Origin of the sequence: Clostridium algoriphilum (genome assembly GCF_020443705.1) — a bacterium.
Classification (GTDB): Bacteria; Bacillota; Clostridia; order Clostridiales; family Clostridiaceae; genus Clostridium_AD; species Clostridium_AD algoriphilum.
The window spans coordinates 173,015-269,770 of record NZ_JAIZZK010000002.1; the positions used below are offsets into that span (position 1 = coordinate 173,015).

A 96,756-nucleotide genomic window follows, 5' to 3' on the forward strand; every position below is an offset into this window, starting at 1 on the left:
TTTAATATCTTCAATTAAAGAGAAGGAAAGGATAGTATATTTGATTATGGGTTATATTATTAAAAAGAAGTATAGATTTATAAAGAGAGGTTATGTTGAGAATAGAAGTATATCTATTTTTTGTGAAAAAAATCTATTAGATGTTTTAGGAATAATTGATAAAAACAAGTATAATTTATTTACAATTTTAGATGAAAATATGAGTGTTCTAGCTATTTTATATGAAGATGAAGTAATCGAGGCAATAAAAGCCTATGGTAATATAAGCTTAAGTGAATATATTGACATTAAAAAATTAAAGTTAAAGGATACTTTATGAAAATACATCTTGGCAAATAACCAGCCTATCACAGGTTGGTTAGTTTGTTCAAGATTATTTTTTATTTTGAGATTTAACTATCATGTGTTAAAATAAAATGATGTAATAAACGTAAATTATAATTTACTCAAGAGGAAAAAACGAGGAGTGGTTTCTATGAACAAAATTTCCGATGATATCTTATTTAAGGTTGAAAAACCTGCTAGATACGTAGGTGGAGAACTTAATTGTTGTTATAAAGATAAAGAAAAAGTTGATATAAGATTTGCTTTTTGTTTCCCAGATGTGTATGAAGTTGGTATGTCACATTTAGGAAGTAGAATACTTTATCATGTGTTAAACGAAAGATCCGACACCTATTGTGAAAGAGCGTTTGCTCCTTGGCCAGATATGGAAAAACAAATGAGAGAAAATAATATAGCTTTATATGCACTAGAAAGCAAAGATTCTTTAAATGAATTTAATTTTTTAGGGTTTACATTGCAATACGAGATGAGCTATACTAATATACTTAATATGCTAGATATGTCGGGCATTACTATAAGAGCTTCAGAAAGAGGCGAGGATGAACCTATAATTATGGCTGGTGGTCCTTGTGCTTATAATCCTGAACCACTACATGATATAGTTGATTTTTTTGAACTTGGTGAAGGCGAAGAAATAATGAATGACGTATTAGATATTTATAAAAAATTTAAAGGTAAGCGTAAAGAGTTTTTAAGAGAAATATCTAAGATAAGAGGTATATATGTGCCTTCATTATATGAGGTATCTTATAACGAAGATAACACTATTAAAGAATTCAAACCTAAATATGATGATGTTCCTAAAAGCGTTAAGAAAAGATTTGTAGTAAATTTTGATGAAGTTTCTTTTCCGGAGAAAATGGTAGTTCCATATGTTGAAATAGTACATGATAGAGTAATACTCGAGACCTTTAGAGGATGTACCAATGGATGTAGATTTTGTCAAGCTGGTATGATATATAGACCAGTCAGAGAAAAGAGCACAGCTAATCTCATCGATGCTGCGGATAAATTATTAAAGAGTACAGGGTATAGAGAAATATCTTTAAGTTCTTTAAGTATATGTGATTATTCAGATATACGAAACCTTATAACCACGCTAATTGAAAAACATAAAGAAGACCACGTTAGTGTATCTCTGCCTTCTATTAGAATAAATTCTTTCTCAGTAGATTTAATTAAGGAAATACAAAAGGTTAAAAAAACCGGTATAACTTTTGCACCGGAAGCTGGAACCCAAAGAATGCGCGATATAATAAATAAGGGCGTTACAGAAGAACAAATATTAGAAGCTGCCAGCAGCGTTTTTGCTTCAGGTTGGTCAACTATTAAGCTTTATTTCATGGTTGGACTTCCTTATGAAACTATGGATGATGTACGAGGAATTGCAGAGCTTTCAGATAAAGTTGTAGCAGAATACTTTAAGATCCCTAAGGAAACACGAAAAAGAGGATTAAGGGTTACTTCAAGTTCCGCTATATTTGTACCAAAACCATTTACTCCATTCCAATGGGCACCGCAAGCAACAATGGACGAGGTAGTTGAAAAAATAAAAGCAGTTAAGTATGCGATAACAAGTAAGGCGGTTATTTACAATTATCATGAATCTGTAGTTTCGTATCTTGAGGCAGTAATTGCTAGGGGAGATAGAAGAATTTGTGATGTTATAATTAAGGCATTTGAAAAAGGCGCAAAATTTGATGGTTGGTCTGAGTATTTTAATTTTGAAATATGGAAAGAAGCAATGCAGGAATGCGGGGTTTCAGGAGAGTTTTATGCTTATCGAGAAAGAAGTTACGATGAAATACTTCCTTGGGATTTCATAGATATTGGAGTTAATAAAGAGTATTTAATACTTGAGAATGAAAAAGCAAAAAAAGTAGAATTAACCCAAAATTGCAAAGAAGGCTGCACGGAATGTGGCGTTAATGTTAATTTTAAAGAAGGGACGTGTTTTAAAGGTTGCGTTATTTAATTAAGTATACTAAAGATAATGAGATTAAATTTGTTGCTCATTTAGATCTAATGAGAACTATCCAAAAGGTGATTAAAAGATCAGAACTCCCAATAGAATACTCAAAAGGTTTTAATCCTCACATGGCAGTATCCATTGCGCAACCACTATCTGTTGGAGTACATTCAAACGGTGAATACATGGACGTAGTATTGAGTGAAGAGCTTGAAGAAAAGTATATTATGGATAAAATGAATGAAAATACACCACGTGGAATTGAAATTTTAGACGTCGTGAAAGTTATTCCAGTTGAGGGAAAAAAGAAGTCACAAGCCATGGCGATTATTGATGCGGCAAAATACACTATTAAATTTAAATGCACTGACGTAGAAAACGTTAAGGAAATGATGCAATCTCTTTGCAATTTAGACGAATGGAATATTATTAAGAAGAGAAAAAATGGTGAAAAAATGATTAATATAAAACCATTTGTTCATGAATTTGATTATAAAGTAGAAAACTTTGTGATGTGCGTTTCAACTCTTATATCTTGTGGTAGTCGTGATAATTTATCGGCTGGGTTACTATCAGAATATATGAAGGAGAACTTAGAGTTTATTAATAAAGAAACATTCATTGACATAGAAAGAAAAGAAATGTACGCATATAAAGAAGATAAATTAGTCACTCTTAGTGAGTTCTTTAGAAAAATAGTACAATAGGAGTAGGTTAAAGTGAAAGAAATATATATTGAAAGACAAGAAGAATTTTTAAGAATAGCTATAAAGGAAAATAACAAATTAAAGGAATGTTTTATAGAGGAAGAATATAGTGGCCCTATACCAGGAGAAATCTATAAGGGGGTCGTAAAAAATATTGTTCCAGCAATTAAGTGTGCATTTATAGATATTGGACAAAACAAAGACTGTTATATGTATATTGACGACAAGTTTAATAATACCAAGATAAAAAAAGGTGAGGAACTTATAGTTGAAGTTTTAAAAGAAGCAATAGACAAAAAAGGAGCAAAAGTTACTAGTGCTTTTGGAATTCCTGGTACTTATTCTGTTATTGTTAACCTCAACAAAGATATAAGCTTTTCTAAAAAAATAAACAATAGAGATTTTGAGACTATGGTAAAAGACTTACTTGATAAACCAGAGGATATAGGGGTAATGATTAGAACTAATGCTTTTAATGTAGATATTAGTATTTTAAACGATGAAGTTAGAGATTTATATGAAATATATAAATCTATTATAAATCGTGCGAAATATTCACTAAATCCTATTTTACTATTTAGTGATGTAGGAGCTTTAAACAGAACACTTCGTGATATATTAGATAAAAATACTTGCAGAATAGTATTAAACAATGAAAGTGATTATGAGTATGCAAAAAAAGTTACAGAAAACAGGTCAGATATTGACGTAAAAGTTGAACTTCATAATGAAAGCAGAATGCTATTCGATTATTATGGAATAGAAAAGGAAATACTAAGTCTTCGTAATCATAGGATTCCTCTAAAATGTGGAGGAAATATCGTGATAGATAAAACAGAGGCAATGTACGTAGTAGATATTAATTCTGGGAAAAATATAAAGAGTCGTTCACTACAGAAAACTGCACAAAGTACTAATATTGAGGCAGCGACAGAAATTGCAAGACAAATAAGGCTCCGAAATTTAAGCGGAATTATTATAATAGATTTTATTGACATTGAAGATTTAGAGATAAGAAAAAGTATAATAGATGTTTTACGCGAAGGTTTTGCTGATGACAAAAACAAGACAGTAATTTATCCATTTACTGAACTTAATTTGGTTCAAATTGCAAGGAGAAGACGCGGCAAATCTATATATGAGTTTATTGAGGAACCTTGTAAACATTGTGGTGGAAAGAGTAGTAGAGTTAAATTATCATATATTGAGTTTCTGATTAAAAATGAAATTATTAAAATGTTTAAGGAACAAGGACTAAAAGACATATATATCGAGATAGACAAAATCTATGAAAAAGATATTATGGAGAATGTTTTAGTATTTGCACAGCAGATAGGGGCACTTAAGAATCAAGTTTATGTTAATTTTATTCCTCACTTGAAAAATTTCAAAGTTGAATCGCTAATTTTTGCAAATCAAATAAGAAATTTGCAAACATATAAGATATATGGGTAAATATGCTTTACAAACATATGGATATATGTTAAAATGGCTTTTGTAGACCGCACACGTAAGGTTATAAACATACTTGCTTATATTAAAAAAAGCAGATTACATAAAAGTATGTACCTGGGATGGCGAGACTGGATCAAGGAGGTATAATTTATGTACGCAGTTTTAGTTACTGGTGGAAAACAATATAGGGTTCAAGAAGGAGACGTTTTATTCGTTGAAAAATTGGATGCCGAAGTTGAAACAACTGTTGAATTTAATGAGATTCTTGCAGTAGGCAAGGAAGATGGTTTAATTGTTGGAAAACCTTTAGTTAATGAAGCTAAAGTTGTTGCTAAGGTATTAGCACAAGGAAAAGCTAAAAAGATTATAGTTTTCAAATTTAAGAGAAAGTTAGATTACAGAAAGAAACAAGGACACAGACAAGCATATACTAAAATTCAAATCGAGAAGATAGAAGCTTAGTTATGGTTAAAGTTGAAATTGTTCGAAGCTCTGGTAAAGTAGTTTCTTTTAAAATAAAAGGTCATGCTATGCCTAAAGAAAAACAGTTAGATATAGACTTAATTTGTGGTGCTATATCAGCAATTTCTCAAACCACAGTTATTGGAATTGAGGAAGTTTTGAAAATTAAAGCAAAGTATGATATCGAGGATGGATTTCTAAATTTTAATTTAGAAGAGCAAACTCTAGAAGATATCGAAAGATGTCAAGTTTTACTAGAAACAATGATACTTGGACTTAAAAGTATAGAAATTACTTATGGTAAATATATAAAAGTAGAAACAGAGGAGGTGTAATATCATGCTAGTTATGAACCTTCAGTTATTTGCTCATAAAAAAGGAGTAGGTAGCTCAAGAAATGGTAGAGATAGTGAATCTAAGAGACTTGGGACAAAACGTGCAGATGGACAATTCGTCCTTGCAGGTAATATTTTAGTAAGACAAAGAGGAACAAAAATCCATCCAGGAAACAATGTTGGAATAGGTGGAGATGACACTCTTTTTGCTAAAATTGATGGAGTAGTTAAATTCGAAAGAATGGGAAAAATGAAGAAAAAAGCAAGCGTTTATCCTGTTGATGTAGAAATGTCTATTGCTGAATAATTTAAGGCACCCTTAAAGGGTGCTTTTTTAAAATTCTCTTTTGAGGATAGAAATCCTATTTTAGATGATAATAATAATAAGTGAATTACAAAATTATATAATTTCACTTAGAAAACAATGACATAATTTTGTGGATATTTGCAATTTATACATGGACATTTGAAAATGAAAAAGGCCGAAAGGTGCTTTGGAATATATATATAATAACAAAGAAAAACAAATTTATTAATGAAATTTATAAATTAAAAGAAATAGATTAAAATAGAAAATGAACTAAGGTAAGGTGAAATATATGTTTATTGATACAGCCAAAATTTTTGTTAAATCAGGAAATGGTGGAAGTGGATCCGTTTCTTTTAGAAGAGAAAAATATATACCCCTCGGTGGACCAGATGGTGGAGACGGTGGAGATGGTGGTGATGTAATATTAGTAGTTGATGCTAGTATGACTACACTACTCGACTTCTCTTATGCAAGAAAGTTTATAGCAAAAGGTGGAATAGGTGGTTCTGGCTCTAAGTGTTATGGAAAAGCTGGACAAGATTTGCATGTTAAAGTTCCAATGGGTACAATTGTACGCGACGTAGAAACAGATACGGTAATGTGCGATATGTCTCATGATGGTCAAACTTATAGAGTTTGCAAAGCTGGACAAGGCGGAAAAGGCAATGTTAAATTTTGTACACCTACAAGGCAGGCACCAAATTTTGCTGAACCAGGAATGCCAGGAGAAGAACGATGGATTAAGCTTGAACTTAAGTTATTAGCTGATGTTGGACTATTGGGATTTCCAAACGTTGGTAAATCGACTTTGCTTTCAGTAGTATCAAAAGCAAGACCTAAAATTGCTAATTATCACTTTACAACCTTAAAACCAAACTTAGGGGTAGTAAGTGTAAAAGGTGCACAGAGCTTTGTTATGGCTGATATACCCGGAATAATTGAGGGCGCAGCTGAGGGAGTAGGTCTTGGAATAGGCTTTTTAAGACATATTGAAAGGACTAGAATCCTTATTCATGTAGTTGATATTTCAGGTATTGAAGGTAGAGATGCTGTAGAGGACTTTATAAAAATAAATGAAGAACTTAGAAAATATAGTATTAAACTATGGGATAGACCACAAATAATAGCTGCAAATAAAAGTGATATGTTATTTGATGAAGAAGTCTTTGAAAATTTCAAAAAGAAGTTAAATGAATTGGGATATGACAATAGTAAAATATTTAAAATATCAGCAGCTACAAGTCAAGGTGTAGAAGCACTTATGAAAGAAGCCGCTAGAATGTTATCTACTATTCCAGTTACTGAATTAGTAATAGAGGATGAAGATAAATTTGTAATAGAAGAAAAAAGATTTACGTACACGGTTAGAGTTGACGAAGAAGGAACTTATGTTGTTGAAGGAAGTTTTGTTGACAGGTTGCTTAGTGCTGTTAATATAAATGAACCGGATTCGCTTAAATATTTCCATAAAGTTTTAAAAAATAAGGGAGTATTTGAAACCTTGGTTGAAAAAGGAATTCAAGATGGTGATTTAGTAAGATTACTAAACTTTGAATTTGAATTCTTATTATAAAAGATAAAAAGTAATAATTCTTATCTTATAAGAATTTAATTAGGAGGATGTTATGATTACAAGTAAACAAAGAAGTTATTTAAGAACTCTTGCAAATCCATTACAACCATTATTTCAAGTCGGAAAAGCTGGAATAGAAGAAAACTTTTTGAAACAGATAGATGTTGCACTAGAATCTAGAGAGATTATAAAAATCAAAATTCTAAATAATAGTGGAATAACTGCTAGAGAAGCTTCGGACATAATTTGTACAGCTATAGGCGCTGAAGGAGTTCAGACTATTGGTAGTAAATGCGTATTGTATAAAAGGTCTTTAAAAAAGCCAAGAATAGAATTACCATAAAAGCATGTAATTTTACATGCTTTTTCTTCTATGTAAAGTTATAAATTATGCTATTGTTTTATCTAACATTACTTATTATAATATAAGGAAGGTGTTACAGTGAAAAAGGCCATTTTTGGAGGAACATTTGATCCAATTCACAAAGGTCATGTTCTTATCGCATATGAAGCATTATCCATTTTACATTTGGACAAGATTTTGTTCATGCCTGCAGGAAATCCACCAAATAAAATCAATAAAAAAATTACAGATGCTCATATTAGATATGATTTAGTTAAAAAGGCTATAGAAGAAGAAAGCCAATTTGAAATAAGTGATTATGAAATAAATAAAAAAGAAAATAGTTATACTTATGAAACACTTGAATTTTTTAGTAAATATGAAAGTAATATAGAGTGGTATTTTTTAATTGGCGGTGATAGCTTAATGGACTTAGATAATTGGAAAAATGTAGAAAGAATACTGGATAATTGCAAGCTGGTGGTTTACAGTAGGGCAGGATTTAGTGTGGAAGAAGTTCTAAAACAGAAACGGCGTATAGAAAAAAAGTTCAATAATAAAATAATTTTTCTTGATATGCCAATTATAGATATATCATCAACAGGTATTAGAAAAAGTATTAAAAAAGGTATAAATGTTGATTATTCCCTTCCAAGCGGTGTAGAGGGAATAATTAATAAGTTACATTTATATAAATAGGAGCAAAACATTACGGAATTAGTCTCTGTGCTATAGGACTGATAGGAGGATTTAAATGTGGAATGAAAAAGAAATGCTCCATTATTTGCAAATTAATTTAAAAGAAAGCAGATTGAAACATAGCTTAAGCGTTAGTAAGACTGCAGTCAAATTAGCAACTATTTATGGAGAAGATATTGAAAAAGCACGAATTGCAGGATTAGTACATGACTGTGCTAAGAATAAGACTGATGCGGAGCTTATAAAAATTGTTATGGATAATGAAATAGAGATTTGCGATATAGAGCTGCAAAACCCGTCTATTTTACATGGCCTTGTGGGAAGTTTAGTAGCTAGAGAAGTAATGAGCATTCGAGACGTTGATATTTTAAATGCAATTCACTACCATACTACTGGTAGAAAAAATATGAGTACTTTAGAAAAGATTATTTATATAGCAGATTATATTGAACCATTAAGGGTATTTGATGATATAGAGGCATTAAGAAGTTTAACTATGATAGATTTAGATGCAGCTGTGTTAAAGTCATTTGACAACACTATAAAATATGTTATAACCAAAAATGGATCATTGCACATAGATACAATAGATGCAAGAAATTATTTATTAAGTAAACATGGTAGGTGAGGGAATGGGTAATAATAAAAAACGTAAAAAAATAGTGAATTATAAAAGATTTATAACTGTGATTATTTCATTTGTGGTAATAGTTTTTGCATTACTTTTAGGATATATTTATTTTTTTCTAGCTAGTTTTAATAATAGTGCAGTAGATTTATCTAAAAAAGGTGTTGCTACGGAGTTAAACCAAGGTGATTTAGAAAATATCAAGAGTAGTGGAGAATCTTGCAACATATTGGTTATGGGGGTAGATGTAGGTACTCCTGGTTCTACAAGTGCTAATGATCCTAAGCGGACAGATACAATGATACTTGCTCATTACAATGCGACGGACAAAAAAGTTAATTTAGTTTCAATTCCAAGAGACACCTTGGTTAGTATAAATGGTGAAAATCAAAAAATAAATGCTGCTCATGCTATAGGTGGTGTGCCTTATGCAGTTGATGCTGTACAAAATCTATTAGGTATTAAAATTGACTATTATGGCAAGATCAACTATGAAGGCTTTGATAAAGTAATTGATGCTATTGGTGGTGTAAATGTAGACATAAAAAGAAAAATGGATTATGAGGACCCTACTCAGAATTTAAGTATTCATTTTGAAAAAGGTACAGATGTTCATTTAGATGGTAAAAAAGCTGAGGAATTTTTCAGATGGAGAAAAAACACTGATGGTAGTGGGTTCGTAAATGGTGATTTAGGAAGAATAGAAAATCAACATATGTTTATAACTAAAGTTATGGAAAAAATAAAAAGACCAACTATAATATTTAAAATCCCCCGTATTTTATCAGCCGTTAAAAGCTATGTAGAAACTAATATGGATGCCAAAGAAATAATTAAGTATGGTTATATGTTCGCTAGCCTAAATAAAGAGAAACTTTCTATGGCTACCATTCAGGGTGATTTAAAGACTGTAGATGGTGTATCTTATGTAGTATATAATGAAGCTCAAAATGAAACACTTATTTCAGAGTTAAATGATGGCAACACTCGAACAGTTAACAAATCAAAACTTAAAATAAAAATAGTTAATGGAACTAAAACATCGGGACTTGCTAGTGATTATTCAACATATCTCCAAGAAAAAGGATATAATAAAGCAGTAACAGGAAATGGTGAGGCTACTAGTAAAACTAAAATTTTAGTATACAACAGTACTAAAGACATAAAAACAGAACTGGAAAAGGATTTTAAAATAGACAATATTGAATTTTTAACATCAAGTTCACAGACTTATGATGTAGTAGTTATATTAGGCGAAGACCATGAATTAATGCATTAATATGAGGTTCCATAGGTTATAATTTAAATTATTAATATTGTACACTAATGAGGGGGAAATAAAAATGGAAAAAAACATTATAAATACAAATAAAGCACCAGCAGCTTTAGGACCATATTCTCAGGCTGTAAAAGTTCAAAATGTAATATATACCTCTGGACAATTAGCAATAAATGTAGCTACTGGAGAGTTTATAAATGATGATATAAAAAAAGCTACGGCACAATCTTTAGAGAATGTAAAAGCTATATTAGAAGAAGCGGGATCAACTATGGATAAGGTAGTAAAGACTTTAGTTTTTTTAAAGGATATGAATGATTTTGCAGCTATGAACGAAGTGTATTCACAATATTTTAGCACTAATCCTCCAGCTAGATCTTGTATTCAGGCAGGAAAGCTTCCTAAAGATGCAATAGTTGAAATAGAAGTAACTGCTATTGCTTAGTGATAAATTAACCTACGTAGTTAGAGCAAATATCAAGGACGAAAAATTAAGAGATTATTTAAAGTATACAGAAAGTTTATCTGGTAGGTTTATAAAAAGTTCTGGGCTTACTGGAAAAATAACTGTAAATAATAAAGTAGCTAAACTAAATCATAGAATAAATTCAGAGGATATAATAGAAATTGATATGAAGAGAGATGAGCATCAGAATATTGAACCTGAGAAGATGGATTTAGACGTTGTATATGATGATATAGATCTTATTGTTGTAAACAAAAGTCCAGGAATAGTTGTTCATCCAACTCGCGGTTATCCCAATGGTACTCTTGCTAATGGGGTTTTGTATTATTTTAAAGAAAGAGGCGAAAAATGCATTGTTAGACTAGTTAGTAGACTAGATATGGATACCTCAGGACTTATAATAATTGCAAAAAATCAATATTCGCATATGGCGTTAGCGAGAGATATGCAGAGTAAAGACATCCAGAGCAAGGATAATGATAAAAAAGATGCCCAAGGTAAAACCTTTGAGAAGAGTTATATGGCCGTTGTACATGGTAATATGCAAAATAAATCAGGTACCATTGATTTGCCTATTGGTAAACCTGATGAAGAAAGCATTAATAGAAAAGTTTGCGAAGAGGGACAAAGAAGTATAACTCATTATGAAGTTGTAGAGTCTTTTAAAAATGGTGATTTGGTAAAAGTTACTTTAGAAACTGGTCGAACACATCAAATCCGTGTTCATTTTAGTCATATTGGTCATCCACTATACGGAGACAGTCTTTATGGAACGGTGGAAAGCGATTATATAGATAGACAGGCATTACATGCATATAAATTAATTATTCCGCACCCAAGAACTGGGGAGCAGCTTATAATTCAGTCAAAACTCCCTGATGACATTAATAATTTAGTGCGTAAGTTAAAAGCTGAAAGTGATATATAAAAAACACAAAGTATAAACTATTAACTTAGTTTATACTTTGTGTTTTTTATGTTTTATCTTCTATTATTTAAATTATTTATAAACTTCTTTAGGTTTTTTTTTCGTCTCATTTTTTTGCGATTTGATCTTATAATGAGAAATAATATTATTAAGATTATTGTAACATATTTTAATATGTTTATTAAGAGTGGAAGATTAATAAATTTTTTCGAAAATTGATTAGGAAGAGGTGAGGTCTTTTTAGCATAATTTTTTCCACTAGTTAAGTTTAGGTTGTAAGAATCTTTACCTAAAGTAACTTTAGCTTTACTTATTAACTCGCCTTTCTTAACCGTAGATAGGTTTGTTTTCTCTTGCTCAGTTTTAACATCTGGTGTTATTGTTGAATTCTTAGGTTTAATAACATATAAATTTTTTGAGGCAAGCAATGGAAGCACTGTACCATCTTTTAGTTTTAATTTTGATACAATGTCACTCTTATTAAACTGCTTAGATAATTCAAAATTATTAAATCCATAATCTAATAGTTTTCTACTGTCAGGGAAAAAAGTTTTTTTAGAGTCATGTACAAGGGCTACTATAAGTTTTTGACCATTTCTATTAGCTACAGCAATATAAGAGTGCTGTGATTGGATAGTATAGCCTGTCTTTCCACCTTCACAACCGTCATAATAATATTGATCGTTCTTTTGTATGAGTCTATTCTCATTCCATAAAGGACGTTGCACTTTTGATTTATTTGTTGCAGCCATAGTATGTGAAGGAGTTGTTGATAGATCATTATACTCTGGGTGTTTAGTAAGCTCTTGCATAATAAGAGATAAGTCATAGGCTGAAGTTTTATGTTTTGCATCATAAAGTCCATTTGGATTAACAAAATTAGTGCTTTTACAACCTAGCGAATCTGCCTTTTCATTCATTTGTTCTACAAAATTTGCTTCTGAACCACCTGTATGTTCTGCTAAGGCTACTGCACAGTCATTAGCGGATGCTAATATCAAGCCATATAACAATTCTTTTACAGAAATCTTTTCACCTTCAACGAGATATATTTTTGAACCATCAGCCAGCGATGCTTTTTTACTTACTGTTACTACATCATTCAAATGTCCCTTCTCTAAGACTAAAAGTATTGTCATTATTTTAGTAGTGGAAGCTGGAGGGTAAGCAGAATCTTTATTTTTTTCATAAAGCAGTTTACCAGTAGTGGCATCTAATAAAACCACACTATCAGCAGATACATCTGGTGGGGTTACTAGTGCTTTAGCTGCTGAAGATCCATTGAAAAGTAATAAAAGTGATGTAATTAATATTGTGAATAACTTTTTCATAGGTTGCCTCCCAGTTTTTCAATATTTATAGTATATCAAAAAAAACCTTTGTTTGCGATAGTATTCATGCAAAGTTGTCAATAATTCTATATGTAAGGGAAAATTAGGTAGGAGTATTTTGTAATCGTAGAGGTTGACGAGGAGGATTTATGAAGAATAAAGAGAAAATAATAGGATCTTTGGTTATTTTGTTTATAAGCATTACATTTATAGTTGCTGGTTACATAATGTCTAGTCCAAAAGAAAATGTTAATGCTACAGATTATAAAGATATATTTGTAGAAGCAGATAAAACTACAAAAACAAAAGACAACGGGGGGGCTATAGCAACTGGATCAAATAAAGAAGAGAGCACTACTAAAGTAGCAAGTGGTAGTGCAAAAGTTGCAGATAACAGCATTAAAGTAGAGGATAGTAATATTAAAGTGGATATAAAAGGGGCTGTAAAAGATCCTGGTGTTTATGAAATAGAAAAGGGAAGTAGAGTAACCGATCTTATAAAACTAGCAGGTGGAGGAACTAAAGATGCTGATCTTGATGCGACAAATCTGTCCTCGAAACTAAATGATGAAGATTGCATTATTATATCTAAAAAGGGTGAGGCAGCAAAACAACAACCTCTTCAGAGTACTATTTCTCAGAGCAATGTACCTAAGAGTACTACTAATAATTCTGCAGTTTCAAGCTCAAGTGGTAAAGAAATAGATACTATTATTGATATAAACACTGCTAGTAAAGAAGAACTAAAGACTCTTACAGGTATAGGCGATGCCAAAGCTGATGTTATAATTGAATATAGAGAACAAAACGGAGGGTTTAAGTCTGTAGAGGAATTAACAAAAGTGGGAGGTATAGGGGAAAAAACCTTAAGCAAGTTTGTAGATAAGATTGATATAAAATAATAAATATAAAATTAATTGGAAAAATTGTATCATTATATGATTTTAGGATACAATATACAAATGATGAAGTATAGTTAATAGTATGAAGGTTAGGATTAAACAATTCGACAAAATTATGCATATTGCTATTGAATATCGCAGTAAAACATGCTATAATAATTGTAAATGGGGTAGACGGGTAATGGAATACCTGTTTATTTGAAAATTAAAACCATGGTAAATAATTTTAGTTCATATATTTTACCGAAAATTAAATAGACATATTGCGGCTTAGATACATAGTTTTATGATATCTGAGCCGCTTTTTATTTTAAATAATAAAAAAGAGCATTTAGCTCTTTTTTAATTTCCTTCAATAAAATCTATTCCACTACTCTCAATTTTATAATTCCCTCTAATCGCTTGTTTTGTTATAAACTTCTTCTTCATTAAAGATTCAAGAGAAGATTTTAATAATCTAATATCACCTTTCCCATTACCTAAATTAACCGAAAGTTTAATTTTCGCTATGCTTTGTGGGGATGATGTTCTATTTTCATAAAGATATTTTATTATGTTAGCTTCAACTTCCACTATGTTATCTTTCATAAGTATCCTCCTTCATTGGTATATTTCATTATGATTGTATAGTTTACTCTAGTATATAAGTATACTACATGAATTAGGGAATAAAAAGAGAAACAAATGAACTTGGATATATTAAGGGATATGTGGGCCTTATATGAAGAAAAATCTAACGTTATTTTTTAGGATGAAATTTGTTGAAAAAAAATATAAAAGAGAATTAAAAGTCTGACAATAACTAAATAAAAGAATATTCAAATTATTCTAAATGTGATATAATAATCCTATAAAAGGAGGATGGAAAAAATAACTATAACTAGATGTAAAGTCAATAAGCAAAACTAAATCATTATGTATAGGTTTAAATAATATTAAATTACTGTTAAGTTTTAAATGATATATTTCTAATATATAATTATGAACAACATTTAAATAAATAATAAGGGGTGGAATATGGAAGAGTATAGGGGTTACGTGATAGAAGTAATAGAAAATGATGAAAAAGAATATCCATATAAAGCGATAGCAAGAAAAGAGGGAGAGCAGATAAAACATAAGGGGCATAGTAAACTGCAAGCCGTTGATTTTGTTAAAGGAACCATTAATTTAGCAATAGCTCGGACTTGTAAACAATAAACCGAAGGCACTGCCACATTCCCAAAGTATTTTAAAGAAAAGTATTGCATATTAATAATATGTATGTTATTCTAAATGAGTTGGGATTGCAAAATCAACAACAACAAGATTTGATATGATTAAAACATTACCTTTTTAGGCATATAAAGTAAATCAGATCTTAAATCTTAATATAAATAAAAAGGAGAAATGTTTAAATGACAGACAAGACTATTGTATGTAAAGATTGTTCACAAGAATTCGTATTCACTGAGGGTGAACAAGAATTTTATAAAGAAAAAGGATTTGAAAATGAACCACAAAGATGTCCTGATTGTAGAAGAGCTAAAAAACAACAGAACAACAGAGGATTTCAAAGATAGTATTATCTAGAAAACTTACCTATAGGAATTAATTCCTATAGGTTTTATTTCGTTCAAAATTATTTCGTAGTTTAAATATGTATGGTATATTATATTATGGATAAAACATGAAATAAAATAACAAGCCATTATATTTAAGTTAAAGGAGTGATTTGAAATTGAAGAATATAAAGTTTAGTAAAGCTAATTTAGATAGGATTAAGTTGCAAAATGTTAATTCTAACAAAAATTATAAAGATAATGGGGTAATCGCCAAAACGCAACACGTTCATGGGGGAACCTACCAAGGTGAAAAAATAGAAGGCAAAAAACATGGCGAGGGGACTTTTATTTATACTGATGGAAGTAAATATATAGGTCTTTGGGAAAATAATAAAATGAATGGTCAAGGAACGCTTACTTTTTCCGGTGGTGAAAAATATGTAGGCGAATGGATGAATGATGAAAAACATGGATATGGTATATATACTTGGCCGGATGGTGAAAAGTATATAGGAGTTTGGGTAAATGGTGAGAAATGTGGTCAAGGGATTTGTACATGGCCAGATGGAGACACATATGTAGGTACTTTTAAAAATGGACTTAGACATGGGGAAGGTATTCATACTTACTCTGGAGGAGAAAAATATATAGGACAGTGGCAGAATGATGAAAGAGAAGGTCAAGGGATCTATATCTATTCTGATGGGGAAATTGAAATGGGAGAGTCTAAAAACAATAAATTAGTAAAATAAGGTATTTTAAATTCAGTTATTTATTTATGACAAATATGAGTTGGAACATTTTTATACAAAGCACAATATTATATATCAACAAAAGAAGTATAACCATTAGAAACTTATGAAAAACGACTTAAAATATAAAATATTTGCCTTTAGAGAGGGGGGGAATATGTATGGGTTGTTGGTGGATATTATTATTATTACTTGTTGATGATAATAATTGTGGTTGCAATAATTGTGGTAACAATCGTTGTGGAAATGATAATTGTTCTTGCGACAATTTGATTATAAATGTAAGAAAGAAACATCATAAGAAAAAACGTAATATATGTGGTTGCTAAAATATGTTAATGCGATTTAAACTTAGTATAAAATATTAAACTAAGTAATTTAAATTGCGGAGACTTTAGCTTTTTTTGCTGAAGTCTCCTATTTGGTATACAAATAATATATTGGATATATAATTATAGATACACTGATTAACTTAAATATTTATTGGCTAAAATAAAGTTATTGGGGTATGAAAATGTTTGAAAATATATTTGAAACAACGTTTTATATGTAAAAAAAATACAATGCATAAGAAAACGAGAATATAGAACAAATTGATATGTTCTATATAGTAAATAAATTTTCAAGCTGAATAGTTAATTATGGCGAGACCTTTAGTTTATTATGCAATAACAATATTTATAGGATGTCTTACTTGTTTAATGTTATTAAACAATCCTGTTTTGGGTGCAGTTTTAGCTGCATCTTTTTTAGCTATAATGTATTTCACTATAGACAGAAAGTTTTTATACATAGTAATTTGTTTCTTTGTTATGGGGATTATAAATTATTATTCCTATTTCAATATTAATTTACCGAATGAACAAGAGCTTAAAGTAAGAATTTCAGATAAAAGTACATACTATTGCACTGCAAAAGCTGGTAATAAAAAAATAGTTCTGGAAGGCAATATATTTGAACTAGAGCAAGGTAGGATTGTAACGCTTCAAGGTAATTTTAAAAAACTAGCAGAGTATGATAGAGGGGTAGTTGGAAGATATACAGTCAAAAATTACAAAATGGCCAATGAAGATATATTATCTAAGATTGAGAGCTTTAGAAAAGGATTATATAAAAAATTTTTAGGTATATTGGGAGAAGAAAAAGCTGCAATAGTCATGGCTGTATGTTTTGGAGACAGTGCATACATAGAAAAAACGCAAAAGGAAGATTTTAAAAAACTAGGTATAAGTCATGTTATAAGTGTATCTGGACTACACATGTCAGTAGTATATAAAGCTCTAGAAATGGTTATCGGGTATAAAATTGCAATATTAGTTTCTTTTGTTTATATGATATTTACAGGAGGGAAGGCATCTACTATAAGAGCATTTATAATGATATTTATACTGAAAATATCGAGTAAAGTTTATAAAAAATATGATAGTTTATCATCTCTTAGTTTAGCTGCAATTATATTATTAATAATTAGACCATTTTCTATTCTCGATATGGGATTTATGCTATCATTTCTTTGTGTGTTTGGAATTGTAGCTTATAATAAGAAAATGAAAAAGGTTCTATATAAATTACCTGCTAAAATAAATGAATCTTTTAGCTTAAGCTTAAGCTCTCAAATTTTCTCTATGCCTTATGCTGTTGTTGCCCTAAAAACATTTAGTTTAGGATTTTTATTTAGTAATTTATTGCTATTGCCATTTTACACAGTAGTTGTAGTGCTAGGTAATATAGGACTTGTGTGTAGCGCATTTCATCAAATATTTAACTTGATAAATTATGGAGTATTTACTGTTTTAACAATTATCGAGGCTATTCAAAAAGTACTTGGAAATTTATTGCCAGAAATGATTTATTTTTCTTATATAGAGAGTCTAGTTGTATTTGGACTATATGTATGTTATGTTGGAATTAAAAAAGGGTATGGGCAATTTAAGTATGTACCATTTTGTATTATTTTTGTTATAGCATTTCAGAATTATAAGGTTTTTCCTGAAATTAGTTATATAAATGCAAATAAAAATAATACAGTCTTAGTTCAATATAGAAAAACTACAATTGCAGTTACTACAGGTAATGTTAATGTGAACGACATAAAGGTGCCTGTAAAAATAGATAGAGTATTTCAGGGTTACAAGGGAGATTCAGTTATGAAGCTAACAGACAAATATAGTATTAGGCTTATTAGTCGTGGCAAAAAAATAGAAGCTCAAGTGTGTTTTTCACAAAAAATAATTGAGCAACAAAATATATCGGTATATAATAATGAAATCGAAGAAATTTTACCATACAAAGACATTGTAAAACTAAAAAACGATGAAACATATGTGCCTTCAGGCACAATTATAAATAAGTATATAATTATAGGAGATAAAATTTTAAAATTTACACGGGGGTTGGAGGAAATACTTTGATTAACTATGCAGAGCTTGAAAAAAAGATAAAAAAACATGAACTAGATAATTGCTACATCTTTTGCGGTCCTGATGAACAATTAATAAAGGATCATGTTAAATTTATAACTGATAATGTATTAGATAAAAAATTTATGGATTTAAATTATTTAAAATTTGATGGTAGTAAAACTGAGTTTGAGACAATTAGTGATGCTTGCGAAACCATGCCTTTCATGAGTGATAAAAAGGTAGTGGTTGTATATAGAGCATCATTTTTAGATGATAGTTCCGGAAATAAAAAAACAGGTGACTTAAAAAGTAAAAATATTATATTATTAAATGAATATTTAAAGAATCCGTCACCAAATTGTATTTTAATTATATATTATACGTTTTTAACTGATAGGGAAAAACCAAGCAATAAAATTAAAAAACTTGATAAAAAGGCATGTGTAATAAAAGTTGATAAATTAAGAGGGGATTCTCTTGCGAAAACGTGCAGGAGTTTATTTGAAGATGCTGGAGCAAAAATTGGAAAAGTGGAACTTACTTTATTTTGTGCTAATGTAGACAATAATATGAATATCATATTAAATGAAGTAGAAAAATTGGTTTCATTTACAGATGGAAGAGATATTACAAAAGAGGACATTCTGCAAATGATGCCTCAAAAAAGTGAAAGTGATATATTCAATTTAGTTGATTATTTGTCTCAGAAAAATATAAAGAAAGCTTTAGATATTTTGAATGAACTTATATTTAAAGGAGAGAAGATTCCCCTTATATTGTTTATGATAGGACGGCAATTTAATCTTTTGTTTAATCTTAAATTAGGTATTGATAGTGGGAAATCGAAAGAAGTATTATCTAATGAATTAAGGCTTCATCCATACATTTGTGAAAAAATGATTTCGCAGAGTATGAAATTTACTTTAAAAGCATTAAAAAGAAATATAGAGTTATGTGTTGATACAGAGAAAATTTTAAAAAGTACATCTACTGACGATAAAATAAATATTGAAGTATTTATGATAAAAACAGTTATGTAGAAAAGGTTTATGCAGCATATATTTAATTCATAAGGGAAGGAACAAAAAAAAACCGGTGTAAATCACCGGTTTTTTATTATGCAGTTAAACTTAGAGCGTTTAATTTCGCTGCTAGTCTTGATTTTCTTCTTGCTGCCTTGTTAATGTGAAGTATTCCTTTTGTTACAGCCATATCTAAAGCTTTAACAACACTTGCATATGTAACCGTAGCATCTTCAACATTGCCAGTAACGACAGCTGTTTCAAATTTCTTTACCTTAGTTTTTAAAGCAGATTTGATCATTGTATTTCTTTCTGTCTTAACTGCAGTAATTTTAATTCTTTTTTTTGCTGATTTAATATTTGCCATTCATTTTCACCCCCCTTTGTATTTAATAACGTGTCAGCAGTTTTGGGGAAAACTGCATACGAATCTTTTTAATTAGTCAACTGATATTATAGCATTAATATTTAAGTACTTCAAGTGATATTTAATTTATATAAATATATTTTATTACTAAATGTATTTTAAAGGAGTTAAAATTGTGAAAAAAACTATTTTTACAAGAATAGGAAAGGATTATTAGGAAAAGATAATATTAAAAATGTAGTTGAGGTGAAGTTATGATAAATGTAAGAACAGATCTAGCAGTTGAAGCTAAAGAAATATACAAGGCAGAAAACAATGGTGAGATGCCAGGTGTTGAAGTAGAGGAGTCTAATGAGGGTGATATTAAAATTACTAACGTAAAAATAGTAAGCGATATTGGAGAAAAAATGATGGGAAAACCAAAAGGTACATATATAACTATTGATATCCCAGAATTTGTTCACTATGATGGTGATGCTATGGATAGAGTGAGTGTTGTAATGGGTAAGGTTCTCGCGCCACTTATAAAATTAGATGATAGTATGACGGCTTTAGTGGTTGGACTAGGTAATTGGAATGTTACTCCTGATGCTGTTGGACCAAAAGTCGTTTCCAAAATAATGGTGACTAGGCATTTAAAACAATTAGTACCAGACTCTATCGATGAAGGAATAAGACCAGTATGCGCCATATCACCTGGAGTTCTAGGAATAACAGGCATGGAAACTGGTGAAATAATTCGCGGTATAGTTGAAAGGATAAAACCAAATTTAGTGATATGTATTGATGCATTAGCTTCAAGAAAAATGGATAGGGTGAATAGAACTATACAGATAGGGACTTCTGGAATTTCTCCTGGAGCGGGAATTGGAAATAGGAGGATGGAGATAAGTGAAAAGACTTTAGGGGTACCAGTAATTGCTATTGGAATTCCAACAGTAGTTGATGCTGCAACTCTAGCCAATGATACCATTGATCTAGTACTTGATGAGATGATTAAATCAGCAAGTGAGGGAAAAGAATTTTATAATATGTTAAAGTCGATTGATAAGGTGGAAAAGCAACAAATGATAGCTGAGGTTTTGAATCCATATGTTGGAAATCTTGTAGTTACACCAAAGGAAATCGATATGGTTATAAATTCTGTTTCCAAAATAATTGCTAATGGCATCAATATTGCATTACAGCCGGCGTTAGATTTAGATGATATAAATAAGTATTTGAACTAGTAATATCATTGCAACTTTCCTCATATGTATTGTATAAGGTAGCTTAAAAAAAGACTAGCATAGGATTAGTTGTTTTTTAGATGCTCAAGCAGGGGGGATAAAAATGAGTTACAAAGGTATAAAACATGAAGGTAAAAATAAAAGTATTTTAAATAAAAAAATCAACTTTTTAGAATGTGCTCTTAAGAAAAACAGTAATGTGAGAATATTTTTTAGTATCCTCACATTACTCATTATTTTTTTTATAGGCCTCATTTTACCTAGAAGTGCAAAGGCAAACAGTGAAGGGAATTATACAAATCACTTTTATGTTAATGCTATCAATAACGCATTATCTGTAATTAAATCTTCAAGCACAAAGCAGCAGGATAACAGTGAAAATAGTACTGACTTAGTAGCTCTATCTTTTTTAGGCGTTGATATATTAAATCCAATATCAATAGTTGTAAAAGAAATTGCATATTTGGATAAAAGTGAAACTAGCACTGATATAAGTAATTCAGAAACATTTAGTATTAACCCCTTTAACTTAGATGACAAGCAGGTAAGTAAGTCTGATGTAAAAGCAACGAACGTAGTGGCAAACTTATATAACCCTTCTTTGAAAACAACTTTAAATAACGCTAAGCCACGAGTGCTTATATACCATTCTCATACCTCAGAAGCTTATGCTACTTCGGATAATGATCTATCAAAAACGGAAGCTAGTTTAGATAAAACAAGAAATGTATGCGCTGTAGGAGACGTAATGGCTGATGAATTAGAAAAAAAATATGGAATATCAGTTATACACGATAAGAATGTGAATGATACAGGCAATTATAATAGGGCATATAAAAAATCTGGAGTTACATTGGACAAGTATTTAAAGGTATATGAAAAATTTGACTTAATTATAGATTTACATAGAGATAGTGTAGAAAATAAGAATTCGGTAACTACTAAGATAAACGGATCAAATGTTGCAAAATTTATGTTTGTAGTAACAGATAAAAATCCTAAATATGATAAGCAGAAGAAGTTAATAAATTCAATGATTGCAATATCAAACAAATTATATCCGGGTCTTGTACGTGGTAATCCAATTTATGTTTACCACTGGGGTATGGGTTTTTATAACCAAAATAGAAGTGATAATGCACTGCTAATTGAAGTAGGAACATATACAAATACTGTGCAAGAAGTAAAAAACACTGGTAAATATTTATCAAGGGTCATTGCAGAACAATTAAATGGCAAAAAATGAATATTTTGAATTTAAAAAGTGCATCCTTATTAAGGAGAAGATAATGATTAGTGTTGTTATCCATTAAAAGAACTGTAAGGGGGCACCTTTTATGCGTAAAAGAGGTAGAATTAAATACCTTCTAGTTATTAGTATTTGTTTGTCCGTGTTCATATATGGATTTATTCTGATAAATATTAATAAGGCTGAACTTGTGAAAAAAAAGTCCAAATTTATAATTAATTTAAAATTAAACCCTATTGATTTTAGGATAGAAACTAATAGTTATGTTTTTTATGTAAATGATAAAATTATTTATAACATGAAAGAAAAATGTATTGATACATTTAATGGGATTTTTCTGAAATAATATAAAATTAACTCAATGCATAAAAGAAAGTGCCATGTAAAATCATAATGCATTGACAAAACTAGATATATTTATGATATAATTTAAGTTGATTTATAAAAACTGATATAATTAGGGTAAGACATATTTAAGTCAGCTAAAAAATGATTTAGTTCATATAGAATAATGGGGGTAAAATCAATGCAGATCAATAGACAAAAATACATAAGAAACTTTTCGATAGTTGCACATATTGATCACGGCAAGTCTACGCTTGCAGACAGACTATTAGAGAAGACAGGTACTTTAACTAAAAGGGAAATGGAAGAACAAGTACTTGATAATATGGACCTAGAAAGAGAAAGAGGAATTACTATAAAATCTCAACCAGCTAGGCTAGTTTATAAAAGAGAGAATGGAGAAGAGTATATATTCAATCTTATAGACACTCCAGGGCATGTAGATTTTAACTACGAAGTTTCAAGGAGTTTAGCTGCTTGCGAGGGTGCCGTGCTTGTAGTAGATGCATCACAAGGGATTCAAGCTCAGACTTTAGCAAATTGCTATCTAGCACTAGATAACAACCTTGATATTGCACCAGTTATAAATAAGATAGATCTTCCTAGTGCAAGGCCACAAGAGGTAATTCAGGAAATTGAGGATGTAATAGGCATTGAGGCTCAAGATGCTCCTCTAATTTCAGCTAAGACTGGACTTAATATAGAAGATGTATTAGAAACTGTTGTAAATAAAATATCTCCACCAAGTGGTGATGAAGAAGCTCCACTTAAAGCACTAATTTTTGATTCTTCATATGATAGCTATAAAGGTGTTGTATGTTATGTTAGAATTAAAGACGGCAAGGTTAGATCAGGAACAAAAATTAAGCTAATGAATACTAATAAGATATATGATGTTGTAGAAGTTGGAGTCTTTGTGCCAAATTATCTGACCGTACCTGAATTAAGTGCGGGGGATGTTGGATATATAACTGCTTCTATAAAAAATGTTAGGGATGCCCGCGTAGGTGATACCGTAACAGAAGCTACAAGACCTGCTCTAGAACCACTTAAGGGATATAAACCAGCCATTCCTATGGTGTTTAGTGGTATCTATCCTATAGATGGTGCTAGATATGGAGAATTAAAAGAGGCGTTAGAAAGACTTCAGTTAAATGATGCAGCCTTAGGGTTTGAACCAGAGACATCTATTGCTTTAGGTTTTGGATTTAGATGTGGATTCTTAGGTCTTCTTCATATGGAGATAATACAAGAAAGAATAGAAAGAGAATTTAATTTAGATATTATTACGACAGCTCCATCAGTTATATATAAAGTAATGAAAACTAGTGGAGAATTAATAGAAATAACGAATCCTACAAATCTTCCGGAGTCTACAGAAATTAGTTATATGGAAGAACCAATAGTTAAAGCCTCTATAATAACACCATCAGATTATTTAGGGTCAGTTATGGAGTTATGCCAACTAAAAAGAGGTATATATATTGATATGAAATATATAGAAACCACTAGAGTGGTTGTAAATTATGAATTACCTCTTAATGAAATAGTATACGACTTTTTCGATGCCTTAAAATCAAGAACAAAAGGTTATGCATCCTTTGATTATGAATTAAAGGGATATATCACTGCAAATCTTGTAAAATTAGATATTTTGCTTAAAGGAGAAAAAGTTGATGCTCTTTCTATGATTGTTCCCGAGGAGACAGCTTCCCATAGAGGTAGAGTTATGTGTGAAAAACTAAAAGAACATATACCGAGACAAATGTTTGAAATTCCAATACAAGCATCTATAAACGCAAAGGTAATTGCAAGAGAAACTGTAAAGGCACTTAGAAAAGATGTTTTAGCTAAATGCTATGGCGGAGATATTTCAAGAAAGAAAAAATTATTATCTAAACAAAAAGAAGGTAAAAAGAGAATGAGACAAGTTGGAAGCGTAGAAGTTCCACAAGAAGCATTTATGGCTATACTTAAAGTAGACTAGAAAAGGGTGAGGGTAAAATATGAAAAATGTGGCTTTATATATACATATCCCATTTTGCAAGCAGAAGTGTTTATATTGCGATTTTCCCTCATTTGCTGGTAAAGAGGATTGTATGCTTGATTATGCCGCAGCCTTAGCAAAAGAAATAAGTAGTATAAAAGATAAAAAAGTAAAAACTATATTTATAGGTGGGGGAACTCCCACCTATTTATCTTTAGCAGGCTGGGAGATAATAAAAAAAAGTATTAATAAATTAGATGTATGTAAAGATTTAGAGTTTACAGTTGAAGGAAATCCAGGAACATTCACAATAGAAAAATTAGAATTTTTAAAAAGAATGGGAGTAAATAGGCTTAGTATTGGTCTTCAAGCTTGGCAAGATTCTTTGCTTAAAGAACTGGGAAGAATACATACTATTGAAGATTTTAAGCAAAGTTTTAAGTTAGCTAGAAGTATAGGGTTTGATAACATAAATGTTGATTTAATGTTTGGACTACCGAGTCAAACGCTTAAGCAGTACCTTGAGACATTAAAAAATGTAATTGAGCTTAAACCAGAACATTTATCTTGTTATAGTTTAATAGTTGAAGATGGAACGGATTTTTATACAAAATTTGAAAAAGGAAATTTGAATCTCCCAGATGAAGAATTAGAAAGAACTATGTATGCAAGGACTATAGAATATTTAAAGGAAAATGGATATATTCAATATGAAATTTCAAACTTTGCGAAAAATAACAAAGTATGTAGGCATAATTTAGTGTATTGGGAAATGGATGAATATATTGGTTGTGGTTCTGCGTCTCATTCCTATAATGAAGGTTTTAGGTATAGAAATGAGGAAAATATAGAAAAATATATTGAAATGATGAATAATAAAGGTAATGCAACAGTGGAGAAAACAAAAAATTCCCTTCAAGATGATATGGAAGAGTTTATGTTCATGGGTCTTAGAAAGAATTCGGGCATAAGCAAAAGTGAATTCATGCGAAGGTTCAACAAAGATATGAGAAGTGTTTATAGCGAAGTAATAAATAAATATACAAAGACTGGTTTTATGAAAGAAGATACGGATAGCATATTTTTAACTTTCGAAGGCATTGAGGTATCTAACGTTATTATGGCAGAATTTCTTCTCTAAATTTATATGTTTTAAATAAGAAATTTCATGACTAAACAAAGTTTATACGAGAATTAGAGTAATATATAGTATGTGGAACCTAAGTTAGAATAACAGGTATAAAATGGCTATAGTGAAAAATGAAGGTTATTGACAAAATCAGTAGTAAATGATACCTTAAATACATACCCGTTAGCACTCAACGGTAGTGAGTGCTAATAAAAGAGGTGATATTATGGAAATGGATGAAAGAAAAATTAAGATACTTCAGGCTATAATTACAGATTATATTAATAATGGTGAGCCTGTAGGGTCCAGAACCATAGCCAAAAAGTATGATTTAGGTATTAGTTCAGCTACTATAAGAAATGAAATGTCAGACCTTGAAGAGATGGGATATATAGAACATCTACATACCTCATCAGGTAGAAAACCATCAGATAAGGGTTATAGATTATATGTTGATAGACTTATGGAACTTACAAAACTATCCACTGAGGAAGAGTATATGATCAAAAACCATCTTATTAATGTAGCTCTATACGAGGTTGATAAAATTGTTAAGCAAGCAACACAAATGCTTTCGCTTCTTACGAATCTTACATCTATAGTGAAGGCGCCCTCTGTTCAAAAGAGTTGTATTAAATATATTCAACTAGTGAATTTAGATGGTGCAAGTATTTTGTTTATAATTATTACTGATAGTGGTATCATAAAAAATAATGTTATCAAAATTAGTAGGCCTATTGGTAGTGCAGTTATAGAAAAACTTACCAATATACTCAATGTTAGATTAGGAAAGCTTACAATTCAGCAAATAAATTTGGAAGTTATTAATAATCTAAAAGGTGATTTAGCGGCTTACGGAGAAATTTTTGACGGCATTATTCCAGCTTTGTATGACAGTTTGTCTGGCGTTGAAGCTTCAGAAGTTTATATTCAGGGTGCTGCAAATATATTTAACTACCCAGAATATAACAACATCACTAAAGCACGAGAGTTCTTAGTTTTAGTAGATAATAAAGAAAGTATAAATAGTTTACTTGGAGCTAACGACATTAATGGTAATATTACAATTAAAATTGGTGGGGAGAATTTTGTTGAGTGTGCTCGCGAATGCAGTATTATAACGGCTGTCTATAGCGCATCGGGTATACCACTTGGATCTATCGGCGTTATAGGCCCAACAAGAATTCCTTATGGAAAAGTTATATCTGTATTAACTGAAATAGTTAAAGAATTAAATGATAATATAGCTCAAATTTATAATAATAATAGATAATGTTTAAATTAAAAGATTTACTTTGAGCCAGAAATGGAGGAATGATTGAGTGCATACAAACAATGACGAAATAATAGACGAAGAAACCGATAAAATGTCTGATGAGGATTTAAGTTCAGTAGACGAAAATACCGAAACACAAGGCAGTCAAGAAGAGAATGAGGGTATCATAGATAAAACACTAGAAGAAGCCGAAGTAATTGAAGAAGCTGAAATAGTAGAAAATCCTGAAATACTAGAAAATGAAGAGTTAGAAGGCAGTGAGTCAGAAGAACTTTTAGAAAGTGATAAAGAAAAAGATATGAAAAAAAATAAGAAAAAACTACAAGAAGAAAACGAGAAATTACAAGATGATGTGGATGCTATTAAAGACAAGTTTTTAAGAACAACTGCAGAATATGAAAACTTTAGAAAAAGAACTGCAAAAGAGAAACAAGGCATATACACAGATGCTTGTGCAGATGTTTTAAAAGAAGTTTTACCAGTGCTTGATAACTTAGAAAGAGCACTTTCTGCTGAAGGTTCTGGGGAAGAGCTAAGAACTGGTGTAGAGATGACAGTAAGATTATTTAATGTTGCATTTGAAAAACTAGGAGTGGAAGAATTAGCGTCAGATGGCGAATTTGACCCAAATCTTCATAATGCAGTAATGCACGTAGAAGATGAGAAGTATGGAGCTAATGAAATAGTGGAAGTATTCCAAAAGGGATATAAAAAAGAAAACAAAGTATTAAGACATAGTATGGTTAAAGTAGCTAATTAAATATAAAAAATATAAAAAATATAAAAAATATAAAAAATATAAAAAATATAAATATCATAACAATTATAATTGCTATGGTATAAAAGGAATATAGGGAGGAAATAATAATGGGAAAAATTATAGGAATAGATTTAGGTACAACTAATTCATGTGTAGCAGTTATGGAGGGTGGAGAACCCGTAGTAATTTCAAATTCAGAAGGTGCAAGAACTACACCATCTGTAGTTTCATTTCAAGCAAATGGTGAAAGATTAGTTGGTCAAGTGGCTAAAAGACAAGCAATAACAAATCCAGATAAAACAATAATGTCAATAAAAAGAGAAATGGGTACTGATCACAAAGTAACTATAGACGGAAAAACACATACACCACAAGAAATATCAGCTTATATATTACAAAAAATAAAAGCAGATGCTGAGGCCTATTTAGGAGAATCAGTTACAGAAGCAGTTATAACTGTACCTGCATATTTCAATGATAGCCAAAGACAAGCAACAAAGGATGCAGGAAAAATAGCTGGACTTGAAGTAAAGAGAATAATAAACGAGCCAACAGCAGCAGCATTAGCTTATGGTTTAGATAAAATGGATGTTAATCAAAAAATATTAGTATATGATTTAGGCGGCGGTACATTTGATGTATCTATACTAGAACTTGGTGATGGTTTATTCGAAGTTAAATCTACTAACGGAAATACTAAGCTTGGTGGAGATGATTTTGACCAAAAGGTTATGAACCATATAGCAGATACTTTTAAAGCAGATAATGGAATAGATTTAAGAAATGATAAAATGGCACTTCAAAGACTTAAAGAGGCTGCTGAAAAAGCTAAAATAGAATTATCATCATCAACACAAACAAATATTAATTTACCATTCATAACTGCTGATGCAACAGGCCCTAAGCATATAGATATGAATTTAACAAGAGCAAAATTCAATGAATTAACTCATGATTTAGTTAATTCAACAATTGAACCAATGAAAAAAGCACTTGCAGACGCAGGTTTATCTCTTAGCGAAATAGATAAGATTGTACTTGTAGGTGGTTCAACAAGAACACCAGCAGTTCAAGATGCAGTTAAAAACTTCACTGGTAAAGAACCTTCAAAGGGAGTAAATCCAGACGAATGTGTAGCACTCGGTGCAGCAGTTCAGGCAGGAGTATTAAGTGGAGAAGTTAAAGATGTTTTACTTCTTGATGTAACTCCATTAACACTAGGAATTGAAACTTTAGGCGGAATAGCTACTCCATTAATTGAAAGAAATACTACAATTCCTGCTAAAAAGAGTCAGGTATTCTCAACAGCTGCAGATGGTCAAACATCAGTTGAAATTAACATTGTTCAAGGTGAGCGTCAAATGGCTGCAGGTAACAAATCACTAGGAAGAGTTACTCTTTCAGGAATTGCATCAGCACCAAGAGGAATTCCACAAATAGAAGTTACTTTTGATATAGATGCTAACGGCATTGTTAATGTATCAGCTAAAGATAAAGGAACAGGAAAAGAAGCTAAAATAACAATTACAGCATCAACTAATTTAAGCGATGATGAAATTGATAAAGCAGTAAAAGAAGCAGAAAAATTTGCAGGTGAAGATAAGAAAAGAAAAGAAGAAATTGAAGTCAAGAATAATGCAGAACAGTTAGTATATCAAACTGAAAAAAGCTTAACTGACCTCGGAGAAAAAGTGTCAGAGGAAGATAAGAAAGATATTCAAGATAAATTAGAAGCTCTTAAAAAGATTAAAGATGGTGAAGATACAGAGGCTACTAAGAAATCTACTGAAGAGTTAACTGAGGCATTTTATGCAGTAACTACAAAAATATATCAAGCAGAAGCAGAATCAACAAAAGCTCAAGGTGAAGATACAGCTTCTGGAGATGCTAAGCAAGATGACAATGTAGTAGATGCTGATTACAAAGTAGATGAAGATGAAAAGAAAGAAGAAGAAAAAAAAGAAGATAAATAATTAATAAAATAATTAAATTAGGGATGGGTAACTACCCTTCCCTAATTTTAATTTGCCTTAAGTAAAACAGTATTATCAATAGTTATAGATAAACTATATAATAATAAGAGTTGTATTATTTTAAGGATTAGTTTATATTAGGGATTAGTTATAATATAAAAGCATATATATTTTAGGTGGTGAAGAGCTAGATGGCAAATAAAGATTATTATGAAACTCTTGGCATAGAAAGAGATGCCGGTGAGGAAGAAATTAAGAAAGCTTTTAAAAAAGGTGCGTTAAAGTACCATCCAGATAGAAATCCAGGTAATAAAGAAGCTGAAGATAAATTCAAAGAAATGAATGAGGCATACCAAGTTTTATCTAATTCAGAAAAAAGATCAAGATATGATCAATATGGTACAGCTGATGCTGGTGGAGCAGGATTTGAAGGTAGTTCTGATTTTTCAGGTTTTGGTGGATTTGGTGATATATTTGGTGACATATTTGGTGGAGGTGGTGGATTTTCTCAAAGAAATCAGAATGGTCCAAGAAAAGGTGCAGATTTAGAATATAATCTAAGTTTACATTTTGAGGAGTCTGTTTTTGGTGTTGAAAAAGAGATATCTATTACAAGAAATGAAAAATGTGGTGAGTGCGGTGGTAGCGGTGCTAAAGCTGGTACAACACCTAAGACCTGTGATAAGTGTGGCGGAAATGGACAGATAAAAGTTCAGAGAAACACAGCTTTTGGAAGCTTCGCTAGTATGAGTACTTGTGATAAGTGCGGAGGCAAGGGCCATATAATAGCTGAACCATGTAAAAATTGTCACGGTTCTGGAAAAGAGAGAAAAAATAGAAAAATTAAAATCAACGTTCCAGGTGGAGTTGATACTGGAAATGTTATGCCATTAAGAGGGCAAGGAGAACAAGGGGAAAAGGGTGGCCCAGCAGGAGATTTGTATATTAATATCAGAGTAGCTCCCCATAAAACCTTTAAGAGAAATGGTAATGATATTCATATAGAATCCCATATAAGCTTTGGTTATGCATCCATGGGTACTGAAATTAAAGTAGCAACGGTAGATGGAGACGTTAAATATAAAGTTCCAGGAGGAACACAATCTGGAACTGTATTTAGGCTTAAGGGTAAGGGAATCCCTAGAGTAAACGGACATGGAAGAGGAGATCAATACGTAAAGGTTATTGTTGATATTCCAAAATCCTTAAATGATAAACAAAAAGACGCCTTAAAAGTATTTATGGAAGCTAGTGGCGAGAGTATAGCCTGCTTTGATGAAAGTAAAAAGTCTTTTGTAGATAAAATATTAGGTAAATAATTATAAAAAACTCCGTTTTGTAAAACGGGGTTTTTTATTATAAATAAGGAGAGAAATTATGAATAAAGACTGGATTGAAGTAACCATAATAACAAGTAGTGAGGCAGTTGAGGCAGTTTCAGCAATGCTATATAATACTGGAGTAGAAGGAGTTTCTATTTTGGATCCCTTAGATCTAATTTATAGGAGAGACCATACTACAGATTGGGATTATTTTGATGAAACAATTATAGATACAAATAGTGAGGTTGTAATTAAGGGATACTATAAAGAAGATAATAACTTTGATAAGCACTTAGAAGAAATTAAAGCAGGAGTAAGTAATTTGCCAAAGTTTGGTTTAGATAAAGGTGTAGGATCAGTAAATGCTGCAAAGGTAAATGAAGAAGACTGGGAAAATAACTGGAAAAAGTATTATAAACCTATAAAGGTAGGAGAAAAGGTAGTTATAAAGCCTATATGGGAAAAGTATGATAAAAAACCTGATGAAATAATTGTGGAACTAGACCCAGGCATGGCTTTTGGAACTGGTTCTCATGAAACTACTAGAATGTGTATAAAAGCACTAGAGAAGCACGTAAACAAAGATTCCGTAGTTTTTGATATAGGAACAGGTTCTGGGATATTGTCTATCGCTGCGGCTAAGCTTGGGGCTAAAAACACTATAGGAGTTGACTTGGATCCTGTTGCAGTTGATTCTGCAAGGCAGAATGTCAGCTACAATGATATAAGTAACATTGAGATTCTATATGGTGACTTAATGGAAGTTGTTAAAGGAAAGGCTAGTATAGTTATAGCAAATATTATGGCTGATATTATTATATTTTTGACGGATCAAGTTAAGGAATTCATAGCTTGCGGTGGATACTTTATATCCTCAGGTATAATTCTAAGTAAAAAAGATGAAGTAATAACTAAGTTAACCCAGTGTGGTTTTAAAATTGAGGAGATAAATATTGAGGGCGAATGGGTTTGTATAGTTGCGAAGTTATAGTAAAATAAGGTGAATTAAAATAAACTATCATATTGGTTTGATTCTTATTAGAATGTGGTAAGGTTTGAGGAGAATAAATTATGCATAAATTTTTTGTTCCAAAAATGAATATAGATGGTAATAATGCTATTATAGATGGAGAAGATGTTAAACATATATATAGGGTATTAAGGCTTCAAGTTGGAGACAAGATAAGTATAAACAACTCCGAAGGGAAAGAGTATGTAGGAGAAATAACTCTTATAGATAAGAAAGTTGTAAATGTAAATTTACTAGAAGAAAGTTCCATAAATAATGAAAGTCCCATTGAAGTATACTTATTTCAAGGCATGCCTAAATCTACAAAAATGGATTTAATAGTTCAAAAAAATACTGAACTCGGAGTTAAAGCTATAACACCTATAATTACAGAGAGAGTAGTTGTTAAAACTCACCTTAAGGAGTTTAAAAAGGAAGAGTGTAAGAAATTAGATAGATGGAATAGGATAGCCCTTGAAGCATCTAAGCAAAGCAAAAGAAGTTTGGTTCCTAAAATAAATGTACCTATAGAGTTTGATAATTTACTGGGCGAATTAAAGCATATGGATTTAGTGGTTGTTCCCTATGAAAATGAAGAAGGTTATGGGATAAAGAAGTTAGTAGAGAATATAGATAAAATACATATCAATAAAGTTGCAATTATCATAGGACCAGAGGGTGGATTTGAAGAAATTGAGATATCAAAACTCAAAGAAATAGGAGCAAAAATAATTACTTTAGGACCAAGGATACTTAGAACTGAGACTGCAGGGTTTACATGTTTAAGTCTTATAATGTATGAGCTGGGAGATCTAGGAGGGAATGCGTGATGAAAGTTGCAATCACTACCTTAGGGTGTAGAGTAAATCAGTATGAATCAGAAGCAATGGTTGAAAAATTCATTAAAGACGGATATGAAGTAACGGAATATGATGAGGTTTCAGATGTGTATGTTATTAATACTTGCACGGTTACTAATATGGGCGATAAAAAGTCAAGACAGATGATTAGACGGGCAAGACGATTAAATGATGCAGCTGTTATTGCAGTGGTTGGATGTTATGCACAAATTGCAGCAACCGAAGTTGCAAGCATTGATGGCGTTGACGTAGTTTTGGGTAGTCGAAATAAGGGTGATATAGTTTATTGGGTAAATAGGTATAGAGAAGAAAAGAAACAGGTTATAGAAGTTAGTGATGTTTTAAAAAATAAAGTATTCGAAAACTTAAATATAAAAGAGTATAAAGACAGAACAAGAGCTTTTGTAAAAATTCAAGACGGTTGCAATAGGTTTTGTTCTTATTGCTTGATACCTTACGCAAGGGGAGCTGTATGTAGTAAAAAACCAGAGAAAATAGTATCAGAGGTTTATGAGTTAGCTGCAAATGGTTTTAAAGAAATTCTTTTGTCAGGCATACATATAGCTTCTTTTGGATTGGATTTAGAAGGTGGTTGGAATTTAGTTAGAGTTTTAGAAGAAGTGGATAAGGTTCCAGGAATTGAAAGAATAAGAATAGGATCAATAGACCCAACCTTTTTTACGGAGGGCGTTATTGAAAAAATAAAGTCGTTTAAGAAACTATGCCATCATTTCCACCTCTCACTTCAAAGTGGTTGTGATGAAACACTTAAAAGAATGAATAGGCATTACACAGCAAAGGAATATAAGAGCGTAGTAGAAAATATTCGTAGTAATATTGAGGGGGTATCTATAACTACTGACGTAATTGTAGGCTTCCCTGGAGAATCCCAAGAAGAGTTTGATAAAACTTATGCTTTTTTAAAGGACTTAGAATTATCAAAAATGCATATTTTTAAGTATAGCCCAAGAAAAGGAACTAAAGCTGCGCAAATAAAAAAGCAGATAGATGGGAATATAAAAGAAGATAGAAGTCATAAGCTTATTGCACTTAATAATATACTCGAGAAGAAACATATAAGTGAATTTAAAGGAAAATGCATGAATGTTTTATATGAGTTAAAATCTCCAACTAGTGAAGATGAATATGAAGGCTACACTGACAATTATATAAAGGTTATGGTGAAGGCAAAACAAAACATAGAATGCGAATTTCATATAACTAAATTTATAGAATGCAAGGACGATCATTTAATTGGAGAAGTGCAAGAATTATAAAAATTATGAAAGTAGTTAATTTATAAGCAGGAAAATGAAGTTTTACGTTGAATAGTATATTATAAGATGATTGGGAGGTGATTATATGGAAAAGGAAGAATGTATATTTTGTAAAATTATAAAAAAACAAATTCCTTGTGATATGGTTTATGAAGATGATAAAGTTATAGCTTTTAATGACATAAGTCCTGAGGCACCTGTTCATGTTATTATTATTCCAAGGCAACATATTAATAACGTAAATTCACTAAACCAAGATGAGGCAGAATTAATAGGGCATATATTTATGGTTGCAAAGAAAATTGTGAAAACTTTGGGAATTGATGAGACTGGATATAGAATTGTTTCTAATTCTGGAAAGCAAGGCGGTCAAACCGTTGAGCATTTACACTTTCATTTGCTAGGTGGAAGGATGCTTAAGTGGCCACCAGGTTAACATAAAAGGGGTATTCAAGTAAATCAATAGTTGATATGTTAATTTGCAAATCATAGTTGTAATTATTAATATTGTTTATATAAAAACACATTATATATAACAAAATAGCAATGAAAATGTTGACATTATATAAAAGTGTGTTGTATAATAAAAAATGTGCTATTTAGGCCCCGCATTAGCTGCTTTTAAAATGAATTGAGCTAGCGGAGGGAGGGATAATGATGTCAGAAATTAAGGTTGGAGCAGACGAGACAATTGAGAATGCTTTAAGAAGGTTTAAGAAAAAGTGCGCAAGAAGTGGAGTTCTCGGAGAAGTAAGAAAAAGAGAGCACTATGAAAAACCAAGTGTTAAAAAGAAGTTGAAATCAGAAGCTGCAAGAAAGAGAAAATTTAAATAGAATTTTTGAAATTGGAAAGCAACAAGATTTAATTTGTTATTAAAATAATCTTGTTAAAATACCTTCCTCAGCAGTTAACTAAATCATAAATTTAGAGCTATTCATAAAAGCAGTGGTGTAATTTGGGGATATTGGTATGAAATACATGGGAAAATTATGTTTGCCTTATTGCTTAAATTTATGGGCAATATAGAAGGTAAGCTTATTAGTTAAATAGTATAATAGAATTTGAATAAACGAAAGACTCAGCATTTGCTGGGTCTTTTTTTTATTGGGAGAATTATAAAGTTTAAAAACTGTAATTTCTTAGGGCTTTTCTTCATAAATTTAGTATGAAGTATTTTTGTGAGGTGAGTGTTATGGATAATAAATTTTATAAAACAAAAGAAATTATAGCTAGCAAGTTAGATTTGCCAAGAGATATACTGTTAGATTTACCCAAAATTACTATTTTGGCTAATAATGAAATAAATATAGAAAACCATAAAGGTGTAGTAATATTTGAAGAAGAACAAATAAAAATAAATTCAAATGTGGGTCCTATTTCAATATACGGTAAAAATTTTAAAATATTATTTATAGGGGGAAACACAATAACTTTAAGTGGAAACTTTAAGTCAGTTGTGTATGAAAGTCATGAATAATTTTAAAAAGTATAAAAAAGGTATTATTACAATGGAAATTCAATCACTGATACCAGAAAAATTCATTAACTTACTATGGAAAAATAATGTTGTAGTCAAAAATATAAGGAAAATTAACATAACAACTGTAATCTTAGAAGTGAAATTAAGTGATTATGGTGAGATCAGTAAAGTGGCCAAACGAACCAATACAAGGGTTAAAATTATTGGAAGAAGTGGAGTATCATTTATTTTAATAAAATTAAGAAGCCGAACTGCACTTTTATTAGGCGTAGTTTTGTTCGCAGGCATATTATATTATTTGTCTACATTTGTATGGAACATAGAAATTAATACTGAGAATTATATAAGTCCGTATGAACTACGTAATCAGATTAAAAGTTTTGGGATAAGACCAGGCCAAAGGAAAAAAAATATAGATGTATACGAGATTGAAAATAAGATTACAAGAAGCAATGATGAAATAATGTGGGTAAAAGCAAGGATTGACGGTGTTAAATTAAAAGTTGATGTAATAGAAAGACAATCACCACCGATTATAGTTAGTAATCAAACACCCTGTAATTTAATAGCCACGAAAGATGGTATAGTGTCTAGAGTATTTACAACTGGTGGTACAGCTATTGTGATTGATGGGGACGTTATACAAAAGGGAGATATACTAGTTAAAGGGGAACAAGGTAAAGAAGAAGGTCTTTATCCTGCGCATGCACAGGGAGAAGTTATTGCTAGAACTTTTTACGAGAAGATTAAAGAAGTTCCCTTAAATAAAATAACGAAAGTTAAAACAGGAAAAAGTATAACTAATTTATACATTAAGTTAGCAAATAAAAAAATATATCTGAAAAATAGCTTAATTCCGTATACTAATTATGATAAAATAGAAAATAGCAATAAACTAATAACTAAAGAAAGCTATTATGAAGTTGAAGAAAAAAATATACCTGCTGATTCAACTAAGATAGTGAAAGAATTATATTCCAATATATTTAAGGATTTGGACAAAAATGTAAAAATTATAGACAGGATTGAAAATGTTAAAAAGGAGAAAAATAAATACTTAATCAGAGTATTGGTTGTTGCTGAAGAGAATGTAGCTTCCGAAGCAAGTATAGTACCTGAAGTTAAAAGTACACCCGAAAAAAAATAGTGAATATGAGCAAAATAAGGATTAATATATTTTTTAGTTTACGTGAGAAGAAAAGGTGGGGATTGAATATGAAAAATATCGGGGAGCTTATGAAACTTAATAAAGCAAAACCCTATTTGATATTTGCAGTTACGGCGATTATAATGTTTTTAATTTTAGTAACTGCATTAGTTCCGAAAAAGTATACATTAAATGTTGGGGATATTGCGAATGTAGATATAAAGGCGCCTAGGGAAGTTGAAAATGAAATATCCACTGAAAACAATAGAGTTAAGGCTGTAGAAGATATAGGAAAAAAAACAATTAAAATTCCCGTAAATGAAACGGCAGTAAAACATATTGGTGATTTATTTACCAAAGTAGAAGGGTTAAACACTACAGGTACTAGTAGTTCATCTACAAAAGATGGAAACTCAACTGTTAAACTATTATCTGAAAAGGAAAAAATAGATTCACTCAAAATTAAAAATTCAATTTCTAATTTTACCTATGAAAAATATCAGACTTTAATAAACTTAGATAGTAGTGAGGCTAATGAACTAGAAAAATTTCTTAAAGACACAATGACAACACTTTATGAGGTAACAACAATAAATGAAAATAAACCTGAAGAAATTGTCATGGCACAGGGCATTATTGCGACAGCTTTTAATAACTCGAATTTTTCAAAAGATATAAGAGAAATAGGAATGGCCATTGCAAATGTTGAGGTTCAGCCTAATACAATATATGATAAGCAAGGGACAGAGATTTTAATAGAAGAAGCGAAAAAGAACGTTGTGCCTGTCATGATCAAGAAGGATCAGATAATTGTAAAAGAGGGAGAGCCATTAACCTCACAGCAAGAGGCACTACTTGAATCATTGGGACTACTAGATAATACTGATAGTATTGAATGGTCATTATATTTAAGTTTATCAGCACTCGTTTGCCTTGTAATTTTACTTCAATGGTATTATTTATATAAGTACCATCCGAAAATATTTAATGATATTAAAAAGTTGATTATGCTAAATATTCTTAATATAATTGCTATATTGCTTGCCAGAGTATTAGGTATAACCTCTTTGTTTGTAATTCCACTAGCATGTGTACCAATGCTTATGGCTATTTTAATTAATGATGAAGTAGCTATGACTTTAAATGTTTTTAACTGCATTCTTATAAGTGTTGCAGTTAATTTCAACTTTGAGATTACAATATTGGCTGTGCTTAACTCCATTGTGGGGGTTATGTTACTCAAGAAAATGCAACAAAGGAATGATATACTATATTCATCCATATATATTGCAATGGTTAATTTGATGGTGTATCTCTCTATGGGATTTTTACTAAGTAATAGTATAATGGATGTTTTAAAAAAAGCAGGAATGGTATATATTGCAAGTCTTATATCTGGAGTACTTACTATAGGATTTTTACCATTTTTCGAAAGCTTTTTTGATATTGTAACTACAGTTAAGCTACTAGAAATATCAAACCCTAATCATCCATTATTAAAAAGGTTGCTTTTAGAAGCGCCAGGAAGTTACCATCACTCTGTAATTGTAGCTAATCTTGCGGAAGTTGCAGCAGAAGCAGTTGGTGCAAATCCTGTTCTTGCAAGGGTTTCTGCATATTATCATGATATTGGCAAGATTAAAAGACCCTATTTCTTTAAAGAAAATCAACTAGGAAATGACAATCCACATGATAAGATAACTCCGAATCTAAGTACACTTATAATAATTTCTCATGTTAAGGATGGACTTGAGCTTGCAAAAGAATATAAGATACCTAAGGTGATTCAAGATGTAATTGTTCAGCATCATGGTACTACTTTAGTTAAATATTTTTATGTAACTATGAAAAATTCTAGTGATAATCCAGATGAAATTAAGGAAGAGAATTTTAGATACCAAGGACCTAATCCGGAAAGCAAGGAAGCTGCAATTATAATGCTCTCAGATGCAGTTGAAGCGGCTGTAAGATCAATTCCTAATCATACAAAAGGTAAAATTGAGGAAATGGTAAATAATTTAATAAAGAATAGGCTTAATGACGGGCAACTAAATAATTGTGATTTAACTTTAAAAGATTTAGAAAAGATTAGAGCATCATTTATGAAAGTGCTTTCAGGTATATACCATGATAGAATAGAGTATCCTTTAGAAAAATGGCAAAAGGATAAGGAACTTGAAAATAAATAATTCGTTTTTGAGTGACGAAGTAGAGGAGTATGAATAAGTATGATTTATATTGATAACAGGCAAAATAAGATTGAAGTTACGAAGGAACTAGAAACTGCTATAAAAGATGTCATTGAGTATACACTCCATGAAGAAAAACTTTTTATAGAAAACGAAGTAAGTGTTATATTTATAGATAATGAAGAAATTAAAGAAATAAACTCAAAGCAACGTGGAATAGATAAAGTTACGGATGTGCTATCTTTTCCTATGCTACATTACCCAGATAATAAGGTATTTAAAGATGTGTACGTAAATTATCAATTTGACCAAAGTGATTTATATGATGGTAAGTTAGTAATTGGTGATGTCGCATTATCTCTTGAAAAATCTAAGCAACAAAGTGAAGAATTTGGACATTCCTTTATTCGCGAATGTGCATACCTTACGGTGCATTCCATTCTACATTTGCTTGGGTATGATCACATGGATGGAGTAGAAAAAAATATTATGAGAGTGAGAGAAGAAGAAATACTCAATAATTTTAATATTTCTAGATAAAATACATTTTGGCCCATTTCATGTGCCTTAATGTATGAGAATATTTTTAAAGGTGGTTAAGTATGAAAGTTAAGAAATTAGTTGATAGTTTTAATTATGCTATTGAAGGAATCATATACTCAATTCGAACACAAAGAAATATGAAAATACATATGTTAACTACAATATTAGTGCTTACAGCCACATTTTTCTATGATTTGTCCAAGATAGAACTTTTAATTATTACCATAACTATAACATTGGTAATAGTTGCTGAAATGATAAATACCGCAGTAGAGTGTGCAATAGATGCTACAACAAACTACTTCCATCCACTAGCAAAAATTGCCAAAAATGTTGCTGCTGGTGCGGTTCTAGTAACTGCTATAAATTCTGTCCTAGTAGGATATGTAATCTTTTGGGATAGAGTAACTCCACTTAATAGAACGGTGATGCTAAAACTTAAAAGATCTGACCCTCACATGATATTCTTTATACTAGTTATAGTTTGTATTGCTACAGTGGTAGTTAAGGCAATTTATGGTGAAGGAACTCCTCTTAGGGGAGGTATGCCAAGTGGTCATGCAACTATTGCTTTTTCAGTAGCAACAACCATAACATTATTGAGCAATGAACCTTTAATTATGGTATTATCTTATTTTATAGCTGGAATTGTCGCCCAAAGCAGAGTTGACTCAGAAATTCATTCCATTATAGAAGTAGTTTTTGGTGCTGTATTTGGAACTTTATTAACATTACTATTATTCAAAGTTTTAGGATGATTTACACTTTTTTTTCAGATACATAATATCCTGAATTTAATTATAATGTTATTGAAATACTAATTATTAGTGATATAATTATTATACGTGATTTTTCGCGTAAAACTACTTATATAAGGTAAAAGGTATACAAATTATATTAGTAAAAAATTAAGATGAATATATAAGAAAAACCATGAATAAGATATTGGTGCTTTTACTAAAGAAGATTTACCAAAGTAAGATAACAAAAGGAGGATATATGTTTAAATCAGGATTCGTAACTATTATTGGAAGGCCTAATGTAGGTAAATCTACATTAATTAATTATATAATGGGGGAGAAATTATCAATTGTGTCTAACAGACCCCAAACTACAAGAAATAACATACAAACAATTTTAACGACTAAAGAATCTCAAATAATATTTGTAGATACTCCAGGAATGCATAAACCTAGACATAAACTAGGAGAATATATGGTTAAAGTAGCAAAGCAATCTGCGAGTGAAGTAGATGTTATATTATTTATTACTACGCCAGGAGATGAAATTGATAAAGGTGATATGCATATTCTCGAACAGTTTAAAAATACTAAGATACCTGTGTTTTTATTAGTTAATAAGATTGATGAGAATACCCAAGAGAGGGTAGCTAAAACTGTTCAAGGTTATTCTGAGTATTTTGATTTTAAAGAAATAATACCAATTGCTGCTATAAAAGGTAAAAATGTTGACATAGTTACTAAACTTGTAGAAGAGAACATGCCAGAAGGCCCTTTATATTACCCAGAAGATATGATTACAGATCAGCAAGAAAGATTCATTATTACTGAAATTATAAGAGAAAAGGCTTTGAAATTATTATCACAAGAAGTGCCACATGGAATAGCAGTAGAAATTATTTCTATGAAAAGGGATAAAAAGGAGATCTACAATATTGAAGTTAACTTACTTTGTGAGAAAGATTCTCATAAGGGTATAATAATTGGAAAAGGTGGAAAAACCCTAAAACAAATTTCTACTTATGCAAGGCAAGATATAATGAAATTATTAGAAGAAAACATACATCTGAGATTATGGGTAAAGGTAAAGAAAGAATGGAGAGATACTTCAAGTATCTTGAAAGAGCTCGGATATAAGTAGGGGATGATTTTCTGTCGATTTTTAAAACTAGGGCTATAGTTATAAAAACTCAAGAGTTTAAAGAGAATGATAAGTTAGTATGGCTTTTTAGTGAGGATTTTGGTAAAATAACTGCCATAGCTAAAGGCGCTAGGAAAAATAAAAGCAGATATGTATCTTCAACTCTGCCTTGCACTTATGGAGAATTTATACTCTTTAAAGGTAGAAATTTATATACAATAAATGAGATTACAATTATAGATTCTTTTCAGCAATTATTAAGAAACCTAGACACAATTACATATGCTTCATATTTTAATGAATTAATTGATATTGCAATGGAAAGCGATGAGGTCAATAAAGATCTTTTTAGAGATTTAGTTTCCGCCTTTTATTTTATAAAAAATGACGTTATGGATATAGAGATTCTAGCTAGAGCTTTTGAATTAAGAATTTTAAAAGCAACAGGATATGAATTAAATTTTAGTCAATGTGTTAAGTGTAGAAAGAAAATAAGTATGTCAAATAATATTGATTCCATATTATATGGTCCAATTTGTAAAGAGTGTGAAAAGTTAAATAGTATATATATATCAAATCCTACATATAATACATTAAAATTCTTAAACAATTTTGGTATGGATAAAATTAATAGAATTATTGTTTCACAATCGTCAAAACTTGAGTTATACAAAATTTTGTCTTTTATTATTTCTCAAAATTATACAAGGAAACCAAAAAGCTTAGAAATGTTTAATTATTTAAGGGAATACAATGATCAATAAATTAATTTTACCTTAGATAAATTATAAGGAGGATGATTTTAATGGCAGAAATTACGCTAGAGAAAATTGACATTATTAAAGAAAGAACAGGCGTTTCATACACGGATGCTAAGGAAGCATTAGAAGAATGTGATAGTGATGTAGTTAATGCTTTGATTTATATTGAAGCAAAAGAAAAAAAATCTAATAAATTCAATATGGACGAAATGTATACTACTAAGGATGAACTTTTAGAATGGATAAAGAGCACTGCACGAAAAGGTAACGTATCAAGGATAAAGATAAAGAAAGGTCAGACTGTGATTATAGATATACCTGTTAATGCAGGCATTGCAGCAGGCATATTTGGATTAATTTATCCAGCTCTAATTGCTATAGGTGTTTTAACTGCAGTACTCACAAAAGTCACCATTGAGGTAACAAAAGCAGATGGTAGTGTGGAAGTAATTAATACTATTATTAAAAATACAGTTGATGATGTAAAAAATAAAATGAGTGATATAAGTGATGATGTAAAAGAAAAATTTAATGAAACTAAAGGTAGTTTTAACAAAAGCAGTAAAGAGAATAAAGACAGTAATAATAGTAATGATGATAAAGAGAATAATAATGAAAATGTATACCAATATACTGTAAAATTTGACGAAAAAGAGAAAGAAGAAAAGCAAAACGAAGAAAACGAAAAAAACGAAAAAAATGATAAAGTGCAAGACAAAGAGACTGAATAATAGTTTTATTTTTTCTTTAAAAAATTATTAGTATAATAACTTTTAATCTTATAAAAGCCAGTAACTATTAGTTGCTGGCTTTTATTATTTAAAACTTAACATTTTTAACAAACAACACCAACATTTCATCTTAAAAACGTGTTATAATGTTACAAATGGTATGTAAAAATTTAGCATAAATTGAATTGATGGAAACGTTTATAATTCAAATATATACCATTTATACTTATCATCATATATAATTTATAATCGAAGGGGTTGTGCGAAAATGGAAAATAAAAAGTATATTTATCTTTTTAGCGAGGGTAATCGTTCAATGAAAAATCTTTTAGGTGGAAAAGGTGCAAATCTTGCAGATATGACGAGCCTTGGAATTCCAGTTCCACAAGGGTTTACAGTTACTACCGAAGCTTGTAATAAGTATTATGAGGATGGTCAATTAATAGCACCCGAAATCGTTAGTGATATTCATGCTAAAATGACTGAACTTGAAAACATCACAGGAAAGAAGTTTGGAAGTTTAGAAAATCCATTACTTGTATCAGTTCGATCTGGAGCAAGAGCATCAATGCCTGGCATGATGGATACAATCTTAAATCTTGGACTAAATGACGATACAGTAGAAGTTATGGCTAAAATAACAAATAACCCAAGATTTGCTTATGATTCTTACAGACGATTTATCCAAATGTTTGCCGACGTTGTAATGGACGTTGAAAAAAGAAACTTTGAAAATATGATGGATAAGATGAAAGAAGAAAAAGGCGTGAATTTTGATACAGAATTAGACGCTAATGATTTGAAAAAGTTAGTAAAACAATTTAAAGAATTTTATAAAGAAAATCAAGGTGAAGAATTCCCAAGTGACCCAAGAACTCAATTAATAGAGTCAATTTCTGCGGTATTTAGATCATGGGATAATCCTCGTGCTATTGTTTATAGAAGATTAAATGATATCCCAGGAGCATGGGGAACGGCAGTAAGCGTTCAAGAAATGGTGTTTGGTAACAAAGGTGAAACATCAGGAACGGGCGTTGCATTCTCAAGAAATCCATCAACTGGAGAAAAACAAATATTTGCTGAATACTTAATGAATGCACAAGGCGAAGACGTAGTTGCGGGAATAAGAACACCACAAGATATATCACAACTTAAAAAAGATATGCCAAAAGTATATGAGGAGTTCATGGTGATTGTAAATACTCTTGAAACACATAACAAAGATATGCAAGATATGGAGTTTACAATTGAAGATGGTAAATTATACTTTTTACAAACAAGGAATGGTAAGAGAACTGCACAAGCTGCATTGAAAATTGCTGTTGAACTTGTTGAAGAAGGAATGTTAACAAAAAAAGAAGCACTTATGAAGGTTGAACCAAAGCAACTAGATTCATTACTGCACCCTAACTTTGATGCAGCTGAATTAAAAAAATCTCAAGTAATAGCTAAAGGCTTACCTGCATCTCCTGGAGCAGCTTGTGGAAAAGTTTGCTTTACAGCGGAGGACGCAAAGTCTAAACATGAAGCTGGCAACCAAGTTATACTTGTAAGGCTTGAGACGTCGCCAGAGGACATTGAAGGCATGGTAGCTGCAGAAGGTATACTAACAGTAAGAGGCGGCATGACATCGCATGCTGCAGTTGTTGCAAGAGGTATGGGAACTTGTTGTGTTGCTGGATGTTCAGAAATTAAAGTTAATGAACAAGCTAAGAATTTCCAAATTGGAAAAACAATCTATCATGAAGGTGACTTTATTTCAATGGATGGGAGTACAGGAAATGTATATGCTGGAGTAATTAAAACAGTTGAGCCTGAGATAAACGGTTATTTTGAAATATTTATGGGTTGGGCTGATGAAGTAAGAAGCCTTAAAGTAAGAACCAATGCTGATACCCCAAAGGACACTGCACAAGCAGTTAAATATGGAGCTGAAGGCGTAGGCTTATGCAGAACAGAGCATATGTTCTTTGATACTGATAGAATAATAAGAATAAGAGAAATGATAGTTGCAAAAGATGAGGCGCAAAGAAGAGTAGCACTCGAGAAATTATTACCAATGCAAAGAGGGGATTTTGTAGGAATCTATGAAGAACTTAAAGAGAAACCAGCTACAATTAGATTTTTAGATCCACCTCTTCATGAATTTTTACCACATGCTGATGAGGACATAAAAGAATTAGCAAGTGATATGGGACTAAGTTTTGAAGAATTAAAAGCTACAGTTGAGGCATTACATGAAGTTAACCCAATGATGGGACATAGAGGATGTAGACTTGCAGTATCATACCCAGAGATAGCTGAGATGCAGACTAGAGCGGTAATTGAAGCTGCTATAGATGTTAAGACTAGAAAAGGATATAATATTGTTCCAGAAATAATGATTCCTTTAGTTGGTGAAATTAAAGAATTAAAATATGTTAAAGATATAGTAGTAAGAATAGCTGATGAAATTATAGCTGAAAAAGGCAGTGATTTAAAGTACATGGTTGGTACAATGATTGAAATACCAAGAGCTGCACTTACAGCTGATTTAATAGCAGAAGAAGCAGAGTTTTTCTCTTTTGGAACAAATGATTTAACACAAATGACTTTTGGATTTTCAAGAGACGATGCTGGAAGCTTCTTAAAAGATTACTATGATAAGAAAGTTTTCGAATTTGATCCATTCCAAAAATTAGATCAAGTTGGAGTAGGTAAACTTATAGAAATAGCTTCTGAACTTGGACGAAAAGTTCGTCCAAATATAAAACTCGGAATATGTGGAGAACACGGTGGAGACCCATCTTCCGTTGAATTCTGTCATAATGTAGGGCTTGATTATGTATCATGTTCACCGTTTAGAGTGCCAGTTGCAAGACTTGCAGCAGCTCAAGCGGAAATAAATAATCCAAGAAAAAAATAATTATTTCTCCCTATATATAATTAATAAAGTACAAGTAAAGCGCCGCTGGGTTACAGCGGCGTTTTACTTGTACTTACTATGTTATTATGAATTTATTTTAAAGTTATTTTAAATTTGTTTCCAATATAAGTTTGAAATTTATCTACAAAATCTAATTGATAATCATTTTTATTAGTTGCATTATGCAGCAAATTTAAGAATGCTTTTTTGTTGCACTTATTAATATTACTATAATAATCTCTTGATATTTTCCAGTACCTTTGTGGGAAAGATAAATAAACAAGAATATACTTATAATCATCAAAGGTTAAAGGTAGTATCGTATCATATAATTCTAAAAAACTTATCGCAAGCTTAAAATCCCATTTTGTACTGTCTCTTTTAAGTAGGCGCCTTAAAGAATAGGAAATATCATGGGCACAATAGTCATTTCTACATTTATCAAAATCAATTACCCATATCTCATTATTAGTGTCAAAGATAATGTTTTTATTAACATAGTCAAGATGACATAGCGATTTTGTAAGATTATCAAGATTAATATCATAAGCAATGTTTGCAGAAAACTTAGCAAGCTTACTACTTGAATTAAAATGTTCAAGATAGAGCCTTGAAAAGGCATCATTATATTTATAAGCTAAATTAGAATACTTAAGAAGGCTTTCATAGTGTTTATATATCGAAGTACTTAAAGGTTTATAGTCCTCTTTCGTTGAACTACCACATATGGGTTTAAAGTTAATACTTACTTTATGCATACTTGCAAGATTAGAACTGCATACTAGTACATGATCAATATTATCATAGTCGCATTTTATTCCATTAATCCAAGGGGTAAGTATAAATAGCATATTATTATAGTTTACAAATCTACTATTTGTATTTGTTGGAAGGATTCGAGGCACATTAATGTTGTTTCTATGCAACCATTCTATAGCTGAGTATACGAATAACAAATCTTTTATAGAATAATAAACTTTTTTTAAACAATAAGATTCATCGTAGTATTGTACTTTATATACAGCTCTTTGTTTATCAGTATCTTTAAATTTAATTTGTTTGATATCAGCATTGGTTAAGTTATATTGCGGTAAGATGTATTTTTTTACATTTTCTTCAGATAATAAATTTATGTTATTAAAGTCTTTAGCCGTAGATGGCATCCTAACACTCCTAAAAAATTATTACATTACTAGAATATTAATAAAATTTAAATATTATACGTTTAACATAAAAAAAGGGAAATTAATTTCATATGTAGAATACTAACTAATGTAACTTCAAAAAATAATGACCTTACTTACCAACTATTTAGTTTAAAAAGGTCTAAATTAAAGAAAAACATAATGATAGTAACTATAGTTTTGGATTTAGGAGGGAATTTATGAATATCCGCGAAAAAATAGAAGCTAATGAAGGGAAATTTATTATACAACATGGTGCTTTATCCATAAATTCAAAGGGCAGAAAAGAATTAGAGAATAAGGATGATATAAGAACATGTTATATGGTGGACAGAGATAGGATCATAAATTGTAAATCATTTAGAAGACTCAAGCATAAAACTCAAGTATACATAAAGACTAGTAGTGATCATTACAGAACAAGATTAACGCATACATTAGAAGTCGCGCAGATAGCAAAAACTATTGGGAAAGGTATAGGCTTAAATGAAGATTTGATAGAAGCTATAGCATTAGGTCATGACATAGGGCATGTACCTTTTGCTCATAATGGTGAAGAGGTACTTAATGATATTTTGCCTGGAGGGTTTAGGCACAACGAAAATAGCATTAGAGTGCTTACCAAAATAGAAAAACTAGGTGCGGGACTTAATTTAAGTGAAGAAGTACTAGATGGAATTCTTAACCACAGTGGTTTTTCCGAGATTTATGGAAAGGCGAAAACACTTGAAGGTCAAGTTGTTAGATATAGTGACAAGATTGCATATGTAAATCATGACATAGACGATTCTATAAGAGCAAAATTGTTAACAGAGGAAATGTTGCCCAAAGGTACTGTTAAAATATTGGGAGCAAATCATGGCATGCGAATAGATACTTTAGTTAAAGATTGTATTTATAATACTATAAATAATTTAGATAAAGGAAACATAGGGATATCTCTTAGTGAAAAAGTTGGAAGTGCATTAGGGGATTTAAGAAACTTTATGTTTGAAAATATATATAAAGGTGAAATTTTAAAGGAAGAAAGACAAAAAGCACAATTTGTGGTAACTAATGTATTTACTTATTACTTTAACAATCCACTTTCTATGCCTGACTTTTACAAAGATATAGTTAAGGAAGAAGGCCTACATACTGGGGTAGCTGATTATATCTCTGGCATGAGTGATGACTATTGTTTAATGCTTTTTAATAATATATATGTACCTAAATTTGTTGTTTATTAAATTATAAGAATAGAAAAATAAATATTTTAGAGTAATTTATAAAAAAATATAAAAAATAAAAATAAAAAAATAAATTTATTGAAGGAAATTTGTATTTTATAAAGAATATATTATAAGCAAACAAAATTATTATTAAAAAAAGATAAATTAAAGAAGGATAATAAACTTTTTTGTCGAATAAAAATATATTGTAGATTTATTTAAGTAAGGTGGTAATAATCTATTGATTGCTGAAGATGTCATCCGAAAAATAAAGGAACAAAATGATATTGTGGATGTAATATCTGAAAGAGTAAAACTTAAAAGGATAGGAAAAAATTATACTGGCCTTTGTCCTTTCCATAATGAGAAGAGTCCGTCATTTACTGTATCTGTGGAAAAACAAATTTATAAGTGTTTTGGATGTGGGGAAGCTGGGAATGTAATCAGTTATGTTATGAAGGATAGAAATGTAACTTTTCCTGAAGCAGCAAGGGTATTAGCTGAAAGAGCTAACATTAGTATAGATTTACACAATGATCAAAATAATGCACAACAAGACATGTACAAGAAAATGTACAAAATTAATGTAGAGGCGGCTAGGTATTTTTATAATAACTTAAGAAAGGATAAGAAGGCTGAAATATATTTCTCCAACAGAGGTATCACCGAAGGTACAATGAGAAAATTCGGTTTAGGGTTCTCTTTTGATAAATGGGATGGTTTGTTATTATACCTGAAAAGGAAGGGGTATTCCGAATTAGATTTATGTAATATAGGGTTAATTGTTAAAAGTCCTAAAGGATCTTATTACGATAGATTTAGAAATAGAATAATGTTTCCTGTGTTTGATTATAAAGGTAGTGTCATCGGATTTGGAGGAAGAGTTTTAGACGATTCAAAACCTAAATATTTAAATTCACCTGAGACACCATTATTTCATAAAGGATTAAACCTTTATGGACTGAATTTTGTAATAAAAAATAATAAATCTCGAACAATAATAATTGTAGAGGGATATATGGATTGTATTTCACTTCATCAATATGGATTCTCAAATGTCGTTGCGTCTCTTGGTACGGCACTTACTATTAATCAATCAAAACTATTGAAAAAACATGTTGACAAAGTTATTATTGCTTTTGATGCTGATTTTGCAGGTCAAGCTGCAACTATAAGGGGCCTAGAAATATTAAGAAGTGAAGGTTTTGATTTAAGAGTGTTAGTAGTTCCAAAGGGAAAAGATCCTGATGAATATATAAAGAACAATGGAAAAGAGGCTTTCCAAAAATTAGTGGATGATGCACTTCCTCTAATTGATTATAGGCTGAAAAGAGCAGGTGACGGAATAAATTTTGCGAATAGTGAAATGATAATACAGTATGTTAAAAAGGTTACTGAAATTATAGTAGACTTAGACCCTGTTGAAAAAGATGTGTATATAAAAAAGGCATCTGAAGAAACGGGCATTAAAGAACAAGCAATATATGACTTATTAAGCGGAGAAATTAACAAAAATTCAAAAAAAATGAAAAAAATGAATATACAACAGGATTTTGGACAAAAATTATATTTAGAGCCAGCTTATATTAAGGCTGAAAGAAATTTATTGAAATTTATGTTTATTAATGAAGAAAATTGTGATTATATTACAGAAAATATGTCTATTGAACAATTGGTAATTCAAAGCCATAAAAGTATATATTCATATATCGTTAAATGTAAAAGCTTACCATATGATGAAAAGATTAAAAATATTGAATTTATGTGTAATGATATAGAATGCACAAAAGAATGGATAAATACTATGGAAATTGAATTCTCTTTTGATGAAGAGGATCATAAAAGACTTATAAAGGACTGCATTAAACAACTGAAAAAATTCAAGTTAGAGGAGTCGAAAAAAGAAATTATGAATAATATCAAACAATTTGAATCAAAAGGCCTGCTAGAAGAATCTATTCAATTAGCTCAAAAACTTATAGAATTACAAAAGAATCTTAAACAGTTATAGTATTTAAGAAGGAGGTAATATGATGAAGGATAAAAGTTCAAAAATGGCTATAGTCAAAAAACTTATTGATAAAGGCAAGAAAAAGGGATCCTTGACTTATAAAGAAGTAATGGATGAACTTTATGAAATAGAGTTAAGCCCAGAACAAATAGAAAAAGTTTATGAAGTTCTAGAATCAATGGAGATAGAAGTTGTAGGAGATATGCATGCAAAAGCTGCACCTGCAACAGGAGCTCAAGCGGAAACCGAACCAGAAACAGAAGAACTTGATGTTAGTATACCAGAAGGTGTTTCTATAGATGACCCAGTTCGAATGTATTTAAAAGAAATCGGAAAAGTTTCATTATTATCATCAAGTGAGGAAATTGATCTTGCTAAAAGAAATGAAGAAGGAGATCTTGCAGCTAAGAAAAAATTAGCAGAGGCTAATTTAAGATTGGTAGTAAGTATAGCGAAGAGATATGTTGGACGTGGAATGTTGTTCCTAGATCTTATTCAGGAAGGTAATTTAGGACTAATAAAAGCTGTAGAAAAATATGATTATAGAAAAGGATTTAAATTCAGTACTTATGCTACTTGGTGGATTAGGCAGGCAATAACTAGAGCAATAGCTGATCAAGCTAGAACTATTAGGATACCTGTACATATGGTTGAAACTATTAATAAACTTATTAGAGTTTCAAGGCAACTACTACAAGAACTTGGACGTGAACCTCAACCAGATGAAGTTGCTGAAAAAATGGAAATGCCAGTTGGGAAAGTTAGAGAAATTATGAAAATTGCACAAGAGCCAGTGTCTCTTGAGACACCTATTGGTGAAGAGGAAGATAGTCATTTAGGAGATTTTATTCCAGATGATGATGCCTTAGCACCAGCTGAAGCTGCTGCATTCACAATGCTTAAAGAACAATTGATTAACGTTTTAGATACTTTGACTCCTAGAGAAGAGAAAGTTTTAAGATTAAGATTTGGACTAGATGACGGACGCGCAAGGACCCTTGAGGAAGTTGGAAAAGAGTTTAATGTAACAAGAGAGAGAATAAGGCAAATTGAGGCCAAGGCTTTACGTAAATTAAGACACCCAAGTAGAAGTAAAAAATTAAAAGATTATTTAGATTAGTACAGCTTTTTTGAAAGATGAGTACAGCTTTTTTTGAAAGATAAGTATAGCTTACTGCAGATAAGAACACCTTACTTAAGGTGTTCTTATCTCTTTGTGTAAAATTATGGAAAGATATTTACAAGCTAGATTTAAATATGCTATAATATGTTTTGAAGGTGATTAAATGGAAGATTATACAACAAAGCGAGGTCATGGGTTAGGGTTTATGTTACTGATGACTGCATTATACAATATATTAATTTTAATACTGCTGAAATTTACTAACTCATACATTGTAGATAATCTATTAAAGCTTTTATTGGTTTTTTGTAATTTATATCAAATATATTACATACTTTTGTTCGAATCACTTAAATGCACTTTTAATAATGAAAATCTTATGATTCATGCTATAGGGTCATTGAAGAAAGTAATTATACCATTAAAGGAAATTGAAGGATATACAACAACGACTGGAACTATTAAAGGTGTCAGGCTTTATGGAGTAGCTACGAGTAATTTTGCATTGGGCAAATTTGTAATTGATAAAATTGGGTTATCTAGAATGCTTGTTACAGATAATAAAAATATTTTTTACATTAAAACTAATAATATGAGTTATGCAATTTCTCCTCTAGAACATGAAAAATTTGAGGAAACATTAATATCTCGCCAAATAGAAAAAATAGAGTGGAGATATAAAGTGAATAATAGCTACAACCTCCATAAGGACAATCATTTCAGAATACCTTTTATGGTGGTTAGTGTAATAATACTAATTTTAACCCTAAACCCACTTATATTGTATTTACAAAATGGTATACCTAATGTTATGCCATTAAGTTTTGATGCCAAATTCAAACCAATAAAAATGGGGACAGGCCAACAATTTGCGTTTACCCAGATGGTTTATGGAGTATTAAATATGGCATTACTATTTTGTATGTATTATGCAAGCTATTTTTGTGCAAAATATGATAGAAAATCAGCATATAAATATATTTATGTATCATTAATTGTGGCAATATTATTTTTGATTATGCAGTTTAAAATATTAATTAACTTTAGATAAGGATGAAAATTATGGAACTTAGTATAAGATTGAAAACATTAGCAAGTATGATAGAACCATGCGTGAGTGCTATAGATGTAGGTACGGATCATGGGTATATCCCTATTTATTTAGTGAAGAATGGTGTAATAAAAAATGCTATTGCATCTGATGTAAATAGAGGACCTGTGGAGAAGGCTAAAAACAATATCGCTATTAATAATACGCAAGGGCAAATTAGTTGTAGACTCGGTAGTGGATTATCCACAGTTAAAAAGGGAGAAGTGGAGATTGCTATTATTGCAGGAATGGGTGGAAACTTAATAAGAGATATATTAGAAGATGACTTAGATGTTGTTAGAGAATTAAAATATGTAGTGCTCCAACCTGTTCAAAATGCAGAGGTTTTGAGAGAGTATTTATATAATAGGGGTTATGATATTCTTGATGAAGAAATCTGTTATGATGATGGTAAATATTATGAAATAATTAAAGCAAGGTATAATACTAAACCCTTAAAACTGGATTGTATATATTATGAAATAAGTAAAATATTATTAGATAAGAAACAAGGAGTTATGCAAAACTTTGTAGAAAATAAATTGCAGAAATATTTAAAGGTATATAATTCATTGAATGGGGATACAATTTTATCTAAAAGAAGAAAAGATCAGCTTTATATTATTACACACAAACTTAAGGAGTTTTTAAAATGTTTTTAAAGGTAAAAACTATTGAAAATATTATGCAAAAGATTGCTCCAACCAAACTAAAAGAGGATTATGATAATGTAGGACTAATGGTTGGGGACAAAGAGGATAGAGTTACAAAAATTTTGATTGCATTAGATTGTACAATGGACGTAATATATGAGGCAAAGGAAAAAGGGTGTAATTTCATATTGACTCATCACCCTCTTCTTTTCGTTAAACCTGAAACTATTACTGCAGACACTTTAATAGGTAAAAAAGTTATTCAGCTAATTAAAAATGGCATAAATGTATATGCAAGTCATACCAATTTAGATTCTGTTGAAGGTGGGTTAAATGATATTGCCACTGAAATTTTAGGATATAATAAATATAAAATTATTGAACCTTCAAAAAATATAAATTCTAATGAAGGTTATGCTGGAATTGGTAGATTAGTTCATTTGGATGAGCCTATTCGGCTTGCACAGTTATGTGAGAATGTAAAAAAATTCTATAGGGCGGAGTTTATAAGATATGTAGGTCATGATAATGACTTGATAAAAACTATTGCTATTATAAATGGCAGTGGTGAAGACTTTTTTCATGAAAGCATAAGGTTAGGAGCAGATTGCATTATTACAGGAGATACTAAATATCATGGTGCTTGTGATTTATTAGAGGAGAATGTAGCATTAATTGATGCTGGTCATTTCGCAACAGAATGGGTACCATTTAAAATGTTCGGAGAAAAGTTTAAAAACAATTTGGTTAAAAATGGATATGACAACGAAGTTATATTTTCTGAAAATACTTTTGATTCGTATAAAATCAAGTAATAGAAAAATACTATTTGCTTTTGTTTTAATAGTATGATATCATAAATCTTGCGAGTAAGCCAGACAATCGCTGCTGATTATTGCATGCAATAATCAGGAGAGGAAAGTCCGAGCTCCACAGGGCAGGGTGCTGGGTAATCCCCAGTGAAGGCGACTTTAAGGAAAGTGCAACAGAGATATACCGCTAAAGGTGTTCTGAAAGTTTAGTTTACTAAGTTTTTAGGATATACTAGCAAGGATGGAAAGGCGAGGTAAGAGCTCACCAGCGCACTGGCGACTTTGCGGCTATGTAAACCCCACTTGGAGCAAGATCGAATAGGAGAACATTTTGGGGCGGCCCGTCTCGTTCTCGGGTGTATCGCTTGAGCTTATTGGTAACAATAGGCCTAGATAGATGATTGTCTAATACAGGACTCGGCTTATAGGTTTAGTCGCATCAAATGTAAAAAGTACTCACTTTATAGTGAGTTTTTTTATTTTATAGAAATATATTGATACAAAAACAGGATAGCATATCTATGCTATCCTGTTTTTGTATTAGTAATTTAAAAATAGGGAATTATATTATCATTAAAATTTTATAATTGATATATGCGTTATATTCGTTAATTTAATTATATAATAAAAAAATTAAAACATTTTTATTGCCAAATACACTACTAAAATAGGACAATATATATTATAATCTTAATATAACGAATTATATAAGAAATTTAATGCGTAATATTCGTATATAATTTAACTTTTGGAGGTATTATTCATGGAAAATAAGATATATAGGTTATATGTAGAGAAAAAAGCGAACTATGATATTGAAGGTGAAAAAATACTAAAAGACATAAAAACAAATCTAGGCATAATGAGCTTAGAGGGACTTAGATTAGTTAGTAGATATGATATTATGGGAATTTCAAAAGAGCAATACCTTATGTCAAGGAATACAATATTTTCAGAGCCAACAGTAGATAAGGTTTATGATGAAGAATTAGAAATTAAAAGCTCTGATACAGTATTCGCTATTGAATTTTTACCAGGACAATACGATCAGAGAGCAGATTCAGCTTCTCAATGCATACAAATTTTAACTCAAAGCGACAAACATATAGTTAAAACTGCAAGACTTATAATATTAAAGGGAAATATTACTGACAGAGAATTAGATAAAATTAAAGGGTATTGCATAAATGCCGTAGATTCTAGAGAAGCAGATTTAAATAAACAGAAGGATTTACAGCAGAACTTTACAGAACCGAATCAGGTAAGAATAATAGAATCTTTTACTAACATGAACGATGCGGAGTTAACAGAGTTCTTAAAAAGTAATGGGCTTGCTATGAGTTTTGAGGATCTACAATATTGCAGAGAATATTTTAGAGAAACTGAAAAGAGAAATCCAACTATAACAGAGATAAAAGTTATAGATACATATTGGTCAGATCATTGCAGACATACAACATTTAATACTGTAATTGAGGATGTGTGCATTGAAGAAGGAAAATATTCTAAACCAATTAAGATGGCTTATAAGGAATACTTAGACACTAGAGATTTTGTTTATGGTCAAACGAGTCGAGATGTTACATTAATGGATATGGCTATTATTGGTCTGAAAGATCTAAGAAAAAAAGGAAAATTAAAGGACCTTGATGTTTCTGATGAGATTAATGCTTGCAGCATAGTAGTTACCGCAAACATAGATGGAGAGAAAGAAAAGTGGCTAGTAATGTTTAAAAATGAAACCCATAACCATCCTACTGAGATAGAACCTTTTGGTGGTGCAGCCACTTGCCTTGGAGGATCAATAAGAGATCCATTATCAGGTAGAAGTTATGTGTATCAGGCAATGCGTGTTACAGGATCAGGTGACCCAAGGACGAAAGTTTCGGATACTATTAAAGGTAAACTTCCACAACGAAAAATTACTCTTGAAGCTGCTCATGGATTTAGTTCTTATGGAAATCAAATAGGTCTTGCAACAGGACTCGTATCTGAGGTTTATGATGAAGATTTTGTTGCTAAGAGAATGGAAGTAGGAGCAGTTATTGGAGCAGCACCTTTCGCGAATGTAGTAAGAGAGAAGCCTTTAGCCTCAGACGTAGTTATACTTCTTGGAGGTAGAACAGGTCGAGATGGATGTGGAGGAGCTACTGGGTCATCTAAGACACATAGCGAAAGCTCAATTCTAACTTCAGGCGCAGAGATACAAAAGGGTAATGCACCTACAGAGAGAAAAATACAAAGACTATTTAGAAATCCTAGTGTTACGACCCTTATAAAGAGATGTAATGATTTTGGTGCAGGTGGTGTGTCGGTAGCTATTGGCGAACTCGCAGATGCACTTATAATTAACTTAGACAAAGTTACTAAAAAATATGATGGACTAGATGGAACAGAGCTCGCTATATCAGAATCCCAAGAACGTATGGCTGTTGTTGTTAGGCGTGAAGATTCTGCTGAATTTATAAAACTATCAGAAGAAGAGAACTTAGAGGCCGTAGAGGTTGCACAGATAACTGATGATGATAGACTTAAAATGGTATGGAAGGGAAAAACAATTGTTGATGTAAGTAGAACTTTCTTAGATACAAACGGAGTAAAGCAGCACAGTAATGTAAAAGTTGCAGCACCTAAAGAGGATGAATACTATTTTTCAAAAGACATAAAAGAAAATTTAGGTAAGAAAAAATCTATAAAAGAATTATGGAACTCTACGTTATCAGACTTAAATGTCTGCAGTAAAAGAGGTTTAGCGCAGAGATTTGATAGTACTATAGGAGCGGGATCTGTCTTAATGCCTTTTGGTGGTAAATATCAAAAGACACCAATTCAGTCTATGATAGCAAAGCTTCCTGTACTTCGAGGAGATACAAATACTGGCACAATGATGTCATATGGGTATAATCCAAAACTAGCTAAATGGAGTCCTTTCCATGGAGCTGCTTATGCAGTAATAGATTCTGTTACAAAGTTAGTGTCTAGTGGAGCTGATTATGAAAATATTAAACTAACATTTCAAGAATACTTTGAAAAATTGTCAAAAGAGCCTTATAAGTGGGGTAAACCATTTTCAGCACTCCTAGGAGCTTTCCGTGTACAGAAAGAATTTAGCATAGCAGCTATTGGCGGAAAAGATAGTATGTCAGGAACGTTTAATGAAATGAATGTACCACCAACACTTGTATCATTTGCAGTAGACGTTATAAATACAGATAAGGTTATTTCTCCAGAGTTTAAAAAAGGAGATAGTCAGGTCGTTCTAATTCATTCAAATATTTGCGAAGATGGACTACCTGATTTTGAAAAACTTCGACAAAATTATAAATTAGTAAAGGCGTTAATAGAGAGTGGCAAGGCATTATCAACCTATGCAGTAGGAATGGGAGGTCTCGCAGAGGCTATATCTAAGATGTGCTTTGGTAATAAAATAGGATTTGCTTTTGCAAGTGACATTCAGGCAGAAGACATATTTAAAGAGGATTACGGTAGTATAGTAATGGAAGTAAATAAGGACTCAATTAGTAATCTGATTAAAGAAAACTTGAATATTAAGGTGCTAGGCCATACGGAAGTAGAACCATTTATAAAAGTATTAGGAGAAACTATTGCTCTAGAAGATGCTCTAAGTAATTGGGAGAAGACTTTAGAAAGTGTATTTAGTACAAAAACAGATAGTCCTAAAGTAAACAGTAAAGATGAAAAAAGCTACGCAAGCGTCCCAAACTCAAAGATTATATCAACTCGTGCAATTAAAATTGCAACTCCTGCAATTAAGATAGCAAAGCCTAGAGTTATAATTCCTGTGTTCCCAGGAACTAACTGTGAGTATGATTCTATGAGAGCTTTTGAGAAGGCTGGAGCTGAAGTTGAAATTATGGTATTAAATAATTTATCAGCTAAGCATATTGAAGAATCAATAAAGAGTATAGCGGATAAAATAAAGAATTCTCAAATTGTTATGCTTCCAGGTGGATTTAGTGCTGGTGATGAACCAGATGGTTCTGGTAAATTTATAGCAACATTTTTTAGAAATCCTATAATACGTGAAAGTATTAATGAGTTATTAGGAAATAGAGATGGATTAATGCTGGGAATATGCAATGGCTTTCAAGCTCTAATTAAGCTTGGGTTACTTCCATACGGAAAAATAACTGATATAACTGAAAATAGCCCAACCTTAACATATAATGAAATTGGAAGACACGTATCATGTATGGTGCAAACTAAAGTAGTTTCAACGATTTCTCCTTGGCTACATAATTTAAAAGTTGGAGATATTCATACCATCCCAGTATCACACGGAGAAGGTAGATTTGTAGCAAACGACGATGTAATTAAGAAACTATTCGCAGACGGCCAAGTAGCTACTCAATATGTAGACTTTGACGGAACTCCAAGTTATGATATAAATTTTAATCCAAATGGCTCAATCAATGCTATTGAAGGAATTACTAGTCTTGATGGAAGAATTTTTGGTAAGATGGGTCATTCTGAAAGAGTTGGCTTAAATGTTGGAGTGAATATTAGTGGTAATAAGGATCAAAAATTATTTGAAGCAGGAGTAAACTACTTTAAATAAAATAATTAAATATAATTAATGAAAAAGATATTGTTCGTAATGTATAAAATGGTGCAGATAATTCATCTCCATCTTTGAAATACGAACAATATCTTTGAACTTGATAGCTAATTGTATATATGTAGCTACAAACACGAACAATAATATTAATATAATTATTAATGTATTGACTTAGCAAAAAATAGATGTTAACATTAACTTATAATATAACATATAAATGAATAATTAGTTCATCGATATATTTCTAGGAATATGGCCTAGAAGTTTCTACGAGAGGCCGTCAACTTCTCACTATTGTTGAATCTTGAATTGACCTTATAAAAGGTGATAAATATACTATTAATTCAAGATTACACCAATAGATTAATATTTTATGGTGTAATCTTTTTTTTATTGGCAATTATAAAAGTTAAATACTTATTTCAATAGGAGGTAAAAAATGAAAGTAGGAATTATTTTTGGAAGTAAATCTGATAAAGACATAATGAAAAATGCTGCAGTGGCACTTAAAGAATTTGGAGTGGATTACGAAGTACATATTCTTTCAGCGCACAGGGTACCAGAAAGATTAACAGAGGTAATAAAAGAAATGGAAAATAGCGGGGTAGGATGCATTATAGCAGGAGCAGGCCTTGCTGCACATCTTCCTGGCGTAATTGCCTCTCAGACGATATTACCAGTGATTGGAGTGCCTATTAAGGCTGCACTCGGAGGCATTGACTCACTACTTTCAATTGTTCAAATGCCAAAAGCTATTCCTGTAGCTACTGTTGGTATTAATAATAGTTATAATGCTGGAATGCTAGCAGTACAAATTTTATCTCTTAAATACTTAGAACTTAAAAATAAATTGATTACATATAGAAAAGAAATGAAAGAAAAATTTATATCAGAGAATGAAGTTAATATCGAACTTTAGAATTAAATCTAGACATAAGTTTATAAATTAAAATACTAAGGAGTGGTTATAAATGGGAGATTCAGTATTATTATATGAGGGAAAAGCAAAAAAAATGTTCAGTACAGATAATAAGGATGAAATAAGAGTATATTTTAAAGATGATGCAACAGCATTTAATGGTGTTAAAAAGGCACAAATTGATAAAAAAGGAGTATTAAATAACAGTATAACTACTATGTTATATGAATTATTAGAAAAAAAGGGTATAAAAACTCATTTTATTAAAAAGATAAGTGATAGAGAACAATTATGCAAAAAGGTTGAAATAGTGCCTCTAGAAGTAATTGTAAGAAATGTAGCTGCTGGTAGTATGGCAAAACGTTACGGAATAGAAGAAGGAACTAAGCTAAAAACAACAGTGTTTGAACTAAGTTACAAAAATGATGAATTAGGTGACCCACTAATAAACGATTCTCATTCAGTAGCTATGGGGCTTGCCACTCCTCAAGAATTAGCAGATATATATGAAATGGCATCTAAAATAAATGATATATTAAAGGAACTTTTCTTAAAACAAGATATTAATCTAATAGATTTCAAAATAGAATTTGGAAGATTTAACGGCGAAATAATTTTAGCAGATGAGATATCACCAGATACTTGCAGATTTTGGGATGTTAAAACCGGGGAAAAATTAGATAAAGATAGATTTAGAAGAGATTTAGGTAATGTTACAGAAGCATATGAGGAAATATTAAGTAGAATTACTAAGAAATAAGAAACAAGTGTAAATGAAAAAATATAGGGAAAAATAAAAAGGAGGAATAACTTTGAATAAAGTTGATGAATTGGACGAAATACTCATTGATGATCAAGATAAGTTTAAAGATGAATGCGGTGTTTTTGGTATTTTTGCGCAAGACAAAGACTTGGATGTTGCAACACTAACTTATTACGGACTTTATGCTTTGCAGCATAGGGGAGAAGAAAGTGCTGGTATAGTTTATTCTGATGGGGTTACACTTACTTGCGAAAAAGCTATGGGTCTTGTATGTGATGTATTCAACAAGGAAATGATTAAAGAAATGAAGGGTCACGCTGCTATTGGACACGTTAGATATTCAACTACAGGATCTAGTGAAGTGAAAAATGCACAGCCCCTTTTAAGTAAATCCAAACTAGGTGACATAGCTATAGCGCATAATGGTAATTTAGTAAATGCAGAAGTTATCAGAGAGTTACTTGAGGATTGCGGCTACATGTTTCAAACATCAATAGATTCAGAAGTAATACTTAACCTAATTGCTAGAGGTGCCAAAAAAGGCATGGAAAAGGCTGTAGTAGATGCAATACAAGCTGTTAAAGGTTCTTATGGAATAGTTATGCTTACAAAGGATAAACTAATAGGCGTTAGAGATCAGAACGGTATTAGACCACTTTGCATAGGTAAAATAGGCAACAGTTATGTTATTGCATCAGAAAGTTGCGCTCTCGATGCAGTAGGTGCAGACTTTTTAAGAGATGTTGAGCCTGGTGAGATAGTAATAATAGATGAAACTGGACTGCAATCTATTAATTTTGCTGAGAAAACTAAAAATGCAACTTGTTCTTTTGAATATATATATTTTGCAAGACCGGACAGTACTATTGATGGAATAAATGTGTACGCTTCAAGAGTAGCGGCTGGAGAACAGCTATTTAAAGAATCTCCAGTAGACGCAGATATGGTTATAGGAGTTCCAGATTCAGGCCTGGCTTCAGCAATAGGTTATTCTAAGATTTCAGGAATACCTTTTGGTATAGGTCTTGTAAAAAACAGATATGTAGGAAGAACCTTTATAAGCCCAACTCAAGAAATTCGTGAAAAAGCAGTTTCTGTAAAATTAAATGCTCTAAAAATAAATGTAGAAGGTAAAAGAGTTATTTTAATAGATGATTCAATAGTTAGAGGAACCACTAGCAAAAGATTAGTTGATATATTAAAAAAAGCTGGAGCAACAGAAGTCCATTTTAGGGTTTGTTCACCAGTAGTAAAATATCCTTGTTATTTTGGAATAGATACACCTTATAGAAAAGATTTAATTGGTTCTAATATTAGTGTTGAGGAAATTAGAGAAGAGATAGGTGCAGATAGCCTTGGATATCTAAGCATAGATGGACTACTTAAAACACTGGGTCATAAAGAATTTTGTCTAGGTTGTTTTAACGGAACATATCCAGTATCAGCTCCATACGAAACTGAGAAAGAAAAATTAGGAAGGTAGGGGACACTTATGATAACTTATAAAGATGCAGGTGTTAATATTGAAGAAGGATACAAATCAGTAAAGCTTATAAAAGAATACGCAGCAGCCACATTTACAAAGGGTGTTTTAAATCATTTAGGTAGTTTTGCTGGTATGTTTGAAATAGGAGAAGGTTACAAAAATCCTATTTTAGTTTCTGGTACTGACGGTGTAGGCACAAAACTCGATATAGCATTTAGAATGAAAAAATATGACACTGTAGGAATTGACTGTGTTGCTATGTGCGTTAATGATGTCCTTTGCCATGGTGCAAAACCACTTTTCTTTTTAGATTATATTGCTTGTGGTAAATTAGATTCTAGAGTATCAGCTCAACTTGTAAAAGGTGTGTCAGATGGATGTGTTCAGTCTAATTGCGCACTAATAGGTGGAGAAACTGCAGAAATGCCAGGTTTTTATAGAGACGGAGAATATGATATGGCAGGTTTTACAGTTGGAATAGTTGATAAGCATAAGATAATTGATGGTTCTAAGATTAAAGATGGATATTCACTTATAGGAATTGAATCGTCAGGGCTTCATAGTAATGGATATTCCTTAGTTAGAAAATTAATACCAAACTTGGATGAAGATTTTAATGGAGATAAGATTGGTAAAACTCTTTTAGCCCCAACAAAAATTTATGTAAAAACTATATTAAGCCTTTTGGATAAATTTGATATAAAGGGTATGGCTCATATAACTGGTGGTGGCTTTTATGAAAACATACCAAGAATGTTTAATGGAGCTTTTACAGCAGTAGTCGATAAAAATAGTTTTAATGTACCTGACATCTGTAAACATCTTATGTCACTTGGGGTAACCGAGGAGCATATGTTTAATACATATAATATGGGAATAGGATATGTACTATGTGTTGAAGATAAGGATTGCTTAAAAGTTATAAAGAGTATTAATGATTTAGGGGATAAAGCATATAAAATTGGTCATGTTGAAGCCGGGGGTGCAGGAGTTTGCTTAAAATAGCCGTATTAGTCTCAGGAAGCGGAAGCAACCTTCAAGCTATAATAGATAATATAGAAAGTGGATACTTAAACTGCTCTATAGAAGCTGTAATTAGTGATAAAAAAGATGCATATGGCATAGATAGGGCAAAAGCTAAAGATATAAAAACATACATATTAGATAGAAAACAGCTAGGAATTAACATTTCAAGTGAAATACTAAAAATTTTAGATGGAAAAGTAGATTTAATAGTACTCGCTGGTTTTTTATCTATTCTTCAAGGTGAACTTCTTCATGTATTTAAAAATAAAATTATAAATATACATCCAGCACTTATCCCATGTTTTTGTGGTGGCGGTATGTATGGAATGAAAGTTCATGAGAAAGCTATAGAATATGGGGTTAAAGTTTCAGGATGTACTGTCCATTTCGTAGATGAAGGTACAGATTCAGGACCAATAATAATTCAAAAGGTTGTAGATGTCTATAGTACTGATACAGCAAAAGACTTACAACTTAGAGTGCTTAAGCAAGAACATAAGGCACTTTCCGAAGCTATTAAATATATAAGCGACGGAAGAATAACAATTAAAGGAAGAAAAGTACTAGGTATATAATATAAATAACAAGTAAGAGATGCTAGAATGCTTGCTTGTTATATATTTGAATTTGCATTATATATGAGAGGTGGCGTATTAATGATTAAAACAGCACTTATAAGTGTGTTTGATAAAGACAATATATTAGGACTTGCAATATCCCTTCAAAACAATGGTGTAGAGATTATTTCTACAGGTGGAACTTTTAAGTATTTGAAAGAAAATGGCATAAAAGTTTCGGAAATATCTGATGTTACCGGATTCGAAGAGATATTGGACGGAAGAGTTAAAACATTACACCCAGTTATACATAGTGGAATACTTGCAATAAGAGATAATGAAGAGCATATGGCAACTATCAAAGCAAAAGGAATCAAACCTATTGACATGGTAGTAGTTAATCTTTATCCTTTCTTTGATAAAGTTACAGAAGATATAAGTTTTCAGGAAAAAGTTGAATTCATTGATATTGGTGGGCCAACAATGCTTAGAGCAGCAGCTAAGAACTTTAAAGATGTTATTGTACTTAGTGATACAACAGATTATGAGAACATTATAAATAAAATGGATGCTAAAGAAGAAGTAGATTTTGAGACAAGAAAACATTTAGCAGGTAAAGTGTTCAACTTAATATCAGCATACGACGCAGCTATAAGTAATTTTTTACTTGGCGAGGACTCATACCCAGATTATCTTTCTGTTTCATATAAAAAACAAATGGATTTAAGATATGGTGAAAATCCTCATCAAAGCGCAGCTTATTACGTATCAGCTGCGAGTAATGGAGCAATGAAGAATTTTGAGCAGTTAAATGGCAAAGAATTATCTTATAATAATATAAAGGACATGGATATTGCATGGAAGGTAGTATGTGATTTTGATGAGATTACTTGTTGCGCCCTAAAACATAATACACCATGTGGAGTAGCTACAGGTAGCAGTGCATTAGATACATATAAAAAGGCGTACGAATGCGATCCAATGTCTATATTTGGTGGAATTGTTGCTTTTAATACAAAGGTAGATAAAGAAACTGCTATCGAGCTTAAAAAGATATTCTTAGAGGTTGTAATTGCACCAGAGTTTGACGATGATGCATTAGAAATATTAAAAGGTAAGAAGAATTTAAGAATTGTAAAATGTTTAAGTAAATCAGAAGGAAAAGTTAATATTGTTAATGTTGATGGCGGTATGCTAGTACAAAGTGCAGATAACAAATTAATAGATGAAATAAAAGTAGTTACTAAGAAAAGTCCAACTGAGGCAGAAATGAAAGATTTAATATTTGCTATGAAAGTGGTTAAGTATGTTAAATCAAATGCTATTGTAGTTGTTAAAGATGGCACTACCAAGGGTATTGGAGTAGGGCAGGTTAATAGAATATGGGCAGCAGAACACGCTTTAGAAAGAGGAGGAGATGCAACAGTTATGGCATCAGATGCATTCTTCCCATTCGGAGACGTTGTAGAACTAGCAGCAAAATATAACATAAAATCAATAATTCAACCAGGTGGTTCTATAAAAGACTCACAATCAATAGATAAGTGCGATGAAAATGATATTTCGATGGTGTTTACAGGAATTAGGCATTTTAAACACTAAGGTAGCTAAAACTATAAAAAAACCTTAACTTCATGATGGGATAACTTAGTTATTCCATCAATTTTAATTTATAAAGAAAAGGAGACGGATATATGAAGGTATTAATTATTGGTTCTGGGGGACGAGAACATGCTTTAGTGTCAAAGGTTGCAGAAAATCCAAGCGTCGATGTAGTATATTGTGCTCCTGGTAATGGCGGTACTTACAGAGAAAGTAAGTGTGAAAACATTAATATTACAAAAATGGATGAGCTTTTAGAATTCGCAGTAAAAAATAAAATTGATATAACTATAGTTGGTTCAGAGGAATGGCTTGTACAAGGAATAGTTGATAAGTTTAATGAAAAGGGACTTAAAATATTAGGACCTTGCGCAAAAGCGGCAAAGCTTGAGGGAAGTAAAGCATATTCTAAAGAATTCATGAAAAAATATGGCATAAAGACAGCCGCATATGAGGTCTTTGAAAATGATAAGGAAGCCATAGACTATCTTAAAAATTGCGAATATCCTATAGTAATTAAAGCCGATGGATTGGCAGCAGGCAAAGGTGTAATTATATGTAATGATTTTGTCGAGGCTGAGAAAAGTATAAATGACTTTATGGTACTAGATATATTTAAAGGTAGCGGTAAGAAAATTATAATAGAAGAATTTTTAGAAGGGGTAGAGGCATCTATACTCTCTATAACAGATGGGAAGGTTATACTTCCTTTTGTATCTTCAAAAGATCATAAACAAATATTTGACGCAGACAAGGGACCTAATACAGGGGGTATGGGAGCTATAGCACCTAATCCATACTGCACAAAACAGGTACTCGATGAATTTTATAAAAATATATTGCTTCCAACCCTAAAGGGGATTCAAAATGAAGTTATGGATTATAGGGGCATAATATTCTTTGGAATAATGATAACTAAAAAAGGAGTATATTCGCTTGAATATAATGTGAGATTTGGAGACCCTGAGACTCAAGCGGTTCTTCCACTTATGAAGAGTGATTTTGTGGGACTTGTTAAAGCGGCTATAGATGGTGAACTTAAAAACTTTAATCTAGAATGGAAACAAGGATATTCTTGCTGCTTAATTGCCGCATCGAAGGGTTATCCAGGAAGTTATTCTACTGGATATGAAATAAGTGAGGTTGGCAAACTAGAGGGTAAGTTGTTTCTAGCTGGTGCTGTTGGTGATAAGGGCACAATGAGGACAAATGGTGGAAGAGTTTTGGGAGTAACAGGTTTTGGTGGAACACTAGAAAAGGCAAGAGAAATAGCTTATGCTGATATGAAAAAGATTAAATTTGATGGAATGTATTATAGAACAGATATTGGAAAATAAAACTAAATATATGTAAATAGCTTGAATATTGTGGTAATGTTTTGTATTATAGGAGTATACTGTTAAATTTTAAAGCCGAATTTTTAAGTATGTAATGAGTAAAATTATATTAGGTGATACTTATACATAGGAGATGATAATTATGAAAGTTATAAAAAGAGATGGTAGGCTTCAAGATTTTAATTTAAGCAAAATAAAAACTAGCATATCGAGAGCCTCTGACGATGCTGGGCAACCATTAAATATAGCTGATATTGACAATTTAGCTGAAGATATTTGGGATAGTATAGAAAAATATCAAAAGGACCCCATTGCTTTTAATATTATTCACGAAATAGTATTGGGTGAATTGGAAAAATGGGGATTTAGTCTTGTGGCTAAATATTATAATCAGGGGAAATTAGAATAAGAGAAAGCAGATGAAATAAATCATCTGCTTTCTTCTATAGGTAAGAATTAAAAAAAGCCTACAAGCATTTTTAATGCTACAGCTAAAGACATTGTTACAAATATAGGTTTTATAAGTTTTGAACCATTATTTAAGGCAACGCTCGTGCCTGCTTTAGCCCCAATAATCATAGATACTGCTACAGGCAATCCTATCATATAATTTATTTTACCGCTTATTGCAAATAAAATGAGAGCTGTAATGTTGCTTATAAAGTTAAGTACTCGTGCATTAGCTGAAGAAGCTATAAAGTTGAAACCAAAAATACTTATAAATCCAAAAACTAAAAAAGAACCTGTTCCAGGACCAAAAAAACCATCATAAAAGCCCAATAAAAGAGCTAGAATTATTCCACATAGTACATTCTGTTTTGTAAGTCCTTTAAACTTATCGTCTAATCCCAAAGATTTGGAAAAAAGAGTATAAATTCCAATAAAAATGATAAGAATTAATACTAATGTGTTAAGAAATTTTTGATCTATATGTAGAACTGCTTTAACACCAAGCATTGAACCTAAAAATGTAAAGGGAATTAGGTATTTTAAAAGTTTAAAATTAGCCTTACCTGATTTTATAAATTGGAGAGAACTAGTAAAAGAACCAGCAGTTGCACTAAATTTGTTAGTGCCAAGCACCATGTGAGGGGGTAAACCCGCGAGCATAAAAGCTGGTACACTTATGAGACCACCACCTCCAGCAATAGAATCAATAAAGGATGCCAGAAAACCAGCTATACATAGAAGAGCAATTTTAGTTAACATATGACACCTGCCTAATATTATAAAATTTAAAATGAATAAAATCTTTCTTTATCATTATAAATGATAATTACTATAAATTAAAGAATTATGTGGATGTTGATATAAAATAATGGCATATTTTTGGACGATACTCGATAAACTATTGATTTATATGTGATATATACGTATTATATATAGGTGGGAGTAAAAAATTATAAGCAGTTCTCCATTTGTGGAGGTTATAAGATAAAACAAAAATCATAAAATAATAATATAAAAATGAGGGGATTTAATATGTTAGAACAAAATAAAAAAATTAATAACGAAACAATAATTAAAGATTTAAGTAATACAGACAATAAAAATGTTGCAAAAAACGAAGTAGTTAGTAGCAAACAAGGCATTCATAAGGAAAATTCAAATACGACTAAGGCTACAAAACCTTCTTTTATAGATACATTTAAAGCTAACATTATAGATTTAATAGCTATAGGAGTAGTATCAACAATTGTAGTATTCGTTGCAGATGCTATACTTAAGCTAGCAGGATATGCTATAAGTCAAAAGTTCCAAATGACATTTATACTTTTTATGGTTGTTATGGTATTATACATGAGTATTATGGAAAGTGGAAAATCATCTGCTACCATCGGAAAAAAAGTTTCTGGACTATTTATTACAAAAAGATAGGAGTTTGAAAAATATTATGCAGAGAAGAAAAGAGTATGAACTTTATATAGAAGAATTAGAATTTCCAGCACAGGGCATTGCGTTTTATGAAGGTGAAAAAGTTTTAATTAAAAATACGATACCAGGTCAAAAGGTAATTGCTAAAGTATCAAAAAAGAAACAGTTTGGTGTAGAAGCTAAGCTTGTAAAAATATTAGAAGACGTAGATTATAAAATTAAGCCACAATGCAATATTACTGATTTATGTGGAGGATGTAGTCATCAATTTCTTTCTTATGAAAAACAATTAGAATTTAAAAAACTGCAAGTATTAAAATTGTTTGAAGAAGCAGAGATAAAAGATTTTGAATTCTTGGGTATAGAAAAAAGCCCTGAGGTATTTGAATACAGGAACAAAATGGAATTTACATTTGGTGACTTTAGAAAAGATGGTGAATTAACTCTTGGTATGCATACTAAAGGAAGAAGCTTTAGTATTGTGACAGTTGATGATTGTAGAATAGTAGATGTAGATTTTAGAGAAATTCTAAAATTAGTGTTAAACTACTTTAAAGAGCTAAAATTACCACATTATAATGTAATGGAGCGTACGGGATATCTAAGAAACTTAGTTATTCGAAAAGCTAAAAATACTGGTGAGATATTAGTTAATATCGTAACCACATCTAAAATGGATTTTGATTTAGGTGAAATAACTAATATGCTTAAAGAATTAAAATGCGATGGAATAATAACAGGAATAATACATACATTTAATGATTCATTATCAGATATAGTTCAAGCTGATAAAACTGAAACATTATATGGCAGGGAATATATTATGGAAAATATATTAGACCTTAAGTTTAAAATTAATCCTTTTGCTTTTTTTCAAACTAATTCAAAAGGAGCAGAAAAGCTTTATAGCATAGTTAGAGATTTTTTAGGTGATTCTGAATCCAAGGTAGTGTTTGACTTGTATTGTGGAACGGGAACCATAGGACAAATTGTTGCAGCCAAAGCAAAAAAAGTACTAGGAATAGAATTAATAGAAGAAGCAGTTGCTGCGGCTAATGAAAATGCAAGAATTAACGGATTAGACAATTGTGAGTTTATAGCAGGTGATATAGCGAAAGTTATAAAAGAGGTAAAAGATAAACCAGATAGCATTATTCTAGATCCTCCAAGAGCAGGAGTACATCCTACAGCATTAGATTATGTACTAAAGTTTGATGCGAAGCACATAGTTTATGTATCTTGCAACCCTAAAAGTCTAGTAGTTGACTTAAGGGAATTTATTAATAGAGGATATAAGATCCAAAAGGTAGTACTAATGGACATGTTTCCACATACCCCTCACATTGAGACTATTGTAGACATAGTGAAGGCAAATCAATAGGTTCAAGGGTTTAGATGTTTAAAACTTAATCAGATTATGAATTTTTCCGACGGTTACTCAAGTTCGTCGGAAAAGAAAACTACATTTTATAAATTAATTAATCAGTATGAAGAGGGTAAATAAAATACCTTCTTTTTTTATTATGGATTAAATATTAGGGTAGCACTAACATTTTCGATTTAAACACTCTAAATAATAGTTAACCGTTGTATAAAATGGTATAATTTATTCAGAGTTGTTTCGCAGTAGGCCACTATGGCGTCACAACCTGATTAGACATAATAGCACTTCGAAACCTGCTTAAACATAAGTAAATACGCGTTTTTAACAGCTTTTTCTGCTTTATGGCTAACATCCTGTCCGTGAAAATTAGTTCCTAATCCAAATTCTATTTTATACCTCTTAATAAGATATATCCCGTCCTTTAATATTAATTATCAAGAGAAACGTGCCAGTATTCAATTGAATCTTTAAATTTTATTTTGGAAAAAAAGTACCAAAATGGTAATACTAAGTTATTTTTCCCACTTTGGTACTTTACTCACTTGATATTTTTTCGTTTTTCTGTAAAATGTAGACTTTGATAAAAATCTTGAATGTATTTCTTCAATAGCTGTATAACAGTCCTCATCAGAATAGGATTTTTCGTTAGAATGGTGGTTTTTACGATCTTGTTTATTTATATCCATAGAATTTACCAAAATAAATTCTACATAATGTTATATTTCATTTACTGATTTATATAACAACATATATAGATCTTAAGGATATCTTCTATACCTATATAGCTTTTGACTAAGGTTAGTTCCCGGCGTTTAACTAGTTTACGGATTAACGTGGCTTATTTTAGGCTTAAATGCTAGTATGAGTCCTTTTTTTATTTTGTTTATAAAAAGCTTATTTAACAATACGTTTTCAGCTAAATTAAATTTTAGGATATGATTTTTAGATTGGCATACTTATTGCTTGTTATAAATGTGAAAGTTGTCACTTTCAAGTTAACTTTATTCTAAGTAATAAAAGAGACATCAACATCTCTTTTATTACTTAGAATCTCTATATGTTGCTCGAGATATACCAATGTTTTTACTAATATCTCTTAAATACTAAAGTTATTATGTTGAATGGTTTTCTTTATTTAAAGCTAGAAAAAAATCGCCTTATTTTAAGTGTTATCTTTATTAGTAAGAGCCCTTAATTCTCTAGCAATGCTCGCTATATGAGTGTTGTCAGTTCCACAGCAACCTCCAAAAATCTTAAAATTAAAATAGTTGTAGATTCATCATATACTGGGTAAGCGCAACACAATCTGAAATTTAGATATTTTATCATTCAAGTTTATCTTAGGGGTCTATGTAGTAACGGAACAGAAAATTACAACCCGCTAACCTTAAATGTTACTTTACCGCAACAGCTCCAAGAGTATTAAGTATCAAGTAACGCGCCAGTGTTTATATTGAATCAAAATCCTGGAATTTCTTTCTCTTTTTATTATAAGATTTTATAACATTATTATTAAAAACCCTTTAAATCTCTTGGGTTTTGAAAATAGAGAATGGTTACAATGTTTAAATAAATGAAACTAGCCTAAATTATGGATAATAGTAAAAGTAAAAGTAGATAAGCTATGGTATTAGAATACATTTGAATGAATTGCTTGTTTATCATTAGTTATAATATTATTTAGTATTTATTGTATGAATAAAGTCTATAAAGAATCTGATTTTATTATCAAGAAAATACTTCCAACAAACGTTTTCAACTGAAATTTTAACATCACTAATTGAGTATTTTATTAATCCGAAAAAATAAGCTGAAAGAGGCGCTATATGAATGATAATTTTTACAGACAGGTAACAGAACAACTGGAAATGAGTCTTAAAGAAAGTGAAGAAAAAGCAGAACGTGCTACGGAGTTAATCATCTCTATTAAGGAGATTGCATTTCAAAGTGGAGAAAAAGCAGACAGGGCTGCGGAGTTAATCATCGCTATTAAGGAGCTTGCCTTTCAAAGTGGAGAGAAAGCAGACAGGGCTGCAGAGTTAATTATCGCTAATAAAGAACTTGCTTATCAAAGCGGAGAAAAAGCAGACAGGGCTGCAGAGTTAATTATCGCTAACAAAGAACTTGCTTATCAAAGCGGAGAAAAAGCAGACAGGGCAGCGGAGTTGATCATCGCTAATAAAGAGCTTGCCTTTCAACGCGATGAGAAAGCAGACATGGCAGCAAAGCTAATTATTGCTAATAAAGAGTTAATCGTTGCTAATAAGGCACAGGGAGAATTCCTTGTTAACATATCTCATGAACTTAAAACACCACTAAATATTATTTTTTCAACAGCTCAGTTATTTAATATGTATTGCAATAGTGGTTCACTCGACGAGAAGAAGGATTCAATTGTTAAATATATTGCCTCACTGAAACTAAATTCGTATAGATTATCCAAACTCATTAATAATATAGTTGATTTATCAAAGATTGAAGCGGGATTCTTTAAATTGAGTTTATCGAATAACATTGGGTATAGATCAATAGACTGGACACTTTGAAAAAAAATGTTTGGATTATAAGTGCTTTTTTCGTATGATTTATATGAGTTTAGGAGGATGGCTAATGAGTAAAATTATAACTAATGAGTAAAATTATAACTAATAAAGAGGATGTTAGAATGCTAGAAAATAATAAAAATGTCCTAAGAGTCAGTGAACTACCAATCACATATAGCTATGAATTTAAAATATTATTTATTAATGAACACATAGCTGGGAAATTACCAAGACAAATTTTCGAAGAAAATGGATTCGATATAAATATACTAGGATTAAAAAGAATTAAAGAAGCTATATATATAGCTTAAAACGTAGCCGTAGGATTATGAACAAATACGAAATAATATGTCCTCATAGAAAACCAAATCCATATAAAAGAATTGCTAAAGCGACAAAAGAACATCGTGTAGTTTAAAATATTCTGAATCGTGAATTTAAGCAGGCTACACCAGGAAAGGTTCTGCTTACTGATATAACATATTTACCATACGGTAATAGTAAAATGGTTTACCTATCAACAATTAAAGATTTCTCAACAAATGAGATATTAGCATAACTTCAGATAGAATAACACTTGATAGAGCACTAGATATTATAAACAAGCTATTCAAAAATAGATGCGTAATGTTAATAAAAGATGCCTTTATTCATTCAGATCAAGGTAGTCATTATACAAGTCCAACATTTCAAAAGCTACTAAATAAACACAAATTAGGTCAGTCAATGTCGCGTAGAGGTAATTGTTGGGACAATGATACTATGATTAAGCAACAGCAAACCATGATTATCAGTCTATACATAGACATTCACAATTTAGTTATACCAAATGACAATTTTTTGCGGAAAATTAGTGTATTAATAGATTTTTCTTTCATTTACAATGAATTATTGGATAACTATTGTCTTGATAACGGATGCAATGCAATTAGTCCAATTCATATGTTTAAATACCTATTATTGAAAGTGATCTTTGAGTTATCTGATGTTGATATTGTAGAACGATCAAAGTATGATATGTCATTCTAGAGGAGGCTGTTATTGAATCAAGTTCTTTAACTAAGTTCAGAAAGCTACGCTTAAAAAATATGAACATTTTAGATATGCATCTATTATAGTAGATGCTGCCCACAAAAGCACGTTATAATAAGAAATATCCAATGGAAATCCTAATGGATCTATCAAGAAAACTTAGAAAATCGGTGTATGAAATTGATGAAAAGATGAAAGAAAAATTCCCTTCTAAAACAACAACAGATGTATTAGAAGATGAGCTAGAGTATTGTCAAAAGATTATTTATCAGATGAACACAGCAAACAGTGGCAATTTCAGCAAAGTCAGTATTTTAAGGAAAAATCCAAGGAGCGCTATAAGATAGAAGCAAAAAATAGTGAATTGAAACGTAGGTACGGATATGATGTTGCATCATCTTCGGGTCTTATTGGTATGGAAATTCAAGGAGCAACAGCGATATTTGCCGTTTATTTAAAGCGAATAATAAAGCTGCTAGGTTAGAAAGCAGGATAAAAAAAGGTAAAAATGGATATGCAGATTTTTATATTTCCAATACATCTAAAAATAACGAATGTAACACAAGTACAATGAACTGTGAACTGCTCCCTGTAAAGTAAAAAATGAAAATAATAAAATTGACTTAAATGGCTAAAGCCCTAAATTCTAAAGGGCTAAGGCCATTTAATCTTTTTTGCAATCTCTTGGTATTGTAGAAGATAATATATTCATCAATTGCATTAGAGATATCATCATATGTATTATATTATGCAAGTAGAACTTTTCACACTTGAGGATTCCTCAAAACTTCCATTGGTCCATTGTCGATGCTACAACAGATAAAGTGGCAGTGTAGACGAGTTTAACGTGTTTGCAAGTATAATAGTTGTAAATCTAATTAATAAAGCAAGGTCATACGGATTTAGAAATATAGTGGCAACCCAAGAGTTTGCCACTATGATAATTGATGGTACGGCCAATAAAGCTATTGTTAAATATAAATAGCCTTAACAACATCATTAACTAAAACTTAACTCCATGAAAATCAAAGGGTTCAGCACATTTTTAGATACTGCAGTTAAGTGGTTACTTAAATTTTTATTAAATTTAATTTACTAAAAAAGTAATTTAGAAATAAATGGAGGATATTTTATATAAATAATTAGATTTGGAGGTGTGTACAATAAAGTAACTGTTGTTAAACAGTTAATAACAATGCTATACTAACAATAATTCGCAATTCGCACTGGTTGAAGGTACTTTTGATTGTGAAGAAGATGCTAATAAGGAAATTTTAAAGTTATCGGGAAGAAAACAAAATATCACACACTCAATATGACTATAGCTACTATTGAAAAGAAAAAAAATGCGGCAGCCCAAAAATACAAGCAAAATTCAAATTCAATATGAGTAATACCTATAAGTAGAAAACAATATAAAGAGGCTTGTTCTTTTGTTAAATATAACTAGGAAGGTGTTAAATATGATTGATGTCTCAAAAATTGAAAGTAAATTGAATGGGCTTGTAGAAGAAGACAAGATACCTAAAGGTATAAGGCAAGACATTCTGGATTCTTGGATTAGATGTAAAAAATATAAGCTTGATGTAAATATAAAAGGCAAAGAGATAGATAAAGTTCAATTTGATAAAATATTAGTTGAACATAAGGAACTTATTGAAATAGCAATACCTGTAATGCTGGATATATTCAAACTTTTAAATGAAACAAATTACTCTATTGTATTAACAGATGAGAATGCAGTTATACTTAAGGTTATGGGAAATAAAGAAATAATTGAAAAAAATAGAGAACTAAATTTTTTGAAAGGATGTAATTGGAAAGAAGAAAATGTGGGTACAAACGCTATTGGAACATGCCTTTATCTAAATAAACCATTTCATACTTTGAGCGCGGAGCATTATTGTAAAGCACAACATGGATGGACCTGTTCTGCAGCACCAATACATGATGAAAAAGGAAAAATTATAGGTATTATTGATTTATCAGGTCATTTTTATGATTTCCATTCACATACCCTTGGAATAGTTGTTGAAGCTGCAAATGCTATACAAAAACAATTTTCAATAAATGAGCATAGAAAGTGGGCAGGAGCAGCTTTTAATTCTATTGAGGATGGAATTTTAGTTATAGATAATGATTTTATGATAAAAGATTTTAATTTGAAACTTTGTGAAATATTTAAGATATCTGGACAAGAAATTTATAAGATTGATATAAGAGTCTTACTGAAAGATATAATTAAAGATATGCATAATTTTAGTAATAACGATAAGATTAACTATAGAGAAATTAGCTTTTATTTAAATAACAGTAGAGTAGAATGTAATGTAAGTGTTACACCAGTAAAAAATGAGAAAGAATATATAGGTTTTGTAATTCTTGTTAAAAAAGCTGATAGTTTACGACATGTGGTTAATAAAATAGCGGGGTTTTACTCAAAATGGTCTTTTGATAACATAATAACTAAAAATCCAAAAATGATTTCTCTTATTGAAGAAGCCAAAAGAATTGCGGCCAATGATTGTACTGTGTTAATTACTGGAGAAAGCGGGACGGGTAAAGAGTTGTTTGCACACTCTATTCATAATGCTAGTACTAGATGTAACGGACCATTTGTAGCAATAAATTGCGCAGCCTTACCCAAGAACTTAGTAGAAAGTGAGCTCTTTGGTTATGATAAAGGTACATTTACCGGTGCCTCTAAAGAAGGATGTCCTGGAAAGTTTGAATTGGCAAATAAGGGAACAATTTTCTTAGATGAAATTGGGGAATTGCCGTTGGAAATTCAATCTAAGTTGCTTAGAGTTTTAGATAGTCATACCATAACAAGGATTGGTGGAAAGTACGAAAAAAAACTAAATGTAAGAGTTATTACTGCAACAAATAGAAATTTGTACAACCAAATTAAAACAAAAAATTTTAGAGATGATCTGTATTATAGAATAAATGTATTTAATATAAAACTAATTCCACTTAGAGAGCGTCTAGAAGATGTTGAAGTTTATGCAGAACTTTTTTTACAACAGTTAAATGATAAAAATCCAGAAAGTAAGAAGTTTTTTGATAAGGAATTTATTAATTCCATTAAAAAATACAATTGGCCAGGAAATGTTAGAGAAGTAGAGAATATTATTCAAAGAGCATATTATCTATCAAAAAATAATATAATTTCCTGTTTGTTTATTCCTGAATATATTAATGAAGATATAGAAGATATAAAAGATATAAAAGATATAAAAGATACTATAGGCATACCTGACGACAATGTATTTAAAACTTATAAGTTAGAAGAAATTGAAAAAAACTTAATTGTCAAGGCTTTAGAATATTGTGATGGAAATGTTGTTAAGGCAAGCAAACTTATTGGTATTGGAAAAACTACATTTTACAGAAAAGTGAAAAAATATATCAAGTGAGTATAATACCAAAGTGGGAAAAATAAATTTCCACTTTGGTACTTTTTTTCCAAAATGAATCTTAAATAAGATGAGTGTTTAAATGATTGTTAGAGATTCAAGGATTTTGATTCAATTAAATACTGGCACGTCTCTTGCTACTTAATATTATTATAGGAAGGAGATATATTTATTAAGAGGTATGTATTAGAATTTGGATTAAGAACTGATTTTATGGACATGTCTTTAGCAAGGCAACAGAAAAAGCTGTTAAAGACGCTGTATCAAAAAAATACATTCCAGGGTCATTGTAACCGTTTCCATTACTGTTTCTGATCTAAAAAAATGATACAGAAAAAAATCAAGACCTGTTTGCCAATAGGAAAAAAGAATATAATGGTGGATTAAAAACTTCAGGGCTTTATTTGCCTGATTTTGGAGATGTTGATTACAGCATAGAAGTTGTAATAGCGTGTATTGAAGTAGAAATTGAAAGAAAAGAATGGGAGGGAATATAATATGAATATATCAAAGAATGAATCAATTGATATGTATAAAACTATGTTAAAAATAAGAAAATTTGAGGAAGTTGCTATACAGGGTTCCGCAGAAGGAAAAATTCCTGGCTTTATTCATTTATATATAGGAGAAGAAGCTATTGCTACAGGAGTATGTTCAAATCTAAGAGAAGATGATTATATTACAAGTACTCATAGAGGTCATGGTCACATAATATCAAAGGGTGCAGATATAAAACTTATGATGGCAGAGCTTTTTGGAAAAGCAACAGGCATTTGTAAAGGAAGAGGCGGCTCAATGCATATATGTGATGCCTCAAAAGGTATCCTAGGAGCGAATGGTATAGTAGGTGCTGGTCATGATTTAGTATTAGGAGCAGGTTTAAGTGCACAATACAGAGGAACTGATCAAGTTGCTATATGTTTCTTTGGAGATGCATCTACAAATCAAGGTACATTCCATGAATCATTGAACTTGGCTAGCGTGTGGAAGCTACCAATTGTATATGTATGCGAAAATAATGGATATGGAATATCAATGAGCCAGAAGAGACATATGGCAATTACGGATGTAGCAAATAGAGGAGCATCTTATAATATTCCTGGAGTTGTAGTTGATGGAAATGATGTTCTTGCAGTTTCACAAGTAGCAGCTGATGCTATAAAAAGAGCAAGAGAAGGTAAGGGACCAACAATAGTAGAATGCAAGACTTATAGACAAAGAGGACATTTTGAGGGAGATCCTGGAACATATAAACCAACGGAAGAACAGGCAGCATGGGTTAAAAAAGATCCTATACCAAGGTTTGAAAAATATATGCTTGAAAAGGAAATCTTAAGCGAAAAAGGAATAAAAGAAATACAAGCTGATATTGATATCATAATCAAAGAAGCTTTAGAATTTGCAGAGAACAGTCCTTGGCCAGAAGTAGAGTCAGCACTTACAGATGTCTATACAGATATAATAGAGGAGGCAAGATAATATGAAAACCATGACTTATATGGAAGCTATAAGAGAAGCAATTACAATTAAGATGAGGGAAGATGAAAACGTATTAATGTTTGGAGAAGACGTAGGAGCTTTTGGCGGATGTTTTGGATTATCACAAGGAATGTTTGATGAGTTTGGTGAGAAAAGAATAAGAGATACTCCAATATCTGAAGGAGCATTTGTTGGATGTGCTATAGGAGCAGCTGGTACAGGATTAAGGCCAATTGCAGAAATAATGATGGGAGATTTTGTTACAGTTGTAATGGATATGCTATGTAATCAGGCTGCAAAGCTTAGATATATGTCTGGAGGAAAAATAACGCTTCCAATGGTTGTTAGATTGCCAGGTGGTGGTGGAATTGGGGCTGCCGCTCAACATTCACAATCTTTAGAAGCTTGGCTTACACATATGCCTGGACTTAAGGTTGTTTATCCATCAACTCCAGCTGATGCAGCAGGATTAATGCTTACATCTATAAATGATGACAATCCTGTTATATTTATGGAACATAAAGTGCTTTACGGCTTAAAAGGTGAAGTACCAGATGACATCAAGCCAATACCATTTGGAGTAGCTGATATAAAGAAAGAAGGAAAAGATATTACGATTATTGCTACAGGTAAAATGGTTCATGAAGCTTTAAAGGCTGCAGAACAGCTTTCAAAGGAAGGAATTGAAGCAGAGGTAGTAGATCCAAGGACATTATTCCCATTGGATAAAGAAACTATATTTAACTCTGTAAAGAAAACTAGCAAAGTGTTAGTTGTTACAGAAGAAAATAAAAGAGGAGGATTTGGTGGTGAAATTTCTGCTATGATAAGTGAAGAAGCTTTTGATTATCTTGATGCACCTATAGTTAGAATTGGAGCACTTAATACTCCAATAGCGTTTTCACCAGGCCTTGAAAGTTATATACTTCCTAATTTTAATGATATAGTTAATGGAGCTAAAAAATTATTTTAATATTAAGTTAGGTTGGCACATTGTGCCTTTAAGCTCTACCACCTAGACAGTTTTTGGCTAGGTGGTAGAGGCTGAACCTAAACCTATGTAAACATATCAGTGGGTTCTTGTTGTCAAACATAAGTGGTCCTTTACATGCAGCTATTACTATACCTTAATAATAGTTCGAAAAAGAGGATTTTTTAGAATAGATTAGTTAAGAAAATCAGTAAGTTCAGTTTAGAAAAAAGCAGTGGGAATTACAAAAGATGATGCATTAAATAATTACTTGAAAACCTTTTAAAATTTTAATGTAAAGGAGTTTTTAAAAATGGATTATGATATTACAGTAATTGGAGGCGGACCTGGCGGATATGAATCGGCTATTAAAGCTGCTCAGTTAGGTAAAAAAGTTTGTATAGTTGAAAGCACACATTTTGGTGGTGTGTGTCTAAATGAAGGATGTATTCCTACAAAAACACTTATTAAAACAGCTAATGTCTTTCAGGATGCTAAAACAGCTAATAAATTTGCAGTTGAAGGTGTGGATGTTGAAAATATAAAAGTATCTATGCAGAAATTGCAGAAGAGGAAAAATACTGTTGTTTCTCAACTTGTTAACGGTGTAAAAGCACTTCTTAAGGGAAACAAAGTTACAATAGTTGAAGGTAAAGCAGTTTTTGTAGATAAAAATACAATTGTTGTTGGAGATAAGAAAATTACTTCAGAATATTTTGTTATTGCTACTGGTTCTAACACATTTATGCCTCCTTTCATTGCACAGGAAGGTAAAACAAATATTATCACTAGCAAAGAAGCATTAGATTTAGATTATGTACCAGAAACAATGGCTATTATTGGTGGTGGTGTTATTGGTGTTGAATTTGCATATATCCTTTCAAGACTTGGCAGCAAGGTTTATGTTCTTGAACTTATGGACAAAATTCTTCCTATGGTTGATGAAGAGGTATCTAACATGGCTAAAAAGAGACTTTCAAGTGAAGGTACTACATTCTATACAGGGGCTAAGGTTAAGAAAGTATCGGGAAATAATGTTGTGTATGAGTTAAAAGGCAAAGAAGAATTTGTTACAGCTGACGTTGTGCTTATGGCTGTTGGAAGAACTCCAAATACTGATGGACTTAATGCAGAAGGTATCGGAATTGAGTTTAATAAGAAAGCAATAAAAACAGATAATTCACTAAGAACTAATATCCCTAACATTTATGCAATTGGTGATGTTAACGGAAAGGTTATGCTTGCTCATACAGCTTCTCATGAAGGAATTATTGCTGTTGAAAATATTTGTGGAGAAAACAAAACAATTTCATATGACAAAATTCCATCTTGCATATATATTGATCCAGAGATTGCATGTATAGGACTCACAGAAGCAGCCGCTAAAGAAAAATATAAAAATGTTAAGGTGGGTAAGTTCCCAATGGTTGCTAACGGAAAGTCATTAGTTGAAGGTGACACAGAGGGTATTTTTAAAGTTATTATTGATGGAGAATCTAACGAAATTCTCGGTGTTCATCTTTATGGAAAACACACTACAGATATGATTAGTGAAATTGCTTTAGCAATGACATTAGAAGCTACTGCAGATGAAGTTATTGGAACAATTCATCCTCATCCTACAGTATCTGAAGCTGTAGCTGAAGCATTTATGGCTTCAGTTGGAAAGCCAATTAATTGGCTTTAATAATCTAAAGTTTAAATCATATAATTATTCGTATATTATAAAGTTTGAAGGAAAATTCTAGAGTAAGACAATTCCTATATAAAAATAAATGTAGAAGTATCAATGCTTTAGGAGTTTTCGAAAGCATTAAAATATAAAATAAGGAGGCTTATATTATGGCAAAGGTTGTAATTATGCCAAAGTTTGGAATGACAATGACAGAAGGTACGTTGACCACTTGGGATAAAAAAGAAGGAGATAAAATTGAAGTCGGAGAACTTTTATTTCAGGTAGAAACAGACAAGCTGAGCAATGATGTTGAAGCATGCGATGCAGGAATAGTAAGAAAGTTACTTGTAAAAGAAGGAGATATAATCGAATGTTTAAAGCCAGTTGCAATTATTGCTGGTGCTGATGAAGATATATCTTCTTTATTAAATGAAGTTTCTGAAGGTATTGAATCAGAGGAACAAAGTAATATAAAAGTACCTGAAAAAAAGATTGAAGAAATTAAGAGTGAAAATATAAAATCAGGAAGAGTAAAGGCATCACCATTAGCTAAGAAGATGGCTTTAAAAAAGAATATTGATATCACATTAGTTGAAGGTACAGGTCCACAGGGAAGAATAACAACTGAAGATGTGGAAAAGTATATTGAAAATAGTAAAAATAAACCAGAAGTATCTCCAGTGGCAAGTAAGGCTTTGGAAAATAATTATGCTGAAAAGAGAGTTCCAATGTCTGGTATGAGAAAAGTAATTTCCGCTAGAATGCTTGAAAGCTGTGCTACTTCACCAACAGTAACTTTTAATATAAAAATTGATACAACCAGCTTAAAGAAAATTAGGAATGCACTTAAAGATGTATGTAAAGTAACTTATACAGATTTGATAGTAAAAATTGTTTCAAAGGTTTTGCTTCAATATCCATTACTTAATTGTTCTGTTGATGGAAATGAATTAATCTTAAGAAACTTTGTGAACATGGGTATAGCGGTAGCTCTAGATGATGGACTTATGGTACCTGTAATTAAATATGCTAACGAAAAGGGACTTGAAGAGATTTCAAGGTCAATAAAAGAATTAGCTCAAAAAGCAAAGGATAAGACAATTAGTGTGGATGAACTTAAGGGTGGAACATTTACAATAACTAATATTGGAATGTATGGTATAGAATCTTTCTCCCCAATTATAAATCAACCTGAAGTTGCTATACTAGGAGTAAATAAGATTACAGAAACTCCAGTAGTTGAGAATGGTGAAATAGTTATAAAACCTCTTATGAATTTCTCGCTTACTGCTGACCATAGAGCAGTAGATGGATCAGTAGCAGCTGAATTTTTGGCGAAACTTAAAGTCTATATTGAGAAACCTGAGATGTTATTCTTGTAGAAGATGATTAGCATGTATAATAATAAAGGAATTTGTATCACCCTGCTTGCAAATGAAGGAATACTTCTGCATCATAATGATACAAGCATATTAATAGATGGAATTCATGTTAATGAAGGTGCACCGTTTAGCGGTTTGTCAGATCAGATGCTTTCCGATTTGATTGATGGTAAGAATATTTTTAAGAATATTGATTTTATCTTGTTTACCCATTGTCATACAGACCATTTTAACGCAAACTATACAGAACGTTTCTTAATGAATAATCATGTAAAAGGTCTTATTATGCCTGATAGGCAAACACAAAAATATTCTTCATTACGAAAAACAGGTTTAATGCAAGCGGACCATATGGTTCTTCTGGATATTCCCCTTGCACTAAAAAAATATTTTCAGCTTACTTACGATATTTCTCTTACAGTATTTAATTCTGTTCATTCTGGAGAGCAATATGCTGATATTGAAAACTTTTGTTATTTAATCAATTTTTGTGGAGTTCAACTGTTTATTATTGGTGATGCGGACTTTAGAAGTGAATACTTTGAAAAAATGCTTCATGACGCTAAAATTGATATTGCATTTGTGAATCCATTATTTATCAACAATAAAAAAGGTCGAGAAGTAATTAATAATGCAATTAAGCCTAAATATTTAGTTGTTTATCATATTCCATTTAAAAATGATGATAAAATAAAATTTCGAAAATTAGTGAGCAATGATATTCTGAAGCATAATGATGATCTACCTCCTGTAACAGTGCTTTGGGACGAATTGCAGGAAATAGTTTTTTAATATTAAAATTAAATACCACAATATTCAAGAAGGAGGGTCATTATGTTATTTGTTGAGCATAGAAATACAGATCCTTATAAAAATCATGCTATAGAAGAATTCTTGATGAATAAGTTTGATGAAGATTGTTTTATGTTGTGGAAAAATGAGAAGTGCATTTTAATTGGTAATTATCAAAATGCTTACAATGAAATAAATATTGACTATGTAAAACAATATAATATTCCTGTAGTAAGAAGGATTACCGGAGGAGGAGCCGTATTTAACGATGAGGGTAATTTTAATTTTTCATTTATTAGTTGCAATGTAAGTGAGGATTGTTTTAATTTTAAAAAATTCACAACTCCAATTGTTTTGGCTCTTAACAAACTTGGTATTAAGGCCGAACTATCAGGAAGAAACGATTTAACTATTGAAGGTAAGAAGTTTTCTGGAAATGCCCAGTACAAAAGCAAGAATAAGGTGCTACATCATGGTACCCTTCTTTTTTCTTCAAATATATCTGATTTAGCTAATGCATTGAGAGTTAATCCAATAAAGATTGAAAGCAAGGGAATAAAATCTGTTAAAAGTCGTGTAACTAATATTTGTGAACACCTTAAAATTTCCATGACAACGGAAGAATTTAAGGAATATCTTTTTAATGAAGTATATAGTACTACTGAAAATGCAAAGATTTATCAAATTACAGAAGATGATTGGAAGGAAATTAATCAAATAGCAGAAGAAAAGTACTCTACCTGGGAGTGGAACTATGGACAAAATCCTCAGTTTACTATGGAAAGAGAAAAAAAATTTGTAGGAGGTATAGTTCAGGCTTCTATGAATTTCAATAAAAATAAGATTCAAAATATAAAAATACATGGTGATTTTTTCAGTGAAAAAGATATATCTATTGTTGAAAATGCTCTGATAGGAGTATCTTATGATTATAAGTCAATGTATGAAGTCCTTAAAGATTTTAATATGCATAATTATTTTATGAACATATCCATTCAAAATATTTTGGATGTATTAATTTAATGTGAGGTGATAAAATGATATGTACAAAAAAACCAGAGTGGTTAAAAATAAGAATAAAGGCTGGATCAAATACAGGTAATATCAGTAATATATTAAAAAAATACGGTTTAAATACTGTTTGTGCTGAAGCAGACTGCCCCAATACATGTGAGTGTTTTAACAGAGGTACTGCCACATTTATGATTTTAGGTAAGAATTGTACTAGAAATTGTAAATTTTGCAAGGTTACAAAATCTAAGCCAGAAGAGTTAGATCCAATGGAGCCAAAGAATATTGCGAAAGCTATACAGGAAATGAATTTAAAGCACACGGTTATAACTTCTGTAACAAGGGATGATCTTCCAGACGGTGGAGCAGGTCATTTTGCAAATACAATATTAGAAATTAAAAAACTCTGTCCAAAGGTTACTGTAGAGGTACTCATTCCTGATCTTAAAGGAGATTATGAGTCGTTAAAAAAGGTTGTTTACGCTAAACCTAATGTTCTTAATCACAATGTTGAAACAATCCCCAATTTATACTCCGCCGTAAGGCCAATGGCTGTTTATAAACGTTCTCTAGAGCTCTTAAAAAGAGTTAAAGAAATAGACAGCAGCATATTTACTAAGTCTGGATTTATGGTTGGTCTTGGTGAAAATGAGGATCAAGTTATAGAACTTCTAAAGGATTTAAAAAAGGTTAACTGCGACATTATTACAATAGGACAGTACCTTCAACCTTCAAAAGAACACTATGAGGTTGTGGAATATGTGCATCCTGACAAATTTAAAAAATACGAGAAAATAGCAAAGGGTATGGGATTTAAATTTGTAGCTTCTGGTCCCCTTGTTAGAAGTTCATATCATGCAGAGGATGAGTTAAGTAGTTTAAATTAATTTAAGTGAGCACTTAAAACCTAATACAGTTTTGAGTTACTCAACTATAATAAAATATATAATTTTATTATTTTAGGAGGGATTTTTATTATGAAAGCAGCATTATGGTATGAAAAAAAAGATGTTAGAGTTGAGGAAGTAGAAGAACCAAAGGTTACTAGTGGATATGTGAAAATTAAAGTAAAATGGTGTGGAATATGTGGATCAGATTTACATGAGTATTTAGGAGGACCAATTTTTATACCAGTTGAAAAACCTCACCCTTTAACTGGTAACGTTGCACCAGTTGTTTTAGGTCATGAATTTTCAGGTGATGTTGTAGAAATAGGTAAAGGTGTAACTAACATTAAAGTTGGAGACAGAGTGGCAGTGGAACCTATGGTGGTTTGTGGTAAATGCCCAGCTTGCAAAGAAGGAAAATATAATCTTTGTTCATCATTAGGATTTCATGGACTTTGTGGAAGTGGCGGTGGCTTTGCGGAATACACTGTATTCACTGAAGAATATGTGCATAAAATACCTGACAGCATGTCCTATGAAGATGCAGCATTAATTGAGCCGATAGCAGTTGCTCTTCATTCTATTAGACAAGCAAATTTCAATACAGGAGATAATGCACTTGTACTTGGTTGTGGCCCAATAGGACTTGCAACAATAGAATGTCTAAAAGCTGCAGGAGCGAGCCTTATAATAGTATTACAAAGAAAATCAATAAGGCAAGAATATGCAAAGAAAGCAGGGGCGGACCATGTTCTTGATCCAAATGAAGTTAATATAGCTGAAGAAGTTAAAAAACTTACAGGTGGAGTAGGTATAGATTTTGCTTTTGATACTACTGGAGCAAAAATAGGTTTTGATATAGGTATTGATAGTTTAAAATATGCAGGAACTATGGTTATAACAAGCATTTGGGAAGGTGAAGTGAACTTTAATCCAAACGTTTTAGTATTCTCTGAAAAGAAAATAGTAGGATCATTAGCGTATAGACATGAATTTCCAGCAACTATTGCACAAATGAGTGACGGAAGAATTAAAACTGAAGGATATGTAACTAAAAAAATAGCTCTTGATGATATAGTAGAGGAAGGCTTTGGAACTTTAACTGGTCCAGATAAGAAGAAACACGTAAAAATACTTGTAACGCCAGATAAGTCTCTTTTATCTGACTGTAAAGAGTAATAGCAAGTAAAATCAGTGGTAGGTGAACAGTTAAAATATACGGAGGAGGAATTTATTATGGGAAGATTTACATTACCAAGAGATATTTATTTTGGAGAGGGTGCACTTGAGACTTTAAAAACATTAAAAGGTAAAAAGGCTGTAGTAGTTGTAGGCGGCGGTTCAATGAAAAGATTTGGATTTTTAGATAAGGTTGTAGAATATTTAACCGAAGCTAAATTCGAAGTTAAATTAATTGAAGGCGTAGAGCCAGACCCATCTGTGGAAACAGTTATGAGTGGTGCTTCTACAATGAGAGAATTTCAACCAGATTTGATTGTGGCTATGGGCGGAGGCTCACCAATAGATGCAGCTAAAGCTATGTGGATATTCTATGAATACCCAGAGTTTACATTTAAGCAAGCAGTAGTTCCTTTTGGACTTCCAGAACTAAGACAAAAAGCAAAGTTTGTAGCTATTCCTTCAACAAGTGGTACTGCAACTGAAGTTACAGCTTTCGCAGTAATAACAGATTACAAAGAAAGAATAAAATATCCAATGGCTGATTTTAACTTAACACCAGACATTGCAATAGTTGATCCAGCACTTGCACAAACTATGCCTCCAAAACTTACAGCATTTACTGGTATGGATGCTTTAACTCATGCAATAGAAGCATATGTTGCTGGTTTAAGATCTGCATTTACAGATCCACTTGCGATGGAAGCAATAATGATGGTGGATGAACATTTACTTAAATCTTTTGAAGGAAATAAAGAAGCTAGAAATCAAATGCATTATGCTCAGTGTTTAGCTGGTATGGCATTTTCTAATGCACTTCTTGGAATAGCTCATTCAATGGCTCATAAAATAGGCGCAGTTTACCATATACCTCATGGATGTGCTAATGCAATGTTCTTACCATTTGTTATCCAATATAATGCTAAGAATTGTGCAGATAGATACGCTAAAATTTCAAAGAGATTAGGACTTGTTGGAAAAACAGATGCGGAGCTTGTTAATGCACTAGTTGAGTATGTAAGATCTCTAAGCGTTAAAATGAATATTCCTAAGACAATAAAAGAATACGGAATAGCGGAAGAAGATTTCAATAAAGATGTTAAATTCATTGCTCATAACGCAGTGTTAGATGCTTGTACAGGATCTAACCCAAGAGAAATTGATGATAAAATAATGGAAAAAATGTTTAATAGTGCTTACTATGGAGAAGATGTAACATTTTAAAAATAATTGTAACCACATTTAACATGCTAAGGCAGTGGTTTATTCAAATAAACTTGAAGTAAAAAAAACTTTATATCAAACTATTTAACTAATATACTTAAGGCAAATAATAAATAAATAAATAAATTAAACAAGGGGAGCTCGTATTATGAGCTGAGAAAGAGATATTATCACTGACCCTCATAACCTGATTTGGGTAATTCCAACGTAGGGAGTTTTTTACAACGTTTTTTGTTGCAGACTCTTTATGAGTTTGCTTTTTTTATTTCAAAAATAATATAACTGTAAAGGAGATTATAAAATGATGTATACAACTCAAATGGATGCTGCAAAAAAAGGCATTATAACTAAAGAGATGAAAATAGTCGCAAAAAAAGAAAATATGTCTGAAGAGGTTTTAAGAGAAAGAATATCAAGAGGCGTAGTAGCTTTGCCAGCTAATATAAATCATAAAATACTCAGTCCAGAGGGAGTTGGGGAAGGATTAAAAACAAAAATCAATGTAAATCTAGGTATTTCAAAGGATTGCTATGATATCGATGAAGAAATGAAAAAGGTACAGTTATCCATAGATATGAAAGCTGAAGCTGTTATGGATTTAAGCTCCTTTGGTAAAACTGAAGAATTTAGAAAAAGACTTATATCTGACTCCACTGCTATGATAGGAACTGTTCCAATATATGATGCCTTAGGTTTTTACGATAAAGAATTACAGGACATTACAGCTAAAGAATTTATAGATGTAGTCGAAAAACATGCAAAAGATGGAGTTGACTTTGTAACAATTCATGCTGGTTTAAACATTGAGACTGCAAATGTATTTAAAAGAAATAAGAGAATAACCCACATTGTATCGAGAGGTGGATCACTTTTATACGCTTGGATGGAATTAAATAAAAAGGAAAATCCTTTTTATGAACATTTCGATGAGATATTAGATATATGTCAAAAATATGACTTAACTATAAGCCTTGGGGATGCCTGCAGACCTGGCTCCATTAATGATGCAACTGATGCTTGTCAAATCCATGAATTAATGGTGCTTGGTGAATTAACCTTAAGAGCTTGGAAAAAAAATGTACAAGTAATAATAGAAGGACCAGGTCACATGGCAATAAATGAAATTGGGGCGAACGTGTTACTAGCAAAAAAATTATGTCATGGTGCACCTTTTTATATTTTAGGACCACTAGTTACAGATATTGCCCCAGGTTATGACCATATTACCAGTGCTATAGGTGGTGCTTTAGCTGCAAGCTATGGAGCTGATTTCCTTTGCTATGTAACGCCAGCAGAACATTTAAGACTTCCTAATGTTGATGATGTTCGTGAAGGCATTATTGCAGCAAAGATTGCAGCTCACGCTGGGGATATAGGTAAAAAAATTCCAGGTAGTCGCGACTGGGATAATGAAATGAGCACAGCAAGACAAAGTCTTAATTGGAAGAAAATGTTTGAGCTGGCTATTGATCCAGAAAAAGCTATAAGATATAGAAAAGAATCGACGCCAGAGAATGCGGATAGCTGTACAATGTGTGGAAAAATGTGCTCTATGAGAACTATGAACAAAATAATGCAAGGTAAGGATCTCAATATATTAAGAGACGATTCATAAATTAATTAAATTTACTATGGAAATTAAATTTACTATGGAAATTAAATTCAATATACAGGTGATTGTATAGCAGCAATGCAAGATACAATCACTTAACTTCTCTTTTCCTATAACTCTTAAAACGTCCTCTTTTGTAACTGATTTAAAGAAACTATCAAAATCAAAATCCTTGTACTTTAAATATTCTTTATAAAAACTCATATCATTATTACCTCTTTTAAAATTATTTTTTGAGCTACTATTCACCTTGGCAAAAGTTCATTATTTAATCTTATTAATATAATATTATTAATTACCTAAAAACCCGGTAAGCGGTGAGGAAGCTTCTGCATAGATTTTAACGGCACCTGCACCTGAGAGATAAGCTTTTCGTCCGGCATCTACTGTAAGCCCGAATGCTTCGCCCATAAGTATTGGGTTTTCAGCTGTTGCTATTGCTGTGTTTAAAAGTACTGCGGCAGCACCAACATCTCTTAACCGTTTTGCGGCCATAAGGTCTGGGTTCATATATGGAAGCACAACAAAACCTTCTTTTACTAAAATTTCAGTTGCTTTAATTGTCTCAAAATTATCAGGAAGAAGATATTTATTGTCTGAGACAACCTCAATCTTAATCCAGTTTCCGCAGCCTGCTGCTTTTGCAATATGGGCAATGCGTATTGCTTCATCAGCATTTCTAGCCCCGGAAGTGTTTGGCATTAAAACACAAGATTTAGGTATGAAATTTAGTATATTCTCGTCTTTTGAATTAAAATCCATTCTTAGTATGGCCACCGTCACAACCTGAGCCTTTGATGCCTTAATTACCTCAGGAATAATTTTATTTGTTGGGTACTTTCCTGTTCCTATAATAAGCCTACTAGTTAGTTCAATTCCACCTATTATTAGTTTGTCCATAAAACTAACCTCCCACAACGAAACTTAAAATTTCGATTTTGTCATTTTCTTTTATTACTGTATTTGTCCATTCTTCTTGGCTCAGAATATTATAATTGTATTCAATTACAATTTTCTCTGGTTTAAGTTTATTTAATTCTATTAATGCTAAAATGCTTGTGCCAAATTGGAGATTAAGAGAATCACCATTTTGCACGCATTTTTTCCCCTTTACCAGTAAGATAGACACACGGGACACTATCGTTAAGATGGAGATCCTTCAATCTGAGATCCAACAATTCCTGTATACGTGCACCCGTGTCATACATAAATATCATAAAGAATCTGTCTCGGATGCCGAGTTTAGTGTTCTGTGATGGCTTTTTAAGTATAGCTGACAAAGCTTTTTCTGACATGTAAGAAACCGTTGGAGTCGGAGCTTTTTTAACTGGAATTTTACTAAGTTCTATATAGGTTATCAAAGCGATGGGTCTTCCTGTGCAGCGTATTTAAAAAAAGATTTTAACTCAGCCAGCCGATGATTTCTTGTGGAAATGCTACATTTACGTTCACATTGCAACCAATCCAGAAATTTACCAGTGAGAACATGGTCGAGCATATCAAATGTAATCTTTGAAAAAGAAAGCTTTTCTTTTTCCTCAATATAAACTCTCAGCAAATTAATTGTATCACGGTAGGCTTAACCGTATTTTCGCTATAGCACCTGTTTTTAGGTAGATAAATCATAAGAAAATTACGTATATATTTAAAAAACCGATCATCGCAGGCCGCAACAGTATAACACTCTAAATATTACAGATACTACAAGATGGCGTACTGGTGAAGCCAAATTATATTTGTATTTATCTGCAACTGTAAAAAATATATACAATTCTTGTTTAGTAAATATATGAGGAATATAACGTCTACTTTTGCCAGGCATCCCCGAAGGGATAATATATGCTTCGTTGCCTATACTATTTATATACTTAGCCAATTGGCGTATTGGAGAAATCCTGTTTGATAATGTTCTTAGTTGTTCCTGTGGTCGCCTTTCTGCCCAATGCATTATGATTTCACGTGTTAGAAGAGTTGCTTGTGGATAATATTTATTACAAAATGTATCAAATACTTTCAGAAAATGCTGAGAATTAACGTATGGAAAACCGATAGAGTTCTTCTGTTCAATAAGGTCTTCAATATTATGCTTGAAGTTGCTAAAAAAAACATAGTTCATTGTAGTAATTCCTCCTTTACGACTTCTATTCCATCCAGTCCTAATGCACAGTCACGAAGGTGTTCCAAGTCAGTTGAAAGATATACCATTGTTGAGTTTTTGTTTGAATGACCAAGTAAACTTGATATGATAGGTAGAGGCATTTCAACAGCAAGTAGACGGGCTGCCGCCGTATGCCTACAACAGTGTGACCCTTTTCGTTCTCCACTAGTTTGCCTAATTCCGGCTTTTGCCATATAGCCACTCACAATATGATATATACTGGAATGACCTGATAATTTTATATACGGAGCTTTGCTACGCAGAAAAACATATGGTTCTTGGGATTCCGGTCTACCATGTAACAGATATTCAACTATTGAATTACCTGTATCAGCTAGCAAAGGAATTGTTAGAGCACGTCCAGTCTTTTGTTGAATTATTTTAATTGTATTTGTTCGCCACTTAATGTTTTTAAGTTTCAAATTAACTATATCACCAGCCCTTAAACCAAGTCTTGTTGATTAAGGGAACTAGAATCATACGCACTATTTTATAGAATGTTAAGTATAAATATAGAAATATCAACGGGATGAGATTATGGTATGTAGGTTAAATACTAAAGTTGAGTTTTATGGTGGCAATGCCACCCGTTTGCCACCGTTACACAAAATATTATTAGATACAATTAGTTAATATAAAAGCATTGATTAAAAGATTCATAAAATTCAATGATGTGGTGGAAATTCCGACCATTTTCCACCGGTCCATAAAATATGATTAGATATAATTAAATAATTGTAGAGCTTAAAAATTATTATATATCCCATATATGGCATTATATCAATGCTCACAAAGTATTATAAAATATATGCAGATAAGATAAAATACAAAGTAATGACACACCCCTCATATTGAGACTATTGTAGACATAGTGAGGGTATAACTGGGTTTATCTAGTGAATATTTAATTAAAATCGTCCATTTGCCACCGTAAATTATTTTATGGTGGCAAATTTTATTATGTCCAAGACGATTTTGAATATCTTTTGAAATAGCTCCACCTTAAGAGCAGTTGCACAACTTGAACGTGACTATCTAAAGGATAGACAGATGGAAGGTATAGCAATTGCAGTAACGGCAGGCAGGTACAAAGGACGTAAGCCTATAGAGTATCCTAAGCTATGGGAAAGATATTATAAAATGATGCAAGATGGTGATATAAGTGGTGTTGATGTTATGAAAATATTAGATTTAAAGAAAACTACATTTTATAAATTAATTAATCAGTATGGAGAGGGTAAATAATTTAGAAATGAGTTATGTTAAATAAATAGAGAAATATAGTTTAAGGGGACAAAATGAAAATATTAGAAAGCAACAGATTAATATTACGGGCATGGAAAATCTCTGATTTAGATGATTTACATGAATTTACATCTAATGAAGAAGTAGCAAGCATGGCAGGATTTCATGTAAAAAACACTGAAAATGAAACTCTAAGTATTTTAAAACAATTTATTAATGATTCTTCTGAATCATTATGGGCTATTGAATTTAAAGAATCTCATAAAGTAATTGGTTAGATTGAATTACACCTACATTTTCAACAAGAACAAATAAATTCAAGAGAAATAGGATTTGTTTTATCACAAAAATATTGGGGATTAGGAATAATGTCAGAAGCTGTTATAAAAGTTCTTCACTATGGATTTTACGAAGAAAATATTGATTCAATTGTATGTTCTCATTTTATACATAATATTCAATCTAAAAGAGTAATTGAAAAATGTAGATTTAAATATGAAAGAAAAAGTAATGATAGAATTTATTACTCAATAAAGAGGAAAGGCGAACTTTAGCCATATCACTGCATTTGAAAAGTCCTAACAATATATTCCAAGAGAAGTAAAAAGGTAAAACAATATTTTTTTATAATAGAGCCTGTCTATAAGATTTTGGTGAAACCCCTTTTATTTGTTTAAATATCTTTGAGAATCCAAGAGGATCATCATATCCAACGGAACGTGAAATCTCGCTTATAGTTAAATCTTTATTACTTAATAGTTTGCAGGCTTTATTAACCCTATATTTTATTAGGTATTCTTGGGGTGGAATTCCTAATAATTCACTAAATATAGTGCTAAGATAGTTCTTATTAAGGCCTATATAACTTGCTAATGATTCAATAGACATGCTGCGAGAATAATTAGTTTCAATAAATTGAATGGATTTTTTAATGTAGTTTTTTTTCTGTCCATCTCCTTTTGTTTTAGCCGCTTCTGATTGCTCTGTGAGCTCTGAAAGCAATATATTTAAATATCCTTGCAAGCGAAGTTCATACCCCAATTTATAAGTGCTAGAATGTCTAATTTCTTCAAAACACTTCTTAATGATATCTCCTTTGCATTTAAAAACTGGATTGTCTTTATCTAATTTAATATTCTTTAAGAAGGTCTCAGCCTTTATTCCTCTAAACCCAATCCAAGTATAAATCCAAGGGTCTTTGCTACTCGCCTCATAATAGGTAATTACATCTGGACATATTAGAAAACCTTGATTTTCATGTAGATTATAAGATTTCCCATCTAATACAAATGTACCACTTCCACTAATTATATAATGTAATAAGAAATGGTCTCTAAGAGCCGGCCCATAGGAGTGACTTGGTTTACAATTTTCCATACCATAATGATATACTATTAAATCCATGCCTTCATCTAATGGGCTTTTAAATCCTGTAAATTCATTTTTATTAAACAAAACGGTTTCACTCCTCCTTAATTTATATTTTATATCTGAGATTATACCATGTTTATCTTATATAAAACCATTCTTTTTATATGGAAATATTTTATAATAGATAGTGTTAGTATTAAATTTATATTTATGAGATATTTATACTGATAATAAATTATAGAAGGTGGATATTATGCCAAAAATTACTTTTATGGGTGCTGGTAGCACAGTTTTTGCTAAGAATGTATTAGGCGATTGTATATTAACTCCCTCTTTACAGGATTCTGAAATTGCTTTATATGATATTGATATTCAAAGACTAAAAGACTCTGAGGCTATGTTAAACAATATAAATTCCAATAATAATGGACATGCTAAAATTAAATCATATACAAATAGAAAAGATGCTCTTAGAGGTGCAAATTATGTAGTTAATGCAATTCAAGTTGGAGGATATGATCCATGTACTATAACTGATTTTGAAATTCCAAAAAAATATGGTCTTCGCCAAACAATAGCTGATACCTTAGGTATTGGAGGAATATTTAGAGCCCTTAGAACAATCCCTGTAATGCTTGATTTTGCAAGAGATATGGAAGAAGGTTGTCCCGATGCCTGGTTCTTAAATTACTCTAATCCCATGGCAATGTTAACAGGTGCAATGTTAAAAGCCTCTTCAATTAAAACTGTAGGACTATGTCATAGCGTTCAAAAATGTGTACCTGACCTTCTAAAATCTCTTGATATAGGGGTTAATGCAGAAGATTCACAGTGGAAAATTGCCGGCATTAACCATCAAGCTTAGGTATTAGAAGTTACCAAAAACGGTAAAGACCTTTATCCAGCCTTAAAGGCAAAAGCTTTGGAAAAACAGTTGCAAGGCAAACATTCTGATATGGTTAGATACGAAATGATGCTTAACTTTGGATATTATATTACTGAATCCAGTGAACATGCATCTGAATATCTCCCATATTTCATTAAAAGCAAATATCCTGAACTAATTGAAGCTTTTAATATCCCATTGGATGAATATCCAAGAAGATGTATAGAGCAGATTGAAAAATGGAAAAAGATGCGTAATGATATGGTGGAGAACAAAAATATACAACACACAAGGACTCATGAATATGCTTCTTATATAATGGAAGCTATGGAAACTGGCAATCCATATAAAATTGGTGGGAATGTATTAAATACAGGACTTATAACAAATTTACCTACTGAAGCAATTGTTGAGGTTCCCTGTCTAGTTGACAGAAGTGGAGTGATACCTACATATGTTGGTAAACTTCCAGAACAGCTTGCAGCATTAAATAGAACAAATATAAATCCTCAGCTTCTGACTATAGATGCTGCACTTACAGGTAAACGGGAATTAATTTATATGGCTGCAATGCTTGATCCTCATACATCCGCAGAGCTTTCAATAGATAATATTAAATCTATGTGTGATGATCTTATCGAAGCTCATGGAAATTGGTTACCAAAATATAAATAGAAGGGATGGCTCGGCCTTAATATACCAGGATTAAATGGGGATTATTGCAGTGTTACTTGGAGAATTAACATTTAAATAAATATTATAAGTTATGGAGGTTATTATGACAATTAGAGAGAAAATGAAAAATGGTATGTTGTATATAGATGCAGGAGAGGGTCTTGAAGAGGACCGTAAAAGGTGTAAAGAATTATTATATGATTATAACCATACACATCCAAGTGAAGAAACAAAAATGAAAGACTTGCTGAAAAAATTATTGGGCGATATGGGTGAGAATATTTGGATTGAACCACCAGTACACATGGCATATGGCACAAACGTGCATATTGGTGACCATTTTTATGCTAATTTTAATCTTGTAATTGTAGATGATATTGATGTTTATATAGGTGAGCATGTAATGATAGCACCTAATGTAACAATAACACCAACAGGACATCCTGTTGACTCAAGTCTTCGCAGACCAGGTACTCAGTTTTCAATTCCCGTAAGAATTGGTAACGATGTATGGATAGGTTCCAATGTAGTGATTTTACCAGGCATCACTATAGGGGATAATTCAGTTATAGGTGCTGGAAGTGTTGTTACTCATGATATTCCTGAAAATGTAATCGCTGTAGGAAATCCATGTCGTGTATTAAGAAATATAAATGAACGTGATAAAGAATATTATTATAAAAACAGAAGGGTTGAATAATTTTCATTAAAATTATTAATGATTCAAGTGACAGGTTTTGGGTATAACCTACATTTACAGTATAGATCTATCCTATAGAATGATAAAATGGTAATTGTTAACTACTATAGATATATTTTAGCGAGTAATTTTAAAAAGGAGTGGTGTTTAAATGAATACAATTATGAGGTGTTTTTTCGGCTAAAGTTGAGGGATAAGTATGTATTATTCAGCTATTCCCCCTATCAAATAAGAGGAGTGAATATTAAATGATAATAATTGAGACAGAAAGACTTATTATTAGAAAATTTAAAAAAGATGATTCTAAGGATTTATATGAATACCTTTCTCAAGAATCGGTGGTTAAATATGAACCATATGATGTTTATAATGAAGATGCAAGTAATGAAGAAGCCATTTACCGTTCACAGAATGATTCGTTTTTGGCTGTATGCTTAAAAGAAAACAATAAGTTAATAGGCAATGTTTATTTTCAACAGCAGGGACCTAAAGAATTTTTAACATGGGAAATCGGTTATGTATTTAATCCTACATATTATGGAAAAGGCTATGCCACAGAGGCGTGTAAAAGAGTTTTGAAGTATGGTTTTGAACAATTAGGAACTCACCGAGTTATTGGTAAGTGTAACCCTGAAAATACTCCCTCATGGAGGTTATTGGAACGACTTTTAATGAGGAGGGAAGGACATTTTAGAAAACCAGCTTATTTCAAAAAAACAATTGATGGGAAGTCAATATGGCATGATGCTTACCAATATTCCATATTGGAAGAAGAGTGGTTTCATTCTACTAAATAATCTACTTGACTCTCAAGTAACCCCATATCATTAGATGTGGTTTTTTTTTATATGTTAAGGATGTATCAGTAACAATAATTATTGCGATTGCAACGATGTTAATAAACAAATGTCGTTAAAGTCTCTTTTCACGACATTTGCTGTTTCCAAGCAATTGATTTTTATATACATGAAAATCAATTGTTTGGATATAATAAAAAAGATGAAATTAATTGTGTTTTTGATTATGAACAG

Annotated in this window: 92 protein-coding genes, 1 other RNA gene, 7 pseudogenes and 2 riboswitches (1 of these 102 running past the window's edge); of the genes and pseudogenes, 83 read left to right on the top strand and 17 right to left on the bottom strand. The window is 31.3% G+C overall.

What is annotated here, in order from left to right:
• The 14 genes from LGK95_RS03095 to LGK95_RS03160 form a co-directional block, all read left to right on the top strand.
• Positions 1-319 carry the 3' portion of a M50 family metallopeptidase gene (locus tag LGK95_RS03095; protein ID WP_226122095.1) on the top strand. 548 nt of this gene lie to the left of the window's left edge, so only the last 319 of its 867 coding nucleotides appear in the window; its start codon lies beyond the left edge, outside the window; the stop codon is at positions 317-319.
• A gap of 156 nt (positions 320-475) precedes the next feature.
• Positions 476-2,320, top strand: coding sequence for a TIGR03960 family B12-binding radical SAM protein (locus LGK95_RS03100; protein ID WP_226122097.1), 1,845 nt, complete (start codon positions 476-478; stop codon positions 2,318-2,320).
• The gene (locus LGK95_RS03105) at positions 2,308-3,021 is read left to right on the top strand and encodes a TIGR03936 family radical SAM-associated protein (protein WP_226122099.1); all 714 of its coding nucleotides are present in this window, start codon (positions 2,308-2,310) and stop codon (positions 3,019-3,021) included. The genes LGK95_RS03100 and LGK95_RS03105 overlap by 13 nt, the downstream gene beginning before the upstream one ends.
• A 12-nt stretch (positions 3,022-3,033) precedes the next feature.
• Positions 3,034-4,476 carry an Rne/Rng family ribonuclease gene (locus LGK95_RS03110; protein WP_226122102.1) on the top strand — a complete coding sequence of 481 codons (1,443 nt, stop codon included), beginning with the start codon at positions 3,034-3,036 and terminating at the stop codon, positions 4,474-4,476.
• Positions 4,477-4,626: 150 nt separating this feature from the next.
• On the top strand, positions 4,627-4,938 hold the full coding sequence (gene rplU, locus LGK95_RS03115) for a 50S ribosomal protein L21 (RefSeq protein ID WP_226122103.1): 312 nt from the start codon (positions 4,627-4,629) through the stop codon (positions 4,936-4,938).
• A 2-nt stretch (positions 4,939-4,940) separates the two neighbouring features.
• Positions 4,941-5,273 carry a ribosomal-processing cysteine protease Prp gene (locus LGK95_RS03120; protein ID WP_226122105.1) on the top strand — a complete coding sequence of 111 codons (333 nt, stop codon included), beginning with the start codon at positions 4,941-4,943 and terminating at the stop codon, positions 5,271-5,273.
• A gap of 4 nt (positions 5,274-5,277) precedes the next feature.
• Positions 5,278-5,580 (top strand): 50S ribosomal protein L27, encoded by a 303-nt coding sequence (gene rpmA / locus LGK95_RS03125; RefSeq protein ID WP_226122107.1) that lies wholly within the window; start codon positions 5,278-5,280, stop codon positions 5,578-5,580.
• Positions 5,581-5,872: 292 nt separating this feature from the next.
• The gene (gene obgE, locus LGK95_RS03130) at positions 5,873-7,156 is read left to right on the top strand and encodes a GTPase ObgE (protein WP_226122109.1); all 1,284 of its coding nucleotides are present in this window, start codon (positions 5,873-5,875) and stop codon (positions 7,154-7,156) included.
• A 52-nt stretch (positions 7,157-7,208) separates the two neighbouring features.
• Positions 7,209-7,499, top strand: a complete 291-nt coding sequence (gene yhbY / locus LGK95_RS03135; RefSeq protein ID WP_226122119.1) for a ribosome assembly RNA-binding protein YhbY — start codon at positions 7,209-7,211, stop codon at positions 7,497-7,499.
• Positions 7,500-7,598: 99 nt separating this feature from the next.
• Entirely contained in the window at positions 7,599-8,198 is a 600-nt protein-coding gene (gene nadD / locus LGK95_RS03140; protein WP_226122121.1) for a nicotinate-nucleotide adenylyltransferase, read from the top strand.
• A gap of 55 nt (positions 8,199-8,253) precedes the next feature.
• A complete protein-coding gene (gene yqeK, locus LGK95_RS03145; protein WP_226122128.1) occupies positions 8,254-8,826 on the top strand; it encodes a bis(5'-nucleosyl)-tetraphosphatase (symmetrical) YqeK in 573 nt (190 codons plus the stop codon).
• A 4-nt stretch (positions 8,827-8,830) separates the two neighbouring features.
• Positions 8,831-10,105 (top strand): LCP family protein, encoded by a 1,275-nt coding sequence (locus LGK95_RS03150; RefSeq protein WP_226122133.1) that lies wholly within the window; start codon positions 8,831-8,833, stop codon positions 10,103-10,105.
• 64 nt (positions 10,106-10,169) lie between these two features.
• Positions 10,170-10,550, top strand: coding sequence for a RidA family protein (locus LGK95_RS03155; RefSeq protein ID WP_226122134.1), 381 nt, complete (start codon positions 10,170-10,172; stop codon positions 10,548-10,550).
• Positions 10,543-11,499, top strand: coding sequence for an RluA family pseudouridine synthase (locus LGK95_RS03160; RefSeq protein ID WP_226122136.1), 957 nt, complete (start codon positions 10,543-10,545; stop codon positions 11,497-11,499). Before LGK95_RS03155 ends, LGK95_RS03160 begins: the two co-directional genes overlap by 8 nt.
• 53 nt (positions 11,500-11,552) lie before the next feature.
• Here the strand turns inward: LGK95_RS03160 and LGK95_RS03165 are convergent, their stop codons facing one another.
• A complete protein-coding gene (locus LGK95_RS03165) occupies positions 11,553-12,830 on the bottom strand; it encodes a D-alanyl-D-alanine carboxypeptidase family protein (RefSeq protein WP_226122138.1) in 1,278 nt (425 codons plus the stop codon).
• A gap of 149 nt (positions 12,831-12,979) precedes the next feature.
• On the opposite strand from LGK95_RS03165, the gene LGK95_RS03170 reads away from it, so the two are divergent.
• Complete coding sequence (locus tag LGK95_RS03170) at positions 12,980-13,732, top strand: helix-hairpin-helix domain-containing protein (RefSeq protein ID WP_226122141.1); 753 nt, start codon at positions 12,980-12,982, stop codon at positions 13,730-13,732.
• A gap of 342 nt (positions 13,733-14,074) precedes the next feature.
• On the opposite strand, the gene LGK95_RS03175 is transcribed toward LGK95_RS03170, so the two are convergent.
• Entirely contained in the window at positions 14,075-14,320 is a 246-nt protein-coding gene (locus LGK95_RS03175; RefSeq protein WP_226122143.1) for a hypothetical protein, read from the bottom strand.
• 429 nt (positions 14,321-14,749) lie between these two features.
• Here LGK95_RS03175 and LGK95_RS03180 point away from each other — a divergent pair, with 429 nt between their 5' ends.
• From LGK95_RS03180 to holA, 6 genes are all read left to right on the top strand, one after another.
• The gene (locus LGK95_RS03180; RefSeq protein ID WP_226122144.1) at positions 14,750-14,932 is read left to right on the top strand and encodes a hypothetical protein; all 183 of its coding nucleotides are present in this window, start codon (positions 14,750-14,752) and stop codon (positions 14,930-14,932) included.
• Between the two features lie 197 nt (positions 14,933-15,129).
• A complete protein-coding gene (locus LGK95_RS03185; protein WP_071613616.1) occupies positions 15,130-15,294 on the top strand; it encodes a zinc-ribbon domain-containing protein in 165 nt (54 codons plus the stop codon).
• Between the two features lie 158 nt (positions 15,295-15,452).
• Entirely contained in the window at positions 15,453-16,028 is a 576-nt protein-coding gene (locus tag LGK95_RS03190; protein WP_226122146.1) for an MORN repeat-containing protein, read from the top strand.
• A 161-nt stretch (positions 16,029-16,189) separates the two neighbouring features.
• The gene (locus tag LGK95_RS03195) at positions 16,190-16,357 is read left to right on the top strand and encodes a hypothetical protein (RefSeq protein WP_226122148.1); all 168 of its coding nucleotides are present in this window, start codon (positions 16,190-16,192) and stop codon (positions 16,355-16,357) included.
• Positions 16,358-16,669: 312 nt separating this feature from the next.
• A complete protein-coding gene (locus LGK95_RS03200) occupies positions 16,670-18,439 on the top strand; it encodes a ComEC/Rec2 family competence protein (RefSeq protein ID WP_226122150.1) in 1,770 nt (589 codons plus the stop codon).
• The gene (gene holA, locus LGK95_RS03205; protein WP_226122151.1) at positions 18,436-19,470 is read left to right on the top strand and encodes a DNA polymerase III subunit delta; all 1,035 of its coding nucleotides are present in this window, start codon (positions 18,436-18,438) and stop codon (positions 19,468-19,470) included. The genes LGK95_RS03200 and holA overlap by 4 nt, the downstream gene beginning before the upstream one ends.
• Before the next feature lie 76 nt (positions 19,471-19,546).
• Here the strand turns inward: holA and rpsT are convergent, their stop codons facing one another.
• Entirely contained in the window at positions 19,547-19,819 is a 273-nt protein-coding gene (gene rpsT, locus LGK95_RS03210; protein WP_226122152.1) for a 30S ribosomal protein S20, read from the bottom strand.
• Positions 19,820-20,073: 254 nt separating this feature from the next.
• Here rpsT and gpr point away from each other — a divergent pair, with 254 nt between their 5' ends.
• From gpr to ppdK, 23 genes are all read left to right on the top strand, one after another.
• The gene (gpr, locus tag LGK95_RS03215; protein WP_226122153.1) at positions 20,074-21,048 is read left to right on the top strand and encodes a GPR endopeptidase; all 975 of its coding nucleotides are present in this window, start codon (positions 20,074-20,076) and stop codon (positions 21,046-21,048) included.
• Positions 21,049-21,151: 103 nt separating this feature from the next.
• Positions 21,152-22,294: a stage II sporulation protein P gene (locus LGK95_RS03220; RefSeq protein WP_226122154.1), complete on the top strand. Its 1,143-nt coding sequence runs from the start codon at positions 21,152-21,154 to the stop codon at positions 22,292-22,294.
• A 91-nt stretch (positions 22,295-22,385) separates the two neighbouring features.
• Complete coding sequence (locus LGK95_RS03225; protein WP_226122155.1) at positions 22,386-22,643, top strand: hypothetical protein; 258 nt, start codon at positions 22,386-22,388, stop codon at positions 22,641-22,643.
• A gap of 180 nt (positions 22,644-22,823) precedes the next feature.
• Entirely contained in the window at positions 22,824-24,629 is a 1,806-nt protein-coding gene (gene lepA, locus LGK95_RS03230) for a translation elongation factor 4 (protein ID WP_226122162.1), read from the top strand.
• Between the two features lie 19 nt (positions 24,630-24,648).
• Positions 24,649-25,770 (top strand): radical SAM family heme chaperone HemW, encoded by a 1,122-nt coding sequence (hemW, locus tag LGK95_RS03235; RefSeq protein WP_226122170.1) that lies wholly within the window; start codon positions 24,649-24,651, stop codon positions 25,768-25,770.
• A 214-nt stretch (positions 25,771-25,984) separates the two neighbouring features.
• The gene (gene hrcA, locus LGK95_RS03240) at positions 25,985-27,031 is read left to right on the top strand and encodes a heat-inducible transcriptional repressor HrcA (RefSeq protein ID WP_226122173.1); all 1,047 of its coding nucleotides are present in this window, start codon (positions 25,985-25,987) and stop codon (positions 27,029-27,031) included.
• 94 nt (positions 27,032-27,125) lie between these two features.
• Complete coding sequence (gene grpE, locus LGK95_RS03245) at positions 27,126-27,794, top strand: nucleotide exchange factor GrpE (protein ID WP_226122309.1); 669 nt, start codon at positions 27,126-27,128, stop codon at positions 27,792-27,794.
• Positions 27,795-27,901: 107 nt separating this feature from the next.
• Positions 27,902-29,767, top strand: coding sequence for a molecular chaperone DnaK (dnaK, locus tag LGK95_RS03250; protein WP_226122176.1), 1,866 nt, complete (start codon positions 27,902-27,904; stop codon positions 29,765-29,767).
• Positions 29,768-29,958: 191 nt separating this feature from the next.
• Positions 29,959-31,086, top strand: coding sequence for a molecular chaperone DnaJ (gene dnaJ / locus LGK95_RS03255; protein WP_226122178.1), 1,128 nt, complete (start codon positions 29,959-29,961; stop codon positions 31,084-31,086).
• Positions 31,087-31,144: 58 nt separating this feature from the next.
• Entirely contained in the window at positions 31,145-32,080 is a 936-nt protein-coding gene (prmA, locus tag LGK95_RS03260; protein ID WP_226122184.1) for a 50S ribosomal protein L11 methyltransferase, read from the top strand.
• Between the two features lie 80 nt (positions 32,081-32,160).
• Positions 32,161-32,928 carry a 16S rRNA (uracil(1498)-N(3))-methyltransferase gene (locus LGK95_RS03265; RefSeq protein WP_226122185.1) on the top strand — a complete coding sequence of 256 codons (768 nt, stop codon included), beginning with the start codon at positions 32,161-32,163 and terminating at the stop codon, positions 32,926-32,928.
• The gene (gene mtaB / locus LGK95_RS03270) at positions 32,928-34,235 is read left to right on the top strand and encodes a tRNA (N(6)-L-threonylcarbamoyladenosine(37)-C(2))-methylthiotransferase MtaB (protein WP_226122188.1); all 1,308 of its coding nucleotides are present in this window, start codon (positions 32,928-32,930) and stop codon (positions 34,233-34,235) included. The genes LGK95_RS03265 and mtaB overlap by 1 nt, the downstream gene beginning before the upstream one ends.
• An 85-nt stretch (positions 34,236-34,320) precedes the next feature.
• Positions 34,321-34,671, top strand: a complete 351-nt coding sequence (locus LGK95_RS03275) for a histidine triad nucleotide-binding protein (RefSeq protein WP_226122189.1) — start codon at positions 34,321-34,323, stop codon at positions 34,669-34,671.
• A gap of 221 nt (positions 34,672-34,892) precedes the next feature.
• Positions 34,893-35,069, top strand: a complete 177-nt coding sequence (gene rpsU / locus LGK95_RS03280) for a 30S ribosomal protein S21 (protein WP_165413737.1) — start codon at positions 34,893-34,895, stop codon at positions 35,067-35,069.
• Positions 35,070-35,428: 359 nt separating this feature from the next.
• Complete coding sequence (gene yqfC, locus LGK95_RS03285; RefSeq protein WP_226122190.1) at positions 35,429-35,713, top strand: sporulation protein YqfC; 285 nt, start codon at positions 35,429-35,431, stop codon at positions 35,711-35,713.
• Positions 35,706-36,863 (top strand): sporulation protein YqfD, encoded by a 1,158-nt coding sequence (yqfD, locus tag LGK95_RS03290; RefSeq protein ID WP_226122193.1) that lies wholly within the window; start codon positions 35,706-35,708, stop codon positions 36,861-36,863. The genes yqfC and yqfD overlap by 8 nt, the downstream gene beginning before the upstream one ends.
• A 68-nt stretch (positions 36,864-36,931) precedes the next feature.
• Positions 36,932-39,052 carry an HD family phosphohydrolase gene (locus LGK95_RS03295; RefSeq protein ID WP_226122195.1) on the top strand — a complete coding sequence of 707 codons (2,121 nt, stop codon included), beginning with the start codon at positions 36,932-36,934 and terminating at the stop codon, positions 39,050-39,052.
• Between the two features lie 39 nt (positions 39,053-39,091).
• Positions 39,092-39,592 (top strand): rRNA maturation RNase YbeY, encoded by a 501-nt coding sequence (gene ybeY / locus LGK95_RS03300; protein ID WP_226122204.1) that lies wholly within the window; start codon positions 39,092-39,094, stop codon positions 39,590-39,592.
• A 62-nt stretch (positions 39,593-39,654) separates the two neighbouring features.
• Positions 39,655-40,353 carry a diacylglycerol kinase gene (locus LGK95_RS03305; protein ID WP_226122206.1) on the top strand — a complete coding sequence of 233 codons (699 nt, stop codon included), beginning with the start codon at positions 39,655-39,657 and terminating at the stop codon, positions 40,351-40,353.
• A gap of 241 nt (positions 40,354-40,594) precedes the next feature.
• A complete protein-coding gene (era, locus tag LGK95_RS03310) occupies positions 40,595-41,476 on the top strand; it encodes a GTPase Era (RefSeq protein WP_226122310.1) in 882 nt (293 codons plus the stop codon).
• Positions 41,477-41,487: 11 nt separating this feature from the next.
• Entirely contained in the window at positions 41,488-42,240 is a 753-nt protein-coding gene (gene recO / locus LGK95_RS03315) for a DNA repair protein RecO (RefSeq protein WP_226122311.1), read from the top strand.
• A 41-nt stretch (positions 42,241-42,281) separates the two neighbouring features.
• Complete coding sequence (locus LGK95_RS03320; protein ID WP_226122208.1) at positions 42,282-42,968, top strand: DUF4342 domain-containing protein; 687 nt, start codon at positions 42,282-42,284, stop codon at positions 42,966-42,968.
• Positions 42,969-43,236: 268 nt separating this feature from the next.
• Positions 43,237-45,873, top strand: a complete 2,637-nt coding sequence (ppdK, locus tag LGK95_RS03325; RefSeq protein ID WP_226122210.1) for a pyruvate, phosphate dikinase — start codon at positions 43,237-43,239, stop codon at positions 45,871-45,873.
• Between the two features lie 92 nt (positions 45,874-45,965).
• On the opposite strand, the gene LGK95_RS03330 is transcribed toward ppdK, so the two are convergent.
• A complete protein-coding gene (locus LGK95_RS03330) occupies positions 45,966-47,036 on the bottom strand; it encodes a CotS family spore coat protein (RefSeq protein ID WP_226122212.1) in 1,071 nt (356 codons plus the stop codon).
• Positions 47,037-47,257: 221 nt separating this feature from the next.
• On the opposite strand from LGK95_RS03330, the gene LGK95_RS03335 reads away from it, so the two are divergent.
• The 16 genes from LGK95_RS03335 (at position 47,258) to LGK95_RS03410 (ending at position 66,635) form a co-directional block, all read left to right on the top strand.
• Positions 47,258-48,286: a deoxyguanosinetriphosphate triphosphohydrolase gene (locus LGK95_RS03335; RefSeq protein WP_226122214.1), complete on the top strand. Its 1,029-nt coding sequence runs from the start codon at positions 47,258-47,260 to the stop codon at positions 48,284-48,286.
• A gap of 223 nt (positions 48,287-48,509) precedes the next feature.
• A complete protein-coding gene (gene dnaG / locus LGK95_RS03340; RefSeq protein ID WP_226122216.1) occupies positions 48,510-50,279 on the top strand; it encodes a DNA primase in 1,770 nt (589 codons plus the stop codon).
• Positions 50,280-50,301: 22 nt separating this feature from the next.
• Positions 50,302-51,399, top strand: coding sequence for an RNA polymerase sigma factor RpoD (gene rpoD / locus LGK95_RS03345; RefSeq protein ID WP_226122218.1), 1,098 nt, complete (start codon positions 50,302-50,304; stop codon positions 51,397-51,399).
• 166 nt (positions 51,400-51,565) lie between these two features.
• A complete protein-coding gene (locus tag LGK95_RS03350) occupies positions 51,566-52,453 on the top strand; it encodes a PH domain-containing protein (protein ID WP_226122221.1) in 888 nt (295 codons plus the stop codon).
• A gap of 11 nt (positions 52,454-52,464) precedes the next feature.
• Positions 52,465-53,154 carry a tRNA (adenine(22)-N(1))-methyltransferase gene (locus LGK95_RS03355; protein WP_226122222.1) on the top strand — a complete coding sequence of 230 codons (690 nt, stop codon included), beginning with the start codon at positions 52,465-52,467 and terminating at the stop codon, positions 53,152-53,154.
• Entirely contained in the window at positions 53,145-53,960 is an 816-nt protein-coding gene (locus LGK95_RS03360; protein WP_226122224.1) for a Nif3-like dinuclear metal center hexameric protein, read from the top strand. The genes LGK95_RS03355 and LGK95_RS03360 overlap by 10 nt, the downstream gene beginning before the upstream one ends.
• A 51-nt stretch (positions 53,961-54,011) precedes the next feature.
• Positions 54,012-54,398: RNase P RNA component class A (gene rnpB, locus LGK95_RS03365), an RNA gene on the top strand.
• Between the two features lie 322 nt (positions 54,399-54,720).
• Entirely contained in the window at positions 54,721-58,536 is a 3,816-nt protein-coding gene (locus LGK95_RS03370) for a phosphoribosylformylglycinamidine synthase (protein ID WP_226122226.1), read from the top strand.
• A 214-nt stretch (positions 58,537-58,750) separates the two neighbouring features.
• Positions 58,751-58,850: riboswitch (purine riboswitch) on the top strand.
• Between the two features lie 125 nt (positions 58,851-58,975).
• Positions 58,976-59,455: a 5-(carboxyamino)imidazole ribonucleotide mutase gene (gene purE / locus LGK95_RS03375; protein WP_226122228.1), complete on the top strand. Its 480-nt coding sequence runs from the start codon at positions 58,976-58,978 to the stop codon at positions 59,453-59,455.
• A 52-nt stretch (positions 59,456-59,507) separates the two neighbouring features.
• Positions 59,508-60,215: a phosphoribosylaminoimidazolesuccinocarboxamide synthase gene (purC, locus tag LGK95_RS03380; protein WP_226122230.1), complete on the top strand. Its 708-nt coding sequence runs from the start codon at positions 59,508-59,510 to the stop codon at positions 60,213-60,215.
• A 52-nt stretch (positions 60,216-60,267) separates the two neighbouring features.
• Positions 60,268-61,701 carry an amidophosphoribosyltransferase gene (gene purF, locus LGK95_RS03385; protein WP_226122231.1) on the top strand — a complete coding sequence of 478 codons (1,434 nt, stop codon included), beginning with the start codon at positions 60,268-60,270 and terminating at the stop codon, positions 61,699-61,701.
• A 9-nt stretch (positions 61,702-61,710) separates the two neighbouring features.
• A complete protein-coding gene (gene purM, locus LGK95_RS03390; protein ID WP_226122233.1) occupies positions 61,711-62,709 on the top strand; it encodes a phosphoribosylformylglycinamidine cyclo-ligase in 999 nt (332 codons plus the stop codon).
• Positions 62,697-63,305 (top strand): phosphoribosylglycinamide formyltransferase, encoded by a 609-nt coding sequence (purN, locus tag LGK95_RS03395; protein WP_226122234.1) that lies wholly within the window; start codon positions 62,697-62,699, stop codon positions 63,303-63,305. Before purM ends, purN begins: the two co-directional genes overlap by 13 nt.
• Positions 63,306-63,386: 81 nt before the next feature.
• Positions 63,387-64,889: a bifunctional phosphoribosylaminoimidazolecarboxamide formyltransferase/IMP cyclohydrolase gene (gene purH, locus LGK95_RS03400; protein ID WP_226122236.1), complete on the top strand. Its 1,503-nt coding sequence runs from the start codon at positions 63,387-63,389 to the stop codon at positions 64,887-64,889.
• A gap of 92 nt (positions 64,890-64,981) precedes the next feature.
• On the top strand, positions 64,982-66,226 hold the full coding sequence (gene purD, locus LGK95_RS03405; protein WP_226122238.1) for a phosphoribosylamine--glycine ligase: 1,245 nt from the start codon (positions 64,982-64,984) through the stop codon (positions 66,224-66,226).
• Between the two features lie 142 nt (positions 66,227-66,368).
• Complete coding sequence (locus LGK95_RS03410; RefSeq protein WP_226122240.1) at positions 66,369-66,635, top strand: ATP cone domain-containing protein; 267 nt, start codon at positions 66,369-66,371, stop codon at positions 66,633-66,635.
• Positions 66,636-66,682: 47 nt separating this feature from the next.
• Here LGK95_RS03410 and LGK95_RS03415 read toward each other — a convergent pair whose 3' ends face one another.
• Entirely contained in the window at positions 66,683-67,435 is a 753-nt protein-coding gene (locus LGK95_RS03415; RefSeq protein ID WP_226122249.1) for a TSUP family transporter, read from the bottom strand.
• Positions 67,436-67,708: 273 nt separating this feature from the next.
• On the opposite strand from LGK95_RS03415, the gene LGK95_RS03420 reads away from it, so the two are divergent.
• Both LGK95_RS03420 and rlmD read left to right on the top strand, forming a co-directional pair.
• The gene (locus LGK95_RS03420) at positions 67,709-68,104 is read left to right on the top strand and encodes an RDD family protein (RefSeq protein ID WP_226122251.1); all 396 of its coding nucleotides are present in this window, start codon (positions 67,709-67,711) and stop codon (positions 68,102-68,104) included.
• A 16-nt stretch (positions 68,105-68,120) separates the two neighbouring features.
• A complete protein-coding gene (gene rlmD / locus LGK95_RS03425) occupies positions 68,121-69,482 on the top strand; it encodes a 23S rRNA (uracil(1939)-C(5))-methyltransferase RlmD (RefSeq protein WP_226122260.1) in 1,362 nt (453 codons plus the stop codon).
• Positions 69,483-69,754: 272 nt separating this feature from the next.
• Here the strand turns inward: rlmD and LGK95_RS03430 are convergent, their stop codons facing one another.
• From LGK95_RS03430 to LGK95_RS03440, 3 genes are all read right to left on the bottom strand, one after another.
• Positions 69,755-69,913, bottom strand: coding sequence for a Lin0512 family protein (locus tag LGK95_RS03430; protein ID WP_319001892.1), 159 nt, complete (start codon positions 69,911-69,913; stop codon positions 69,755-69,757).
• Positions 69,914-69,997: 84 nt separating this feature from the next.
• On the bottom strand, positions 69,998-70,171 hold the full coding sequence (locus LGK95_RS03435; RefSeq protein WP_226122262.1) for a hypothetical protein: 174 nt from the start codon (positions 70,169-70,171) through the stop codon (positions 69,998-70,000).
• A gap of 476 nt (positions 70,172-70,647) precedes the next feature.
• The gene (locus LGK95_RS03440; protein WP_226122314.1) at positions 70,648-70,761 is read right to left on the bottom strand and encodes a homocysteine S-methyltransferase family protein; all 114 of its coding nucleotides are present in this window, start codon (positions 70,759-70,761) and stop codon (positions 70,648-70,650) included.
• A 592-nt stretch (positions 70,762-71,353) separates the two neighbouring features.
• Here LGK95_RS03440 and LGK95_RS03445 point away from each other — a divergent pair.
• From LGK95_RS03445 to LGK95_RS03455, 4 genes and pseudogenes are all read left to right on the top strand, one after another.
• Positions 71,354-72,031 carry a sensor histidine kinase gene (locus LGK95_RS03445; protein WP_226122269.1) on the top strand — a complete coding sequence of 226 codons (678 nt, stop codon included), beginning with the start codon at positions 71,354-71,356 and terminating at the stop codon, positions 72,029-72,031.
• Between the two features lie 83 nt (positions 72,032-72,114).
• Complete coding sequence (locus tag LGK95_RS03450; RefSeq protein WP_226122271.1) at positions 72,115-72,339, top strand: HTH domain-containing protein; 225 nt, start codon at positions 72,115-72,117, stop codon at positions 72,337-72,339.
• A pseudogene (locus LGK95_RS22765) lies at positions 72,330-72,784 on the top strand (DDE-type integrase/transposase/recombinase); the annotation flags it as partial. The gene LGK95_RS03450 and the pseudogene LGK95_RS22765, both read left to right, overlap by 10 nt.
• 6 nt (positions 72,785-72,790) lie before the next feature.
• A pseudogene (locus LGK95_RS03455) lies at positions 72,791-73,326 on the top strand (transposase); the annotation flags it as partial.
• Positions 73,327-73,683: 357 nt separating this feature from the next.
• Here LGK95_RS03455 and LGK95_RS03460 read toward each other — a convergent pair.
• Positions 73,684-73,794, bottom strand: a pseudogene (locus tag LGK95_RS03460) (IS3 family transposase); the annotation flags it as partial.
• Between the two features lie 113 nt (positions 73,795-73,907).
• On the opposite strand from LGK95_RS03460, the gene LGK95_RS03465 reads away from it, so the two are divergent.
• The 12 genes from LGK95_RS03465 to thiC all read left to right on the top strand — a co-directional run bounded on the left by LGK95_RS03465 (position 73,908) and on the right by thiC (position 88,693).
• Positions 73,908-74,045, top strand: coding sequence for a hypothetical protein (locus tag LGK95_RS03465; protein WP_226122273.1), 138 nt, complete (start codon positions 73,908-73,910; stop codon positions 74,043-74,045).
• Positions 74,046-74,523: 478 nt separating this feature from the next.
• A complete protein-coding gene (locus LGK95_RS03470; protein WP_226122275.1) occupies positions 74,524-76,479 on the top strand; it encodes a sigma-54-dependent Fis family transcriptional regulator in 1,956 nt (651 codons plus the stop codon).
• 498 nt (positions 76,480-76,977) lie between these two features.
• Entirely contained in the window at positions 76,978-77,958 is a 981-nt protein-coding gene (locus LGK95_RS03475) for a thiamine pyrophosphate-dependent dehydrogenase E1 component subunit alpha (protein WP_226122277.1), read from the top strand.
• Between the two features lies 1 nt (position 77,959).
• Entirely contained in the window at positions 77,960-78,931 is a 972-nt protein-coding gene (locus LGK95_RS03480) for an alpha-ketoacid dehydrogenase subunit beta (protein ID WP_226122279.1), read from the top strand.
• A 310-nt stretch (positions 78,932-79,241) separates the two neighbouring features.
• A complete protein-coding gene (gene lpdA, locus LGK95_RS03485; RefSeq protein WP_226122281.1) occupies positions 79,242-80,615 on the top strand; it encodes a dihydrolipoyl dehydrogenase in 1,374 nt (457 codons plus the stop codon).
• Between the two features lie 155 nt (positions 80,616-80,770).
• The gene (locus tag LGK95_RS03490) at positions 80,771-81,985 is read left to right on the top strand and encodes a dihydrolipoamide acetyltransferase family protein (RefSeq protein ID WP_226122283.1); all 1,215 of its coding nucleotides are present in this window, start codon (positions 80,771-80,773) and stop codon (positions 81,983-81,985) included.
• Positions 81,986-81,997: 12 nt separating this feature from the next.
• Positions 81,998-82,777 carry an MBL fold metallo-hydrolase gene (locus LGK95_RS03495; RefSeq protein ID WP_226122284.1) on the top strand — a complete coding sequence of 260 codons (780 nt, stop codon included), beginning with the start codon at positions 81,998-82,000 and terminating at the stop codon, positions 82,775-82,777.
• 42 nt (positions 82,778-82,819) lie between these two features.
• Entirely contained in the window at positions 82,820-83,800 is a 981-nt protein-coding gene (locus LGK95_RS03500) for a lipoate--protein ligase (protein ID WP_226122285.1), read from the top strand.
• A gap of 17 nt (positions 83,801-83,817) precedes the next feature.
• Positions 83,818-84,675 carry a lipoyl synthase gene (gene lipA / locus LGK95_RS03505; RefSeq protein WP_226122315.1) on the top strand — a complete coding sequence of 286 codons (858 nt, stop codon included), beginning with the start codon at positions 83,818-83,820 and terminating at the stop codon, positions 84,673-84,675.
• Between the two features lie 90 nt (positions 84,676-84,765).
• Positions 84,766-85,854, top strand: coding sequence for a 2,3-butanediol dehydrogenase (locus tag LGK95_RS03510; protein WP_226122286.1), 1,089 nt, complete (start codon positions 84,766-84,768; stop codon positions 85,852-85,854).
• Positions 85,855-85,911: 57 nt separating this feature from the next.
• Positions 85,912-87,078: an iron-containing alcohol dehydrogenase gene (locus tag LGK95_RS03515; protein ID WP_226122287.1), complete on the top strand. Its 1,167-nt coding sequence runs from the start codon at positions 85,912-85,914 to the stop codon at positions 87,076-87,078.
• Positions 87,079-87,201: 123 nt separating this feature from the next.
• Positions 87,202-87,309: riboswitch (TPP riboswitch) on the top strand.
• A 70-nt stretch (positions 87,310-87,379) separates the two neighbouring features.
• Positions 87,380-88,693 (top strand): phosphomethylpyrimidine synthase ThiC, encoded by a 1,314-nt coding sequence (gene thiC, locus LGK95_RS03520; protein WP_226122289.1) that lies wholly within the window; start codon positions 87,380-87,382, stop codon positions 88,691-88,693.
• Here the strand turns inward: thiC and LGK95_RS03525 are convergent.
• From LGK95_RS03525 to LGK95_RS03555, 7 genes and pseudogenes are all read right to left on the bottom strand, one after another.
• Positions 88,688-88,894, bottom strand: coding sequence for a hypothetical protein (locus tag LGK95_RS03525; protein WP_226122290.1), 207 nt, complete (start codon positions 88,892-88,894; stop codon positions 88,688-88,690). The genes thiC and LGK95_RS03525 overlap by 6 nt on opposite strands.
• A gap of 87 nt (positions 88,895-88,981) precedes the next feature.
• Positions 88,982-89,590, bottom strand: a complete 609-nt coding sequence (locus LGK95_RS03530; protein WP_226122316.1) for a beta/alpha barrel domain-containing protein — start codon at positions 89,588-89,590, stop codon at positions 88,982-88,984.
• A gap of 4 nt (positions 89,591-89,594) precedes the next feature.
• Positions 89,595-89,786, bottom strand: a complete 192-nt coding sequence (thiS, locus tag LGK95_RS03535; RefSeq protein WP_226122291.1) for a sulfur carrier protein ThiS — start codon at positions 89,784-89,786, stop codon at positions 89,595-89,597.
• The gene (locus LGK95_RS22770; protein WP_226122292.1) at positions 89,773-89,985 is read right to left on the bottom strand and encodes a tyrosine-type recombinase/integrase; all 213 of its coding nucleotides are present in this window, start codon (positions 89,983-89,985) and stop codon (positions 89,773-89,775) included. The genes thiS and LGK95_RS22770 overlap by 14 nt, the downstream gene beginning before the upstream one ends.
• A gap of 62 nt (positions 89,986-90,047) precedes the next feature.
• Positions 90,048-90,257, bottom strand: a pseudogene (locus tag LGK95_RS22775) (phage integrase SAM-like domain-containing protein); the annotation flags it as partial.
• 90 nt (positions 90,258-90,347) lie between these two features.
• Positions 90,348-90,806: a hypothetical protein gene (locus LGK95_RS03550; protein WP_226122293.1), complete on the bottom strand. Its 459-nt coding sequence runs from the start codon at positions 90,804-90,806 to the stop codon at positions 90,348-90,350.
• Positions 90,803-91,285: pseudogene (locus LGK95_RS03555) on the bottom strand (tyrosine-type recombinase/integrase); the annotation flags it as partial. The gene LGK95_RS03550 and the pseudogene LGK95_RS03555, both read right to left, overlap by 4 nt.
• Before the next feature lie 613 nt (positions 91,286-91,898).
• On the opposite strand from LGK95_RS03555, the gene LGK95_RS03560 reads away from it, so the two are divergent.
• A complete protein-coding gene (locus tag LGK95_RS03560; protein ID WP_226122294.1) occupies positions 91,899-92,093 on the top strand; it encodes a hypothetical protein in 195 nt (64 codons plus the stop codon).
• Between the two features lie 53 nt (positions 92,094-92,146).
• Positions 92,147-92,647, top strand: a pseudogene (locus LGK95_RS03565) (GNAT family N-acetyltransferase).
• 70 nt (positions 92,648-92,717) lie between these two features.
• On the opposite strand, the gene LGK95_RS03570 reads toward LGK95_RS03565, so the two are convergent.
• Positions 92,718-93,548 carry an AraC family transcriptional regulator gene (locus LGK95_RS03570; protein WP_319001890.1) on the bottom strand — a complete coding sequence of 277 codons (831 nt, stop codon included), beginning with the start codon at positions 93,546-93,548 and terminating at the stop codon, positions 92,718-92,720.
• 169 nt (positions 93,549-93,717) lie between these two features.
• On the opposite strand from LGK95_RS03570, the pseudogene melA reads away from it, so the two are divergent.
• The 3 genes and pseudogenes from melA to LGK95_RS03585 all read left to right on the top strand — a co-directional run bounded on the left by melA (position 93,718) and on the right by LGK95_RS03585 (position 96,522).
• Positions 93,718-95,025 (top strand): annotated as a pseudogene (gene melA / locus LGK95_RS03575) (alpha-galactosidase).
• A gap of 103 nt (positions 95,026-95,128) precedes the next feature.
• Entirely contained in the window at positions 95,129-95,725 is a 597-nt protein-coding gene (locus LGK95_RS03580; protein WP_226122295.1) for a maltose acetyltransferase domain-containing protein, read from the top strand.
• A 248-nt stretch (positions 95,726-95,973) separates the two neighbouring features.
• On the top strand, positions 95,974-96,522 hold the full coding sequence (locus LGK95_RS03585) for a GNAT family N-acetyltransferase (protein WP_226122296.1): 549 nt from the start codon (positions 95,974-95,976) through the stop codon (positions 96,520-96,522).
• The last annotated feature ends 234 nt before the right edge of the window (positions 96,523-96,756 follow it).

Coding starts and splice junctions, on each gene's coding strand:
- LGK95_RS03100 (WP_226122097.1), top strand. CDS start 476: ATGAACAAAATTTCCGATGATATCTTATTTAAGGTTGAAAAACCTGCT.
- rplU (WP_226122103.1), top strand. CDS start 4,627: ATGTACGCAGTTTTAGTTACTGGTGGAAAACAATATAGGGTTCAAGAA.
- LGK95_RS03120 (WP_226122105.1), top strand. CDS start 4,941: ATGGTTAAAGTTGAAATTGTTCGAAGCTCTGGTAAAGTAGTTTCTTTT.
- rpmA (WP_226122107.1), top strand. CDS start 5,278: ATGCTAGTTATGAACCTTCAGTTATTTGCTCATAAAAAAGGAGTAGGT.
- obgE (WP_226122109.1), top strand. CDS start 5,873: ATGTTTATTGATACAGCCAAAATTTTTGTTAAATCAGGAAATGGTGGA.
- yhbY (WP_226122119.1), top strand. CDS start 7,209: ATGATTACAAGTAAACAAAGAAGTTATTTAAGAACTCTTGCAAATCCA.
- yqeK (WP_226122128.1), top strand. CDS start 8,254: ATGTGGAATGAAAAAGAAATGCTCCATTATTTGCAAATTAATTTAAAA.
- LGK95_RS03150 (WP_226122133.1), top strand. CDS start 8,831: ATGGGTAATAATAAAAAACGTAAAAAAATAGTGAATTATAAAAGATTT.
- LGK95_RS03155 (WP_226122134.1), top strand. CDS start 10,170: ATGGAAAAAAACATTATAAATACAAATAAAGCACCAGCAGCTTTAGGA.
- LGK95_RS03165 (WP_226122138.1), bottom strand. CDS start 12,830: ATGAAAAAGTTATTCACAATATTAATTACATCACTTTTATTACTTTTC.
- LGK95_RS03170 (WP_226122141.1), top strand. CDS start 12,980: ATGAAGAATAAAGAGAAAATAATAGGATCTTTGGTTATTTTGTTTATA.
- LGK95_RS03175 (WP_226122143.1), bottom strand. CDS start 14,320: ATGAAAGATAACATAGTGGAAGTTGAAGCTAACATAATAAAATATCTT.
- LGK95_RS03180 (WP_226122144.1), top strand. CDS start 14,750: ATGGAAGAGTATAGGGGTTACGTGATAGAAGTAATAGAAAATGATGAA.
- LGK95_RS03185 (WP_071613616.1), top strand. CDS start 15,130: ATGACAGACAAGACTATTGTATGTAAAGATTGTTCACAAGAATTCGTA.
- LGK95_RS03195 (WP_226122148.1), top strand. CDS start 16,190: ATGGGTTGTTGGTGGATATTATTATTATTACTTGTTGATGATAATAAT.
- LGK95_RS03200 (WP_226122150.1), top strand. CDS start 16,670: ATGGCGAGACCTTTAGTTTATTATGCAATAACAATATTTATAGGATGT.
- rpsT (WP_226122152.1), bottom strand. CDS start 19,819: ATGGCAAATATTAAATCAGCAAAAAAAAGAATTAAAATTACTGCAGTT.
- gpr (WP_226122153.1), top strand. CDS start 20,074: ATGATAAATGTAAGAACAGATCTAGCAGTTGAAGCTAAAGAAATATAC.
- LGK95_RS03220 (WP_226122154.1), top strand. CDS start 21,152: ATGAGTTACAAAGGTATAAAACATGAAGGTAAAAATAAAAGTATTTTA.
- LGK95_RS03225 (WP_226122155.1), top strand. CDS start 22,386: ATGCGTAAAAGAGGTAGAATTAAATACCTTCTAGTTATTAGTATTTGT.
- lepA (WP_226122162.1), top strand. CDS start 22,824: ATGCAGATCAATAGACAAAAATACATAAGAAACTTTTCGATAGTTGCA.
- hemW (WP_226122170.1), top strand. CDS start 24,649: ATGAAAAATGTGGCTTTATATATACATATCCCATTTTGCAAGCAGAAG.
- hrcA (WP_226122173.1), top strand. CDS start 25,985: ATGGAAATGGATGAAAGAAAAATTAAGATACTTCAGGCTATAATTACA.
- grpE (WP_226122309.1), top strand. CDS start 27,126: ATGTCTGATGAGGATTTAAGTTCAGTAGACGAAAATACCGAAACACAA.
- dnaK (WP_226122176.1), top strand. CDS start 27,902: ATGGGAAAAATTATAGGAATAGATTTAGGTACAACTAATTCATGTGTA.
- dnaJ (WP_226122178.1), top strand. CDS start 29,959: ATGGCAAATAAAGATTATTATGAAACTCTTGGCATAGAAAGAGATGCC.
- prmA (WP_226122184.1), top strand. CDS start 31,145: ATGAATAAAGACTGGATTGAAGTAACCATAATAACAAGTAGTGAGGCA.
- LGK95_RS03265 (WP_226122185.1), top strand. CDS start 32,161: ATGCATAAATTTTTTGTTCCAAAAATGAATATAGATGGTAATAATGCT.
- mtaB (WP_226122188.1), top strand. CDS start 32,928: ATGAAAGTTGCAATCACTACCTTAGGGTGTAGAGTAAATCAGTATGAA.
- LGK95_RS03275 (WP_226122189.1), top strand. CDS start 34,321: ATGGAAAAGGAAGAATGTATATTTTGTAAAATTATAAAAAAACAAATT.
- rpsU (WP_165413737.1), top strand. CDS start 34,893: ATGTCAGAAATTAAGGTTGGAGCAGACGAGACAATTGAGAATGCTTTA.
- yqfC (WP_226122190.1), top strand. CDS start 35,429: ATGGATAATAAATTTTATAAAACAAAAGAAATTATAGCTAGCAAGTTA.
- yqfD (WP_226122193.1), top strand. CDS start 35,706: ATGAATAATTTTAAAAAGTATAAAAAAGGTATTATTACAATGGAAATT.
- LGK95_RS03295 (WP_226122195.1), top strand. CDS start 36,932: ATGAAAAATATCGGGGAGCTTATGAAACTTAATAAAGCAAAACCCTAT.
- ybeY (WP_226122204.1), top strand. CDS start 39,092: ATGATTTATATTGATAACAGGCAAAATAAGATTGAAGTTACGAAGGAA.
- LGK95_RS03305 (WP_226122206.1), top strand. CDS start 39,655: ATGAAAGTTAAGAAATTAGTTGATAGTTTTAATTATGCTATTGAAGGA.
- era (WP_226122310.1), top strand. CDS start 40,595: ATGTTTAAATCAGGATTCGTAACTATTATTGGAAGGCCTAATGTAGGT.
- LGK95_RS03320 (WP_226122208.1), top strand. CDS start 42,282: ATGGCAGAAATTACGCTAGAGAAAATTGACATTATTAAAGAAAGAACA.
- ppdK (WP_226122210.1), top strand. CDS start 43,237: ATGGAAAATAAAAAGTATATTTATCTTTTTAGCGAGGGTAATCGTTCA.
- LGK95_RS03330 (WP_226122212.1), bottom strand. CDS start 47,036: ATGCCATCTACGGCTAAAGACTTTAATAACATAAATTTATTATCTGAA.
- LGK95_RS03335 (WP_226122214.1), top strand. CDS start 47,258: ATGAATATCCGCGAAAAAATAGAAGCTAATGAAGGGAAATTTATTATA.
- rpoD (WP_226122218.1), top strand. CDS start 50,302: ATGAAGGATAAAAGTTCAAAAATGGCTATAGTCAAAAAACTTATTGAT.
- LGK95_RS03350 (WP_226122221.1), top strand. CDS start 51,566: ATGGAAGATTATACAACAAAGCGAGGTCATGGGTTAGGGTTTATGTTA.
- LGK95_RS03355 (WP_226122222.1), top strand. CDS start 52,465: ATGGAACTTAGTATAAGATTGAAAACATTAGCAAGTATGATAGAACCA.
- LGK95_RS03360 (WP_226122224.1), top strand. CDS start 53,145: ATGTTTTTAAAGGTAAAAACTATTGAAAATATTATGCAAAAGATTGCT.
- LGK95_RS03370 (WP_226122226.1), top strand. CDS start 54,721: ATGGAAAATAAGATATATAGGTTATATGTAGAGAAAAAAGCGAACTAT.
- purE (WP_226122228.1), top strand. CDS start 58,976: ATGAAAGTAGGAATTATTTTTGGAAGTAAATCTGATAAAGACATAATG.
- purC (WP_226122230.1), top strand. CDS start 59,508: ATGGGAGATTCAGTATTATTATATGAGGGAAAAGCAAAAAAAATGTTC.
- purM (WP_226122233.1), top strand. CDS start 61,711: ATGATAACTTATAAAGATGCAGGTGTTAATATTGAAGAAGGATACAAA.
- purH (WP_226122236.1), top strand. CDS start 63,387: ATGATTAAAACAGCACTTATAAGTGTGTTTGATAAAGACAATATATTA.
- purD (WP_226122238.1), top strand. CDS start 64,982: ATGAAGGTATTAATTATTGGTTCTGGGGGACGAGAACATGCTTTAGTG.
- LGK95_RS03410 (WP_226122240.1), top strand. CDS start 66,369: ATGAAAGTTATAAAAAGAGATGGTAGGCTTCAAGATTTTAATTTAAGC.
- LGK95_RS03415 (WP_226122249.1), bottom strand. CDS start 67,435: ATGTTAACTAAAATTGCTCTTCTATGTATAGCTGGTTTTCTGGCATCC.
- LGK95_RS03420 (WP_226122251.1), top strand. CDS start 67,709: ATGTTAGAACAAAATAAAAAAATTAATAACGAAACAATAATTAAAGAT.
- rlmD (WP_226122260.1), top strand. CDS start 68,121: ATGCAGAGAAGAAAAGAGTATGAACTTTATATAGAAGAATTAGAATTT.
- LGK95_RS03435 (WP_226122262.1), bottom strand. CDS start 70,171: ATGGATATAAATAAACAAGATCGTAAAAACCACCATTCTAACGAAAAA.
- LGK95_RS03445 (WP_226122269.1), top strand. CDS start 71,354: ATGAGTCTTAAAGAAAGTGAAGAAAAAGCAGAACGTGCTACGGAGTTA.
- LGK95_RS03450 (WP_226122271.1), top strand. CDS start 72,115: ATGAGTAAAATTATAACTAATAAAGAGGATGTTAGAATGCTAGAAAAT.
- LGK95_RS03470 (WP_226122275.1), top strand. CDS start 74,524: ATGATTGATGTCTCAAAAATTGAAAGTAAATTGAATGGGCTTGTAGAA.
- LGK95_RS03475 (WP_226122277.1), top strand. CDS start 76,978: ATGAATATATCAAAGAATGAATCAATTGATATGTATAAAACTATGTTA.
- LGK95_RS03480 (WP_226122279.1), top strand. CDS start 77,960: ATGAAAACCATGACTTATATGGAAGCTATAAGAGAAGCAATTACAATT.
- lpdA (WP_226122281.1), top strand. CDS start 79,242: ATGGATTATGATATTACAGTAATTGGAGGCGGACCTGGCGGATATGAA.
- LGK95_RS03490 (WP_226122283.1), top strand. CDS start 80,771: ATGGCAAAGGTTGTAATTATGCCAAAGTTTGGAATGACAATGACAGAA.
- LGK95_RS03495 (WP_226122284.1), top strand. CDS start 81,998: ATGTATAATAATAAAGGAATTTGTATCACCCTGCTTGCAAATGAAGGA.
- LGK95_RS03500 (WP_226122285.1), top strand. CDS start 82,820: ATGTTATTTGTTGAGCATAGAAATACAGATCCTTATAAAAATCATGCT.
- LGK95_RS03510 (WP_226122286.1), top strand. CDS start 84,766: ATGAAAGCAGCATTATGGTATGAAAAAAAAGATGTTAGAGTTGAGGAA.
- LGK95_RS03515 (WP_226122287.1), top strand. CDS start 85,912: ATGGGAAGATTTACATTACCAAGAGATATTTATTTTGGAGAGGGTGCA.
- thiC (WP_226122289.1), top strand. CDS start 87,380: ATGATGTATACAACTCAAATGGATGCTGCAAAAAAAGGCATTATAACT.
- LGK95_RS03525 (WP_226122290.1), bottom strand. CDS start 88,894: ATGAGTTTTTATAAAGAATATTTAAAGTACAAGGATTTTGATTTTGAT.
- LGK95_RS03530 (WP_226122316.1), bottom strand. CDS start 89,590: ATGGACAAACTAATAATAGGTGGAATTGAACTAACTAGTAGGCTTATT.
- LGK95_RS22770 (WP_226122292.1), bottom strand. CDS start 89,985: ATGTCAGAAAAAGCTTTGTCAGCTATACTTAAAAAGCCATCACAGAAC.
- LGK95_RS03550 (WP_226122293.1), bottom strand. CDS start 90,806: ATGAACTATGTTTTTTTTAGCAACTTCAAGCATAATATTGAAGACCTT.
- LGK95_RS03560 (WP_226122294.1), top strand. CDS start 91,899: ATGGAAGGTATAGCAATTGCAGTAACGGCAGGCAGGTACAAAGGACGT.
- LGK95_RS03580 (WP_226122295.1), top strand. CDS start 95,129: ATGACAATTAGAGAGAAAATGAAAAATGGTATGTTGTATATAGATGCA.
- LGK95_RS03585 (WP_226122296.1), top strand. CDS start 95,974: ATGATAATAATTGAGACAGAAAGACTTATTATTAGAAAATTTAAAAAA.